This is a genomic window from Acerihabitans arboris (assembly GCF_010131535.1).
In the GTDB taxonomy this organism is placed as follows: Bacteria; Pseudomonadota; Gammaproteobacteria; order Enterobacterales; family Enterobacteriaceae; genus Acerihabitans; species Acerihabitans arboris.
On record NZ_WUBS01000003.1, the window covers coordinates 173,014 to 288,067 of the forward strand.

Consider the following 115,054-nt stretch of genomic DNA (forward strand, 5'->3'; position numbering starts at 1 on the left):
TGGCCTGGAGGGTCCGCAAGCCCGCGGGTAACTGCGCGGGCAGACTGCTCAGCATCGTATTATTGACAAATAGGGTGTGCATTCCCGAGGGCAAATTATCCGGCAGACTCTCCAAAGGCGCATATTCTAGATACAAAGAACCCAGGCCCGCCGGCAGATTATCCGGCAGGCTGGTCAGGTTGGTGCCGCCGGCAAACAGGACCTGCAGCTGTGCGGGCAGGTTTGCCGGCAGGCTGTCGATAGGTACGTTATTCAGATTAAGCGTCTTTAATCCCGAAGGAAGATTGTCAGGCAGCGCCGACAGCCTGGTGCCGCTGAGATAAAGGTTTTTCAACTCGGGCGGCAGCTGGTCCGGCAGGCTGCCGAGGGGGGTGTTATCCATGTCCAGCTCGTGTAAACCCGATGGCAGGTTTTCCGGCAGGGAAGTGAAGGCGTTGCCGCTGGCTTTTAGCAGGACCAGGCCCGGCGGCAGGTTATCCGGCAGGCTAGATAGATTCAGGCAATTCAGGTTCAGGTAGGTCGAGCCGCGCTGCAGGCAATCCTTCAAATTGATTGCGGCCTTGTCGCGGTGTTCCGAACCGCCGTCCAAGGCCTGCCTGGCCCAATCGTCCCATTCATCAAATAATGTTTCATTTTGGTCAAATCCATTTGGTATGCTCGATTGAAGACCGGCGGATGAGATTGCGGGGATATCCATATATTTCCTCGTTTAAGTGCGGCAAAATTGGCACTGAAGAACGCTCAGATGTGGTTGTGTCCAGCGGCGTGCCCGCCGGGAAAATGCACCGCCCGGCGGCCCGAAACGGCGCCGGGAGATGCCCGCTGGCGGTTAACGTCGCTAAACACAACAAGCTTAGATAGGAATTCGGGGAGGGGTTAAGTCATTATGCTTAAAGAGATAATGACCATCGTTAAGCACGGGCGACGGTGTTGGCGTCAAGCACGCCGTGGATAGCGGCCTCCAGTTCGTTGATGTCGAATTTTGCCACATAGGCGTCGGCGCCCACCTTGCGGACGTGATCTTCATTGGCGCTGCCGGACAGCGAGGAATGGATGATAACGGGGATATTCTTCAGGAATTCATCGCGTTTGATATTCAACGTCAGGGTAAAACCATCCATCTCGGGCATTTCCAAATCGGTTAATACAAACGCGATTTTATCCGAGACCGGCCTGCCCTCCGCCTTCGCCTCCGCCGCCATCCTGGTGATGTTATTCCATGCCTCCAGACCGGTGATATGCATCACGGCCGGAATAGCCATCATCTCCAGGCCTTGTTCGAGCATCGAACGGGCGACTTTCGAATCCTCCGCCACGATGGCGACCGCGCCGGGTGTTAAATCAAACGCCGTCGTTTTGTCGCTGTCCATCTTGACCGTGCGGTTGGCCGGCATGATGTCATACAGAATCTGCTCGACATCCAGTACCAACGCCAGCCTGTTGCCGACATTAGCCTGGTCCAGGCGGGCGATGCTGGTGATATTACGGCTCCTGACGCCGGACTCGGCGGCCAGCACCTGGCTCCATTCCAGACGGACGATATCGTCGACGGATTCCACGGCAAAAGCCTGGGTGCTGCGCGCATACTCGGTCACCAGCAGGATATTTAATCCGGTCTTCGGCGTACAGCCCACGATGGCCGGCAGATCGATCACCGGAATAATCTCCCCGCGAATATTCGCCATGCCCATCATCGGCGAGGCCATGCCCGCAAACGTGGTCAGCGACGGCATCGGCGCGATTTCACGCAGCTTGAACACATTGATGCCGTACAGCTCGGACTGTTCGTCAACCCGTGAGGTTCCCAGGCGGAACAGCAGCAGTTCAAACCTGTTTGAGGAGGTGAGATTAGTCCTCTCCTCCACCTCTTTCTGAAAATTATCCATACTTTCCCCAAGGCGAATGCTTATTGAAGTGCGAGAACACGGCGTTATTAGTGATTCGGAAAATAAGGAATAACATAACGGATCTGGTTATCGGCCATTGGCGGAAAATACTTAATGCGTCGGCTCCGGGCTGAAGGTTAATTATTCACGGTAACAATATCCCATAGCCCAATGGGTAGCGTCGTCAGGGCCGGGATGCGTCCAGGCCGGCGCGCCAGACGACCGGGAACGCCGGGCAATCCATGACCGCGCCGTCTCGCGGGGCGTCATGGAGCGGCGCAGGCGGCGACATCTTTCCGCGGCGATAGCGAAAGACGGCGTCGTCACCGGTCCATCGGGTTGATAATACCCGGCGCGGCGTAGCTTGGAAATTGCCGGCCGCGCCGTGCAGGGTCAGCCCATGGAACACCAGGCAGTCGCCGGGCTCCAGCGCCCAGCCGATAATACGATAGTCGCCGCGCCGGGCTTCAATATCGGGAAGGATCTCCCAGCGTTCATCGTCGCCATCGCGCAGCTGGCCGGTGGCAAACCACTGCGGCCGGAACCATTTACCCCAACGGTGCGAGCCGGCGACAAACTCCAGCGCGGTTTCGCGCGTAACGCTGTCAACGGGCAGCCACAGGGTGCAGAAGTCGTCGCCATCCACCGGGCTGTAAGGCTGATCCTGATGCCAGAGCGTGCGCTGGGATGCGCCGGGCATTTTGGACAAGACATGATCGTGCAGGAAATTAATTTTGCCGGACCCCAACAGCATGGCCGCTATCTCTTTGGCGGGCGATTCAAAGGCGAATGTTTCAATGGGGGCAATGCGCCGCCAGTTATCGCTATCCTGGAAAAACGTTTTCGTATCCGGATCGCTATATCGTCCATGATCGCTCGGCTGCGCCATATTTTCCAGTATGCCCTGCTCCACGATATCCAGCCATTGGCGAGTAAAGGCCTGGCGAATAATAATGGCGCCGTCGCGCTGGAATGCGTCTTTATCCTGTGGTGTAATTTCAAACATTTTGCCTCCCGTCTGGACGCAGCGCATGGCGTGGCGTGGCGCACGCCGTCGTGCCTGAACACGGCGTTCCGGCCCGCTTAACGCGGATGCGCGGCAATCAATGATACCCGCTGCGGCACTGACTTTTGATGCATAGGGATAAGCCGGCTATCGCGATCAAAAAGCCAGGCATTATTTATGCCGCGAGCCGGCCGTTGATTTCACACTTTTTCGGGATTCCAGCGGCCGGGGAATTCCTGTCCGCCGAGCTGGCGATTATAAAACATGCCTAAATACCAGGGAAAATACTGGTAGGACCAGGCGCACAGGCGGTTACCGTATTTCAGGAAAGCCCGGAGAAGTTCCTGGATTTCTTCTTTGCTTTCCGCCGCGGCCACCGCTTCGCGTAACATACCCGCATATTCCTCCAGTTTATATAAACCACTGACGCCTAAATAACTGGAATAAGGCACGTCAAATTCATTTAGCGTCTTGCTAAAATCGCTAACCGATAAAGTATTGCTCAGGGTCAATAACGGATACATGGTGTACATGATGTAGTCTCGCACCATGCCGTTAGCGAAATCCCAGGCGGTAAAATATTGGCCGTAGGTGCCCGTGGATTCCACCCGTCCCAAACGTATGTCGCGCAAATCCTCAGGCTCGGTTAGCTGGATCCGGTCGGCTTCCGCCAAAAAGCGTTTTGCCACCTCCGAATGGGTCGCCTGGGCGCGCGGCATCCCCGGGTGGGACTGTTTATCATGGGCGGAAACCTCAACAAAAATTTGGTCCTTTTGCCAGAACAGGTTATTCCATACCGATTTGCCCACCCCCGGCAATAAATGGCAATATTCCTCCAGCACCTGTCCCAATACCGGCTGGGCCAGCGGCTCCAGGCCGACGCCGTACTGAATGGACATTTTATTACCCGTCGACTGGGAATAACGCAGCCGTCCCACCGGGCAGTCGGTGATCATTTCACGATGGTGCACCGGCGCGCTGCTGACAATCGGCGTCCAGGCATACATGGAGGCGCCGGACACCACCGGATGCGCCTGGAGCACTTTAAACGGCAGGTGTTGCCAGAATTCTTCACACAGCTCGGGGTTTTTTTCATCATTTAATTCGGCGACCACGGTAACGCCCAGGTCAGGCCAGCTTATATCAATTAAACGTCCCATCTTTATTCCTCTTTTGTCGAAAATAAATTGCCTGTTACTTATCGCCAGGCAATGTTTACATTTTATGCAGCACCTTATTCAGGAACACTTGCGCCCTGGAGTTTTCCGGTGAACTGAATATTTTTTGCGGCGGGCCCTGCTCGATAATTTCGCCGCCGTCCATAATTACCACCCGGTCGGCAACATTCCTGGCAAATTCCATTTCATGGGTGACCACAATCATGGTCATGCCCTGCGACGCCAAATCCTGCATGACGCCCAGCACTTCACCGATCATCTCGGGATCGAGCGCGCTGGTGGGTTCATCAAATAGCATGACGTCCGGGTTCATCGCCAGCGCGCGCGCAATCGCAACGCGCTGCTGTTGCCCGCCGGATAATTGCGACGGGTAATAGGTTAATTTATCCGCCAGTCCGACCCTGGCCAATAATTCCGCGGCTTTGCGCCGCGCCTCTTTTTTATCCATCCGCAGGACGCTGACCGGCGCTTCCATGACATTTTCTATAGCCGTCATATGGGCAAACAGGTTAAAGCGCTGGAAGACCATGCCGATTCGCCGGCGCAGCATGGAGATATTTTTATCGCTATCTTCCTTCATACGGCCATTTTTCATGCGGTAGCCCATCAGTGCGCCGCCGACATGGATAGTGCCCTGCTGTATTTTCTCCAGACGATTAATACAACGGATAAGCGTCGTTTTACCTGAACCCGAAGGGCCGATAATTACCAGCGTTTCGCCGGTCTTAACCGTCAATGACACATTACGCAATACCGGCATGTCGCCATAGAATTTCATTATTTCATGACAGACCACTGCGTCGGGTTTTGAATCTGATGGGTTAGCGCTCATCGGCAAGTTCCGCCAGTTGATGTAATGATTTTCCGGGACGCCGTTTTACGCTACCCGCGGTTAAATGCCTGCTGAGGTTTTTTTCCAGTAGCATCTGGATTGCTGTCCAGCCCGCCGTCAACAGCAAATAATAAATCGATATACCGAGATAAACCTCAAATGTCATAAAAGTGGCGGCTTGCAACTGTTCCGCCACGCGAAACATTTCCGATACCCCGATAATACTTAACAGCGCCGTCGTCTTGAGCATATTATTAAATTGATTGCCCAGGGCCGGGACGATCACCGGAATAGTCTGCGGCAAGATAATCCGCCGCATCAATAACCGAGGCGGCATGCCGAGCGCTTTGGCCGCCTCGGCCTGGCCGCTGTCAATGGAGATAATGCCGGCGCGCGTAATCTCGCTCATATAAGCCGCCTCGTGCAGGCCGAAGGACACTATGCCGGCCACCACGGCGCCGGAAATCTGTAGCGTTCCCAACGGCATGACGGCGGGAAAAATATCAAAGCCGAGCAAATAAGGCAGGCCGAAATAAATAAGCACCAATTGCACCAATACCGGCGTACCGCGAAAGAACCATATATAAAGTTGATTAAAGGCTTTTAATATCCACAAGCGGCTCATTCCCGCCATTGCCAACATTATCCCTAATACCGTCCCGATAAGCTGGGATACAATAGCGGAAATAATGGTTAACAATAGTCCCTGAAATAATACAGCCTGGGGATGAAATACAAAATTCAGGAAGAAGTCCGTATTGAACTGCAAATGAATATGATTTAGCAAGGTTTGCTCCTTACCGCCTGACTGCCCGGGCGCGGTTAATCACAGGGGTGTTGGCTATCGCACAGGGTCACGCCGTTTTCGATACCCCATTTTTTGACGATTTTCGACATCTCGCCGGACGTATTCAGATCATCCCTGCCGGCCTGAATCGCCTGATGCAGGGCGGTATTGTTTTTGAGCATGGCCACCACCCAGGTTTTCGCCGGCACCGGCATATCGACGGTTTGGAATTTATCCTTGGCCTTCGACATATAATAATTGATCACCACCGTATCGCCGACCATGGCATCGGCGCGTCCCAGCATCAAATCATGGAAAGCGGCGACGTTGGTGCCCAAGGACACCAGGGTAACGGCCGGTTTGCCTTCGCTGACCAGCTTCTCGCTAATCTGCCTGACCACCGACTCGTTCCGGCTGCCCATTAACGCCGCCACGCGCCTGCCCGAGAGATCTTCGAACGACGCCAGATGCAGCGGATTGCCCTTTACCACCAGCAGGCCGGATTTGACGCGCCAGTAATCCACCAGTCCGTAACGCTGCGCGCGCTCCGGCGTTTTCCCCAGGCTCGCCATGACCAGATCGCATTTACCGGTATCCAGGGCGGCAAAGATGCCCGAAAACTGATAATTATCGATACGGCTCTTAACGCCCATTACCGAGCCCAGCGCATTCATGATATCCACCGCGGCGCCGCTAGGCGTCTTGCCATCGTCGGCCATGCCTTCCGCCGGCGGATTTTCCAGATCGGAGCAGAAGGTCAGTTGCCCTTTCGCCTTGATGTCCGCCGGCGCGGCGATCGCGGCAAAAGACCAATGCGGCGCGATACCCAACGACATGCTCAAGACGGTACCGATAAAAAAGCGTTTTTTATTCACCCTGCTCTCCCGACAAATTGGCTGATGTTGATATAACGTCGTTTCACGCGAATCACATCCAGGCTGTTAACAACTCTTTAACCCGATGAAAATGAACATACAGCCAGCGAAACCGGTCGTCAAGTTATGTATATACAAATAAGATTATTATATGGCTATTTTTTAGGCAAAATATTTTCAATGTTTATTAAGTATCTGAATAAATTGGTTTAAACATAAATTTAATAGCATGTACATTATATGGTTAATGTATCGACAATTAATGAGTGCAGTGTCGGTGCGGCAAGCGACGCGGGCAAAAGACCTATCGTCGTGTAAAGATCGGGAACTGACGATGCCCAGGCGAGGCGCCGGGGCATCAGGGAAGAATCTGCGGGGTCGATAAGGCGTTGCCGGCAGGGAATCCGCCGCGGCAGCGCGGGTCACACCGGCGTGGGGGTATCCCGCTGTACGTTGGCCGGGCTGGGTCCGAACCGCACTAAAAAGCGATGCCGCTCGCCGGGATAAATCAGGCGCACAAAGGTAATCAATTCGCCCGACAGCCAGGTACGGCGAGCGATGGAAATGCATGCCGTGCCGGGCGATACCGATAACTGCCGCGACAGCACGTCATCAGCGGAAATCGCGCGCAGCGAATGCTCGCCTTCCGACCAGGGGACATTACTCAATAACCAGCTGCCCGGCGGCATATCAAGAAACTCCTCGTCCGCCGCCTCCGGCACCACCGCCAGATTAATCTGGCGCGCCTCGAGGGCGAAAGGCAGGTTATCGGCATAATGCATCACATCAATGCATAACATGCGCGCGTTAACCGGGATGCCGATATGTTCCGCCTCGACCGCATCCGTAATGGTACGAATGCCGCGCGACAGCAGCGTGAAGCTGTACATGCTATCGCTGGCCAGGACCTCGGCGCGAATATCCTGGATGGCGAGCAGCGGCTCTTCCGCCCGCGGCATGGCGACAAAGGAGCCTTTCCTACGCTTGCGCACGATCATGCCGGCCGCCACCAGCGTCGAGAGCGCTTTATTTACCGTCATCCGGGAACATTGGTAGACCACCATCAATTCCTGTTCGGTCGGGACCCGATCGCCGGGGTGCCATTCATTGCTGAGGATTTTGTTTTTGATATCGTTCTGGATGCCCTGGTGGATCGGCAGGGGTTTAACCCTGGCACGTTTGGCGATAAGCGGACTGGGCTGGGGTTCGGGCTGAAGCGGCTGATTTAGTGACTCATTTTTCTTCATAATAAAGATTTTCCCAAAGTTGAAGCATTTAAGTATATACAAAACACAAGTCGAAATCGCGCTGGATCCCCCGCCGGCGGGTTTCGGTTGCCGGGGTAAGCTCCATCGACAGGTTACCCACCTCCTCCGCCCCTGTGAAGGCGTAATTTTCCATTTCCTGTCACGTTCCCGCCGGGTGGCCGATATCGTTTTTTCTTATTTATTTATCGCCCGCACTTATGTATATACAAATACCCCAGAACCGGCAATTATCGGACTTTTTAGCGGTTAAACACATTAATTTACTGTTTTTATGGCTATTTATCATAGGATATTCATATGGATATTGATGCATTAAACGACAAAATAATATTTACAACACGGCCTTTTATTATATTGTATATACCAATACATGGCAAATATGCTGCCTTTTTTCACCGGCACCGGCGGACGCGGCGCATAGCAAAGGTAATGCTGATGATTAGAGTTGGGGTTGATATCGGGGGAACCTTCACCGATTTTGTCGTCTGGCGCAGCGGCGGCCAGCCGGCGCCGTTGTACTGTTTTAAGGTGCCCTCCACGCCGCCCCATTTTGCCGACGGCTTTCAACAGGGATTCGAGCGGATGCTGGCGGAACTGGCCGTGGCGCCCGACGAGCCGGTGGTGGTGATGCATGGCACCACCGTCAGCACCAATGCGGTGATAGAGCGCTCACAACCGCCGGTCGCCCTGTTCGTCACCCAGGGGTTCCGCGATATTCTTGAATTGCAGCGCCTGCGTCTGCTCGACCCCACCAACTTGCGCGGTTGCCGCGGCCTGCCGTTGATTGAGCGGCATCAGGTTTTTGAGATACGCCAGCGCACGGCGGCGGATGGCGGCATTATCGAGGCGCTGTCTGCGGATTCAGTGGCCAGGGCGGTGGCGCAGGTGCGTGACGCGGGCATCGGCAGTATCGCCGTCGCGTTTATCAACAGCTATCAGGATCCGCAGCATGAGCAGCGCGCCCGCGAGCTGATCAAGGCGCTCGATGCGGGATTGGATGTCTGCCTGTCCAGCGAGGTATGGCCCCGGCCCGGCGAATACGAGCGGGCGGTGAATGCGTTGCTGAATGTGTATGTTAAACCGCGCATGTCCTCATATCTGCAGCAAATTGAACGCTATCTGGCCAGCCGCCTGCGGCATGTCCAGCTGTTTATTACCCGTTCCAACGGCGGAGCCATGTCCGCGCGGGAGGCGCGCCATTTTCCGGTGCATACCCTGCTTTCCGGTCCCGCTTCCGGGGTGACGGCGGCGCAGTTGATTACCCGCGCGGCGCCTGAGCGGCATTACCTGACGATGGATATGGGCGGCACCAGCACCGATATTTCCCTGATCCGCGCCGGCACGCCGTCGGTGGTGGAGCAGACCGAAATCGGCGATTTTCCCCTGACCATGCCGGTTACCGGCATCGAGGCGATAGGCGCGGGCGGCGGCTCCATCGGCCGTTTTGACGGACCGGTGTTCCGCGTCGGCCCAAAAAGCGCAGGCGCCTGGCCCGGCCCCGCCTGTTTCGCGCGCGGCGGCACGCAGCCCACCGTTACCGACGCCTATTTATTATGCGGTTACCTGGACGCCGCCACCTTTCTCGGCGGCGATATGGTGCTCGACCCGGCGGCGGCGCGCGCCGCCTTCGCGCCGCTGGCCGGGCGGATGGAAAAAACCACCGCCGGCGCGGCCAGCGCCGCCATTACCATCGCCACCTCGAACATGGTCGCCAGCGTATTGCCTTACCTGGCCCGTCACGGCGTCGATCCGCAGGATGTCATGCTGGTGGCCTTCGGCGGCAACGGCGCCATCCACGGCCCCCTGCTGGCGGCGGAAATCGGTATTCCACAGGTTATCATTCCCAATAATCCGTCGGTATTTTGCGCCGTGGGCGGCGTGGTCGCCGAGCTGACGCACGACACCGTGGCCATTGTCCAGCAGGGCGCGATGGATACGGATCGTTTGCAACGAACATTTGCCTCGCTTGAGGCCCAGGCCCGGGCCTGGCTGGCGCGCCAGACCGATCCCGCCAACGTTATCGCCATCGTCGTGGAGTATTGGGCGGATATCCGCTATCGCGGCCAGTCCTTCCAAATCCCGGTAAGGATTGAGGCTCCAGCGCCCGACCTCATCACCACCGGCATGGCCATAGACGCGTTCCATACCGAGCATTTACGGCTGCATACCCATGCCGATAGCCAGGCCGCCGTTGAATTTATCGAACTGCGGGCGCGGGTGCGCGGCGCGCTGGCCGCGCCCGGGGGCAACGCGTCGGCGCGGTTGGACGGCAGGGGCGCGCCGCGCCCCTGCGGCTACCGTCGGCTGCGCATCGGCGCCGTCTCCTTTGATGATTGCCCGGTCTATGACCGCGCCGGCCTGGGCGCCGACGCCCGCGTGGCCGGTCCCTGCATCATCAGCCAGAGCGACGCAACCCTGCTGGTTCCCCCTTCGTTTACGGCGCGGGTGCATGCCGGCGGTGAAATTATCCTGACGCAGGAGCATTGATTGTGGATCCGATTCAAACGGTCATTATGCATAATCGCTTCAACGCCATCGTTGAAGAAGCGTCCGTCACCCTTTATCGCACCGCCCATACGACTTTCGTCAAACTGGTACAGGATTTCCAATGCGGGCTGGCGACGCCGGAAGGCGAAATGTTCGCCTACCCCAGCCACTATGGCGTCAACGCCTTTATCGGCCTGCCGATCGCCGGCGGACTGCACGGCATCGGCGTGGAAAACCTGGAGCCGGGGGACTGTATTATCACCAACGACCCCTTCAGCACCGACGGGATGGTGACGCATATCATGGATGTCTCCATGCTGCGGCCGATTTTTGTCGGCGATGAGCTGGTCGCCCTGGCGTGGTCGTTCGTGCATGCCTCCGATATCGGCGGCGCGGTGCCGGGCAGTATTTCCCCGGCGTTTACCGAAGTATTCCAGGAAGGGCTGCGCGTCAGGCCGACCAAACTGTATAAACGCGGGCAGCTGGATATCGCCATCCGCAATATCTTTATTGATAACAGCCGTATCGCCGACGAGTTATGGGGCGACTTCCAGGCCATGATTTCGGCGCTGGCCAGTATGGATAAGCGACTGAACCAGTTATGCCAACGCTATGGCGTGGCGGCGGTGCGCGAGGGCATGGAAGCGTCGATGGCCCTGGCCGATGCCAAAACCCGCCAGGTTATCCGCCAGATCCCCAACGGGGATTATGCTTTTTCCGACTATGTCGAAGGCATGGGCGAGGGGGATTTTATCCATATCCACGCCGTGATGCGCGTGAGCGACGAACGTATCGTTTTTGACTTCAGCGGCACCGATCCGCAGGTGGCGGCGGCGTTTAATTACGTCACCGGCGCGCGCGCCCATCCTTACACGCTGCAGGCGTTTATCTACTATATCCTGACCCGGGAACCGGAAGCGCCGCGCAACGCGGGCCTGCTGCGCGCCCTGGAGGTTATCGCCCCCCGGGGAACGGTGCTCAACGCCGAGTTCCCGGCGGCCGGCGGTTCGCGCGTTACCACCAGCACCCGCGTTTATGATGTGATTCTGGGCTGCCTTAACGCCGCCCTGGCCGACGGCATTACGGCCGCCGGCCCGGGCATGTCGGGGGTGATTGTGGTCTCCGCCAAGGATCCCAACGGCGAGGGTAACCGCGTCAGCGTAATCAATCCGTTATGCGGCGGCGGCGGCGGACGTTTCGGCGCCGACGGCACCGATGGCGTGGATTCACGTTCGGGTTATCTGCGCACCGTGCCCGCCGAGATCATCGAGGCCGAGACGGTAATGCGGGTAAAACGTTACGGCCTGGTCACCGACAGCCAGGCGCCCGGTTGCTGGCAAAGCGGCGCCGCCATCGCCCTGGAGCTGGAAAATACCGGCCCGGAGGCGGTGATGACGGTACGCGGCATGAATCGCTTCTATTTCCAGTCCTGGGGAGCGCGGGGCGGGCAATGCGGCCATCTGGGATCCGTGGTGCTCAATCCCGGCACGGATGATGAACGTAATCTCGGCAAAATTGATGTCCTGAAAATGAAGCGCCACGACGTGGTGCGCCTCACGTCGCCGTCGGGAGGCGGGTTTGGCGATCCCTATACGCGCGACCCGGGCCAGGTGGCCCATGATGTGCGGCGCGGCCTGGTTTCCTCCTTCAACGCCAGGGCCGGCTATGGCGTGGTGGCGGATGAACTGGGCCGGCTTGACGCCGATGCTACCGCACGGCTGCGCGCCGGGCATAGCGCCGCGCACGGCCTGTTCACCATGGGGAGCTCGCGCGATCGTCTCGACATCGTCTGGCCACGGGAAATCAGGGCCGCGCTGGCCATGCATTTAATGCAACAAGAGCGCGGCATTCGCCAGCCGCTCCGGCTGGCGGTGATTAAACGCCTGACGGCGGAAAACCAACCGGTCAGCCTGCCGATGATGGTCAAGGCTATCGAGGAAGAATTGCTCTATATCAAAATGCACTGATTTCCCTATCGCTCCGTTCTCTCATACTGGAGATCCACCATGTGTCATGTACCAAGGCTTGCCTTGTCAGGAAAAACGCACGGGTTACGTATGCTGGCCTGCGTTTTTATGTTGTTGGGTATCGGCGGCCTGCCTGCGGGCGCGCTGGCGGATACCGTGAATATCGCTTTTTCCGCCGCGGTAACCACGCTGGACCCGCAGCAGGCTACCGTGGTGCAGACTGATTTAAGCGTTATCAGCCATATTTACTCACCGCTGGTCACGCGCAATCCCGACCTGGGCATTACCGGCGTCGTGGCGCAGTCATGGCGGGCGCTCGACGATAAGACCTGGGATTTCAAGCTGCGGCCGGGCATCGCCTTCGCCAACGGCAAGCCGCTGGACGCCGGGGTGGTGAAGTGGAATTTCGATCATTTGCTCGATCCCAAGCATAAAACCCGCGTCAAGGAATGGTACAGCCTGATCGATCACGTTGACGTCGTGGCGCCCGACGAAGTGAAAATCATCACGCGCGCGCCCTTCCCCGGACTGGTGGCGCAGCTGAGCATGCTGTTCCTGATGGAGCCGGAGTGGACCGCGTCGCACGACCCCAGCCGCGAGGCCATGGGCAGCGGTCCTTATCAATTGGCGGAATACGTACCTGGCGAGCGCGTGGTGCTGACGCCCAATCCCACCTATTTCGGTACTCGGGTTTCCGCAAGCCGGGCGCCGCACGACAAGGTAGTGTTTCGCATGATAAGCGAGCCAGCGGTGCGCGTGTCGGCGTTGCTGGCCGGCGAGCTGGACCTGGCGCTGGACATCCCGCCCACGGATATCGATCGTATCAATAAAAGCGGCATCGCCCATGCCGGCTGGGGCGAGAGCAGCCGGGCGATGATCGTTAAAATGAATAACCTCAAGCCGCCCTTCGCGAATAACCTGAAACTGCGCCAGGCCATGAATTACGCTATCGATCGCCAGGGCATTATCGACGCTATCTATAACGGCCACGGCGCCGTCAGCAAAGGCCAGTTGCTGTCGCCGATGTATTTTGGCTACAACGATAAATTACCGCCCTACCCCTACGATCCGGACAAGGCGCGCAAACTGATTGCCGAGTCCGGTTTGCCGCAGCCGATTTCCTTTGAGCTGCAGGTGCCGCTGGGGCGCTATCTGTTAAGCCAGGAAATCGGCCAGGTGATTGCCGCGCAATTGCAGGAGGTGGGACTGAATGTGACCATCAGGGAAATGGAGTATGCCAACTGGTCCAATGCCTATACCCGCGGCGATATGGGCCAGGCCTCGTTTTTAGGCCAGGCCTGGCCGACCCTGGACGCCGACGGCCTGCTGGGGCTTTATTTGCCCGGCGATCCGGGCGCCTACTGGAAGGATGAGGTGTTTGCCGGACTGGTGATGCAAGGCCGTTCAACGGTCGATGGGCAAAAACGCGCCGCCTATTACCAGCAGGCTACCGAACGGATGCGGGAGCAGGCGCCGCTGGTCTTTTTGTTTAACCAGCCGCTCACCTACGCCACATCGAATAAATTCAGTTGGCAAGTACGCGGCGATGACTGGGTGCGGGTTTACGATCTGGTGGCAAAATAACAGGCGGTGACGCGTGGCAAAATACATCCTGTCCCGACTGCTGGAAGCCGTGGTGGCCGTGTTTGGCCTGGTGACCCTTATTTTCCTGGTCTCCCGGCTGCTGGGCGACCCGGTTTCCCTACTGCTTCCCCAAGGCGCCAGCGCCGGCGATCTGCAGGCGATGCGCGAGCAGCTTGGCCTGCAGCGCCCGTTGCCTGAACAGTATCTGCGTTTTCTTGGCCAGGCGCTGTCCGGCGATTTCGGCCAATCTTTTTTTTACCAGCATTCGGCGATGCGCATCGTGCTGGAGCGAATGCCGGCAACGCTTTTGCTGGCGGCGCTTTCCGCCCTGTTCGGCATCATCGGGGGGTGCCTGGCCGGGATGATCGCGGCACGCTATCGCAACTCGTTCTGGGAGTTCCTGGTCTTGACCTGCGCGATGTTGGGACAGGCCACGCCGGCGTTCTGGCTGGCGATCATGATGATATTACTGTTCTCCGTCGACCTGGGCTGGCTGCCCACCGGCGGCACCGGCAGCCCGCTGCATCTGGTGCTGCCCACCGCGGTGATGTCGATTTTTGTCGCCGCCAATATTTCCCGCCTGTTCCGCTCCAGCCTGCTGGATGTGATGAGCGAGGACTACGTGCGCACGGCGCAGGCCAAGGGCCTGTCCCCCCGCGTCATCATGACCTGGCATATGGCGCGCAACGCCATGCTGCCGGTGGTCACCCTGAGCGGGCTGTTGGTGGGCGAGATGCTGGGCGGCTCGGTGGTGGTCGAAACCATCTTTTCCTGGCCGGGCGTCGGCAGGCTGATTGTCGAGGCGGTGGCGAACCGTGACTTCCCCTTGATCCAGGCCGGCGTGATGGTGGTGTCATGTCTGTACCTGCTGGTGAGCCTGGCGGTGGATCTGCTCTATAGCCTGCTGGACCCGCGCGTGAGGCAAACCCGATGACCCTGTCAACCGGCGTGCGTACCTTGGGCATCCGTATCGCCACCAGCAAAATCGGCCTGTTCGGCGTGATGGTAATGGGGGTCTTGCTGCTGGGCGCGTTATCCACTTTCGTTATCCCCCTGCCCAGCCCGGTGCATGGCAATTTGCTCCAGCGGCTAAAGCCGCCCTCGTACCGTTTTTTCGAGCTGGCCTCGCATCCGCTTGGCACCGACCAGTTGGGCCGGGATATGTTCAGCCGGCTGCTCTATGGCAGCCGGGTATCGATGATGGTGGGTTTTATCGCGGTGCTGCTTGGCGGCGTGGTCGGCGTACTGGCCGGAATGATCTCGGGGTATGCCGGCGGCATTACCGACCGTCTGCTGATGCGTATTGTCGATATGCAACTGTCGATCCCGCTGATTCTGCTGGCGCTGATAGTCATCGCCGCCACCGGCCCCAGCCTGGGCAATTTGATTATCGTGCTGGCCATGACCAGTTGGATCCGCTATGCCCGCCTGGTGCGCGGCCAGGTGTTGGCCCTGCGGCGGCGGGAGTTTGTCCTGTCGGCGGTGGCCATCGGCGCCCGGCCCTGGTATATCCTGCGTTATTACATCCTGCCCAATATCCTGACGCCGATCCTGGTTATCGCCACGCTGGAGTTTTCGCGGGTTATCCTGCTGGAGGCCAGCCTGAGTTTTCTCGGCTTGGGGGTGCAGCCGCCCTGGCCGAGCTGGGGCCGGATGCTGGCGGAAGGACGCTCCTACATCGCCACCGCCTGGTGGGTTACCACCTTTCCGGGACTGGCGATAGTCATGACGGTCATGAGCGCCAATTTTGTCGGCGACTGGCTGCGCGATTTTTTCGATCCCAAACTGCGATCCACCGGGGAGTAAACGCGATGCAACCGCTGCTGGACGTACGCAATTTAACCGTTGAAGTCCCGGCCGGGCGCGGCAAGCCGCCGGTCAGGATTATCGATAATATCAGCTACACCCTTGAGGATAACCAGACGCTGGGCATCGTCGGCGAAAGCGGCAGCGGCAAGAGCATGCAGGCGCTGGCCATGCTGGGCCTGTCGCAGCAGCGCGGCCGGGCGCGGGCGGGCGGCGAGGTGTTATTCAAAGGACAGAACCTGCTGGCCCTGTCGGATAAAGCGCTGCGCGCCGTCCGTGGCGTACAGATCGGCATGATTTTCCAGGAACCGATGACCTCGCTCAATCCGGTCCTGACCATCGGCCGGCAGTTGGCTGAACCCTTGGTGCACCACATGGGGATGAGCCATGCCAAGGCGCGGCGGCGCGCCATTGACCTGCTAAGCCTGGTCGGCATAACCGATCCCGCGCAGCGCGTCGGGCAATATCCGTTTCAGTTTTCCGGCGGCATGCGCCAGCGGGTCATGATCGCCATGGCTCTCGCCTGCAAACCCAGGCTGTTGATTGGCGATGAGCCGACCACCGCGCTCGACGTTACCGTCCAGGCGCAGATTATCGAGCTGATCCGCGAGCTGCGTGACGAAATGAAAATGTCCATTATCTGGATAACCCATGATATGGGGGTGGTCGCCGCGCTGGCGGATCGGGTGCAGGTGCTCTACGCCGGCAAAATCATGGAGATGGGGCCGGTCGACCAGGTATTTCGCCAGCCCCGCAGCGCCTATACCTGGGCGCTGTTGCAGTCGATTCCCAAACGGGGACAGCGCCCGCGCGAACCGCTGTTTCAAATCGCCGGCCAGCCGGTGGACCCGGCGCGGCGGCCGCCCGGCGATCCCTTTGCGCCCCGCAATCCGTTCGCCACCGAGCGCTGCCATCGCGAAGCGCCGCCGTTACGCGCCGTGTCGCCCGATACGCCGCTGCATCGGGCGGCGGCCTGGTACGATCTGCCCCGCTGCCTGGCGGACCTGAACGCGGGTGAGGAAAAATGAAGGACATGCCGCCGTTGTCCCCACCGTTGCTGCAGGTGGACGGATTAAGTAAAGAATACGCCGTCGGCGCGTCGCTGATGGGCGCGCGCAAGGTGTTCAGGGCCGTTGACGGCGTCAGCTTTACGCTGGCGCGGGGAGAAACCCTGGGGTTGGTCGGGGAGTCTGGCTCGGGCAAGAGCACGGTGGCGCGCTGCGTGATGCAGCTGGAACGGCCGACCGGCGGACGGGTGCTGCTCAACGGCCAGGACCTGGTCGGCATGAGCCAGTCGCGGCTGCAGCCGCTGCGTAAAGTGATGCAGATAATCTTCCAGGATCCCTATTCTTCCCTCAATCCACGCATGACGGTGGGCCGTTTTGTCGCCGATCCCCTATTAATCCATGAGGGCAAACTGACGCGTGAGGCGCTCACGCAGCGCGTGCGGGCGCTTTTTGCCAAGGTCGGCCTGGACAGCAGCCACATCGGACGTTATCCCCATGAATTTTCCGGCGGCCAGCGTCAGCGCGTCTGCATCGCCAGGGCGCTGGCCATGTCGCCGCAGCTGATCGTTGCCGACGAGCCGATCACCGCGCTGGACGTCTCCATCCAGGCGCAAATTATCAATTTGCTGCAGACACTGCAGGATGAACAGGGGCTGGCGTATCTGTTCATCTCCCACGATCTGGGCATGGTGCGCCATATCTGCCATCGCGTGGCCGTGATGCTGCGCGGGCTGATTGTCGAAACCGGCCCCGCCGACGCTATTTTCAGCGATGCCCGGCATCCCTACACCCGGGCGCTGCTCAGCGCCACCCTGGAAGCCGATCCCGCCCGGGAACGGGTGAAAACGCGCCATTTTTTTGATATCCGCCAGTTGGCAGGGCAAGGCGACGGTTTTATGAAAGAGGTCGCTCCGGGCCATTTTGTCAGGGAATATCGCCCCGCCACCTGAAAAAAAACGCATCTCATACCTCTAATTGTATATACATAATAATTTATTGTATATACAATAATCTGTCCGTGCCGCCGCGCCTTGAGGCCGCCGGCGCAAATTTCCCGAGAATCTATGACAGGAGGATGGAATGAGCTATGCAAGCCTGGGAGAGGTAATAGATCACGTTCGCCGCAGTACGGCCACCATGGCCGCCGAGGAGCCAGCGGAGATCTACGCGTTCCGCACCGGCACCCTGGACAACCAGGCGGGCAGCTACGGCCAGTATTTCGGCACATGGGATATCGCGGCCGGCATGATGCGCGATTACTCGATGTATACCTATTATCCGCTGCTGCAGGTGATTGAAAACCCAGATATCACGCTGCCGCAGTTCTGTTTTATCCTCGATAGTTTCGATCATCCCTATAGCAACTATCTGCGTTACAGCGGGTTTCCACAGCTGGGCAAACTGGCGTTGGCCCTGCGGGAATGGCTGCCCAGGGCGGACTCGCGCCAGCAGGCCATCGAGGCGATCCGGGCCTTCTGCATCTATACCGATACCTTTGCCGCCTGGTCGTTCCATTATTTTCCCTGGGGACTCGGCAAGCAGTTTACCTATGCCAATCCTGAAATCGCCGCGCCGTCCGTGGCCGATCTGTCCCGTCGCGTAACCATTCAGCCGGGCCGTAAGATCCGCCTGACCTGGCAACCGCTGGATATCACCGTGGAAGCCTATCTGGCGGTGCATGAAAATCCGGAATTATGCCAGGATTTGATGGACGCCCTACCCTTTACCATCTTGCAGGATCATGCCGTGGTGACCGGCGAATCCATGTATGCCTGGTGTCCGATGGTATCCACCGCGCCTATCCATGTACGGGAGCGCATCTGCGACGCGCCTAAAGGGCGACTGCGTTTTTCCCAATCCACCGGACAGAAATTTATCGTGCAGTACGGACCGACCACCGAGGACCTGGCCCAACCGGTACTGGGCGAGGTTATCGCCGAACATGCCGATCGCCTGGATGCCGTTGGCGCCGAAGTGTGGAAAAGCACCTTCGACACCAAAACGCCCATCTGGCTGACCGTCGAGCTGGCCTGACCGCGGGAAACGCGGCCGCGCGGTCCCGCCTTTACCCCGGCGGGGCACCGGCGGCTCCCGTCCCGTATCACAGCATCCTAAATTATTGTATTTTCAGGAAAAGACCATGACTATTATTTTAAAGCCCGGGTATGTCACGCTGGCTCAACTTGAACTTGTCTATCGGTCTGATGTGGCCGTCCGGCTTGATCCGGCGATGGAACCGGCCATCCGGAAGAGCGCGGCGCGCGTGGCGGAAATCGTCACGGGAGAGGTGGCGGTGTACGGCATCAATACCGGCTTTGGCAAACTGGCATCGGTGCGTATCCACGCCGATGAGGTGGTGACGCTGCAACGCAACCTAATTTTATCGCACTGCTGCGGCGTCGGCGACGCGCTGGCCAAACCGGTGGTACGCCTGATCATGGCGCTGAAGCTCATTTCGCTGGGCCGGGGAGCGTCGGGCGTGCGTTATGACGTCATTCGCCTGATTGAGGCCATGCTGGTCCAGGATATCGTGCCCGTTATCCCGGAGCAGGGGTCGGTGGGCGCGTCGGGGGATCTGGCGCCGCTGGCGCATATGGTGGCCGCCATGATCGGTGAAGGAGACGCGTGGCTGCGCGGCCAGCGGATGCCGGCGGCGCAGGCGCTGGAGCGCGCGGGGCTGCAGCCCATCGTCCTGGCGGCCAAAGAGGGGCTGGCCTTGATTAACGGCACCCAGGTTTCCACCGCGCTGGCGCTGAAAGGGCTGTTCGGGGCGCACCGGGCGCTGCAGTCCGCGCTCATCTCCGGCGCGCTCGCAACCGATGCGGTGATGGGATCCACGGCCCCGTTCCATGACGAGATCCATCAGCTGCGCGGCCACCAGGGGCAAATTGACGCGGCGCGGACCCTCAACCTGCTGCTGCGCGAGTCTGGCATACGTCAAAGCCATCTGGACAATGACAGCCGGGTGCAGGATCCCTATTGCATCCGCTGCCAGCCGCAGGTGGACGGCGCGGCCCTGGACCTGATCCGCCAGGTGGCCGCCACGCTGCGCCAGGAAGCGAATGCCGTGACCGATAACCCGTTGCTGTTGTCCGATAACAGCGTGGTGTCCGGCGGCAATTTCCATGCGGAGCCGGTGGCTTTCGCCGCGGATATCCTCGCGCTGGCGATTGCGGAAATCGGCGCTATCGCCCAGCGCCGCATCGCCCTGTTGGTTGACCCGTCGATGAGCTATGGCCTGCCCGCCTTTTTGGTCGCCGCGCCCGGGCTTAACTCCGGCATGATGATTGCCGAGGTGACCTCCGCCGCCTTGATGAGCGAAAACAAGCAGATGACGCATCCGGCGTCGGTCGACTCCACCCCCACCTCCGCCAACCAGGAGGATCATGTCTCCATGGCCTGCCACGGCGCCCGGCGACTGGGTAAAATGCTGGATAATCTCTATGCCATCATCGGCATCGAAGCCATGGCCGCCGTGCAGGGCATTGAATTCAGGCAACCGCTGAAGACCAGTCCGGCGCTGCTTAACGCGGTGCAATGCGTCAGGAACCAGATTGCGCCGCTGACCGTGGATCGGTATATGGCCGGCGATATCGCCGCCGCGGCGCGTCTGGTTGCCGACGGCGCGTTAACCGGCGCAGTGGGCGGCACGGCGTGCTTGCCGCCGTTACAATACTGAGCAAATACCCGGCGCGCCATTTCCGCCGCCACGGGCGTAGTCCCCTCGTCGGGGGCGCCCGTGCTTGCCCGCCAGGGCAAGATACCCGAACGTCAGGCGCCGTCGGCCGGGTCTTTTTCCGCCAGGCAAATAAAGGAGGTCGCGCCGGCAATTTGCCGGGGCCCGCCCTGCGGCGGCCAGAGCCCGGCCGCATAATGTTCCGCCCTTAATCGGCCTCGCTCTTCCAGGCTGGCGAATTTCCATATATGGGTAATGCGCGGCGGCCCGTCCAGCGCGTACATATTGGTGATCAGGTGCGAGGAGTAGGCCCGCGCCGGCGGCAGCGCTTTTTCCCATCCCGCGAGGGTGGGACCGAGGCCGCCGGGTTTTAACCTATAGGTCCTGATTTCATAAAACGCCCCCGGTTCCTCCACCTGTGATGGCGCAGGCGGCAGGAAAGGGAAAGGCCGGTAGCTTTCCATGCTGATGCCGACCGCCTGGCCGGCAAGGTTAAACGGCGTGTGGGAGAGTTGCGCCCGTTCCCGCTCCCGCTGTAATGCCTCCAGCTGGTCGAAGCCGCGCAGAACAAGCAACTGGAACAGTTCACCGATTTCCGTACGCCAGAAACCCAGGATCCGTCCGCCGGCCTCCGGCGCCTTGACCCATCGCCACGCCCTGGCTGAAGCGTTATCAAGCTCCAGCGGAGGTACGGACAGTTTTGTCAGCTCATAGAACATAGATTATCTCGCCTGGATTTACCCGCCGGCATGCCGAACAACGGGTTCCACTCCCCAATGCGCAGCGCACAACTCAGCCCTTCACGGCTGGGATCGCCCCGGACCCTTTCCCCGACCTGTTCACGGCTATCCGCCCATCCAATGTCCGATCGGATCGCCATAGGGGGTAGTAGGCATACAGGCAGCTTAATCAACAACTATAACGAAATAAATTAACGCATAGTTGTTTGTTTGCCTACTCTGGGTTTCTAATAGCACCGGGAAAAAAAGTCACGGGCCAACGGGGCCGGAGACCACACCGGCCCCGCCGCGCCTGGGTTCTAGCTATAGGCTACCGCCTTTGGTGTATTTGCCGGCGGCAATGGATTGCTAAAGCGGGTCAGCGCGGTTAACGCCACCGCCAGCACCAGCGAACCGCCCATAAAGACATAGGACGCCTGCGGCCCCTGGAAGACGCCGTTCAGGTAGCCGACAATCCACGCCCCGACAAACGAGCCCAGCGCGCCGAAGCTGACGATAAACGCCATCGCCCCCGCCATGACGTTGCGCGGCAACAGCTCCGGGATCGCGGCGAAAAACGGCCCATAGGGGGTGTACATCGCCCCGCCGGCGATCACCAGCAGCACGTAGGACAGCCAGAAATGGTCGGCGCCCAGGGTAAAGGATCCGCAAAAACATACCGCTCCCAGTCCCAGGAACAGCAGCACCACCCGCTTGCGCTGCTGGAATTTATCGGAGAAATAGGAAGCGGTCAGCATCAGCGGCACCGCCAGCAGGTAAGGCGCGGCGGATAGCCAGCCGGTGGCCACGATGCCCAGGCCCGATGCGGTCTTCAGGATCGAAGGCAGCCACATGATGAAACCGTACATGCCGATATTCCAGAAGAAATGGATAAACGACAGCGCCAGCACCTTCTTCGAGCGGAACGCCTCGGCGTAGTTTTTCACCGGTTTCATTTCCGCCTGCTCGGCCGCCAGCGCGGCCTCCAGATCCTGCTTCTCTTGGTCGGTCAGCCATTTGGCGTCTTTCGGCCGGTCGACGAAGATCGCCCACCAGATAACCGCCCAGACGATCGCCGGTACGCCTTCGATGATAAACATGCCGCGCCAGCCGAAGGAATTCACCAGGTAACCGGACACAATCGACATCCACAGCACGGTGATCGGGTTACCGAGGAACAGGAACGTATTGGCCTTGGAACGCTCGCGCTTGGTAAACCAGTGGCTGAGGAACACCAGCATCGCCGGCATCACCACGCTTTCGGCCACGCCCAGCAGGAAACGTATCACCGCCAGCGCCGCCACGCTATGCGCCATGCCGGTCGCCGTCGCCAGTATCCCCCACAATACCAGGCTCCAGAAAATCAGTTTTTTGGCGCTGCGCCGTTCGGTATAGATGCCGCCCGGCACCTGGAAGAAAAAATAGCCCAGGAAAAACAACGCCCCCAGCAGCGACGACATGCCCGGGGTGATATTCAGATCGTGCGCCAGTCCCGACGCGGCGCCAAATCCGTAGTTGGCGCGATCGAGATACGCCAGGCTGTAGGTGATAAACGCCAGCGGGATCAGTTTACGCCAGCGTACCGGCGCCAGGTTCTGTGGCAAAAGTTGACTCATGTCGATATTCCAAGGAGAGGTTAATTATTATCGGCCAGTGCCTGAAGCCGGGATGTTTGCCTTTCTTGCAAAGCACAACATGTCATACAACATCTTGTATGACATCATTCGTGTTTATAAATGCGGCATTTAGCGCCGCCGATCAATCACCAACCCGACGAAATGAAACGGCGATCACAAAATTTATTTTTAGCGGCCGGGTCCGGGCTGGGGCACAAAAATACGCCTTTTGGCTTCACAGTCTCCGCGGGGCGTGCTATACACAGGCATGTTGTAGGACAACGCATGCGACGGACACCATGAGCATTCAATCAATACAGAAACACAACGTGGTTAACGCGGTTTATGAACAGATCAAGGAAAAGCTGCTGGACGGCAGCTGGCCGCCGGGCAGCAAGCTGCCTTCCGAGGCCGAACTGACCGCCTCGTTCAACGTCAGCCGCGTCAGCATCCGCAGCGCGGTACAGCGCCTGCGCGATCTCGGCATCGTCATCACCCACCAGGGCAAAGGCAGCTTTGTTACCAAGAACCTTAACCGGCAAAGCCTGCTGAACGAACACCAGCCCATCATGCACCTGAGCCGCGAAGAGTTTCACGACATGATGGTGTTCCGCCAAACGGTGGAGTTCAAATGCATGGAACTGGCGGTACGCAACGCCACGCCCGACGACATCACCGCCCTGGAACAGGCGTTGAACCGCATGCTGGTGAACAAGGACGACTACAAAAAGTATTCACAGGCCGACTTTGATTTCCATCTGGCGATCGCCAAGGCATCGCAGAACAAAGTGTTTTACAACGTGATGAATTCCATCAAAGACATCTACTACTACTACCTGGAAGAGCTGAACCGCGCGCTCGGCATTTCGCTGGAAAGCGTCGAGGCCCATATCAAGGTGTTCATGGCGATCAAGAACCGCGACTCCTCCACCGCGGTGGCGGTGCTCAATGAAGCAATGTCGGAAAACGTGGCGGCGATTGAGAAACTGAAACAATCGGCGCCGGACGAATAGCCGCCGCCTGTCGGCAGACGGTAACTCACGCGCCGCCGGGATCCCGTGCCGGAAGGCGGGTCCTTAGTACCCGCCCCGCCGGTATAAGGCGAGGCAATACTCCGCCCCTACCACGCGTTCCATGGCTATGGCCGCGACGCCGTCCCGTCCGGCGTACGCGCCAGCGTCCAGGACGGAATACCGCCGATACAGGGGTATTGCGCCGCTTTTTCCTCATCGATATCAATGCCCAGCCCCGGTCGGTCGCTCAGGTACGCATAACCCAGCTCGATTTCCGGGCAGCCGGGGAATACCTCGCGCAGCGCGTCGTTGACCGGCGTGTATTCCTGGATGCCGAAGTTGGTCACGCTCATATCCAGGTGCAGGTTGGCGCAAACGCCCACCGGCGAAATGTCCCCCGGGCCATGCCAGGCGGTACGCACGCCGTGGATTTCGCTCAGCGTCGCCAGCTTTTTCGCCGGGGTGATGCCGCCGATGGTGCTGACATGGCAACGGATATAATCGATCAGGTTGTTGGTAATCAGCGGCTTCCAGTCATTGACGCTGGTAAACAATTCGCCCATCGATATCGGCGTGGACGACTGCTGGCGCAGCATCTTGAGCCAATCGATATTTTCCGGCGCCACGGGATCCTCAAGATAGAACAACTGGTACTGTTCCAGGTTCTTGGCCAGCTGGATGGCGGCCACCGGCGTCACGCGTTCGTGCACGTCATGGATAAATTCGATGCCGAAACCGAGTTTACTGCGCAGGTGGTCGAACAGGCGCGGCACGCTCTTCACGTAGGCATCCGGATCGAAATAGATCCCCGGCGTGCTGGCGCGCGGCGAACGTTTCGGCTGGATGTTCCTTGCCCGGGCCAGCCGGGTGGCGATAAGCTTCAGATCGTCGGTGCCCGCGCCGCCATACATGCCCATCTGGCAACGGACGTACTGATAGCCCTCTTCCATGCGCGCGCGGACATTGTCCTCCACTTCACATTCGTCGCCGCCGTCGGTATGCACGTACAGGGGAATGCCGTCGCGGCATTTGCCGCCCAGCAGTTCATATACCGGCATGCCGGCCAGCTTGCCTTTGATATCCCATAACGCCATATCCACGCCGGACAGCGCGTTATTCATGATGGGGCCGCTGCGCCAGTAGCCGCTTACGCAGGCCGATTGCCAGATATCCTCGATGCGCGCCGGGTCCTTGCCGATAAGAAACGGCGCCATGTAGCCGTCGATGGCGGTTTTCACCGCCTGGATACGCTGGGTAAAGGTGGCGCAGCCCAGGCCATATAATCCCGGCTGATTGGTTTCCACCTTCACCACCGCCAGATCGATGCCGCCCGGGGCGGTCAGAATGGTTTTCACCGCGGTGATTTTCAAATTACTCACAGTCACTCCTTAATTTCAAAGTTTGCCCGTTAATGTCGGTATTCATCTCAAGGCGGCATGTTCCCTCGCTTTAACCCGCCCGGGCACCCAACCGGCTAGCGATATCAGATCTATTAACTTATGTGTTGTCCTACAAGTAAAGTCAGTTATACCAGCGAATTTAGGCCGAGCCAAGCTTGGGTGCCTCATTATGTGCGCCAGATCATAAAATTAAGAAATTCCATAACAACTATATGTTTTAAAACATATTTATAATTTATTTAAAAGTCAATTAGTGTTTGTTTTGTGATCTTCCCGGCAAAAAAAGATTATACGTGTTGCTTTAAATACTTCATTACAGCACCTTGAATATGAATGATGTCATACAAGTTAGCGGGTGATATCCATCACCAAGGCCATGATGAGGAATAGCTATGTCTGCTCTATTTGATTTAACCGGGAAAACGGCGCTGGTGACCGGCTCGGCGCGCGGTTTAGGATATTGTTATGCCGAAGGGCTGGCCGCCGCGGGCGCCAGCGTAGTCCTGAACGATATCCGCGCGGAACTGCTGGATGAATCGGTACAAAAACTGCGCGCCAAAGGCTACCAGGCGCACGGCGTCGCCTTCGACGTCACCGATGAGGACGCGGTGGAAAGCGCGTTCGCCGCCCTGCAACAACAGGGGCTGCCGGTGGATATCCTGATCAACAATGCCGGCATCCAGTACCGCAAGCCCATGGTGGAGCTGGAGCTGGAACAATGGCAACGCGTCATCGACACTAACCTGACCAGCGCGTTTATCGTTGCGCGCGCGGCGGCGAAACGGATGATCGCCCGCGGCAACGGCGGCAAGATCATCAATATCGGATCGCTGACCAGCCAGGCCGCCCGCCCCACCGTGGCGCCCTATACCGCGGCCAAAGGCGGCATCAAGATGCTGACCTGCGCGATGGCCGCCGAATGGGCGGAATTTAATATCCAGACCAACGCCATCGGCCCCGGTTATATCCTCACCGATATGAATACCGCGCTTATCGACAATAAAGATTTCGACGCCTGGGTCAAAGCCAGCAACCCGTCAAAGCGCTGGGGCAAGCCGGAAGAGCTGATCGGCACCGCGGTGTTCCTTTCCTCCACCGCGTCCGATTACATCAACGGCCAGATTATCTACGTCGACGGCGGCTGGCTGGCCGTGCTGTAACCCGCCCGGCCCGATTTTGCCCACGGTATCGCCGCCGTGGGTTATATCCCTGTATCCGTCCGTTTATAAAATAAAAAATGGCAACTACTGACCAGGACAATAAAATGAAGGCAACCAAGTCGCGATTCTTTATTCTGTCGCTGCTGTTTATCGTAACGGCTATCAATTATATGGACCGGGCCAACCTGTCCGTCGCCGGCAGTAAAATCCAGGCCGATTTTGATTTAAGCCCCACCCAGCTTGGGCTGCTGTTCTCCATGTTCACCTGGTTCTACGCCGCCAGCCAGATCCCGGTGGGCTATGTGCTGGACCGCATCGGCTCGCGCATCCTGTACGGCAGCGCCATCATCCTGTGGAGCGTGTTTACCTTCCTGATGGGTTTTGCCTCGCACCACCTGTTCGCCACCGCCACGGCGTCATTCCTGATGTTGCTGGGCTGCCGGGCCCTGATCGGCATAGCCGAAGCGCCCTCCTTCCCGTCCAATACCAAGATTATCGCCACCTGGTTTCCCGATCATGAACGGGCGCGCGCCACCGCCATCTATTCCAGCGCGCAATATATCGGGCTGGCGCTGTTGACCCCGGCGCTGTCGTTTATCGTGGCGGAATACGGCTGGCAAATGTCGTTTTACCTGTCCGGCGCCGCCGGCATCCTGTTCGGCGCCTTCTGGCTGGCGAAATATCGTGATCCGCAGCACAGCAAAGCCACCAACCGGCAAGAACTGGATTACATCCGCGCAGGCGGCGGCTACGGTTCGCTAAACCAGGCTAACGTCAGCGAAAAAGTGCGCTGGGCCGATATTGCCTTCTTCCTGAAAAAGCGCACCATCTGGGGCCTGTTCATTGCCCAGTTCGCCTGTTCCTCCACGCTGTACTTCTTCCTGACCTGGTTTATCGTCTATCTGGAAAAGGGGCTGCACCTGTCGATTGCCACAGCGGGCCTGGGGGCGTCCTTTCCGTACCTGATGGCCATGGCCGGCGTGCTGTGCGGCGGCACGTTAAGCGACATGCTGCTGAAAAAAGGCGCATCGCGCACCCTGGCCCGCAAGCTGCCCGTGATGTCCGGGCTGTGCCTGACCATGGTGATCTGCCTGGTCAACTTTTTTGAAGACCAGCCCCTAATCGCCATTGCCATCCTGTCCATCGCCTTTTTCGCCAATGCTTTTTCCAACCTGGGCTGGGTGGTATGGAGCGACGTTATCCCGCGCAACTTTCTCGGCACCATGGGCGGCTGCCTGAATATCTGCGGCAACCTGTCCGGCATCATCAGTCCGATTGTCATCGGCGTGATCCTGCAGCGCACCAACAATTTCCAGTATGCTATGTGGTATATCGCCGCCGTCGCGCTGGCCGGCCTGCTGGCCTACACCTTCCTGGTCGGGAACATCGACGTCATCGTCCCGCCGAAATCAACGGAACCTGTCCCGCCGCGCTCCGGCGCGGACGCACTTAACATTGAGGTCAAACAATGAGCACACATACAGTCAGTTGCAAAGCCTGCCTTGCCTACGGTGAGAAGGATGTTCGCGTGGAACAGCGCGAATTGGAATACCAGGATGAGGATGTGCTGGTGAAGGTGGACCGCGGCGGCATTTGCGGGTCCGATATCCACTATTACCAGCACGGCCGCGCCGGCATGTCAGTCCTTAAGCACCCCATGGTGATCGGCCATGAGTTCGTCGGCGTGGTCAGCCGGGCGCCGGCGGGTTCGAACCTGCGGGTCGGCCAGCGCGTGGCGGTCAATCCATCACGGCCCTGCAACCACTGCGAGTTCTGCCTGGAGGGCAAACAAAACCTATGCTCCACCATGCGGTTTATGGGCAGCGCGCAGTTCAACCCGCATGTGAACGGTGGATTTTCCGAATACGTGACGGCCACGGTTGAACAGTGTATTCCGTATGACGATCGCGCCGAGGCGAAAGTGATGGCCTTTGCCGAACCGCTGGCGGTGGCGATCCACGCGGTAAACTCGGCCGGCACGCTGGTCGGCAACAAAGTGCTGGTGATCGGCGCCGGGCCGATTGGCTGCCTGATCCTGGCCGCGGCGCTGAGCGCCGGGGCTTCCGAGGCCGTCGCGTGCGATGTCAGCGACCGCTGCCTGACGCTGGCACAACACATGGGCGCCACCGCCACGTTTAATCCGATGAATGAAGGCAGCGCCGGGTCTTATCAGCAAAACCGGGGCTATTTCGACGTGGTGTTCGAGGCCTCCGGCAGCCCGGCCGCCATCAAATCAACCGTCGCCCTCACCCGCCCCGCCGGCACCGTGGTACAGGTGGGCATGGGCGCCGCCAGCGTGGAATATCCGGTGATGCCGATGCTGGTCAAGGAGATCCGCTGGGTCGGCTCCTTTCGCTTTATAAACGAGTTCGACACCGCGGTGAAATGGCTGCAGGACGGACGCATCAACCCGCTGCCGCTGCTGAGCGGCGAATATCAGCCGGAGGCCATCGAGAGCGCGCTGATTGCCGCCGCCGATAAAACGCTGTCGTCAAAGGTACAGATTAAATTCTGATTTGCCCGAGGCGGGGTAAGCCCCGCCGCCGGTTACCCGGCAGCTAAAGCATTAAGCGCAGATGGCTTTCGACCTCTTCAATACGCCTGCCGGGCACGTCTTCACTTCCAGCTTTGTAGCTGTAGGCGAGATCCTAGGCTGGCGCCAATTGCCATTGATATTGCTGGTTGATTATAAAAGCGAAATTTTTTGAGCGATCGTCATGATTTCCGGCTACTACATTAAAGATCATACGCCGAAACAGTCGGTCAGCTTTTTTAATTTTCAGCTTTAACCGGCGGGCAATACCAAACAATTTTTAATGCGCGCCATCCTCAGTGCGCCGACGTTGACGGCGCGGCCGGTTTAGCCGTTTTTTTCATCAGGGGCACCATGGCGGTGGCGATCAAAAAACACCACATAATGGCCGTAAAGGTATCGCTGAAGGTTAAGGTGCGCGCTTCACGAAAGGTTAACGACCAGAGCTGCCGTAATGCGGCGCTGGCGGCGCAGGACGTATCGTAGCCGAGCCGGATGAATTGCCCGCTCAGGGTATCAAGCATGGCGCTCATCGCCTCGTTGGGCGCCGTCAGGGACTCCGCCAGGCGGGAAAAATGCAAATTGGTGCGATCGTTCAATAAGGTCGCACACCAGGCAATGCCTATGGCGCCGCCCAGGTTACGCATTAAGTTAAACAGACCCGAGGCCATTTTCAGCCGTTCCGGCGCCAGGCCGCCGAGGGTAAGCGTCACCACCGGCGCGACGGAGAACTGCTGCGCCATGCCGCGAAACGCCTGGGGTGCCAGCAGCTCCCGCGCGCCCCAGTCATGGGTAATCGGCATAAAGTTCCACATGGAGAGGGCGAAACAGGCGAGTCCGAACATCAACAGCCAGCGCAGATCGACCCGGTTGGCGAAAAAGGCATAAACCGGAATGGACAGCACCTGGAAGATACCGGTGGAAAATACCGCCATGCCGATTTGCAGGGCGCTGAAGCCTCTCACCTGGCCGAGGAACAGCGGTGTCAGGTAGATGGTGGCAAAAATACCGACGCCGGTGATAAATGAGAAAAAACAGCCGAACGCGAAGTTGCGCTCCTTCAACGCACGCAGATCGACAATCGGACGGGCAAACGTCAGCGAGCGCCAGAGGAATAAGACGCCCGCCAGGGCGGAAATCCAGGCGGTGGCCAGAATGGTCCGATCGCCAAACCAATCCCAGCGCGGCCCCTCCTCCAGGGTGTACTCAAGGCAGCCCAGGGAGAGCGCCAGCAACATGATGCCCAGGTAATCCGCGCCGCGCAGCAGCGCTGCATTGGGCCGGTCAATCTTCACCAGCCATGGCACCGTCACGGCGACAAATATCCCCGGCACCACATTAATGAAAAATAACCAGTGCCAGGAATAGTTATCGGTAATCCAGCCGCCCACCGTCGGGCCTAGGGTCGGCGCCAACGACGCAATAGCGCCGACGGTGGCGGCGGCAAACACGCGCTGCGAACCGGAAAAAAAGATAAAGGCGGTGGTAAACACCAGCGGGATCATCGAACCGCCGAGAAATCCCTGCATCGCCCGAAACGCGATCATGCTCTGGATATTCCAGGCCCATCCGCACAGCAGGCTCGACGCGGTAAAACCGATGGCGGAAACGCAGAATAACCAGCGGGTCGACATCACATGCGCCAGCCAGCCGGAAAGCGGTATGACGATGATTTCGGCAATCAGGTAGGCGGTCTGGACCCAGACGGTTTCATCGGTGCCCGCGGATAAGCCGCCGCCGATATCCTTCAGGGAAGCGGAGACGATTTGTATATCCAGCAAGGCGATAAACATACCGACGCACATGGTGGAAAAGGCGAAAATCCTGGCGCCCAGCGTCATGCCGGCCGGCAGGGCCGCCACCGATGAGTGCGGGGACCGGGCGGCGACGTCGCTCACGGGCGCCCCGCCTCGCGGCTGTCGATAGCGGCGGTGACCGACAGGCCCGGCCGCAACAATCCCAGCGTGCCGTCGTCGCTGTCAAGGTTGATGCGCACCGGGACGCGCTGAACGATTTTGGTAAAATTACCGGTGGCGTTTTCCGTCGGCAGTACGCTGAACTGAGCGCCGGTGGCCGGCGCCAGGCTGGCCACCGTACCGTGAAACAGCCGTCCCGGCTGGATATCGGCGCGGACGGTGGCGCGTTGCCCCGGCCGCATAGCCGCCAACTGGTCTTCTTTAAAATTGGCGTCCACCCATAAACCCCTGGCGGGGATTATCACCAGTAACTGGCTGCCGGCGCCGGCCCACGCGCCCAGCCTCGCCCGGCGGTTGCCCACCACTCCGTTAATCGGCGAACGGATTTGGCTGTATTCCACATTGAGTTTCGCCAGGTCGCGGCCGGCAATCGCCTGATCCAGCGCGGCCAATATCTGCCCTTTTTCGCTGTCCGTTACCGCCAGCTGACGCTGCGCAGCCAGCAACGCCGCCCGTGCCTGCAGGCCGTCGGCCGTCGCCTGCCGGTAATCGGCGTCGGCTTTTTGCAGGCTCTGCAGCGAGACGGCGTCGGTCACCTGCAGCTTTTTATAGCGCTCAAGGTCATGGCGGGTACGTTCCGTTTGCGCATCATAACCGGCAATGACGGCCCTGGCCTGATCGATCAGGGCTTCCTTCAAACTGCGGGTCGAGGCCAGATTGACCAGCGCGGCCTGTTGCGCGGCGAGTTCCCCCTCCGCCTTCGCCAGCGCCGCCCGATAATCCCGGTCGTCAAGTTGCAGCAGCAGATCGCCGGCATGAACCGCCTGGTTATCGGTGACCTCCACGCTTGCGACATAACCCGCCACTTTGGCGCTGATAGTGGTGATATCGCCGCCCACATAAGCATCGTCCGTGGTTTGCACAAAACGGCTTTGGGACCACCAATAATAGCCGTAACCGGCGAGGATGGCCGCCCCGGCCACCGCGGCGGCCAGCGCCCACCCGCGCCGTTTCTTCGGGTTGCGCGCCACCGCGCCCTCTGCGCTCATGGAAGTGTTCATCGAGGGCATCCTGTTAAGCACGCGTTTTAGCGGGAGGGTTAAAACGCAGGTCGTCATCCCCGCAGGCCTCTTTCATTTGCAGAAAATCCAGACGGTAGCGCATTTGTTCGCTGGCCATCGGCCCCGGCCCCACCCGATAGGTCTCGGGGGTAATTTGCCGGCCGGTCGCCGCATCAACCAGGATAGGCTGCGCCGGCACATGGGTTTCCCGGTTAACCAATACCGATGCCAGCCCCTCGGGCGCGAAATGGGCATTGCCCCAGGCCAGCAGCGCCCATAGCACCGGCAGAAAATCGCGCCCGGCGTCGGTAAGACGATATTCATGACGCGGGGGTTTATCACTGTACTGCCGGCGCTCCAGCAGCCCGTTTTCCACCAGTTCATTCAAGCGGCGCGTCAGCATATTGGGGGCGATTTTCAAGCTGGTTTCGAATTCATAAAATCGCGTCAGGCCGTAAAAGGCGTCACGCAGTATAAGGATGCTCCACCACTCGCCTACCCGGCCCAGGCTGCGGGCAATCGGACAGGGCATCGCGCTGAAATCGGTCTTGTTCATGGGCAGGTACCGCCGTCTGGTTACTATCAAGTTGATAGTAGCATACCGGCAGTGACTATCATCATGCAAGTGTCAAATTCAAATTGTGTAAAACAGATTGAGGCGACCGGCCACCGCCAGCAAAACGGCGGTAAGCAATATCAGGTTGCACAGGCGGCGGACAGCGCGTATTGGTTATTTACCGGGCGCCGGTCCTGCGCTGCGACTTCATCATATTAAGGCAGGTGTTGTATGTCAGAGCATCAGCATGCCGTTTCCCAGGCCGTTACCATGAGAATCTGCCGGCCCTGGCCGGGTATCATGGCCTTTTATGACGGACGGATTGAACATAAAAGGCTCTACGGCGAGGAAGAAAACTGGCTCGACGACGGCGCCTTCATACTCGGTACCGCCACTTATGCCATTTTCGAGGGCGCCGAGGCGGTGGTTTACGATACCCATATGACGCTGGATCATGCCGCGGTTATCCGGGCCACCCTTGAAAAACAGGGTGTTACCTCCATCCGGGTGGTCATGAGCCACTGGCATACCGATCATGTAGCCGGCAATGCGGTGTTCAGCGATTGTGAGATTATCTCCTGCGATCTGACCCGGCAACGGCTGATCGAACACCGGGAAGAACTGGAAAACGGCTCCCCGCCAATCAAGCCGCTGGTCTTGCCCACCACCACCTTTACCGACAGGCTCGATCTGACCGTCGGTTCCATTACCCTGGAGCTGCGCCAGATTGATATCCACAGCGCGGACGGCACCCTGGTCCTTATCCCTTCACTGGGGCTGGTGTTGGCCGGCGATACGCTGGAAGATACGCTGACCTATGTGACGGAACCCGGACGGCTCGCCATACATCTGCGCGAGCTGGCCCGCTTCAGGCGGTGGGATTTCCAGTGGATCCTGCCAAATCACGGCCGCTACGAGATGATTGCCGCGGGCGGCTATCAGCGTGATCTGATCGCCGCCACGGAACGCTATCTCGAACAGCTCATCAGGCTGGCGGGACAACCGGAATTAGCCGATCTGCCGCTGGTGGAGTTTGCCGCCGGGTCGCTGGCAACCGGCGCGGTGGCCTGGTTCGCACCCTATGAAGAGGTGCATCGGCATAATATCCGCTGCGTGTTGAAGGCTGCCGGCGAAAAGCCGGCGCCGGCGCCATGATGAAACGGCCTAATCCATTGCGTAGAGTGGGCCGGGGATGAAATCACCTGCGGCATTATAAAAACATTTCGGCAGGGACGTTAACACGGGCCGGCAGTGCTTTGATATGCCGTACTGTCAATGCGCGGCAACCGTTCAGGATGTTGCTTGCGTTGGAGCAACCGGTTAATGAATTATCACACCAGCGCGATAAGTTCCCGCACCTGGCGTGGCGTCAGTGCCGGCCCGGCGGCGGCGGCGTTTTCAGTCATGTACCTGGGATTGCCCGTGCCCGGTATGGCGCAGGTGATGGCCGGATTGGCGAGCACGAACTTTAGCGCCAGCTGCGCCCATGACCCGGCGCCGACGTCCCCGGCCCAGGCGGGCAATGGCGTCGAACCCAGGCGCCTGAGCAACCCGCCGCCGCCGAACGGCGTATTGCAGAGCACCGCCACCCCTTTCTCCCGCGCCAGCGGCAGCAGCCGACGTTCGGCCGCGCGATCGTCCAGGGCGTAGTTGATCTGCAGGAAGTCCAGCGGCGTGGTATTAAGCACGCTCTCCAGCGCATCGTACGCCGAGGAGGTATAATGCGTGACGCCGATATAGCGGATGCGGCCCGCCGCCTTCATGTCCCGCAGGGTCGGCAGGTGCGTTTGCCAGTCCAGTAGATTATGGATTTGCATCAGATCGATGCTGTCGGTTTGCAGCAACCGAAATGAATCCTCCATCTGCCGGATCCCGGCCTCGCGCCCGGATGTCCATACCTTGGTCGCGAGAAACGCCTTGGGCCGGGGCTGGCGCTTACCGAGCAATTCCCCCGTCGTGCGTTCCGCCCGTCCGTACATGGGGGAACTGTCGATAACGCTGCCGCCGGCGGCGAACAGCGCGTCCAGCACCGCCGGCAGCCGGGCGTACCCGGCGCTGCCGGGTGCAACATCGAAGCCGCGGTAGGTGCCGAGCCCGATAACCGGTAGCGCCTCGCGGGAGGAAGGAATGATACGGGTCGGCATAGCCTGTGCTCCTGTTAAACGTCGGCCATGGGTTGTTGCCGGCGCGCCACAGGCGACGACGCCGCCCAGGCTCGACCATCCGGCGGCCACGGCCGCGCATCCGGCGCCGAGGCGCAACAGCCGGCGGCGGGATAGCGCCCCCGTCATCAGGGCATCGCGCCGGTTGGCTTCCCCCTGGACGCAAGGCGGGCATGTTGTCATTGCGGGCCGTTTTTTCATCGCATCATCCTCCTGATTTTTCCGCCTGGCCGATAAACCTGCCGCCATCGACGAGAAGACGTCCATTAATATAACCGCTGCCGGCCGACATAACAGCGATTACCGGGTGTATCATCCCTTTAGACTTACCGGCAATTGTAATATATTCACCCAAGCTATCTGATAAAACGGACAATACCGTATGTCGATCATTCACGTCCTACATGCCGGTCAACCGGTAAATCAGCAGATTTACCGATTCCTGCGTCAAGAGATTGTTACTTGTATCATCCCGCCCGGTTCGCTGCTTTCTGAAAAAGAGATCTCCGCGCGGTTTAATGTCTCGCGCCAGCCGGTGCGCGAGGCCTTTATTAAACTGGCGGAAACCGGACTGGTCCAGGTATTGCCCCAGCGCGGCACCTTTGTACGGAAAATATCCGCCAGGCTGGTGGAAGACGGGCGTTTTATTCGTGAATCACTGGAAACCGCCGTGGTGCGCCGCGCCGCCAAACAGGCCCGGCCGGATTACCTGGAACGGCTGGATTATAATCTGGAGCTGCAGACGCGGGCGGCGCAAAAACAGGACAGCAATGAATTCCTCCGGCTCGATGATGATTTCCATCGGCTTATCGCCGGAAGTATAGACTGCGCGCTGGCGTGGGAAACGGTGGAAAATATCAAGGCGGCCATGGATCGGGTGCGCTTCCTGACATTAAGTGAAGTGTCGCCGCCGGATCGGCTTATCGAGCAGCACCATACCATCTTCAATGCCATTAAATCCGGCGACGCCGACGCCGCCGAACAGGCGATGCGCACTCATTTGCAGGAAATGATCTTTTCCATCACGCCGATCAGCGAACGCAACGGCGAGTGGTTTGAAGACGAATAAATAAAGGCGGCGGCGTACCTGATGCCCTGTTTATCGGGTTTGTGGCCAGACCTTGTCGTATCGATAGCCGGTCAGGTCTTCGACGATGGCCCGGGTGCGCGGGTCGACCTGTTGTTTATCCCCGCTGTTTTTCAGCCGCTCGACGTCCTGCACCAGGATGGTATGGGTGCGTTTATTCAGCCTAAAGGTCAACGCCACCCACAGCGCCAGCGCCAGCAGCCCGCCGGTGCCGATAAACAGCAGCATGGCGATGGTCGATATCGCGTGCGCGGACTGGACGGCGCTGCCGGTAATAAAGCCGCCTTCCTGCAAGATAACCCCGACAAAAAAGGTCGCGATGGCCACGGTAGTCTTGCGGGAGAAGGTCATCACCGCGGCAAACAGCCCTTCCCGGCGCTTTTTGGTCACCATCTCGTCAATATCCGGAATAAACGGGAACACGTTCCAGGGGGTAAACTCCAGCAGGCAGCGGCCGATCTGGTAGGTCACGGCGATAGCGTACAGCAGCAGGATTTTCGACTGCGGGTGGTAGACATATACCGCGTACAGCGACGCCAGGCAGAGCAGCATGATGGAATAAGAGCAGATATAGAGGCGCGAGGGGCCGTATTTAACGATCGCCAGTCCCGCCAGCAGCGTCACCGGCAGGCCGATAATGCTGAGCGAGAGCAGGCCGGCGGCAAAGGAAGAGGATACGCTCAGGCAGTACACGCAGAAAAAGACAAACACCGTATTGAAGATATCCTTGGCGGTAAAAGACAGCAGGTAAATGGCTAAATGTTTGCGGAAGGCCCTGATTTTCAGCGTCGAACCATACTCCGCCCACAGTTTGCCAAAACGCCTCAATTGCTGGCCGAGCGTTTTTTTATCGGTGGATTTAATGCGGTCCAGATCCGCCAGCATGGCCGGCGTCAACGCCCTCTCCCACGTTACGCTATAAGACACCATTACGCATACCGCGAACAGCACGGCAAAAAACAGCCCGTTAACCAGGTAGGCCATGGCATTATTTTCGCCAAAGTGGCCAATCAGCAAACCCGGGATAAAGGTCGCCATGAAGGTGCCCACCGCCGAGAGAAACATCCGGCAGGTCGATAGCTTGGTGCGCTGGTTAAAGTCCTTGGTCATTTCCGACGGCAGGGTTTCCCAGGGAATAAGCACCATGGCGGCAATGATTTCAAATAATAAATACACCGACAGGTAAAACCAATAATTCATGCCGTTAAGCCATAGCAAGGCATACACCAGCATTAACGGCGAGCCGATTAATAAAAAGAAGCGCCGCCGGCCGAACTTTTTGCCAAAATGGTTTTTATAAAAATGATCGGTAAAACTGCCCATAAACAGGCTGACGATGGCATCGACGATGCGCGCAATGCCCACGATGGACGCGGCCTGGATTGGCGATAAACCCACAAAGGTGGTGTAGTAGAACAGTAGCCAGGCGCCGATAACGGTAAACGCGCCCCCGCCCATGATATCGGTCAATCCATAGCCGATACCTATAGGTATGGTGACTTTTCTTGTCATTATGCTAAGCCTCTATTTTACGTTTTATGGAGCAAATTAAAAAATGGTTATTAGCGACGTTATTAAAATAAATGTGATCGAGTTAAATTTTTATAATAAAGATTCTGGCCCGCCTGAAAAAACACCGCGAAAAAAATACATACCATTCCATCCCGGCATAATCGCGGCGGGCATGATCCAGACGTTAACGGTATTGAGAACGGAATCTACCATACTAGATGGTTCATGATGGGATTATGAGCGCAGTCACACTTCCGCGGCTAACCAAGAAAATATCCTTATGCTTGCCGCGCAGAGCCTACCCGGCGCGCGGGGTCTGCCCGCCGGCGGCATTGACTACCCGGGGATAAGGCGCGATCTGAAAGCGCTATACAGGATTAATGAGATATGATACACATTTTTCACAAGGGAAATTTCAATTCCCCTTTCCTATCTCTGCGCTTTTGATATTAATGAAGCAGGGATTTACGGGGGAGGAAACAACAAATGAACAGAGTAGAGTTCTCTCAACGTATCGCAAAAATTGAAAATCCAACCGAGACTGAACGGCGCATCATTGATTATTTTGATAAACATTTCATGTCCATACCCTACGGTAAAGTTATTGATATTTGTCAAGAAATAAAAATTGCCAAGTCAACACTCGGGCGTTTTATGATAAAAATCGGCTTTAACGGCTTCCAGGATTTCAAAAAATCCACCCTTAGACCCGAACAGCGAAGAAACATTTCGCCCATTGAACATTTTAATAAAGAACGTAATATAGCCAGCGGCATAGAATACATTGCCAGGCATTTTACCGAAACCACAGAAAATATAAACAGTACGTTTGCAAAAATAGATAAGCAGGATCTGGAAAAAACCATCAGCCTGATTTGCGACCCGCAAAAAAAATTATACGTAATCGGCAGCGCAACGGCGCATTCCCTGGCGGAGTACTTTTACCTGCTGGGCCGATATATCAAGAAAGATATTATTTTGCTTGACGCCAACATTGCCAATCTGCCGCATAAATTGGTCGATTCGCGTAAAGGCGATGTATTGCTGGCGATATCCTACTACCGCTTCTCCAGCGTCACTACCCGGTTGATCCGGTGGTTTTATCAGCACCGGGGCGAGACGGTGGTTATCACCGACCGGGCGGTGAACCCCTTCAGCCATTTTGCCACCGCGCTGCTGTTGATGGACAGCCGTCATGACGGGCTGTTCAGCAGCCGCAGCGCCGGGTTTGTGCTGGTGGAAGCCCTGGTGAATTATATGGGCGAGGTAACAGGAAATGAGCTGGGTGATAATTTTAACGTGATGGAATCCTTATTCGAGGAATTCAACGTGTTTAATAAATAACGCAACTTAATAAGGATAGTTATCCAGACGAACAGGTAGCGTCATGGCTATGCCAAATATAGCTAATGGACCTGCATGTCCTTTTATTCCCGCCGCCTTAAAACGGCCCGGCATAACACCGAATCTTTGATTATTGAACAAGAGGCGAAGATCATGACCGCAGAAATCAACAGCGTGCCCGCGTGCCCGGGGCAACAGAATATAACTACCTCCCAGGGGAATTTGTCATTCCGTTCCCGTGGGGAGGGTGAAGTCATTATTTTTTTACACGGCCTGCTGGGCAGTTCCAAAGCCTGGGCATTCCAGTTTGCCGCGCTGTCGCCCGCCTATCGTATGGTGGCATGGGATGCGCCGGGTTACGGAGATTCCACACTGGTGGCGGCGGATATCGGCGCTTACGAACACATGCTGCATGAGCTTATCCAGGCCTGCGGCGAGCGGCAGGTCTCGCTGGTGGGGCATTCCATGGGCGGCACGGTGGCCAGCCGGTATGCGGCCAGGCATCCCGATAAAATAAAGCGCCTGGTATTGTCATGTACCCATCCGGGTTACGCGGCGCCGGAGACCGCGCCGGTATCGGAAAAACTGCAAAAACGCCTCCGCGAGCTGGCGGATATCGGCCGCGACGCCTATGGCTGGAACCGGGCCCGTGATCTATTGCCTTTTCCGGATATCCCGGCGGCAGTGTTGTCCTATGCGGCGGAAATCGCGGCGCACACCAATCCTGAAGGCCTGGCCCGCGCCTCGCGCATGCTGCAGCTTGCCGATAATCGGCCGCTGCTGCCCCAAATCGCCATGCCGACGCTCGTGCTGACCGGCGAAAAGGATAGCGTGGTCCAGCCGCGGTTAACCGCGGATCTGCTTGCGTTGGTGCCCTTTACCCGGCATATCGGCATGCCCGGCCTGGGGCATGCCCCCTATTTCCAGGCGCCCGATTATTACAACGCCTTGCTGCGGGATTTTATGTCCCATAACTGAACGCCATGAAAGGGTGAGACGATGACCGGCTTTTTAATAGCAACAATCATTACCGTATTTGCCGCCTGGTTTATTATAAAGAATTATCAACCGCAGACCGTACTGCTGCTGGCGGGGCTGGCCCTGTTGCTGATCACGGCGTTTTTTTTTCCGGATCGGTCGATATTGTACGGACCGGCAAAATCAACCGGCTGGATTGGCTGGGATATTTTCGCTTTTGTCAAAGAGTCGCTGGCAACCCAGGTGGCCGGCATTGGGTTGATTATCATGGCCGCCGGCGGTTTTGCCGATTATATGGACCATATCAAAGCCTCGAACGCCATGGTCGACGCCTGCATCAAACCCTTGCAGCTGATCAAGGCGCCTTATGTCATCCTGGCGGTGGGCTACATATTATCGCAATTATTGCACGTCGCCATTTCCAGCGCGGCGGGGCTGGCCATGCTGTTATTGGTGACGTTTTTCCCGGTGCTGGTGCGTTTGGGCGTCAGCAAGGCGGCGGCGGCGTCGATGATCGGCATGTCGGCCTTTATGGACCTCGGCCCGGCGGTGGGAACGGCCAACCTGGCCGCCAAGCACGCGGGCATGGAGGCGGCGGTGTATTTTGCCCACTATCAGCTGCCGCTGGCCATGGGCGTCATGGCGACGGTGGCCGTGCTGATATTTTTCACCGCGCGCTATTTTGATGCCAAGGACGGGCCGGCGTTCGCCGGCGCAACCCCCCAACCCGCCGGAGAGCCGGAGGTGAGCCGCGCCCCGGCGTTCTATGCCCTGCTGCCGGTGTTTCCGGTGGTATTGGTGCTGGTTTTCAGCCCGTTATTTATTAGCGCCGTCAAGATTGACGTGGTGACCGCGATGATCATAGGCACGTTATTGGCGTTTTGCTGCGAGCTGCTGGTAAAGCGCGATTTCAAGACGGCCTGTAAGGGCGTGCAGGCATTTTTCAAAGGCATGGGCACCATGTTTACCAGTATTGTCTCGCTGCTGGTTTGCGCGGATGTCTTTGCGCAGGGATTGCAGATTATCGGCGCCGTGGATTTTATCATTAATACCGTCCAGACCGCCGGCTTTGGTTTCGGCATCATGACCCTGGTGATGGCGCTGTTGGTATGCGTCACCGCCGCCCTGACGGGATCCGGCGTGGCCGCGTTTTTCTCGTTTTCAGGATTGGCGCCCGGGATCGCGGCCAAATTCGGCGCAAGCGCGGTGAGCATGATTTTACCGATGCAGCTGATGGCGGGCATGGGCCGGTCAATATCACCCGTTGCCGGCGTCATTATTGCCGTCAGCAGGGCGGGCGAGTGCTCGCCGTTTATGATCGTGCGCCGGACGTTTATCCCGGCGCTCGGCGGCATGGCGGCCATGCTGGTGATTAATGGCGTCTTTAACTGAATGCGTGGCGCGGCTGAATAAGGCAACCCGCAAACGCCGCCGGCATACGCATCGATTGGCCGGCGGCGTGATGCGGCCCGCGTTGTCCGTGGCGGAGCGGTTTCATCCGGGCGGACAGGTTATTTACCCTATTGCCGCCCGGGCGCTAACGCCCAGCCGCCGCTCCACCGCGTCGGCCAGTTCTGTCAGGAGCAAGCAGCACGATACCGCGCCCGCATCCAACACCCCGCGCGAGCGTTCGCCCAGACGGCTGGCGCGTCCTATCTTCGCCACCAGTCCCAGGGTTGAATCGCGGCCCTGCGCGGCCGCCTGCCGCATACTTTCCAGCGCCACGGTAAAATTCTCGCCCTGTTCCACCGCCCGCTCGAAGCGCTCCACCGCCGGGATCAGCGTGTCCATCAGGCACTTGTCGCCCACGGTGGCGACGCTGATATCCTGCAGCCCGCTCAGTCCGTTGCGCAGCATCGCCTGGAAAACCAGCTTATCCAGCACCGTCTTATCGCGCACGCTGTCCGCCATGCCGGTAAATAAGCTGCCGTACAGCGGCCCCATCGATCCGCCGATGCCTTCCATCAGCGCATCGGACAGCACGTCCAGCGCCTCTGCCAGCGTCAATGCTTTTCCTTTGATCGCCTCCGCGCACAAGGTAAAACCCTTTGCCATATTGATACCGTGGTCACCATCGCCGATGGCACCGTCAATCTCGCTGAGATAGTCACGGTTTTTCACAATGACCCGTACCAGCTCCGCTACGATATCGCCGCCGTGCCGCGTTGAAATATGCTCTGTCATGGTTTACTCCACCTGGGTTAGGCCGAGCGATCGCGCGGGTACATCAACCAGTTTTTTGAGCTCATCGTCCAGTTTCATTATGGTCAGCGTTACCCCCATCATGTCCAGCGAGGTAAAATAATTGCCGATATAACGGCGATGCGTCACGACGCCTTTAGCACCCAGCCGCTTTTCAATTTCAGCGTAATAAATGTATAGCTCCATTACCGGGGTGGCGCCCAGCCCGGAGATCAGCAATACCACTTCCTGTCCTTTATCCAGCGGCATATCGCCCAGCACGTAGCTCAGCATGGTTTCGGCCATAACGGCGGCGGACTGTACAGGCGATACCTCCACGCCCGGCTCGCCATGGTGTCCAATCCCGATCTCCATCATGCCGTCCGCGATATGGAAGTTTGGTTTGCCGACCGCCGGAATGGTGCAGGAACTCAGGCCGATGCCGATGGAACGGCAATTGTCGATCGCTTTTTGCGCCGCGCCGATCACGCCATCCAGATCGTAGCCTAGCGCCGCGGCGGCGGCGCCGATTTTCCACATCAGGATTTCCCCGGCCACGCCACGCCTTTTTTCAATTTCCCCGGCGGGAGCGGAAGCCACATCATCGTTGGCCACCACGGTCTTTACCGCGATACCGGCGCTCCCGGCCTTTTTCATCGCCATTTTAACGTTCATGTTGTCGCCGGCGTAATTGCCGTACAAACAGGCGACGCCCGCCCCGCTATCCGCGGCTTTAAAGGCGGCCAAAAATGCACCGGCGGTCGGGGATGAGAAAATCTCGCCAATCGCGACGGCATCCAACATGTTTTTGCCCACATACCCCAGGAACGCCGGTTCATGACCGGAACCGCCGCCGCTCACGATGCCGACTTTGCCCTTCAGCGGCGCCGGCGGGTATTTAACCACCCGTGCGTTATCGGTGGCGGTATAAAATTCCGGGTGGGCCGCGACATACCCCAAAATAGCGTCTTCCACCACATGGTCCGGATCGTTGATAATTCTGTTCATCGTTGCCTCTTCTTCACCAGGATATGAAATCATTGGATGGTATAACCACCGTCAATCACCAGATTGGCGCCGGTTATCATGTCCGCCGCGTCGCTGGCGAGGAACAGCGCGCACGCGGCGATTTCCGGCGGGTAGGCGAAACGACGCGCCGGAATCTTCATCTTCATTTCCTCGGCCACCGCGCCCGACCAGGCTTTTTTGCCCAATTCCGTCAGCACCACCGTCGGTGAAATCGCGTTAACCTGAATACCGCGGGGACTCCACTCCAGCGCCAGGACCTTGGTCATGCCGATCACCGCGGCTTTGCTCGCGCAGTAAGCCACGTGGTTCGGTAGGGCGACGACGCCGGCCTGGGAGGCGAGGTTGATGATCTTGCCCTGCCCGCGCACCAGCATGTAACCCCCGGCGCTTTGGCTTACCAGGAAAACGCCTTTCAGGTTGACCGCCATGGTGTTGTCCCAATCCTGCTCGCTGAGCTCTTCCGCCGCGTCCAGCGCGACAATGCCGGCACTGTTTACCACGATGTCCACCTGGCCGAAGCGCTCGACCGCCCGGGAGACGGCTTTTTCCACCGAGGCTTTATCCGTAACGTCACACACCAGCCCCAGGCTGTCCTTCATTCCCGCGGCGATATCGCGGACGTTATCCGTTCTGTCAAGCAGGGCGATGGATGCGCCTTTCTTCAAAAACAGTTCCGCGATGGCTAACCCGATGCCGGCCGCGGCGCCGGTTACGATGGCTACTTTGCCCGTAAGGGAGAAATCGGTATCAAATCCGGCATAGTCTTTCATCTTTTTTATATCTCCTTACCTTTGATTTTTCGCGCCAAAGCACCCTGATTCGTCATCGTTAACCGACGGATGGCGGTGGACCGCCTTTTGTTCCCCGACCGGCAACGGTGGGTACGGCCCCGTTGGCTGGCGGTGTTTTACCGTACACCAGCCTCATCACATGAACAAAAACAAAACAAATGAACACTAAATCCAAAGGGAAAAACTGTCCACGGCGATGCATAAATTTCGCTACACGCCTCAAAGTTTTTCTTTTAAACGCCGATAAATCGCGATCCACGGCTCATAATGGCCATTTATTGTCCAAGACATCTCGCATCAGGTTAAATAATATGTGTACCATAAGATCATTATATGAGCATGTGAACATGAAAGAAAAAGATATGGCATTATCGATTGCTATCGGCGGTGACAATGCCGCGATGGGGCGCAAGCTGCTATCGAGCGATTTCCCCAAGGACAAAGGTGTAGCCCTGGTCGACTACAACAATTCGCCGGGAAGCGGCTATCCGGACATCGCGTTCCAGGTGGCCCGGGCAATTAAGGAAAATAAACATCAGCGCGGCACCGGCATCGGCATGAGCACCGTGGCGAATAAAGTGCCGGGCATTCGCGCCGCGCAGTGTTACGACATTTATTCCGCGCAGCGGGCGCGCAAATCATTACGCTCGGCGCGCGGGTGACCGGCCCGGAACTGGCAAAAGCCGTCATCGACGCCTGGCTGGCATCGGAATTTGAAGGCAAAGGTTCAGCGCCCAAGGTGGAGAAAATCGGCTATTACGAACGCATTGCCGGCCGGCGCCGAAACCCGTGAATCGAGGCCCCTGGTTGCCGAAGCGCTGGACTACGCCCGCCAGCAGCGCGGCGGCAAAGCAACCCGGCTAATTAACGCCGGAGACAAGCTGGTGGTAAACATTGCCTGGAAATCCTGAAAATCGTGCCCGGGCGCATCTCCACCGAAGTCGACGCCCGTCTGTCATTCGACCGCGGCATGTGTGTCGCCAAGGCTCGCAAGCTGGTTGGCCTGTATCAAAAACACGGCGTCGATAAATCCCGCATCCTGATCAAGCTGGCGTCAACCTGGGAAGGGATCAGGGCCGCGGAAATCCTGGAAAAAAATGGCATCAACACCAACCTGACGCTACTGTTTTCCTTCGCCCAGGCGCGCGCGTGCGCCGAAGCGGGCGTGTTCCTGATTTCATCCTTCGTCGGCCGTATCTATGACTGGCATCAGGCCAGGCAGCCCAAGGCCGGCTATGACCCCGAGCAGGATCCGGGGGTAAAATCGGTACGCGCTATCTATGAATACTACAAACAGCACCGCTACAAGACCGTGATCATGGGAGCCAGCTCCGCCGCGTAGAACAGGTCCTGGCGCCGGCCGGCTGCGATCGGCTGACCATTGCGCCGAACCTGCAGGAAGGACTCAGGCAAAGCGAGCAGAGGTTCGAACGTAAACTGGTTCCCCTGGCCGAAGCGGTCCTTTCGCCTTCGCCGCTAACCGAGGCCGAGTTCCGCTGGCTGCATAATGAGGACGCCATAATCCGGCCCTCCGGGCACCGCCATGGACATGGCGGACATTGCCGCAGTCCCGTGGCGCGCGGCCTGCCCCCTGTTCAGCCGGAAGCCGGCGTGGCCCAGGGCGGTCGCGGCTGGAAAGCCGCGACAAGAAAGTCGATCATCACGCGGATTTTGGCCGGGAAGGCATAGCGGGTGGCATAGACCAGATGTATGCCGCCAAGGCCCGCCGTCTCCGTGTCCAACGCGACGGCCTCAAGATCGCCACGGGCCAGCGCATCGGCGACGATAAATTCCGGCTCGTAGATAACGCCGAGCCCGGCGGTCGCCGCCGCCAGCAGCGCGTCGCCATTATTGGCCCGCAGGGTGCCTGTTATCGCTATTTTTTTTTCCCGTTTACTCCCGAATACCCATGCATCGGCCTGGGCAATATTTGAAATCATCGAACCCAGGCAGTTATGGCCGGACAAATCCGTTATCCTCACCGGCCGTCCATATCGCCGCCAGTAAGCGGGCGACGCGCAGACCACCATGGAACAATCGGTCAGCCTGCGGGACACCAAACGACTGTCTTTAAGCGCACCGACCCGGATGGTTAAATCCCAGCCTTCGTCAATCAGATCCACGACGCGATCGTTTAAGCCCAATTCCACCGTAACGCCCGGGTGCCGCAGTGAAAATGCCGGTATCAACGGCGCGATATACCGGGCGCCGAATGACAACGGGGCATTGAGGCGGAGCATGCCGCCGGCCTCGATGCGCTGCGAGGCCAGCATATTTTCAACCTCTTCCAGTTCGGGCAACAGCCGATTGAGCGCCTGGAGATATTGCTGCCCCGCTTCCGTCAGGCTTAGCCTGCGCGTGCTGCGCTGGAACAATCTTACCCCCAGGCGCCCTTCCAGCGCGTCGAGATGTTTTGTCGCCATACCCGGCGATAACCCGAGCAGACGCGCCGCGCCGGAAATACTGCCCATCCGCGCGGCGCGTGAAAACACCTGCATACCGGTAATACGATCAAGCATTTTATTTCTCACTGTGGGTAAGAACTGAATTTACTAAACGGCAGATTATCATCTCGGCAGGGAAAATATAGTCTCTAACCCCAGCCATGGGTTATTCCACGCGCATTTACCGGCAACGGGTCAAACCCCGCCGGGAGAGCGTGCCTGCGGCGTCCTGGCGACCCTAGCTACCGGGGCTTAATGTAATGACGAATCCATCGGGAGAAAATATGAAAGCTTTACGTGTCGGCGACTATGTGTCGCTTAACAGCGCATCGGTCGAGAATATCGAACGCCATGTACCGGGACCGGATGAAGTGTTGGTCCGCATCAGCGCGGCGAGCGTTAATCCGCTTGATCTCAAGCTGCTCTCAGGCCGGATGTCCACTATTTTTCCCTTGTCTTTTCCCTATATCCCCGGCACCGATCTGGCCGGGACCGTAGAAGCGGTCGGGGCGCTGGTGCAGCACCTCATACCCGGCGACAGGGTATTCGGCCGCCTGGACCCGCGCAAAGGAGGCGCATTTGCCGAATACGCCCTGCTCCCGGCGCACGATTTAAGCTTAACGCCCACAGGCGTCGACGCCGCGATGGCCGCGTGTCTGCCCACCGCGGCGGGAACGGCCTGGCTGGCGCTGTTCGATATCGGCCGCATCCGGGCCGGACAAAAGGTTTTGATTCATGCCGCCGGCGGGGGCGTGGGAACATTTGCCGTACAACTGGCCAAACGGGCCGGCGCCTGTGTTATCGCCACCGCCTCGGCGGACAATCACGGCTTGCTCAGGCGCCTGGGCGCGGATGAGGTGATTGACTACCGGCAGGATGATTTTACCCGGCTGGTCGCCGATGTTGATATGGTGCTCGATCCCGTTGGCGGGGAAACGCAGCGGCGGTCATGGAGCGTGCTCCGCGCCGGCGGTATCCTGGTGTCGCTTATCGACCGGACGCTGGGGGCAACTAAGGGCGACATCCGCAGCGCCTTCGCGCCGTTGTCCCATAATGCGGCGACGCTGCTTAACCTGGCGTTGCTGCTAGCGGACGGGAAATTACAGGCGGTGATAGATACCGTCTACCCGCTCGACCAGGCACGGCAAGCGCTGGAACACGTTGCCGGCGGACATGCGCATGGAAAAGTGCTGGTTGGCATGACGAAATAGCCCCTTGACGGCGTCGGTTATTCAACGCGCGCCGTCGTCCAGGGATGCTGTTATCACGCTGCCGCGGCGGACAATTCCCGTCCCCGCCCATTAAGCCGGGGCCGGATAACTGCGCTAGGCCGGCACGATGGCCGGGACCTGGAAAAAGAGGGGGATGTCGGCCTCGTGATTAAAGGTGACGTATTCCCACGCCCGTTGATCCGCCAATACCGCCCGCAGCAGTTTATTATTCAGGGCATGGCCTGATTTAAACGCCGTAAACGCACCGATAATATTATGCCCGCACATAAACAAATCGCCGATCGCATCCAGCGTTTTGTGCCGGACAAACTCATCCGCAAAGCGTAATCCGTCCTTATTCAACACGCGGTAATCGTCCATCACTATCGCGTTGTCCAGACTGCCGCCTAAGCTCAGTCCATGCTCTCGCAAATATTCGATATCACGTAAAAAACCGAACGTGCGCGCGCGGCTGATATCGCGCACAAAGGCGTCCGTCGAAAAGTCCAGCCGGTAGCGCTGCGAACCGGCGGCAATCACCGGATGATCGAAATCAATGGTAAAATCCAGGCTGAAGCCGCTGAATGGCGACAGTTCGGCCCATTTATCATCTTCCTCTACGCGGACGCTATCTTTCAGCCGCAGGAATTTTTTCGCGCCGTCCTGTTCTTCAATGCCCGCATCGAGCAGCAGATAAACAAACGGACTCGCGCTACCGTCCATGATGGGGATCTCCGCCGCATCCACCTCGACGATAATATTATCAATGCCCAGCCCCGACAGCGCGGCGTTCAGGTGTTCAACCGTGGCGACCCGAATCCCCCGGGCATTGATAAGGTTAGTGGAAAGCACGGTGTTATATACCGAGCCGGCATCGGCCAAAAGATCAACCGGCGGATCCAGATCGGCGCGCCGATAGATAATGCCGGCGTCAACCGGCGCCGGACATAGCGTCATGGTGACTTTGTTGCCCGAATGCAAACCGACTCCCGTGGCCTGGACCCTGCGTTTTACCGTTTTTTGTTTGATCATCATTATTCCTGTCATGCCGCCCGGGGGATGCCTAACCGGCGATGGCGGGCAGCGTGATAAGGCAGGAACACCGGCTGTTCTTTAACATCCCCGTTTAGCCCGCGGCCGGCGCTATTGCGACAAATTAAGCAGAGTACGGATATTGAGCGCGCTGGTGGCAATGATATCAATCGCCCCGGTGCGCAGGGCGCCCAGGATGGCCAATGATTTATTATTTTCCGACGCAATGGCGATGACACAGGGAATTTTACGCAGTTCATCAATACTCAGCCCGATAACCCGATCGCTCATCACGGTATCCACATGCTGCCCCTGGGTATTGAAGAAATCGTAACCGGCTATATCGCCAATCACACCCTGGTTAAGGCTGGCGTCGATAATTTCATGCCGGGTGAACCAGCCCAGCTGCACCATATAGCTGTCCTCGTTCATATCTCCGATGCCCACCAGCGCCACGTCCGCCTTGCGCGCGCGATCCAGGGTTTCCTTAATGGTTCCGTTCTGCATAAACGCTTCCTTCAGCGCGCGATTTTCGACGTACGCCGGGGCATAAAGCGTTTCGCTGCTGCCGCCGAATTTCCTGGCGATCCGGCGACAGACATGATCGGCGTTTATCGCGTCGCCGGGGCGATGGGTACCACCGATGCCGCTGATAAATTTACAGTTTTTTTCCGGCACGCTGCCGATATGATCGGCGACCGCCGCCACGTTGCGCCCCTGCCCAACCGTTACCACCATGCCGTCTTTCAGGGACGTCGCCAGATAGTTGGACACCAGCGCGGCGACCTGGCGCCGCTGTTCTTCCGCATCTTTATAATCGAGCGCAATCAACGCGCGGCTGATGGGAAAACGCTCCATCATCTGCTGTTCCAGATGGGTGCTGAACACCGGATGGTAGCGCACGGTAATCTCGACGATCCCCTCTTCCTTCGCGCGTTTGAGCAAGCGTCCGACTTTGATGCGTGAAACACCGAACTTTTTGGCTATTTCTTCCTGCGTAATCTCATCTTGGTAATAGGCAACAGCAATTTCAGTCAGTAGTTCGATATCCTGGGACATTATTTGTTTTTCCATCCGATATAGGTTTCCCTACCGCGAGTTAGCTGTTTTTTTTGCTCCTTCCCTGGCAGGAGGAGAAAGGAAGGTCCCGACATCCTGATACGGTTGACCCGTTGAGGCGGTATTAATCGTTTTGGTATTATAGCCGATATGTGTTCCATAGCGTTATCCCCCCTCGCCCGGGTTTGCTCAAACCGCGGCAAAAACCCGTTCGATTATTGACGCATTTGCAACAGGCTGTCCGCATTTTCAGCAGTGACTTCGGTCCAGGGAATTTCGTACATCTTCGCCTGGCCGTCCTGCCAATCCAGCTGTCCGGTATATTGAGCCCAAATTGGCGACATCGGTTGATACTCGTTACCTTTCACCTTGCGCAGCGCCACATCGATAGCGCCCTGCATTTGCGCGCGGCCGTCCTGCAAAATGGACATCATTTCACCCGCTTTGACCAAACGCAGCGCGTCGGATACGCCGTCCACGCCGGCAATGGCAAAATCTTTTACATTCAGGCCCTGCCCTTTGATGGCTTCGATGGCTCCCAAGGCCATTTCATCGTTCTGGCCGATCACGCCGTTGATTTTACCACGGTGTTTTTGCAACCAGTTTTCCATCAGCGGGATGGCTTCCGCGCGGGACCAGTTGGCGGTCTTTCTTTCCAATACGGTGACCTTGCCCGGGCCGCACTCCTTAATGGCCCGGTCGTTGCCCTGGCCGCGCTGGATTTGGCCGGAAATGCCTATCGGGCCTTCAAGAACGACCACATTGCCCTGACAGTTCATTTTGTTCAATACCGCTTTAGCCTCAAGATAACCGCCTTTGACGTCATCGGAAACCACTTCGCTGGTCGCCCGATCGGTATTGAGACGCGAATTGGAGACGATAACCGGGATGCCGGCCTTGTTCGCCATGGTTACGACATCCACATTGGCCTCAAAGTCCGCCGGATCGATAATAATAGCGTCATAATGCGTGGCGATCGCCGTTTCCGCCTGGTTGTTCTGGACCAGCGGATCGTAACGGCCGTCAAACAAGGTCAACGTAGCCAGTCCTTGCTTGACCGCCGGATGTTCCCTGCCCGCTTTCTCCATCAGCTGGACAAATTCCGCCTTCATGCCGTACATCAGCACGGCGATTTTAACCGGGGCGGCCTGAACGGCGGCCGAGAACGCGAGGGCCAGCGTAACCGCGAGCAGCCGCGGTTTCATTATTTTTTTCATGTTAACTCCTCAGTAGGGTAGTCTTTTATGGTCAGGATAAAATGCCGGGGGTATTTTCCCGCGTTTAGTCACGTTGTTGTTTGCGGGACGGATCAAGCATTACCGCAAACACGATCAGGGCGCCTTTGATAATTTGCTGGTAATAAGATTGCACCCCGAGTAAATCCAGCCCGTTATTCATGACGCCGATGATCAGCACGCCGAACAGGGTGCCCCGCAGGGTGCCAATCCCCCCCGCCATACTGGTCCCGCCGATGACCACGGCGGCAATGGCGTCCAGTTCATAGGATGCGCCCGCGCCGGTCTGGGCCGAACCGGTGCGCGCCGTCAGGATCAAACCCGCGAACGCCGATAAAACGCCGCACAGGGTATACACGATGACCTTGATGCGCAGCACGTTGATGCCGGAAGTGCGCGCGCTTTTCTCATTACCGCCGACCGCATAGACATAGCGGCCGAAAGTCATTTTATTCAGGGCAAACCACGCCAGGGCGAACAGCAGCGCAAAGACAACCACCGGCATCGGAATGCCGAACACATAACCATTACCCAGCCAGCGGAAATTATCCCGCAGCTGTGAAACCGGATTGCCGTCGGTGGTCAGGAGCGTCAGCCCGCGCGCGGCTGAGAGCATGCCCATGGTGACAATAAAGGGCTGCAGACGATATTTACCCAGGATATAACCGTTCAGGAAACCACAGATAAGGCCGATGCCCAGTGCTATGGCGACCGGCATCAGCAGCGGCCACTCCGTGCCGCCAATGGCCATGGCGCTGCCTGAAGTGGCGAAACGCGCCGCCACGATACCGGCCAGGCCAAGCACCGAGCCTACCGAGAGGTCGACGCCGGCGGTAATAATGACGAACGTCATGCCGATAGCTAAAATGCCGTTAATGGATATCTGGCGCAGCACAATCAACATGTTATCTTGTGAGAGAAAGTAATTTTCATTCCAGCTGCCGCGGGCAACCGACCACTCGCCGGCCAGGGCGATAACCAAACACAATGCGATAAAAGCCAAAATAATACCGTATTGGTGCAACGCCTGTTTAAACCTACTGGCATGAGCCAGTGAAAATATTGAGGACAAATTTCCACTCATTTTTTTCTCGCAGATAAAATTCAGAATATAACCTCAGGCCCGGCTTATACCGCCAGCGACATTACCCCCGCCTGAGTCGCCTCATCCCGAGAGAGCTCACCAACGATCTTGCCTTTATTGAAAATTATTATCCTGTCGCTCATGCCGATAATTTCCGACAGTTCGGAAGACACCATGACAATGCCTTTACCCTTGAGCGCAAATTCCGACATAAAACGGTAGATTTCTTTTTTTGCGCCGACATCAATGCCGCGGGTGGGTTCATCCAACAACAACACCTGCGGATCCAGCAGCGCCCAGCGCCCTAATACCACCTTTTGCTGGTTGCCGCCGCTTAAATTCATCACCAGCTGCCGACAGCCCGAGGTCCTGATATTAAAAGCGCGTATCATATCCCTGGCCCGGCACAGCAATTTGCTTTCGTTAACAACCAGCATGCGGCTTATCGACGCGAGTGATGAGATAGTGATATTTTCGGCAACCGTACTGCTTAACACCAGGCCGGTTTCCTTGCGATCTTCGGTAACATAAGCAATGCCCGCGCGAATCGATTTTTCCGGGCTATGCCTCAGAAGAACTTTATCTCCAATATAAATGCTGCCGCTGTCGGCATGTTCAATGCCAAAAACCAAATCAAGGAACTCGCTGCGCCCCGACCCGACCAAACCATAGATGCCTAATATTTCCCCGCGTTTTAACTCCAGGCTGATATTATTTACTTTCTTTTTCCAGCATAAATTCGATACGTTGAAAATAGTCTCGTTGGTTGGCTGGTTAAATTTGGCGAATTCACCGTCAATTTCCCCACCGATAATCTGCTCAATTAATTGCTCGCGGGTAATATCCTTAATGAAACCTTCACTGATATAGCTTCCATCGCGGAAAACGGTGTAACTGTCGGCAATCTGAAATATTTCAGACAGCCGGTGAGAAACATAAATAATGCCTTTCCCCAAGGACGCCAATCGGTTAATGGCCTGAAACAGCTTTTGCGCATCTTGCTCGCCCAACGCCGAGGTCGGTTCATCTAAAATAATAATATCGGCAAAGGTATGCGAAAGCGCTTTGGCGATTTCCACCAGCTGCTGTTCGGCGACGCTGAGACTTCGCATCTTGGCTTTCGCTGCAATGGCAAAACCCAGCTCGCGCAACAACCTGTCCGCCCGTTGATTCAATTTATTAAAATCAACCATGCCGTAGCGTCTCGGCTCGGATCCTAAATAGATATTCTCCGCCACGGACAAATCCCGTACTCCGCTGAGCTCTTGCTGCACGATGGTGATCCCGGCGACCAGCGCCTGTCTGGGGGAATCAAACTCGCAACGCACCCCATTGACGAAGATATCGCCCTTATCGGGACGGATGAACCCCATCAGTAAACCGAGAAATGTTGATTTACCCGCGCCATTACTGCCGCAAAGGGCGTGGATGGACCCTTTTCTCAAGCAAAATTCCGCATTTTTCAATGCAATAACGTCACCGAAAGATTTTTTCAGTCCAGTCACCTCCAATAGATAGGCGGGTTCTTTGGCTACTACTGCCTCTTGCTGCATACCCTTCTCCATATGAACATCAATTAAACAAATGAACACTAGCGTTAGTGCAACATATCGTCTACATAATTCCATTAAATTCGTTACACACGTCAAATAACGGCAAAAGAAAAGATAAAACAGCGCGATCTGCGCATCATTTTTACTATTACGGCACTTTTTAGATCGAAAAATGCCCACGAACGGATGTAACATAAGTTCTTAAATTAATCATTTGATCAACAAGAGGTATGAGATGTCGTCAATTGCAATCGGTGGTGATGATGCGGCGGTGGAACTCAAGCGCGTCGTAAGCGAGTTTTTGCAGCAGCAGGGGTATGACGTGGTCGACTATAGCCGCTCGCCAGGCGATGGCGGCAACGCCTATCCGGATATCGCCTTTTTGGTCGCGCAGGCCATCAAGGCGGATAAGCATGACCGGGGCATCCTGATCTGCGGTACCGGCATCGGCATGAGCATCGTGGCCAATAAAGTGCCGGGCATTCGTGCGGCGTTGTGCCATGACACCTATTCGGCACAACGCGCCCGTAAAAGCAACAATGCGCAGATCATTACCCTGGGCGCGCGCGTTCTGGGGCCGGAGCTGGCCAAAACCATTATCGGCGCATGGCTGGCCGCGGAATTTGAAGGCGGCCGCTCGGCGCCCAAGGTCGCTAAAATTACCCATTACGAGCAAACCGCGCTGAAAGAATAAATCTGCTGTCAGGTGATGACCTGAATATCGACTGAAACCTGTCCGTTTCAGCGTTTTAACCTTACCTGAATACCCGGCACCAGGAGATACCAATGAAATTTATATTTGAAAATGAATCTTTTTCCTTCGAAACCTTGCGTACCGCCGGCTTCGCGAACCATGGCGGCGCCGATCTGGGCGAAGTGATCATGACGGCAAACGCTATTGCCGAAGGGGACGAGACGGCGTGGCTGGCACAAACAGCCGTCCGCCGTTGATGCGCAATGCGCCGATATCCATGGTATTCGCCGTTGCGGCCAATATTTTACCGGTCATATTTTTGGGTCCTTATCGGGTCCGGGCGGCGGGCGGCCCGCCCCAACCGGAGCATCATAGTCAGGCAGGCGTCTCGGCCTCATCCAGTCCGCAGATGCGAAACACGGCGGACACCACATGGGCGGTGGCGCGTTCGCGCTCAGGCTGGTCCATCGGCGCGCCGCCCATGACCGCGGCTATTTGCGCATCGAAGTCGGCATAGGTTTGCGTCATGGCCCAAATGGAAAAAAACAGATGGGTGCTGTCGAGCCTGCGCAGTTTGCCTTGGGTTATCCAGCCGTCGATAACCGCCGCCTTGCTTTCCACCAACTGGCGCAGGGTGGTGGCGAGCAGCGGCAGGGCCAGCGGCGCGCCGGCGAGGATTTCGCTGGCAAACAGCTTGGACGCCGCGGGCCGGGCGAAGGTAAACGCCATTTTCGCCCGCACATAACGTTCGATTACGGCGCGCGGACAGGCGGCGGGATGGAAATAATCCAGCGGAGACAACCAGTCGCCCAGGATGCGGTCCAGCACGGTCAGGTACAGCCTGTGCTTATTGCCGAAATAGTAATGGATATTCGGCTTGGGCAACCGCGCCTCATCGGCAATCATCGCCATGGTGGCGCCCCTGAAGCCGTAGCGCGCAAAAATACGCTCCGCCGCCAGCAGGATCGCCGCTTCATTATCCAGGCGGATACGTCCCTTGCCCGCGCTGTCCTCCACCCCGGCCAGCCGGGCGCGCGCCTCCCGCGCCTCGGGCGGCGTCGCGCCGGTAATCGGCCGGATGATCGATGACGGTATCATTATGCTGTTCCTTCGTTAACGGCCCGTCGTTCGCCAACACGGCGGGCCGGCTGATGCGGCCGCCAAGGCCGGCCGCTTATTTAATCCTGGCGGCCGCGTCCCAGATCACATGGGTCATGGCGCTGTCGCCAGGGTCTTTTTTGATTACCGGGGCGCCGCCGTCCTTAAGCAGGACGTCCACCGTGCGCCGGTAGGCCTCGGGCGTCAGGTAGCCGATACGCGCGGTATCGACATTGGCGATCAGCTTGGCGACGTTTTCCATCTGACGCTGCTGAACCTCCGCCGTGGCCGCGCCCGACATATCCTGATCCACCCCGATCTGCGCCGCTTCCGCGGGATTCTTCACCGCTTCCCGCCAGCCCGGGTAGGTGGCGTGCAGGAACCTGGCCATTTTGGCGACAAACGCCGGGTCCTTCAGTTTCGGTTCAAGCACGTACGGGCCGTCTTCCCGCGTCGAGACGCCCTGGTCCTCATACGGGAACGAGATCAGATCGTCTTTTTTCATGCCCGCGTCGATCAGGTTGAGGTTGTCGCGCGTCAGTTCGTCCAGGGCGCCGAACGGCTCGTCCATCCGCTGTTTTTTGACTGGGTGGTTAGGTTTTCATCAATGCCATGCCAATATCATGCCAATGACGAGATGTGGGCATGAAAGAAGTAATTGGGGCAGATTTACCGGCGGCCCTGCGCCAATCGCGATTATTTTGGTGCACCCTGGTGATAATGTCGCCTTGAAATAGCGCAGTACGCCTGCATAGCCTAATGTATTGGCCAGCACGCCAAAACGGTGCAACGGAGGCGCAAACGCACCGCCGGCGTGAACGCCTTAACGGGGATGGCGGATGGCGCAGGCTTTCGTTAAAATTAATTAATTGATATCAAAAGACATTTCACAAGAATTGTTTTTCAGGCACGTATATTGCTTAATTCTTTGCATTGCTCGGCGCCCCGTACACCCCTCTGTAGCGGAAGGCAGGACGTCATAACACCTAAATCTGGCAAAGATGCCCTATCAACCGTAACGGTTGATGGGGCTTTTTTTTTACCCAAGGAGCGCGTGAGAATGATCAAAGAACCTGTTTCCGTCGCGGCAATTCAGTTTGAACCCACCCAATTTCGTAAAGAAGACAACATCCTCAGGCTGCTGGCCCTGGCCGGGGAAGCTGCGTCCAACGGCGCGCGCCTGATCGTCATGCCCGAGATGGGCACCACCGGCTATTGCTGGATGGATCGGGAAGAGGTGGCCGGCTACGTCGAGACGGTGCCCGGCGCCACCACCGATCGCTTCGGCCTGCTGGCGGCGCGCTATCAATGCTACCTGGTGGTCGGTTTGCCTGAAGTGGACGCGCGCAGCGGCCTGTATTACAACAGCGCGGTACTGATAGGCCCCGACGGCGTGATCGGCAAACACCGCAAAACCCATCCGTATATTTCGGAGCCCAAATGGGCGGCGAACGGCGATTTGGGACATCAGGTCTTCCCTACCCCGCTTGGCAATATCGCGCTGCTGATTTGCATGGACATCCATTTTATCGAAACCGCCCGCCTGGCCGGCTTACAGGACGCGGACGTCATTTGCCATATCAGCAACTGGCTGGCCGAGCGCACTCCCGCGCCTTACTGGATTAATCGCGCCTATGAAAACGACTGCTATCTGATTGAAAGCAATCGCTGGGGACGGGAACGCGGCGTCCAGTTCAGCGGCGGCAGCTGCATTATCGAGCCCAACGGCCATATCCAGTCCTGGCGCGACACCGGCGACGGCATCGTCTCCGGTCTCCTGCATCCCGGCGCCCAAGGGCGCGGCCTGCTGGCGGAGCGCCGGCCCGAGCTGTACAAGGAATTGATGACCAATACCTTTATGTGGAATCCGCTGGATTTCTTCGGCCTGTACGCCGCCAGGCCCCTGCCGGAGGGCAAACGCTCGCATATCGCCGTCGGGCAATTCGAACCCGACGATGATATCAACGTCAATCTCAGCCGCATCGGACAATTGGCCGCCAGGGCAAAGGCGCAGGGCGCGGAGCTGCTGACGCTGCCCGAGCTTTGCCTTACCGGCAAATACCGCGCCCCCGCCAGCGCCATTACCCTGCGGCACGCCTCCGTCGGCGCCCTGATGGATCTGTGCGCCCGACTGCGGCTTTATTTGGTGGCGGGCATGGTGGAAGACGACGGCGACGGCAACCGCTATAACTCGGCATTGTTGATCGGTCCGGACGGCCTGCCGGGCGTGTATCGCAAAATCCATTTAACCGCGGAAGACAAGACCTGGGCCACGCGCGGCAGCGCCTGGAAAACCTTTGATATTCCCTGCGGGCGCATCGGCCTGCTGATCGGCCATGACCTCGATTTCCCCGAGGCGGGACGGATCCTGGCAATGCGCGGCTGCGATATTATCGCCTGCCCGGCGGCGCTGGATCTGCCGGGGCCGATAGATCATCCCGGCACCAGCGTGCCCCACGATTACCCCATTGCCACCGGGGCGTCCCGCCACCACTGGCTGTTAACCCGGGTGCGGGCCGGGGAAAACAATGTCTACCTGAGTTATGCCAATGCCAATCTTTCGGGGCTGAGCGGTATTTTCGGGCCGGATACCTTTGCCTGGCCCAGGCGCGAGGCGCTGGTCACCGAGGCTCGGGGCCTGGCCGTGCTGGAAATCGATACCAGCAACCTGGACTCGGCCTATCCTACCAATGTGGTGCGCCGAAAAGATCTGGTCGCCATGCGCCAGCCCCATTATTACCAGCCGCTGATCCAGGTTGCCGGCGGCGAATGAGGTAACACGAGGTGAATATGTTTTCAGCAGATAATAGCCTGACGCCGGGCGGGAGCCGATCCAAGGCCATCATTCCGGTGGGCGTGCTCTATTCGGTATCCGGTCATTATGGCGGCATCGGGCGGGAAATGCTTAACGGCATTATGCTGGCCATCGAGGAAGTCAATGCCAGTAAAAGCTTTAACTTTACCCTGGCGCCGGTCATCTACGATCCCGGCTGCAACCTGGATAACTATTATCGCCATTGCCACGACCTGCTATACCAGCACGGGGTAAAACATATCGTCGGCTGTTATACCTCCGCCTCGCGCAAGCTGATTTTACCGCTGGTCGAGGGCGCCGACGCCCTGCTTTGGCATAGCGCACGCTACGAGGGTTTTGAAAGCAGCAACAACGTCATGTACCTGGGCGCCGCGCCTAACCAGCACGTGCTGCCGATGCTCGACTACGTCATCAATCACTATCCGGCCGAGATATACCATGTCGGCTCTGACTATATTTGGTCGGAAGAGATCGATCGCATCATCCGCGACGCGCTGGACGCCCGGGGCGGCACCCTGGTCCAAAGCCAGTTCCTGGCGCTCGGCGACACCGGGGTGGAACAGGTCATCCTGGATATTATCCGCCGCCGCCCCCCGGTGGTCATGGTCACGCTGGTCGGCATTTCGGCATACCGTTTTTACCGCGTCTGGAAAACCATGGAGCAAGAGCATGAATTCCTGCGTTCATCTTCCATCGTGCGGCTCAGCCTGACGCTGTGCGAATCGGAGGTGGCGATGGTGGGCGCGGACGCGCTGGAGGGATACCTGGTCTCCGCCGTGTATTTCCAAAGTATCGACAACGCGCAGAACCGGCAGTTTATCCAGCGCTATCGCAGCCGCTTCGGCGAAAACGCCACCACCACGGTGGACGCCGAGGCCGCCTGGATGTGCGGACACTTTTTAGCCAAGGGAATTAACCGGTGCGGCAGCGACGAGACGTCGGCGGTGCGGGAGGCGGTGTACGCCGAAAGCCTGTCGGCGCCCAACGGCATCACCCGCATCAACCGGGAAAATAACCATGCCAGCCTGACGCCGCGCCTGGCGCGGCTCGGCAAGGACGGGCGCTTTCATCTCCTTTGGCAGTCCCCCGCCCCGGTAATCCCAGACCCCTGGTTAACCTGGTCCGATTTTTCGTTATAGCGAGCAGCGCGAGGTGTTAAGTGCAAGAGGCTAAAAAACGACTGATGGTGCGAGGGTTGAAAATTGCGCTGTTCGGCTGTGCGCCTCGTGACGAAAAGAACCTGCTGCTGCAGTTTCAGCGTCTCGGCATCCAGGGCGACAGCTTTGCGGATTTCCATGATGACGTGTTCCGCGATCGTTATGACAGCGTGATTTTTGATTCCGACAATAGCGTCCTGATCAAACAAATCAGCCAGGGCACGTGGCCGTCATTGCCTAAAATCGCCCTGATGGGACTGGAGACCCCGTCCCGCTTGTCCTGGGTCATCGATCAGGAGGTGGACGGCTGGCTGCGCAAGCCGGTAAAGACCGACGGCATTTTATCCACCATCATCCTGGCCCGGCATCACTTTGAACGCCATCAGGCGCATCTGGACGCGCTCAGGCAACAGGACATTCGCATCCGTTCGCGCCGTTTCCTGTTGTCGGCGCAAATATTATTGATCCAGGAATTCAACTATAGCGAGCAGCAATCCTATGAATTATTGCGCCGTCTGGCAACCGAACAACAGCAAACGGTGGAGGAATTCTGCATCGTTTTTTTATCGCGCCAACGGGAATGGTTATGCCTGCTGAAATCGCGCCATATGCAATAATAGAGGTATTACGCTGCCCTCCCGGCATAGCTCAGCCGGCGGCCGATCGAGGCAGTGCGCACCATTTTGGTGACCGGCCTGCCCTTAAACGGCACAAGGAAACGGCACGATCGGGACAAGCGGCGATACCGATAATAAAGGTAAAATTTAATAGTCTGTTTTATAACAGTAAAAATACAAGTCACACATTGGCATCCATATTGCTTAACAAGATTATCATGTGAATTTTATTTTCCCGACGTCCAGGTCCGTTGATATTCATTATTGGTAGTGTCATAGAGTAAACATAACGCCGGCAAAGATGCCCCCGCGGCTCGCAAGAGTTGCAGGGGCTTTTTTTTTGCGCGGTATTTCCCGCGACCCACGCGCGCAACCAGCCGCGAAGGGTCGCGAAAACACAGTAAGAGGAAAGACAATGAGCGATATTCTGGAGCCAACCGCGCCACCCAATATTCCGACGTTGCGGATTAAAGCCATTCAGTCCTTATTAATTGAAAAAGGCTATCTCAAGGCTGAAGCGGTGGATGAAATCATCGATATCTTTGAACATCGCTTCGGTCCGAAGAACGGCGCCAGGGTGGTGGCCAAAGCCTGGAGCGATCCGGCCTACAGGCAACGATTGCTGGATGATGCCACCGCGGCCATTGCCGAACTGGGTTTTACCGGGCTGGAAGGCGCCCACATGTTCGTGGCCGAAAATACCGCGACGGTCCACAACATGGTGGTGTGCACGCTGTGCTCCTGCTATCCATGGCCGACCCTGGGCCTGCCGCCCACCTGGTACAAAGCGCCGCAGTATCGCTCGCGGGCGGTCATGGAGCCGCGCGCGGTGCTGGAGGAGTTTAACGTGCGGCTGCCGGACAGCGTTGAAATCCGGGTGTGGGACAGCAACGCCGAGATCCGCTATATGGTCCTGCCGCTGCGTCCGGCCGGCAGCGAAGGCATGGGCGAGGACGAACTGGCCGCCCTGGTCAGCCGCGACTCGATGATCGGCACCGCCGTGCTGCCCCCCGTAAGCCAGGCCTGATAACCCAAGCCCGAACAGGAGAGAACGATGAATTCAATTCACGATGTAGGCGGCATGCATAACCTCGGCCCGGTGGCGATCAACCCCGGCGAGCCGGTATTCAAGGCGGAATGGGAAAAGCAGGTTTTTTCCACCATCGGCCTGTATTTTGCCGGTGGGCTGTGTCCCATCGACGAATTCCGCCACGCCATCGAGGTAATGGATCCCGCGGAATACCTCAGCACGCCCTACTACGTGCACTGGTACCACGCGATGGAAAAGCTGGGGATCGAAAACGGATTGTTTACCCGGGAAGAGCTGGAAGACAAGATTCGGCAGTTGGCGCAGCGGGAGAAGGCATCATGAAGATCCTGGAAAAAGAGCAGGTTTACGACGCGGTGAAAACCAACCCGGTCTACGTACGGCCCACCGATCTGCCGATCCGCTTCGCCGCCGGCGATCGGGTTCAGGCAAAAAACATCCATCCCCAGGGCCATACCCGCCTGCCGCGCTACGTTCGCGGCAAGACCGGCACGGTGGTGCGCCGCCACGGCTCGTTCGTGTTTCCCGATACTGTTGCCCACGGCAACGGGGAAAAACCTCAGCACGTCTACAGCGTGCGCTTCGAGGCGCGGGAACTGTGGGGCGAGGAGCGCGGGGATAATTCCGCCGTCTATCTCGATCTTTGGGATGACTATATCATTCCGGCAACCTGAGGGGGAGCGCAGCATGACGACGATAACCACATCCACCCCCGCCGCGACGGCCGGGGACGAGCCGGAAATGGCGTTCGGCGAGCCCTGGCAGGCGGAAGCCTTCGCCACCGCCCTGCAGCTGTCGCGCAACGGACTCTACCGCTGGAGCGAATGGGTAGAGGTGTTTTCGCGCACCATCAGGGAACGGCCGCAGCGGCCGGACGAAACCTTGGGGGAAGCCTATTATCGCCAGTGGCTGGGCGCGCTGGAAACGCTGCTGCAGGGCAAATCGCTGCTGTCCGGCGAGGATGTCGACGCGCGCCAGGCATTGTGGCACCTGGCCTATTTGCATACGCCGCATGGACAACCGGTGTCGCTGCAGCGCGTAGCGCATATCATCGATCCGTGCGCCACCCTGGATCGGGTCGCCGACCCTCATGCGGCGCATCACCATCACGGCCACGCGCATGGGGGCCGCCCGATCCCCACGCCGATTACGGTGGTTCCCGGAGCAGGCTGACCAGGACATAACGCCAGGGAATGGCGTAAACCGCATGGAAAACACGATGGTACAGAGGACACATTCGCGCCGGCCCGACGCACCGGCCGGCCGTCCTGGCTGAACATCCAGCCCCAACACACACAGGAAGCTCGACTATGAGTGATTTATCGCAGGGCCTTCCCCGGAAGGCCCCGGGCTCCCCTCGGCCCGGAAAAGGCCAACTCCCGGCGTTGCGCGGCGCGGCGTTGGCAATCGTGGTGTATGTGATCATGTATCTGCTGTACGGCTGGTCGGAGCCCGGCGCGTTCAGCGCCTACGCCGTCGCCGACCTGGTCAATAACGCCGCCCCGCTGGCGCTGGCCGCCGCCGGGCAAACGCTGGTGGTGCTGACCCGGGGATTCGATTTATCCCTGGTGGGCGTCATTTCCATTGCCAACGTATTAACCGCCATTGCCCCGTTCGACGGGCCGGGCGGCGCGCTGTTCAGCCTGCTGCTATGCGTGGGCGCCGGCGCGCTGATCGGCCTGCTCAACGGTTACCTGGTGGCCTATCGCGGCATCCAGAGCATCGCCGCGACGCTTGGCACCATGATTATCGGCCAGGGTATCGCCCTGCTCCTGCTGCCGGTGCCCGGCGGCTCGGTATCGGAGTTTATCAGCGACGGCCTGACGGGCATGCTGTGGCAAATCCTGCCGGTATCAGCCCTGGTGCTGGCGTTTTTTGCCCTGGTCTGGCTGTTTATCAAGCGTACCGACACCGGCGTCGCCTTTTATGCGGTGGGCGCCGATGAAACCTCCGCCGGGTTGTCCGGCATCGCCGTCAAGTGGATGCGCTGCAAGGCGTTTATCCTGGCCGGCTGTTTCTACGGCGCGGCGGGATTTATGCTTAGCGCCCAAACCGCCACCGGCGATCCCAACTCGGGCCTGCCCTTTCTGCTGCTCTCCTTCGCCTCGGTAGCGCTGGGCGGCACCAGCCTCGGCGGCGGGCGCGGCGGCGCGTTCGGTTCGATGGTGGGCGCGGCGGTGCTGCTGTTAATGCAAAAAATGCTGTTCGCCATTGGCGTCTCCTCGTTCTATATCGGCTTTTTCCAGGGCGTGCTGCTGGTGCTGTCCATCCTATGCGAGAAGGTGCTTAACCGTTCGCCACGCACAGGAGCGCATTCATGAGCAAAATCTCCCTGGCGGCTCCGGAGGCCGGGCGTATCGACCGGCGCGCCAACGGCCGGATGAGTCCCGAGTCGGTCGCGCCGCTATTGTTGCTGGGCCTGACGGTGGTGATGATCCTGGCCTCCCGCCTGATCAGCCCGTCCCTGGGATCCTGGTCGCAGGTGTTGATGATAGTGACCCTGGGCTCCTTCCTGCTGGTGGTGTCGTTCGGGCAGGGGCTGGTGGTCCTGTCCGGCGGCATGGATCTGTCGGTGGCGTCGCTGTTTATGTACGGCGGCGTGATGTCGGCGGGCGCGATAGGCGCCGCCGGCGGCAATATTGCCTATATGCTGCCGTTAATCCTGCTGTCCGCCGCGGCCATCGGCGCGCTCAGCGGCCTGGGGATCACATTGCTGCGCATCCCGCCGTTTATCATGACCATGGGCACCGGCATCATCGTCGCGTCACTGGCGCTCGGCGCCACCGGCGGCAGCACGCTCGGCGCGTCGCCCAAACTGTTGGCGGATATCGTCAAGGGCAGCGTATCCGGCATACCCTGCATCGTTCTGTTCACCCTGGTTTTCAGCGCGCTGGGGATCGTGATCCAGACGCGCACGGTGTTCGGACGCAACCTGTACGCGCTGGGAGGCAGCCCGGGCGCGGCCAGGGTCGGCGGCATCCCGGTCGGCGCGGCCACCGTGGCCGCCTATGCCCTGAGCGGGCTGTGCGCGGCCCTGGGCGGCGCGCTGCTTACCGGCTATTCCGACGGCGCCACCCTGCGCATGGGCGACCCTTACCTGCTGCCCTCCATTGCCGCGGTGGTGGTGGGCGGTTCCTCGATACTGGGCGGCAAAGGCACTTTTATCGGCACCATCGCCGGGTCGCTGTTTTTAACGACCGTGGACTCGGTGATTGCCGCCACCAGCCTCGGCCAGGGCTGGCGGCTGATTGTTTCCGGCGCGATTATTACCGTCGCCCTGTTATGCCAGTCCGGCTCGGCGAATTCACTCATCTTATTATCAGGAAAGACCCGGGCACTGTTTAAACGTTAATTAACACCAAACATTTGGAATCAACTTAACAAACCGATCGGGAGTTAATATGTCAATGCAAACACGTCTTAAAAGATGTGCGGCCGCGGCCGTCGTTTTAATGGGATTATCAGGTTATTTTTCAGCGGCGCAGGCGGAAGACGCGCCGAAAAAATATAAAATATTCCTGAGCCTGAGCTATAGCGGAAATAACTGGATGAGCGAGACGGCAAATATTATCAAGTCGCTGGCGAAAACGCCGCCCTATGACAAAATGGTGGATTTGCAGGAGGTTATTTCCGGTACCGATCCGCAGGCGCAGATATCGGCTTATGAAAGTATGATTGCCGCCAAAGCGGACGGAATCATCAGTTTCCCGATATCGCCCACCGCCTTGAACCGCGTGATCCGGCGCGGCTGCGGCCAGGGCGTCAAATTTTTCATGTTTGATTCCACGGTAACGGAAAAATGCGCCTACAACATCAGTTATATTTCAGCCGGCGCCGGGGAAAACATGGCCCAGCAGTTAGTGAATGAACTGGGCGGCAAAGGAAAGATATTTATGAATCGCGGCGTGCCCGGCACCTCGGTGGATAAACGCCATTTTGACGGCGCCATGCATATATTTAGCCAGTATCCGGGGATCTCGGTGGTCTCGGAATACTATGGCTATTGGGACGACCGCATCAGCCAACGTGAAACCGCCAAGGCCCTGGCGGCCCATCCGGACGTGGACGGCATTTGGTCCGAACTGGGCGAAGCCGGCGTGCTGAACGCCGTAGCCGACCGTAAAGGCCGGATGATGCCCATCATGGGGGAAAATATGAACGGCTTTCGTCTTGGTTTCCTCAATGCCGATTACCGCAAGCGCGGCCTGAGCGGCGTGTCCGCTGGTTCGCCCCCCGCCACCGCCGGCTACGCGTTCAAGCTGATGATGGAGGTCTTGACCGGCAAACGGAAACTGGAGCCGGCCAATATCGAGTATCCGCTGCCATGGGTCACCGCCGACCAGATGAAACTGTGCCAGGGCGGCGTCATTGCCGACGGTTGTAATGTGTTCGCGGCCAACCTGGTGCCGGAAGGTTTCTCGACCGAGATCTATCACCCGGCATTCCTGCCGGAAATCACCCTGGATTCGGCGCTCAAGGGCGTGCCCACGCCGGGAACGACCATCCAGCCATTGCCAGAGGAAATAACCAGGGCCGCGGATGAGCCAGGCATCAACTGCGAACGCTGCCAGGCGGCGCCGGATCAGTACAAGCTGACCAAGGTCCAGCCCACGGTTAAACCATAAAGCACGCCGGGCCTCGCCCCGGCGTGCCGGGGAGAGACCATACCAATGCCGGGGAGACCGTGCCAACGCCGGACTTAACCGTGGAGCGTTAAACACAGAGCGCGCCAGCTCCGCACTTAATACCGGCGTGTTGCAGCCGGGTGGCGGCAAGGTTGGCCAGCAACTCATACTATTCTACCGATGGCCGCGCGCCATCGGGACAGGAGATCGCAATTCATGCAACCATCCTTAACTCAACCGACATCCGGCGCGCGAGGCATGCAGCCATCCCTGCCTCAACCGGTATCAGGCACGCAAGGCATGCGCCTTTCCTCGGTTTCAAAATCCTATGGCGCCACCGTGGCGCTGGAGAGCGTCTCATTGACTATCGAACCCGGACAGGTACAGGCTATACTCGGGGAAAACGGCGCCGGGAAATCAACGCTGGTAAAAATTCTCTCGGGAGTGGTGACGCCCAATACCGGCGCCATGATCCTGGAGGGCCGGGACTATGCCCCGCGTTCACTGCTCCAGGCTCGTCATATCGGCGTCAGCACCGCGTTCCAGGAGCTCAGCCTGCTGCCCAATCTCAGCGTCGCCCAGAATTTTTTCCTGCCGAGTTCCCTCAAACAACAGTTTTTTTTCACCTCGCCAAAACAGATGGCGCGCCGCGCCGAAGCCATTTTAGCCGATCACGACGTACAGGATATTTCGCCACATGCCAACGTTGAAACGCTCTCCCTGGCCGCGCGCCAGCGGGTGGAAATCGTTCGCGCCATGCACTACCGCCCCCGGCTGCTGCTGCTGGACGAGCCCACCGGCGCGCTGGCCGACGTAGACTGGCTGTTCCGCCTGGTGCGCCGGCTCACCGCCGCGGGCACCGCCGTGCTCTATATCTCGCACCGGCTGGCGGAAATCCGGGAAATCGCCAGCCATGCCATGGTATTGCGCAGCGGTAAAACCATCTCGACGGTGGAGCTAAAACAGGTGACCAACGCCGACATTTTCGAGATGATGGTGGGACGCCGGGCGACGCGGGATCGGCCGCGCGGGCGCGCCGAGCCGTTGCACCCGCAAAGCGCCGCGCTTACGGCCAACGATTTGGGCGGCCAGAATTTCAGCGATATCTCTTTTGAACTGCGGCGGGGGGAAATTCTCGGCGTGGCGGGCCTGGAGGGCCAGGGACAGCGGGAATTGTTCCGCACCCTGGCGGGCCTGATGCGTCATAGCGCGGGACAAATGCTGCTGCGCGACCGCGAGGTGATATTGCGCAGCCCCCGCGATGCGCTGCGTAAATACGGCGGCATTGCCTTTGTGCCGGAGGATCGCAAAAGCGAAGGCATTTTCCCTACCCTGTCGGCCGGCGCCAATATTACCCAATCCATGCTGCATCGGTTTAGCCGGTTCGGGCTTATCCGCCGGGACAAGGAGCGCCGGGCGGTCGGGCGCGTGGCGCCGCAGGTGGAGCTGGGCGAGCGGTATTTATCTTTTAAAATCAGCGCGCTCTCGGGCGGCAACCAGCAAAAGGCCTTGATTGCCCGCGCCCTGCTGACCGGCGCCAGCACGCTGCTGCTGTTTGATCCCACGCGCGGGGTGGATGTGGGCACCAAGGAGGTGATCTACCAGGCCATTAAGGCGTTCGTGGACCAAGGCGGCGCGGTCATGATCTACTCCACGGATCTGGCCGAGCTGCAAACGTTGGTCGATCGGTGCCTGGTTATGTATCGTGGCCGTATCCTGGCGGATTTGCCGCGCGACAATCTGGATGAAGGCGAGATGATCGGGCTGATGACGGGCAACGCCGCCGGATAAACCGGCGCTAAACCGGTTCGATGGACTGAATACCCGCGACGTCGCCAGGGTCGCGTTATTTTTTTTAACCATAAGAAAAATATTCATGCATAATACGCCCATGAGTAATGATATAACATCACAATCAAGCCTGAGCGCCCCGCTGCTTGAGCTGCGGGGAATTACCGCCGGAGCCCATGGCTGCGCGGCGTTGCTGCGGGGCGTGAGCCTGACGCTTAACCATCATCAATGCCTGGCGGTGATCGGCCCCAACGGCAGCGGCAAATCCACGCTGCTGCGCGCCGTTATCGGCGAAATCGGGCTGGCGTCGGGGCACATCCTGCTCGACGGCCGGCCGCTGGGCAGCTTATCCAGGCAGGCGCGCGCGCGGAGCATCGCGCTGCTGGCGCAAAACGATATGCCCGACCTGCGGTTGACGGTGGCCGAATATGTCGGGCTGGGGCGGTTGCCGCACTATGCGGATTTTAGCGCGCGGCAACACGAGGAGATCGTTGACCAGGCAATAGACGACACCGGTTTACCCACGCTGCGCCGCCGGCTGCTGGGCACCCTGTCGGGCGGCGAGCTTCAGCGGGCCGGGCTGGCGCGCGCGTTCGCGCAAACGCCCCGGGTGTTGCTGCTTGATGAGCCGACCAATCATCTCGATCCGCTGGCCCGGGCCCAGTTGCTCGGCCTGGTGCGCGCGCGGGGCATCGCCACCATCGCCGTGCTGCACGATCTTACGCTGATTGAGTCCTTTGCCGGCCGCGTGGCGGTGCTGCAACACGGACGCCTGGTGTGCTGCGATACGCCGGAACGGGCGCTGGTATCGTCTTGTATCGAACCGGTGTTCGGCATGCGCAGTTTTACGGTGTCGCACCCCGCCACCGGACAACCATTGAAAATTTTCGAAGCATCGTTACGCGCGTGACGGCCTTTTTGACCTGAGGACAGCTATGTATGAAGACGTATGCGAAAAAATCTCTGCTTGCGGTGGTGTTGAGCCTGCTGGCGACGGCGGCGCAGGCCTCGGGTTTCCCGGTTACGGTCTCCAGCTGCGGACAGCCGCTGACCTTTACGCAGGCCCCGCAGCGTGCGGTAATCCATGATTTGAATATGACGGAAATGGCGTTTGCCCTGGCATTGCAACCGCATATCCGCGGCGTGACGGGTATTACCGGCTGGTATAAGGCGACGCCGGAATTCACCCGCCAGCTGGGCGGCATCCCGGAACTGGCGCCTAAATACCCTACCCTGGAAAATCTGCTGGCGGTCAATCCCGATTTCTTTTTTGCCGGCTGGAATTACGGTATGAAGGTAGGCGGCGAGGTGACGCCGCAATCGCTGGCCCGTTTCGGCGTGCCGACGCTGGTGTTGACCGAAAGCTGCGTGCATATCGGCCGGCAAAAAGAAAAGGCCACCATGGCGCTGTTGTATGGGGATATGCTGAACCTGGGCAAGATTTTCGGCCAGGCGGAGCGCGCGCAGGCGCTTATCGACGGCTGGAAAGCGCAGATCGCCGCGCTGCGGCAAAAAATCGGCCAGCGTCCGCCGTTAAAGGTATTCGTGTATGATTCGGGCGAGGATAAACCATTTACCAGCGGTCGTTATGCCATGCCTACCGCGCTGATTGAGGCCGCGGGCGGGCGCAATGTGATGGATACGCTGGACACCAACTGGGGCACCACCTCCTGGGAGAGCGTGGCCACCGCCGGACCGGATCTGATCATCCTGCTGGACTACCAGACGGGCGGCGGCGCGCAGACCCTGCAGGACTTCCTCGAGCGCCATCCCCTGATGAAACACACCCCGGCGGTGATGAACCGCCGTTACCTGAAGTTGCAATATGCGCAGCTGACGCCGGGACCGGCCAACATCGAGGCCATCAACCAACTGGCCCGGGCGCTGTATCCGGACAGTTTCCAGTGAGAAATGGCGTTTTATGAGAGAAAGCGTTTTATGTGGGATGGAATGTGATAAGGGACAGCGTTTCATGAGGCAACGGGGCCGTGGATTTGCGTTAATCTTGACGGCGGCATTGCTGGCCCTGGTGCTGATGGGCATGGCCAACGTGGTGTTTGGCAGTACCTCGCTCACGCCGGATGAAATACTGTCGGCCCTGGGGTTGGGGACGGGACGGGCCGAGCCGATGGTGGCGCGGATCATACTGGAGATCCGCCTGCCCAGGAGCCTGCTGGCGATGTTGACCGGCGCCGGCCTCGCCATGGTCGGCGCGTTATTGCAAACCACCACCCGCAACGATCTGGCCGATCCCTTTTTGTTCGGGCTCTCCTCCGGCGCCTCCGCCGGCGCGGTGGCCGTAATGACCCGCCTGGGCGATCGGCTGGGTGACTGGGCATTGCCGGTGGCGGCCTTCGTTGGCGGCGTAGTGTCGGCGCTGGCCGTCATCTTGCTATTTTTACAGCAGAAATCGCGCGGCGCGGCGCGGCTGGTGCTCTCCGGCCTGGCGGTATCGTTCCTGTTCGGCGCCCTCACCAACTTCCTGGTGTTCTCGGGCGACCAGCGGGCGGCCAGTTCCATCCTGTTCTGGTCACTGGGCGGGCTTGGGCTGGCCCGTTGGGACAATATCGGCTTTGCGCTGGCGGGGCTATGCCTGCTGGGCGCGCTTGCCGCCCTGCGCTGGCGCTCGCTGGACGCCCTGCTGGCCGGGGAACAGAGCGCGGTGTCGATGGGCATCAACGTCACGGTATTGCGCATCGAAGTATTTTTATGCTGCGCGTTCGCCACGGCGCTGTTTGTCGCCCTGACCGGCGTCATCGGGTTTATCGGCCTGATGGTGCCGCACCTGGCAAGGCCGCTGGCGGGCGTGCGCCACCGGTGTTTATTGCCGCTGGTGGCGGTGCTGGGCGCATTGCTGATGTCCGCGGGCGATTTGCTCAGCCGCTGCCTGCTGGCGCCCCAGGAACTGCCTATCGGCATTATTACCGCCGGCGTCGGCGCGGTATTTGTGCTGGCCCTGCTGATCAGGAAAGACTAAATAAAATCGCCCGCTCAAGACAACTCAAACGGGCTTGCGGGATTTGGGTACGCAACCGGGAAAAGGCGGCCAGGCACGTCGTCAGCTTTTGCCGCCTACGGCATCGTGCGGCAAATCCCCATAAGGGCATTCCGCCACGCCGATGGTGCCGCGGGTGATGCGCTCCACATTTTCCCGCGCCTTTTTCGCATCGAGCACCCAGGTCCGGTAGAAATCAAACGGATACTCGGCAACGCCCTTTTCGCCATCACCCGAATGATAGATGCCGGTATACCCCCGGTGAAGCAGTTTAAATAGATGGTTCTGCGCCCGATCGTATTTACGCGCATCGCGGATTTCTGGTATCGAGAGCTGGGCATACTGGATACCCCTCTCCTCTTCCCCGCATTCGCCCAGCGTGCGACCGTCAAACCCGATAATGGCCGAATGGCCGAAATAGGTATAGACGCCGTCAAAGCCGGTACAGTTCGCCACCGCGACATAACAGTTATTGGCCCAGGCCATGGCCTTGGAAATAAGCACCTGCTGGTCTTTCGCCGGATACATATATCCCTGGCACCTGACAATTAACTCTGCCCCTTTCATGGCGCAACCACGCCAGATTTCCGGATAATTACCATCATCACAGATGATGAGGATGTATTGGGCGCCGCGCGCTGACGGGTTGGGATGTAAAGCCGATAGCGTCATGGCGTTCTGCCTGCGGCTTGTGTTACATCATTCTCCCTGGCCGGGCGCAGCGGCGTAACAGGCCATGCTGACGCCGTTTTGTTAGCCGAATGCCATTATTCCGGCACTTTTTGCCTTAAAATGCCGGAATAATGGCATTTTAGTGCCGGTGCGGCCCTACACTGGCCTGGGCCGTACTCAGCGGCATCCTCCGCATAACTATCCAGGGAGTTCCCATCATGACCAAGAAAAAGATTTTGATGCTGGTCGGCGATTACGTTGAAGATTATGAAACCATGGTGCCGTTCCAGGCGCTGCAGATGCTGGGCCATCGCGTCGATGCCGTCTGCCCCGATAAAAGCAAGGGCGATTATGTATTAACGGCAATCCATGATTTTGACGGCGCGCAGACCTATAGCGAAAAACCCGGGCATCGCTTTGTGCTGAACGCTGATTTTGCCGAAACGCGGGCGCAGGACTATGACGCCCTGGTAATCCCGGGAGGCAGGGCGCCGGAGTATCTGCGGCTGAACCCCAAGGTCATCTCGCTGGTGCAGGATTTTGACGCCGCCGATAAGCCCATTGCCGCCGTATGCCATGGACCGCAGATCCTGGCGGCGGCCGGCGTGCTGAAGGGGCGCACCTGCAGCGCCTATCCGGCCTGCGCGCCCGAGGTTCGCCTGGGAGGCGGCCAGTTTGCCGATATCGCCGTCGACCAGGCTTACGTTGACGGCAACCTGGTGACGGCGCCGGCCTGGCCCGCCCATCCGCAGTGGCTGGCCAGGTTCGCCGAGCTGCTGGATAGCTAACCCGGCGCCCGCTGCCGGCGCTAGGGCCGGCATTGTCCTGGGCAACGGTCCCTTTGCCGGCGGCGGGGTTATGGCTAAACGCCGGCCGGCATGGCGCGCCGCCTGCCCGATATTATCCAGCCGGCGGCTGGCAGAAATGATATGCGGGCCTGCGGCTCAATCGTTCGTCAGCCCTGGCCGAGTATTTTTTGCACGCAGGCCTTAAATACCCGCACCCCGATCTGCAGCGCGTCCAGGTCAAAACGCATATCAGGATGATGCAGACCCGGCGTCAGGTTGGCCCCCAGGCCCCAGAAACCGGTCTTGACCGCCGGACGCTGGCGCGGGTAGTGGAAAAAATCCTCGCTGCCCGGGGTAAATTTCGCCTTGGTTAAACCCTGCGGCCCCAACACCTCGACAATGGCCGCGCTAAGCACGGCGGTCATGTCGTCATCGATAATGGCCGCCGGCATTTCCTTTAATACCTTGATATCCGCGCCGGCGCCGATGGCCGCCACGCTGTGCTCAATCGCCTGGATCACCCTGGCTTTTAACTCATCCATCGGCTCGTTAAACTGCGAGCGCAGATCCCAGCACACGCGCGCCAGCGCAGGAATGGAATTGGTCACCCCGGCGTCGCAGATAAACTGGGTGGCTTTAACGCTATAGGTCAGGTTCGGCGCCAGATGAATAGTATTGACCGCGTTGACGGCGGCGACCGCCGCATCCAGCGCGTTAACGCCCAAATGCGGACGGGCCGCGTGCGCGGGCACGCCGGTGATGGTGGCTTCAATCGCCGCGCAGGCCGAATAATGCATGGCCGGGGCCGCCAGCCCCAGCGGGCACTCCTCAAGCGGGCGCACATGGAACCCGAGCAGCATATCGACATCGTCGATGGCGCCGCCCGCAACCATCGCCAGCGCGCCGGTGCCCAGCTCCTCGGCGGGCTGGAACAGGATTTTCAGGCGGCCGCGCCTGACGATCCCTTCCTTGATCACTTCCTGGGCCGTCGCCAATACCACCGACGAATGGCCGTCATGGCCGCAGGTATGGCGGGCCACCCGCTGGCCGTCAATAATATGCCCCAGGGCATCCATATCGGCGCGCAGCGCCAGCACCGGCCCGGGCAGGCCGCTGTCCAGCTCGGCAATGATGCCGGTGGTGCCGTTGACATCGCGGGTAACGGCAAAACCCGCCGCTGCCAGCGTATCGGCGATATACGCCGAGGTTTTGAATTCTTCGAATCCCAGTTCGGGAATTTGATGCAGATAGCGATAATGTTCTAAGGTCTTGGTCACGGCCGGGGTCTCCACTGGCGACAATCCATAGGCGATACGCACGCCATGTCAGGCAAAAATACGGGTAAAAATCATGGCGATAATTGAATTCAGGATGCTGGTCAGCATCAGCAGCGGCCAGTATTTTTTCGGCACATCCGCCACGCCGAGCAGGCGTCCCATGTATTGCAGTTGGGAACCCATCAGAAAAATGGCCGGCGCCAGGATGGTAAGCTGCGACGCGTCCAGGGTGCCTTTGGTCAGCAGGCTGATGGCCACGCCGGTTCCCGCCGATGAGGATAACCAGGAGGTTAGCAATACGGTGATCGCCTCGCCCGGCAGGCCCAATAATCCCATCAGCGGGGCAAACAGGATGCCCAGCAAATGCATTACGCCCAGCAGGTTAAGCATTTCGGAGATGACATAGGCCATGACGACATTAGGCATGAGATTATTGATGGCGATATTAAAACCTTTACGCGCGCCAATGACAAAAATATCGAAAGGATTATTAGACACCTTGGCAACATTACTCATTTTCTGCAAAATCCTTTTTATATACCGAACCCAGGACAAAACGCACAAATACCGCGCCGACGAATTTCATCACAAACATGACCAGCAGCGGAATAATGACCGGGATGGTCAAGGATGCGAACATCGCCGACCCGATGGAAAAATAGTTATTGATTAATCCGGCGCCGGAATATTGCCAGGCGCCCATGATGACCACATCTTTCTTGGTGACCTATTTGTTATCGTAAAGCTCTTTACTTAATGCCGCGCCCGCATCGGTGCTTTGCAGGTCGGTAATCAATGCCAGCCCGGTATGGCCGGGGATGCCTAATATGGGTTTCAGCAGCGGCGTCAGTAATTTATGCGCCGCCCTGATGGCGCCGTAATGGGTGAAAATTTCCAGCAGGCCCAGCGCCAGCATCACCGTCGGTACCAGTGACAACGCAAACAGGAAACCGGCCTTGGCGCTGATGCCGCCGGCGCCGACAAAGGTATTGGTATCCGGCGTTGTCATGGTGCCGTACGCCCCGCCCAGGGTGGTAAAATCAAAGGCGCCCAGCCAGGCCAGGCCGTCGACCTTTAAAAATATGCCTGAAAACAGCAAGCAAACTATTATCAGCGATAAATATGCGCCTTTGCCGACCCGCCACTCGTCGGTCTCGTTGGTAAGATTTTCTTGCGGTATTCTTGTGTCGCTCATTTTACTGCCCTTCTTTGATGTCAATTTAAAATAGATGTCATCACCTGCCTAACAACATACATCCTGATAGCCCATGGCATATTTAACGGGCCTTGGCGGTTCAGGAAACTTTTCATCGCTTTACGATTTATATAAATTAAAGCACGAACCGTGCCAATGATGGCCTGAATAAAAATAGTGCCAACAAGTGGTAAAATAGCATTTACATCCTGAAATTAAGTTCAAAAATAAAAATAAAAAAACAGAAGTAAATCGCCCTTAAATTAATAAAGGCCAGAGGGAAAAACCCGGCAGAATAATTATAAGTCATGGACTTCGCCGCACCATCATGGTACTTAACGCACCAATATGCAGCCGCAAGATGTTATTATTATGTTTCAATTACAAATATATTTCTCCATCATACCGCCTATCGGGGCGATATTTATGCCCGGCCGGCGCGCTGATATCCTCATTGCCGGATTAGCGCGCCGGCGGTGCCGGAAAATGTCAGGCAATATCGCCGCGGATGATTTCGGCCAACAGCGCGGCGCGCTGCGGTATATCCGCGATAATGATATGCTCGTGCCTGGCGTGGATGCCGGCCCCGGTCGCGCCCAGGCCGTCAAGGGTGGCTATGCCCAGCGCGGAGGTAAAATTACCGTCGCTGCCGCCGCCCACCGCCCTGCCGGCAAGTTCGATGCCAAGCCGCCCGGCGGCGCGCTGCGCCTGGCGGAACAGCGCCTCGTTTTGCGGCGTCTGTTCCATTGGCGGCCGGGACATGCCTCCCGTTACCAGGATCTCAATCCCCGGCACCCTGGGGGTGATGCCGTTTATCGCCGCTTCCAGGCGCGCCGCCTCGGCCATATTGGCCACGCGCAAGTCCACGCCCAGGCAGGCCCGATCGGCCACCACGTTGATTTTCCCGCCGCCCCGGGCCACCCCGACATTAACCGTGGTGCCAGCCTCGGGCGCGTTCAGGCCATGCAGGTAGAGGATATGATGAGCCATCTCCTGTATGGCGCTGACGCCCTCCTCCGGATTATTACCGGCATGGGCGGCGCGCCCGGTGATCCTGATATCATAACGGCCCACCCCCTTACGGGCGATCTTCGCCTCGTTGGTCAGGGCCACGGCGGGCTCCGCCACCAGCACACGGCCGGCGCCGGCCGCCTGTTCCTCAATCCACCGGCGCGAGCTGGGGCTGCCCAGTTCCTCATCGGACGGACAGATAAAGATAACCCGGTGCCCTTGCAGCTGCCCGCACTGTTGTAACGCCCGAACCGCCCATACCGCCTGGATCAATCCCCCCTTCATATCCAGCACGCCCGGCCCGAACAGCTTGCCGCCCCGCTCGGCCATCTCCAGCTCGTCGATTTCCCATACGGTATCGAAATGGCCGAGGATACAGGTCACCGCCGGCCCCTCGCCGACGGAAAACGCCAGGTGATCGCCCGCTTGCTCCTGCCGGCACACCTGGGCGTCCACCCCCAGACGCTCGGCGACAATGCCTTGCAGCACCGCGCCGCAACGGTCCACCGCGGCTTTATTCAATGACGGGGATTGGGCCTGGACCAAACGTTTGATATCGCCGAGTATTGCGGCGGCATGGTGTTGCAGGTAGTCATGGGCGGTTTGCATAATCGGGTTCCGGTGTGGCATAACGTTAGCGTACTTATTTTGATTATCTACAACCGATAAACTAATATAAATGTCATTTCTATAACTAAATCGTTGATCACAGGGCAACAGTCCAGGACCGCGGCATGAGCCAGATGTTCCACGAAAAACATATCAGTTATCTCTATCAGGTGGGGGTGCAGGGCGGCATCCGCCGCGCCGCGGATGTGCTGGGGGTAAACCCGTCGGTGATCAGCCGGCAAATCGCGCTGCTGGAACGCACGCTGCAGTTGCCGCTGCTGGAGCGCCGGGGACGTTCGGTGGTATTGACCGAGGCGGGCAAACTGCTGGCCGATGATTATTACGAAAGCAGCCTGCGCCGTGAAAAGCTGGAGCGGCATTTAAAGGATTTGCGCTATATGAAAGGCGGCGCGGTAACCATCCGGGTCGGCGCGGGACTGGTGGATACCTTTATCCAGCATGTGCTGACCACCTTCGCCGCCGCCTATCCCAATGTCTTTGTCGAAGTCGTCTCGGGCACCATGCAGGCCACCATGGACGCCATCGTGCAGGGCGAGGCGGATATGGCGCTGGCCTTCGGCCCGATAGGCAATCCGGAACTGAAGCGGCACAGTTTTCCCTGGGGACCGATATGCGCGGTGGTTAACCCGCAGCACCCGATTGCGCATCTGCGCACGGTGTCGGTTGAGGAACTGAACCGGCACCGGCTGATATCATTAAGCGATGCCTTTGGACTGCAGCGGCATATGAATGCTATTTTCCAAAGTAAAGGCTTGCTGTTTACCCCGTCCTATCGCTGCAACCAGTTCACCACCGCCATGAGCCTGAGCATGGCGGGGATGGGCATTGCGTTTATGAGCGCCCAGGCCGCCATAGAGCGTATCAGCCATAAGATGCTGGTGGCGGTGCCCATTGACCACCCCATCGCCACGGAAGCGCAATGCCATCTGCTGCGTAACTCCGATCGCCGGTTTACCCCGGCGTCGCATCACTTATGGCAACTGCTGTTAAATTTTTTCCAGCAGAAAAACGAACGCTGACGGCGCCCCGCTCCGGCCGGGCCACGAGATAAACGCCTGGCCGCCGGGCTATAACGCCAGCATGATCCCCCCGTCAATCGCCAGTTCCTGCCCTATTTCATGGTGCCGGGCAGCACGGCCAGGATGATAAACCGCGTTTTCCCCGTGGCGGCCAGGTTAACCGCGGCCTCGGGCATTAGCGGGCCGTGATTGGAATTCAGCGACATCGTCGCCTCCCTATTATTGGATTATCAGGTTGCAGGTGATGGCAAGGACATCATCACCTTACGCGGCGCGAAGGCGATGATGCGTTGGCGGCAGCCGCGCCGGGATCTATGCGCGGCCGACGGAAACCTGTTGTGTCCCCGCAGGGACATCCTCGACGATGGGTTCGACCTTACCCATCAGGAACAGATAGTTGACAATCCCGAGCACCACCAGCGCGGCGGAGAACACCAGCGCAAAGGTAAAGGATCCGGTGGCCGCCACGATGGCGCCGGTGACTATGGGGCCGATGGCGCCGCCGAGGTTCGAGACGGTGTTTTGCAGGCCGGCGACGATGGATACGCTGTTTTTCGGCGCCACGTCGCCGGGCAACGCCCAGACCTGCGACGCCGCCACCGTGGTGCCGGATTTTGCCACGCACAGCAGCAATACCGTCATGAACATGGAATCGGTGAACGGGGCAAACCCGATGCACAACGCCATCAGCAGCCCGATGGTCAGGAACAGTTTGCGCGTGGCGGTCAATGACAATCGCCCGCTGTGCACCACCCGGTCGGAGGCCCAGCCGGCGATAACTTCAATCACCATGCCGCATATCAGCGGCAGCGCGGCCACCATGCCCATCTTGATAAAATCCATTCCCTTTTCCTGCACCAGATAGGTCGGCAGCCAGGTGATAAAAAAGTAGGACGTATAGTTGATGGTGAAAAACCCCAGGCACATGGCCCAGATATTGCGGTAGCGCAGCAGTTTGTACCACTTCATGGGCAGCACGGACTTATCGCCGTGTTTCTGCACCTGCCCGTCGCGGATATAACTCACTTCCTGCGGGCTGATGCGTTTGTGGTCTTCCGGGTTTTCGGCATAGATGGCGTACCAGGCTATCACCCACACCAGGCCGATGGCGCCGATGATCATAAACGTCAGGCGCCAGTCGAACATATAAATCATCCACACGATCAGCGGCATGGCCACGGCGCCGCCGAACTTCGACGCGCTGTCGAACAGGCCGGATACCGTGGCGCGTTCTTTATCCGGGAACCAGCGGGCGGTAATGCCGGCATTGCTGGGATAGGCGGCGGCCTCGCCCACGCCCAAGGCCAGGCGCAGCGCCAGCAGGGATTTGAACCCGGTGGCCAGCCCCATGATCGACGTGGCGATCGACCACCAGGCCACCGCCAGGCCTAGCCCTTTTTTCTGGCCGAAGCGGTCGGCAAACCAGCCGGCCGGGATCTGCAGCAGCGAGTAGGACCAGAAAAACGCGGCCATGATAAAGCCCATCATTTCCGCATTCAGGCTGAGCTCTTTAATCAGGTGCGGCGCAGCGGCCGAGAGTACGGTGCGATCGATATAGTTAATGGCAATGGCCAACCACATCAGTCCGGCGACCCACCAGCGAATGCGCGTTTTAGTAGCTATTGTATTCATCGTCAACGAGCCTGTAAGAGAGGAGGTTTAATGCGCCGGACGCAGGGTTATCCGGCGTTGGATATCAGGCAGCGGCCGCGCCCCTGGTTAATTAACGTCATAATCGACGTCGTTATAGTGAGTTCATGATATTGCCCGGCCGCTCGCGCGTTATTACGCACTGGATAATTTGCCGTACGCAGCGTTCGCCGATAGCGCTGATGGCGCCGTCGGTATAACCGGCGATATGCGACGTCGGCAGGAAATTATCCAGCGTCAGCAGCGGATGGGCGGCCAGGGGTTCCTGTGCGAACACATCGGCGGCCGCGCCGGCAATCACCCGATCGCTTAGCGCCGCATACAGATCCGCTTCATTGACCACGCCGCCGCGCGACACGTTAATCAGGAACGCCGAGGCCTTCATGCGTTTGATGCGCGCCGCGTCGAACAGATTACGCGTGTCGTCGGTGAGCGGCGTATGCAGGGTAATAAAGTCGCTTCCGGCGGTCAGCGCATCCAGGGTGACAAACTCGACGCCGTGTTCGGCGGCGAACTTGTCGTCCGGATAAAAATCAAACGCCAGCACGCGCATAGCAAAACCGCGCGCCCTGAGCGCCACCTGCTTGCCGATATTGCCCAGGCCGATAATGCCTAAGGTTTTGCCATGGACGTCCGTGGCAAAAATACGCGGCCAGTTGCCCGCGCGCGTGCCGGCCACGGCCTGCGTCACCTGGCGTGCGCTGTTCAATATCAGGGCGAAGGCAAAGTCGGCCACGGCATGTTTATTGGCGTCGGGCACGTTAGTGACGTAAATGCCGCGCGCGCGCGTGGCGTCCAGGTCGATATTATCGACGCCGACGCCGTGCTTGCAGACAATCTTCAGCCCGGGCGCCGCGTCGAGCAACGCGGCGTTGACCTCGGTGAACGCGACAATCATCGCCACCGTATCCGCCAGGTGCGGTTCAAGCGCGGCAAGCGGCGCGTCCGCGGGTAATGCAATCAGTTCAAAACCCTGTTGTTGCAGCCGATCGATGGGCGATGCATCGTATTTGGCAAACGAGGGCGAGGTGCAGATCACTTTCATGTTAGCGTCCTGGTCAGTCACAAGGCGGCGCCGGGGCGCCGCGCGGCCATTACTGCAGATATTGATTCACAATCTGGCGAATCTTCTGTTCCTGTTCCGCGCTGAAGCGCACGGCGTACCGGCTTTCGCCCACATCATGGCCCAGCAGCGCCACCGCTTTTTTCACCGCCGCCGGGGAAAATGCCACGCTGTAGAGATCGGTGCGCAACCCTGTCACGTTTTCCTGCGCCCGGCGCGAGCCTTCGATATCGCCGGCATGGAAGTGGGACCAGATGGCGTTGATCTCGTTGGGCGCGACGTTGGCCAGGCCTGAAACGCAGGCCGAGCAGCCGTCGACAAACCCTTGATGAATCAGGGAATCAGGGCCGTTAAGCACGTTAAAACCGTCGATGCCCTCGGCGGCCCGCAGGAAAGCGGCCAGGCTCTCATAGCTACCCGCGCTATCCTTGATGCCGATAATATTAGGATGCGCCGCCAGCTGGCGCACGGTGTCTGGCTGTAACGTATTGCCGGTGCGCGCCGGGATATTGTAGAGAAATACCGGTACGTCGAGGGCGTCGGCTACCGTGCGGTAGTGATAGATCAATTCGTCCTGTTTAAGCGGCACGAAATAGGGCGTGATCACCGACACCGCGTCGACGCCGAGTGCGGCCACCTGGCGGCCAAGGCGAAGGGTGTCGCGCGTCGATATTTCGCCGATATGGGCCACTACCGCCACCCTGCCCGCCGCTTCGTCCACGCAGGTCTCGGTCACCGCCAGTTTTTCGCGCTCGTTTAGCACAAAGAACTCGCCGTTGGTGCCGCCGCAAAAAATGCCGTTGCCGGCGTCCATCTGGCGCCGGATCTGCGCGCGCATGGCCTTGGGATGATATTCGCCCTGGCCGTCGAAAGGGGTGACGATGGCGGTTAATACGCCTGCTATGCTTCTGCTCATAAAATCCTCTTGATCAGTTATGATTGCGTGCCGGGAACAGCGCCAGGTAGATATCGCGAACGTCGTTCGCGCCAACCGGCGCGGGGACATTTTTCATCAGGCGCCGCACATCCAGCGCCGCCGCCACCAGATAAGGTAGATGATCGGCGCCGATACCCAGTTCATCCAGGCTGGCGGGCAGCTGCAGGCGTTTGACCAGCGCGGCGAAAAAATCCACCAGCGCATGGGATTTGTCTTCCTCGCTGAGGGCGGGATCGGCCGCGGGCAGCAGGTCGTATGCCCGGGCGAATTTTTTTACCGCCGCCGGGCGCACGAAACGCATGCAGGGTGTGAGCAGGATGGCGTTGGCCACGCCGTGCGGGATATGGTATTTGCCGCCCAGCGGATAGGACATGGCGTGTACCAGATGGGTGCCGGCATGGGCAATCGCCGCGCCGCCATAGTAGGACGCCCACAGCATATCCAGGCGCGCGCCGAGGTTGTCGGGGTCGGCCACCGCAATCTCCAGGCTGGTAAACAGCTTTTTCAGACCGATCAGGGCATAGTTGTCGCTGACCGGATTGGCGACGGTGGCGGTGAAACATTCGATTAAATGGCATAACGCGTCGATACCGGTGGACGAGGCGATATGGGCGGGCATGCTGAGGGTGAGCTCCGGCGCCAGCACCACGTAATCGGGCAACATGACCGGCGAGATGATGCCGACCTTGGTCTCTTTTTCAGGTATGGCCAGGATGGCGTTCGGCGTGGCCTCGGACCCGGTGCCGGCGGTGGTGGGGATCAGCATCGAGGCAACGCGTGACGGCGGTTTTTCACCGGCCAGCAGCGCGTCAAGCGCCGGCGCATCCTCCCCGCACAATACCGACAGCAGTTTCGCCACGTCCAGTACGCTGCCGCCGCCGATACCGATGACCATGTCGATGCCCCGGATGTCCAGCGACGCCAGGATACGGGCGACGTCATGCTGGCTCGGCTCCGGCGGCACGTTGTCGACGATGTCCAGGCGGCCCGCGCTGCGGCGCGCCTGCTCAATGAACGCGCGCACCGCGGGGATGGCGCCGATGTTTTTATCCGTCACCAGCAGCGCGCGCTGCTTATCCTGCAACAGATAACCGATGTCATTAAGCGCCTGGCAGCCGCTGATAAGTGTGCTATTGATATTCATTGATTCCGCCCCGCCTCCCGACGACCTTTTCCTGATGTCGTTATTGATTATATTCTGTCATTTAGCGTAATAACCAGCGCTTCACAGGCTCTTTTATAGGATATCCGCGGCTTGATTAACTTGATCTTGCTCACATATAATCAATAATGATTTAATATAATCATAAATAATCACACCCGCCATGTTGCCGGGCGCGGGCGCAAGTGGGGAATTAGGGGGAATAGCGCGGCGCGCGGCGCGCGCCGACGCTGTCTTCACGGCATCATACAGGGAGGCTCAGAGGGGGAAGATCCAGACATGCGCGGCCGGCAGCGACAGCCGGCACAGTCCGTCGCGCGTCGCAACGGCGTCATAGGCGCGCACCGGAACGCCCTCGGCGGCGGTGCGGAACAGGTATTCCCAACGATTGCCCAGGTACATGCGGGTCAGCATCGGCAGCGACAGCGTATTGCCGTCGGCGTCGGCGGCCTCGTCGGCAAAGCGCACCTGCTCCACCCGGATAATCGCCGCCGCCTCTTGCCCTACCGCCAGCCCGGCGCCGGCCGCCCCCCACAGCGACCAGTCCCGGCCTTCGATGCGCGCCCGGCCGTCGCGCAGCGCCATGACGCGGCCGTTAAGGCGGTTGTTGCTGCCCATGAACTCGGCGGTAAACAAGGTGGCCGGCGAGCCGTACATCTCCTGCGGCGTGCCCTGCTGCTCTATTTTGCCGTTATTCAGCAATAAAATCCGGTCCGAGATCGCCATGGCCTCATGCTGATCGTGGGTAACCAGCAGCGCCGACAGGCCTAGCCGCAAAATCAGCTCGCGCAGGAATACCCGCGCCTCCTCGCGCAGTTTAGCGTCCAGGTTGGAAAGCGGTTCATCCAGCAGGATAATGGGCGGGTTGTACACCAGCGCCCGACCGATGGCCACCCGCTGCTGCTGTCCGCCCGAAAGCTGGTGGGGATGGCGGTTGCCCAGATGCCCCAGGCCCAACTGATCCAGCACCACCTGTACCTGCCGGGTGATATCCGCCGCGGGCACTTTACGCAGCTTCAGGGGATACGCGACGTTGGCGAAAACCGTCTTGTGCGGCCACAGCGCGTAGGACTGGAATACCAGCCCCAGGTTGCGCTCCTCCGCCGGCATCTCGAACCCCGTCGCGCCGTCGAACAGCAGGGTTTCGCCGATGGAGATGCGCCCTGCGGCAGGTTTCTCCAGCCCGGCCACCGCCCGGAGCAGCGTGGTCTTGCCGCTGCCCGACGGCCCCAGCAGCGACACCACCTCTCCCTGGCCCAGTTGCATGGATACGCCGCGCAATACCGGATTATCGCCGTATTTCAGGTGCAGGTTCTCAACCGACAGCTCAATCATTCATTTTCACTCCAAAACGTAAGGCGACGCCCAGGCCGAGCACGACGATCACGATATTGATAAACGACAGCGCGGCCACGATGTCGATGGCCCCGGCGGCCCATAATGACACCAGCATCGACCCGATGGTCTCGGTGCCGGGCGACAGCAGGTACACGCCGGTGGAATATTCACGCTCGAAGATCAGGAACATCAGCAGCCAGGACCCGATCAGGCCGTAGCGCGACAGGGGTATGGTGACATGCCGGGTAACCTGGCCCTGCCGGGCGCCGTTGGTGCGCGCGGCCTCTTCCAGCTCCGGCCCGACCTGCAGCAGCGTCGAGGAAATCAGCCGCAGGCCGTATGCCATCCATACCACCGTATAGGCCAGCCACACGCTGAAAATGGTATTGCGCAACGACCGCAGCCAGACGATAAAGTGCTCGCGCAGCCCATCGGCAAACGGCAGCGCCGACAATAATCCGTCTTTCAGGGAGCGGTCCAGCCACATGGGAATAAACAGGAACACCCATAAAAACGCCAGCCCGGCCAGCAGGCCCGGCACCGCCCTGGGCACCAGCACGCTGTAGTCGAGGAAACGGGTGACGCCGTCCGGTTTGCGATGCAGCGCCAGGCCGATAAACAGATAACACATTACCGCTATCGCGCCGCCGAGCACGCCGATGCTGATGGAGTTGACAATGGCGCGCATGAGATTGGGCTGCCCGAGGATGACGCGGAACGTCTTGAGCGACAACTGGGCCCAAATATCCACCCCCACCCCCCAATTGGAGATAAACGCGCGCAACATTACGCCCGCCAGCGGCACGCCGATGGTGACCGTAAGCCATATCACCACCACCGCGCCCGCCACCCAGCGCCATTTGCCCAGCGGCAGCAGCCTGGCCTGCGCGGCTTTGCCCTTGAGGGTGACAAACCGGTTGGCGGTGCGCATCATCAGCCGCTGCAGCATCACCAGCGGCACGGTAAGGCAAATCAATACCACCGCCACCGCCGCCATCAGGTGGTATGACGGAGTGCCCAGCTTATTGGTCAGCTGGAACAAATAGGTCGCCAGCACCAGGTTGCCTTCGGGATCGCCGAGCACCAACATCAGGCCGAACACTTCCAGCCCGAGGAAAAACAACAGTACGCAGGCGTAGAGGATCGCCGGGCGCACCATCGGCAGGCTGACCGACAGCATCACCTGCAGCGGCGTGGCGCCCACCGTGCGCGCGGCCTCCTCGACGTCCGATCCCACGCTCCTGAGCGCCGAGGAAATATACAGATAGGCGTGCGGCACGTGGGTGAGCCCGGCAATGACCACGATGCTGCTCATGGCGTAGATATCCCAGGGAATAAAGCCCACCAGGCTTTGCGACCACAGCGAGAAAAAGCCCACCGGCCCCGCCGCCACCACATACCCGAACGCCAGCACCATCGGCGAGACAAACACCGGCACCAGGATCAGCGGTTCGATAAAGCGCCGGCCCGGCAAGTCGGTCCTGACCATCAGGAACGCCAGGATGCCGCCGAGCGGAATGGCGATGGCGACCAGGCCAAACGCCAGGATAAAGCCGTTGCGCAGGGCCTTATAAAAGTCCGGATCGGTAAAGATAAAGCGGAACGCCTCGAGGCTGAACACCTTTGACGGTGAAAAAAACGGGGCGGACAGGAAGCTTTGGATAATAATGAATGACAGCGGTACATAGATAACCAGCGCGGTTAACACCACGACCACGCCGCGCGGCAGACGCCGCCAGGTGTTGCGCAATATCTGCATGAGGTATCCTGTTAATCAGCGGCACTGCGGCTGCCGATAAGGCGGCGGGCGGGCGCGCTGTCCCTATGGCGCCGCGCGCGCCGGATGCGGCCGGTCATTTATTCACGGCGGCGCGGAATTGTTTGATGTGTTCCAGCCGTTTGTTTTGCTCCAGGTATTCCAGCAGGGTCTCGTCCACCGGGATCGGCCTGAGCGCGCCGCCCAGTTTTTTGGTCATGCCGTCCAGATCGTTATCCCCGGCGATATCATGGCGAATGGAGGTGATATCGGCCTTATTGGCCAGCACATCCTGCCCCTCGGGCGACAATACGTAGTCCAGCCAGAGCTTGGCGGCATTTTTATTCTGCGCCTCGCTGCTGATAAACATCACCCTGGAGAGCACCAGGATATAGTCTTTGGGATAAGAGATGCCCATGGATGGATCGGTCTTGACGCGGGCGTCGGCATAGGATCCGAGAATGTTGTACCCGATCAGGTTTTCTCCGGACGAAACCCGCTCCATCATGGTGCCGGTGGACGACTGCACCGACAGTCCGCCCTTCGCCATCTGGGCGAGATGGTCAAAGTAGCGGGGATCGTCTTTCATATCCTGTACCGACAGCATGAATCCAAGGGCGGATTTTTCGATATCGTAGGTAGTGACCTTGTTTTTAAACCGATCCGGCTGGCTTTGGATTAACTTGGCCAGCGCCACGTGGGAGTCGGGCACTTCATTGGCCGCGATCAGCCGTTTGTTATAGACAAACACCAGCGGCTCGTAGGTGGTGCCGTAGGCCTTTTCTTTCCATACCGACCAGGCGGGCAGGTTTTTCGCCTCCGGCGAGGCGTATTGCAGCGCGTAGTCGGCGGCAAGCCTGAGGGCGGTATCCATGGAGGAGCTCCAGATCACGTCGCCGCTGTTGCCGCCTGCCGCCTGCTCGCTGATATAACGGTTGTACAGTTCGGTGCTGTTCATGTCGTTGTATTCAACCTTCACCCCGGGATAGGCGGCCTCGAACCCCTGGATCAGCGGGCCGGCGGCCTGGGTGTCGGTGGTTGAATAGATGATAACCTTGCCTTCCTTTTTGGCCCCGTCCACCACCTGCCGGTAGCCGGCCGGGTAGCCCGCAGGCAGCGCCGGGGCTGCGGCGCCCAGTAACAGAGCGATACTCACCATAGGAACAGAGAATTTTGTCGACATGGGTATTGTTCCACAACAATTATTGTAAGAAAAATTAACATATAGTTAAAGAATCCACCGACGCAAGAGCGCCATTTCTTTATCTTCTTAATTTGTGAGTAGACGCAATATTCAGTATGAAATAGTTTTCATCTCACAGATTTACCCGCTTCGGATGAAAAGATCGCGGGTCCGGACGAGGGGATGGGCTGGGAAAAGTAAAAATTTGCCTGCGGACGGCGAATGCCTGCACCATTTTAAGGCACGCCGGCAACGCGAAACGCAGGCTGACGTGGTCTATCATGGCGCATTGTCTTGACAAACAAGCGTGGCGCGGTGGTTGCAATGGGATGCCCGCGCGCTGGCCGCGGGGCAAAAGGCGGCGGCGGTAAACTAAAGCGGCGCGCCGGCCGGGTTGCGGCCGGCAATGGGGTGATTAAATCGAGGGGATCATGCCACCGTCGACGCGGATCACGCCGCCGGTCATATAGGATGCCTGGACGCTGGCAAGGAATGCCGCCACCGCGCCGTATTCGTCCGGGTTGCCGTAACGCCCGGCCGGTATCGCCGCCGCGCTTTTGGCCGCCACGTCTTCTACGCTGACCCCTTCGCGGCCGGCGCGGGCGGCGTCAAGCTGCCCTACCCGGCGGGTGGCGATGCGGCCCGGCACCATGACGTTTACCGTGATGCCGTCGCGGGCCACTTCCGTGGCAAGGGTTTTCGACCAGCCGGCCAGCGCGATGCGCAGGGTGTTGGACATTCCCAGGTTGGCGATGGGCGCCACGATGCCCGACGAGGTGCTGGTGATAATCCGGCCCCAGCCCGCGGCGCGCATATCCGGCAGGACCTTGTCGGTCAGCAGGATAAGCGATCCGACCATGGCGGAAAACTGGGCGCTCCACTGTTCCGGCGTTACGCCGGTCGCCCCGCCCGGCTGCGGACCGCCGGAGTTGTTGACCAGGATGCCCACCGGCCCGAGGGTGGCGCGGATGCCGGCCAGTACCGCGTCAAAAGTGTCCTGGCGGGTTAAGTCCAGTGCCCAGGCGCGGGCGCCGCCGCCCCGCTCTTTTATCAGCGCTACGGTTTCATCAAGCGTGCCTTGCGTGCGTCCGCAGACCGCCACCTTGACGCCTTCCGCCGCCAGCGCCAGCGCGATGGCGCGTCCCAGCCCGCCGCCCGCGCCGCTGACCAGCGCCACGCGCCCCTGTATGCCAAAATCCATTACCGACTCCTGATTGAATAGAACAAAAAAATTAAACAGCGGATCGCCCGGGTTGGCGGTATTAGCCCGCCTTGCTGATTTTGCTGACTTTATTCAGCACATTTTCATAAGCGGATTGCAGGTGGTGGCGCATCATTTCGGCGGCCTCGGCCATGCGGCCGTCGAGCACCGCGTCGATAATCTCCACATGCTCGCCGCACCATTCGCGCACGCGCTGCTTGTTGGTATAGCTGCCGAATTCCAGCAGACGGCGCAGGCGGTTCTGCTGTACGATGGATTGCAGGACAAAAATATTGCCGCTGAATTCCGCCAGCGTTTCGTGGAAGCTGGCATCGGTGTCAAAAATCTGCCGCCCGTCGACGCCCAAGATATCCGGGTGGGAAATCAGGAACATATGCTGCTGCCGTAGGCGTCTGAGCGCGCTTTTATCGGCCTGGAACCCTTCGGACAGCAGCCCGCCCGGCTCGATCATCAGCCGGAACCGGTAGCCGTTGCTGAGCGCCACGTCGGTGTTGAGCGTCGGCAGGAACGACCAGCCGTGGCCTTTGTTGCGCGCTATCAGCCCGTCCTCCGACAGCCGCAGCAGCGTGCGCGACAGCACGTTGCGATCGACGTCGTAGCGCTGGGAAATCTCGATTTGGGTCAGCGATTCCGGCAGCTTGCCGGCAATCCGGTCCCTGACCAGCTGCTCATAGAGGTCCTGATCGCTGCTGGCGGGCACATCTATACTGATACGCTGGATTTCGTCATAGGGTTTCACCAGGAAAAACCCCTGGTTGCGCCGCGTTTCGATAATGCCCAGCTCGCACAGCAGTTTCATGGCCGCGCGCACCGGCGTGCGGGAAACGCCCGCCATATCCGCCAGCTGTTGCTCGCGCAGATGATGCCCCGGCTCGAATTTTGCCTCGCGGATCAGGTCAAGGATTTGATTTGCCAGCCGCCGTCCGCTGGCCGTCGCCGTTTGAGTCATGTGGTGCCGCGTCCAAAAGTATTTGTTGTATATTATTATACAATGCATCCCAAAACAATAATACCAAAGAACCGCCCAAAAGCCCCTAAATAGTGCAGGATACGCACCAAAAAAGAGCCTTGACAACCCCTTTTTATTGTATTTAATGATACACAAAGAGCAATTACGCTCATCACACCCCCCGGAGCCTGACATGTCTAAGAACCTGTTTTTGCGTCGCTATGCCGTCGTCACCCTGGCCGCATTATGTCTGGGAGCGCCCCTGATGAGCCAGGCGGCAGCGCCAACCCTGGTCAGCAAGGGCGAACTGACCTACGGCACCGCCGCCACCTTTATGCCGTTTGAATACATGAAGGACGGCAAGCTGACCGGCTTTGATATTGACCTGATACACGCCCTGACGGCCAAGCTGGCGCTGAAACCGCAGCCGATGTCGATGGAGTTCAAGGGGCTGATCCCGGCGCTGCAGGGCAAACGCCTGGATATCATCAACTCGGCGATGTACATCAATCCGGTCCGCTCGGAACAGGTGGAGTTTGTGCCTTACCTGAAAATCGGCAGCCGGGTGGTGGTCGCCAAGGGCAATCCGGAGAAGATCACCGGCCGGGATCTGTCGCTGTGCGGCAAGAGCATCGCCGTGACCCTCGGCGGCATCGAGGAAAGCCAGGCGCGCGCGACCAGCAAACAGTGCCAGGACGCCGGCAAGGCGGCCATTAACGTGATGACCTTCCCGGCGGCCACCGATTCGGCGGTGGCGGTGGCGCAAAAACGCGCCGACGCTGAATTTCTTTCCACCCCGGGCGCCGTGGCGCTGCTGAACGAAAAAGGCGACACCTTTGAAACGGCGGGCGATGAGTTCGAGGCCGATACCCATATCGGTTTTGCGGTGCGCAAAGGCGACGCGCCGATGAAAACCCTGCTTGAAACCGGCCTGAAACAACTTGTTGCCGACGGCACCTACCAGAAATTGATCGCCAAATGGCAGTTCCCCGCGTCGGTGGCTATTTTTTGATCATGATATCGTTTACCGACCGGTCCCGGCGTTAAGGAAAGTCCATGTCCCTTGATCTTGTTTGGCAGTACCTGTTCTCACCGGCGTTCTTCCAGGGCGCGTTAATGACCCTGATGTTAACGGTGTGTTCATTGTTTTTCGGCATCATCATGGGATTGGTGCTGGCCCTGTTGCAGGAGTCCCGGCTTCGTGTCTGCACGGGCCTGGCCTTCTTTTATCTCTGGCTGTTTCGCGGGACGCCGGTGCTGTTCCAGATCATCTTTGTCTATAACGTCCTGCCCGGCTTCGGGGTGCGGTTTTCGGCGTTTACCTGCGCCATCCTGGCGCTGTCGCTGAACGAGGGCGCCTATATGGCTGAAATCCTGCGTTCCGGCCTGCAGGCGGTACGCAGCGGACAGCGCACCGCGGGCATGGCGCTCGGCATGACCGGCGGGCAGATCATGCGCAAGATCGTGCTGCCGCAGGCGGCGAGGATTGTGCTGCCGCCGATGGGCAACCAGATGATCAGCATGCTGAAATCCAGCGCCCTGGTGTCGGTGATTGCGGTACAGGAGCTGCTGCTTATCGCCAACCAGACCGCCAGCGCCAGCTTCCGCTATTTCGAGGCCCTGTGCGCCGCCGGTATCTATTACCTGGTGCTGACCACCCTCTTTATGGTGGGCCAGGCCTGGCTGGAACGTTACCTCGACCCGAAAAAACGCAGGAAACCGGCCTTGTCATTAACCGAGCGCCTGTTGCGCAGCAGCACCAGCGCGACACACTGAGGGAAAGTCCATGAAAAGCACAAAACCGGTACTTGAGATCATCGGCGTCGATAAACATTTTGGCGCGCAGCATGTGCTGAAAAACTGTTCGCTTAACGTGGCCGAGGGCGACACCGTGGTGCTGATAGGCCCCTCCGGCTCGGGTAAATCCACCCTGCTGCGCTGCGTTAACCTGCTTGAGTCCATCGAGGGCGGCGCGATCTTTTTTCGCAACCAGGATATCACCCACGTCGATATCAAGCCGCACCGGCTGCGCCAGGACATCGGCATGGTGTTTCAAAACTACGAGCTGTTTTCCCATCTGACCGCCGCGGAAAACATCATGCTGGCGCCGATGACCGTGCGCGGCGTCAGCCGCGCCGAGGCCGAGGCACAGGCGCTGGAGCTGCTGGGCAAGGTGCGCATCCCGGACAAGGCCGACGCCTTTCCCGACGAACTGTCCGGCGGCCAGCAGCAGCGGGTGGCCATTGCCCGCGCCCTGGCGATGAAACCCAAGCTGATGCTGTTCGACGAGCCGACCTCCGCCCTGGATCCGGAAATGATCCGCGAGGTGCTCGACGTGATGGCCGACCTGAGCGCCGAGGGCATGACCAGCATCGTGGTGACCCACGAGATGGGCTTTGCCCGGCGCGCCGCCAACCATATCGTGTTTATGGAAAACGGCGAAATCATTGAAAACGCCCCGAGCGACAAGTTTTTCGGCGGCGAGGTGAGCGAGCGCGCGCAGCGCTTCCTCGACCAGATATTGCATTAATGTTCACCCCCACGCCCTCGTCAGGGGCATTTATTCACCTCAGGAGATGTCGATGAGTCTTTCATCGCCCGATATCGGCAGGATGAAACGCGATCTTGCCGCGCTGGTTGCCATCAATACCGAAAACCCGCCGGGACGCGAGCGCGAGGCGGCCGAGCATATCAGCCGGCTGCTGGCCGACGCCGGTTTTGACCTGACCCTCAGCGAATACCTGCCGGGCCGGACCAATGTGATTGCGCGCCTGGAAAACGGCGCGGGACCCTGCTTTGCCTTTAATACCCATATCGACGTGGTGCCGGCGGGCGTTGGCTGGAGCCAGGATCCGTTTACGCTCACCGAGCGCGACGGCAAATTATACGGCCGCGGTTCCTGCGACGCCAAAGGGCCGCTGGTGGCGATGCTCGAGGCGATGCGGATGCTGGCGGCGCATCGCCAAAGCTGGCGCGGCGCCCTGATGGGTATTTTTGTCGCCGACGAGGAAGCTGCCAGCGAAGGCGCCAAATTTTATGTGCGCGAGGCGCCGGCGAAAATCGACTATGCGGTAATTGGCGAACCGACCTCCAATACCACCTACTCCGCCCATAAAGGCAGCCTGCGTCCGCTGGTGCGGGTGCAAGGCGTGACCGCGCACTCCGGCACGCCGGAACTGGGTGAAAACGCCATTTTCCGCGCCGCCCAGCTGCTGGGGCTGGTGGAACACGCCCACCAGCACAGCGTGCGCTGCCACTGCCATCCGCTGGTGGGGTCCGCCAGCCTGACGGTGACGCGCATCAGCGGCGGCCATGCCGACAACGTGCTGCCCGACAGCTGCGAACTGCTGCTGGACCGCCGCATGGTGCCCGGAGAGGACGAAGAACAGGTCAAGCAGGAAATACGCGATCTGCTGGCGCTGGCGCGGGAGAAATTCGGCGTGCGCAGTGAAATCGTCACCTTTAAGCCGACCACCGGCGGCGCGACGGAAACCCGTTCCGACGACCCCATCGTGCTGGCGGGCCTTGACGCCTGCCGCGCCCATGGCAATCAGGAACCGGGGCCGTTTGGCTTCCAGGGCGGGTGCGATCTGGTGCATTTTCGCAGCCTCGGCACCAAGGGCATCGTTATCGGCCCCGGATCGCTGGCCGACGCGCATAAGCCTGACGAGTTCGTGCCGATCGATGAATTTATTGCCGCCAGCGAAATTTACCGCGACGTGGCGCTGGCGATGATGAGCCGCTAAGGAGCCCGGGGTGAAAGCCACATTGTATCGCGCCGCGCTGCGCTACCCGCATCTGCAGCTGTATACCGCCTCCTCGGGCAGCGTGGCGGCGCTCGACGAACTTTACCTGCTGCTGGAAGACCAGGGCGTCCACGGCCTGGGCGAGGTGCGGGTAAATATCGCCTACCTTAACGGCTACGGCCAGCAACAGGTCCTGGACGATGTGCTCGGCTACCTGCGCCTGCTCGATCTTGGCCAGGACGCCGGGCAACTGCTGGCCGGACTGAACGCCTGGGCGGCCGGTTGCCTTGCGCCGACGCGCATGCTGCTGGACGTGGCGCTGCATGATTTGCTTGCCCGGCAAGCGGGCATGAGCGTCGCCCGGTGGCTGGCCGATGAAACGACGCCGGGTCAACAATCGCCGGGCATTGCGCCATCTACGGGCCAACAGGTTCCGGACATCGCGCCATCGGCGGACGGCGGAGCGCCGGCGGGCCAACGCGTTCCGGGCATCTCGCCGGTGGGCGCCGCCACGCCTTTGCCGCCGGTGAGCTATCACACCAACCAGACGCTGTTCTGGTCATCGCGCGAACAGATGCTGCAACAGGCCGAGGCCTATGTGGCACGGGGTTTTACCGAGCTGAAGCTGCGGGTCGGCGTGGCCGGATTTGACCAGGATCTGGACCGCGTCGGCGCCCTGCGCCGCCGTTTCGGCGGCGCTATCAGCCTGGCGGCGGACGCCAACGGCCAGTGGCCGGCGCGCGAGGCCCTGGCGCGCCTGCGCGCATTGGCGCCTTTTGATCTGAGTTATCTGGAACAACCGATTGCCGACGGCCATGCCGACCACCCGGACCATGGCTACGCGGCGCTGGCCGACGCCAGCCCGATCCCGCTGATGCTGGACGAGAGCATGAGCAGCGAGGCGGATCTGGCCCGCGTGATCGGCCTGGGCGGCAAGGTATGGGCGCACCTGAAGCTGGTGAAGATGGGCGGCATCGGCCCCGCCCTGCGCGCCGCACGGCAGCTTAACGCCGCGGGCGTGCCCTTTATGATCGGCCAGATGAACGAGGGCGCGGCCGCTACCGCCGCCGCCCTGCATGTCGCCGGCGCCACCCGGCCGGCGCATGCCGAATTGTACGGCGCCGACGGACTGGGCAACGATCCGGTCGCCGGCCTTATCTATCATCGGGGGCTGGTCAGCAGCCCAAGCGCGTGCGGGCTGGGCGTCAGTTTTGACCCCGCCCGGGCGGAATTCATCCAGGAGTTCTGTAAATGACAAACCCAACAGCAGTGATTAAAACCCCGTTGCCCGATCTGGGCCGCGTGGTGCCGGGCGGCGAATCCGCCTTTCGCGAAGAGGAGTACCTTGGGCGCATCGAGCGCGCGCGCGCGCTCCTGACGCGGGCCGGACTGGACGTCATGGTGATAACCGGCCCGGAGAACATTTTTTACCTGACCGGGCAGCAGACGCCGGGTTACTACACCTTCCAGACCCTGGTGCTGCCGGTGGAAGGCGATCCGGTGTTCGTTATCCGCCAACTGGAATATTTTAACTTTATTTCCAATACCTTTATCCGCGACGCCGCCATCTATACCGACGGCGACAATCCGGTGAATTTCCTGCTCGGCGTGCTGAAGGAGCGCGGCTGGACCCGCCGCCGCATCGGCATCGATAAACGCGGCTGGTTCCTGCCGATTGCGGTCTACGAGGCGCTGCAGGCCGAACTGGGCGCCATCCACGACGCGGCGGGCGTCATTGAGCAGCTGCGCGCGGTGAAATCCGCCGCCGAGCTGGAAAAAATGGCTCATGCCGCCCGCTACGTGGACGCCGGCATGCTGGCCGGGCGCGCCGCCATCCGGGCCGGCGCCACCGAGAACGATCTGGTTGCCGCCATGATGGGCGCGGCCATTGCCGCCGGTTCCGAATATATGGGCATGGAGCCGCTGGTCTCCTCCGGCCCGCGCACCGGCGTGCCGCATGGCACCTGGCGCCGGCGCAAAATCGTCGACGGCGATCCGATCTTCCTGGAAATGGCCGCCACCCATGACCGTTATCACGCGGCCTTGATGCGCTCGGCCTGGCTGGGCAAACCGCCCGCCGTGGCGCTGGAAATGGAAAAAACCTGCCAGGAAGCCCTGCAGGCCGCCCTTGACGCCATCCGTCCCGGCGCCACCTGCGAAGCCCCGCATCTCGCCTGCCAGAGGGTGATCGACCGCGCCGGGTATACCGATAACTTTAAAAAACGCACCGGTTACTCCATCGGCGTGTCGTTCGCGCCGGACTGGGGCGAAGGGGCGATCCTCAGCCTTTACAGCGGCATCACCACCGAGCTGCGGCCGGGCATGACCTTCCATATTCCGCCGGCGCTCAGGATCTATGGCGAGTTTACCGTCGGCGTCAGCGAAACCATCGTGGTCACTGAAACCGGCTATCGGGCCCTCGGTTCGGTTGACCGGCCGTTATACCGGCTTGAAGCGAAGGGCTAGGCCGACGGCGCGCCGGCCCGGAGCGATGAGCGTTCGCCAGGGCGGCCTGGCCGCGGCGCGGCGGCAATAGTCCGCTTCGGCCGCGCAAAATAGTCCACGCGCCCGGCCGTATGGCCGGGCAACGGTATCGTCTGTTAATTATCAGGTAAGACAGGAAAGCGTATTTATGAAAGACATCAGTGAAAGCCAGGCACGCCTGCGCGGTATTTTCAATATCACCGTCACCCCTTTTACCGCCGGCGGCGAGTTTGATTTCGCGGGGCTGGCCCGCAATATCGAGCGGGTTATCGGGCTGGGTTATGACGGCGTGCTGATTGGCGGCACCTACGGCGAGTTCCCGGCGATGAGCGCCGATGAACGCGCCCTGTTGTTTCGCCGGGTGATGGACGTGGTCGGCGATCGGGTGCCGGTGATGCTGTGCAGCGCCGGTTCCGACGCGCGCACGGTGCGCGACCTGACGACGCTTGCCGGCGACCTGGGCGGCCTGCCGATGGTCACGCCGCCGTTTGTCTCCGAAGTCACCGACGCGCAGATCGTCAGCTTCTTTAAGCAGATGGCGCCGCTGTCGCGCACCGGCATCCTGGTCTATAACGCGCCGGGCATCGGCATCACCGTACCGCCGGCGGTACTGGAGCAGTTGGCCGATATCGAGGGCGTGGTGGGCATCAAGCAAGGCGATCTTAACCCGACCGCCATCGACCAGATCGCCAACCGCCTGGCCGGTCGCCTGCGGCTGTTCTGCGCCTCCGACCTGGCGTTCCTCGGACCGATGATGTGCGGCTTCGACGGCATCAGCAGCACCAACAGCTGCGCGCTGCCGGAGATCATCCTGGGCGCCTATCGGGCGCTTGAGCGCGGCGACGCCGCCACCGCCCGCGAGCTACACCAGCTGTGGTATCCCTACCGCGCCCTGGCCCGCCGCCACGGCCAGCCGCAGCTGGTCAAGGCCGCCATGAACCTGCGCGGTTTCGACGGCCGCCACGTGCGCGCGCCGCTTATCGACCTTGAGGCGGACGTCATCGCCCGGGTGGCGGCCGAGCTTTCGCGTCTGGCCGCCGACCCGCGCGCCGGCGTGTCCCTGAAGTAGCTACCCCTTCCGCCGCCGCGCCGCCGCCGTTAAAAACGCCATCAGCAGCGGATGCGGCCGGCCGCGGGCAGACGATAGTTCGGGATGGCCCTGTACACCGAGATAAAAATCATGGCCGGTAAATTCAATGCCGTCGGCGATGGCGCCGCTGTCATCGGTGGCGCTGATGCGCAGGCCATAATTCTCCAGGCTCTGTTTTAACGCCGGATTGAGCTGGAAGCGGTGGTTATAGCGCATGCCCGAGCGGTCGCCGAGCAGCGCATGCATGCGACTGCCGGGCACGCTCAGCATGGTCTGGTCGCCCAGGCGGTGATGGGGGCGCCCGGCTGTTTCCGCCAGCGGAACAAAGGATTTGATCGGCGCCAGGGGTTCGGCCTCGGCCAGGTTGACCTCGGCCGATCCCAGCATGCGTTGGGCCACCGCCGTGGCCATGGTTTGCATGCCCAGGCATAACCCCAGGGTGGGAATAGCGTTATCGAGGGTATAACGCGCCGCGGCAATCTGCCCCGCCACGTTGGCCATCGAGGCGCCGCCGGGCAACAGCACGCCGTCCGCCCGGTCAAGAGTGTCCCCCAAGGGTTGCCGTGGCGAGGCAAAGAGAATATCAAGCCTCAACGACAAGGCGTCGGCGGCGTCGCCGAGCGCGGCCGCGATCGCGGGATAGACATCAAGCTGATCCCGCCGTGAGCCGAGCAGCGCGATGCAAAGCGGCGCGGCGCCGATGGGGCAAGCCGCCGCCGGCGCCATGGCCGGCCCGGCGCCAGGCGCCGCGCGAGGCGAGGAATTAAGCGCCGGATCGATGGCGGGGAAATCATCCCCGGGTGCCATGCCGGGTGACTGGGCGGATGCCAGGCCGGGCGCGGGATCGGCGCCGGGGGAAATGTCCCGCCTGGTCCAGCGGCCGAAGGCGTCGCGTTGCCACTGTCCCCAGGCGGTTTGGGTGGCGCCGTCGCGGCTGAAGACCAGGCCCCGGGGTGATATTTCCACCCGCACCAGCTGATAGTCCACGGCAAGATCGCTTAACGCCCGCAGCCGTGCCGGCAATTCGGCCAACTGCGCCGGGCCGAGCGGAATGACCCAATCCTGCCCGGCCGGTAATTCGGGCAGTTCGGACCAGTGTTTCGCCGCGCCGGCGCCTTGCCCGCCCAGGCGTTCATGCCAGATCAGCCCGCTTACGACCAGCGGGCCGGCGGCAAGGGCGTGCTGACAGGCGTCGGGATACGCCGCCAGATCCCACTCCTGCGCCAGGTGGGCCAGCGGCAGGCGCAGCCGGTCGGCCAGGATGGCGGCCATGGCCCCGTAGAGCGCCGGTTCCGGCGTATCATGCGCAACAAAAATCAATGTCATGGCTGGAAGTCCTGTAACAGTTAACCAGGCCGGCCTCGCTGGAAGCCGGTTTTGTCCGCGCCGCCGCCCGTGCCGTCGTCATCGCTATAAGGATGACATAAAGACGGTAAAAACAGTGGGCAATTCGGGTGCGGACGTGATAGCTTAAATTGATTTTATTGTATCACATAATACAATTTTATTATTTTAGAGATAGGGGAAATGATGTCAGTTGAACAACTTGCGCCTCGCTTACGCCGGGTGAGACCTTCGCCGACCGCGGCGATTTCCGACCAGGTTCGCGCGCTATCCGCCGCTGGCGTGGATGTTATCAATCTTGGCGAAGGCGAACTCGATTTCGATACGCCGGCGCATATCAAACAAGCGGGCATCGACGCTATTGTACAAGGTGATACAAAATACACAGCCGTGCCGGGCACGGCGGCGCTAAAAAAGGCCATTATCGCTAAATTCAGCCGCGAAAACGGCGTCGGCTACGCGCCCGGCGAAGTCATTGCCGGCAGCGGCGCCAAGCAGCTTATTTTTAATGCCCTGCTGGCAACGGTATCCCAAGGCGATCAGGTGATCATTCCCGCCCCTTACTGGGTATCCTATCCGGATATGGTGGCGCTGGCCGAAGGCGAAGCCCGCATCGTGCCCTGCGCCGAAAGCCACGGCTGGAAACTGCGGCCGGCCGGCCTGGCCGCCGCCATTACCCCCCAAACCCGCTGGCTAATACTCAACTCCCCTAACAACCCCACCGGCGCGGTTTATTCGCGCGCCGAGCTGAAGGCGCTGGCCGGGGTGCTGCTCGATCATCCGCACGTGCTGATCATGGCCGATGATATCTATGAGCATATCTGCCATGCGGCGGGCGAGTTCGCCACGCTTGCGCAGGTTGAACCGCGCCTGAAGGATCGTGTGCTGACGGTGAACGGCGTGTCGAAAGGCTATTCCATGACCGGCTGGCGGCTGGGCTACGCCGGCGGCCCGGCCTGGCTGATTGCGGCCATGCAGATATTGCAATCGCAAAGCACGTCCAACCCCAGTTCCATATCCCAGGCGGCAACCGTGGCCGCGCTGGAGCAGGGCCTGGAGTTCATGGACGAGTGGATGGCCATCCTGGCCGGGCGCCGCGCCAAAATCATGGCCTGCGTCGACGCCATCGACGGCCTGGACGCGGCTGAGCCGCCGGGCGCGTTTTATGTGTTTGCCAACTGCGCCGGCATGATCGGCAAAACCACGCCGGCTGGCGCCACTATCGCCAGCGACAGCGATTTTGCCGCTTATCTGCTGGACGCCGCCCACGTCGCCACCCTGCAGGGCTCGGCCTTTGGCGCGTCGCCCTACCTGCGCATCGCCTACGCCATCGACGACCGGCGCCTGGATGAAGCCTGCCAACGCATCACCCGCGCCTGCCGGGCATTACGCTAACCACCCTGCGCATCCCCCGCCCGACGCCCCGGATAACGGGGCGAGCCTTATCCCGTCATCCTGCCCGTAGAGGGCGGGATCCGGTCCCGCCATGCGGCTGGCATTCCAGATTACCGAAATCACCCTGGCCATTGGCGTAAAGCAACCTAGGGTCGCCGGCATGGAAAAACAGGGGCATCACCTCAAACTGTCCTCCCTGAAACGCTATATAGAAGCCACCGGCGGCAAATTGCGCCTCGATATCGAGCTTCCCGACGGCACGCATTACGGCTTTGCCGTCTGCCCCTCCCCAGCGCGGCATAAAATTGTGTTTGCCCGCCTAAATCCGTCTTTTTTGCCGATTACGGCCGCCTGTTCGGGCAATATCGATTGTCCGGTTTGGGTAGAGTGAACCTATTGGGAAATAAGGGGACACCATGCTCGAACAACGTTTGCACGACCCGGACCTGCTGCGCCAGCAGGCCTGCTTTGGCGGTTTATGGCAATCCGCCGCAAAGGGCGACACCCTGGCGGTGATCAATCCCGCCACCCGCGAGACCATCGCCACCGTTCCGGCGCTGGGCGAGGCGGAAACGCGCGCGGCCATCGACATGGCCGACTCGGTGCGGCACGACTTTGCGCGCATGCCCAACGCGCGGCGCGCTTGCCTGCTGGAAGCCTGGCACCAGCTGATCCTGGACAACGCCGACGACCTGGCGATCATCATGACCGCCGAACAGGGCAAGCCGCTGGCCGAGGCCAAAGGCGAAGTCCTGTACGGCGCCGGTTTTGTGAAGTGGTTTGCCGAAGAGGCCAGGCGGATTTACGGCGACACCATCCCGGCCCCCGGCGCCGATCGCCGTATCCTGGTGCTGAAACAGCCGGTCGGCGTGGCCGCCGCCATTACACCCTGGAATTTCCCCGTGGCGATGATCACCCGCAAGGTCGCGCCCGCGTTGGCGGCGGGCTGCCCGGTGATTATCAAGCCCTCGGAGCTGACGCCGCTGTGCGCCCTGGCGCTAATGGTGCTGGCGGAGCGCGCCGGCATGCCCGTCGGCGTGATGCAGGTGCTCACCGGCCTGCCCGAGGCCATCGGCGCCACGCTTACCGCCAGCCGCGCGGTGCGCAAGATCTCCTTTACCGGCTCGACCCGCGTGGGCCAGTTGCTGATGCGACAAAGCGCCGACGGCATCAAACGCCTGAGCCTTGAGCTGGGCGGCAACGCGCCGCTGATCGTGTTTGACGACGCCAGCCTGGATATCGCGGTGGACGGCGTGATGATGAGCAAATTCCGCAACGCCGGGCAAACCTGCGTCTGCGCCAACCGTATCCTGGTGCAGCGCGGCATTTATCCGGCATTCGTTGCCCGCCTGCGGGAAGAGGTGGCCAAACTTCAGGTCGGCGACGGTTTTGCCGCCGGCACCACCATCGGGCCGTTGATTAACCAGGCGGCGGTGGATAAGGTTAATGCCCACATCGACGACGCCCTGGACCACGGCGCGCAGCTGCTGGCCGGGGGCATCAGCCACGGTAACGGCACCTATGTGCGGCCGACCATTTTGTCGGGGGTCACCACCGCCATGCGCATCGCGCATGAGGAGACCTTCGGCCCGGTGGCGCCGCTGTTTATCTTTGAAGATGAGCAGCAGGCGGTCGATATGGCCAACGACACGCCCTATGGCCTGGGCGCCTATTTTTTTACCGAGGACTACCGGCGCGCCTGGCGCGTCTGCGAGCGGTTGGAATTCGGCATGGTGGGATTTAACACCGGGTCGATTTCATTGGAAACGGCGCCTTTCGGCGGAATTAAATTATCCGGTATCGGCCGCGAAGGATCGCGCTATGGAATTGAAGAATATCTGGAAACCAAGACATTTCATATCGGCAGTTTATAGTTATCATTAATTAAATCACGCCTGCATTGGCTAAATTGATGCGGGCGTTTTTATTTATCCAGCCCACCTGACATTTCCCCCTTTGCCTGTCCATTCTCCTGTTTGGTGCAGCGCCATCGCGGTTAGCCCTTAATTGGTGCACACATAACCTTATGAATATACATATTTTATCTCCCGGCTTATCGGGGAAGTTTTGCCATTCACAACGGCAGAAAATTTTTTTTGCGACCGCTTTACGCATTTATATTTTTTAGCCTACTGGCATAGTTCCTGCATTATATTTTTCAGACAATGCGCAATTTAATTTTATCCGCCGGCAACGTTGTTGCCGTGATAATTATTTAACGATGCAGAATAAATAGGGTCCACGCCATGTTAAGTTTCGATCCTGACCAAATAATCTTGCCGCCGGGTCATTATATTAACGGCAAACACCGCGCCGGCGCGGGCCAGGGTTTTCAGGTCAATCGCCCCTCCGACGGCAAGGCCGCGGGCCAGCTGTTCGAGGCGGATAACGCGCTGGTGGACGAGGCGGTGACGCTGGCCGACCGCGCGGTAAAACAAAGCGGCTGGGCCGCGTGCCCACCCCGCCAGCGCGGCGAGGTCATGCGGCGCTGGGCGGATCTTATCCTGGCCGACAGGGTCAACCTGGGCCGTCTGGAGGCGCTGGGCTCCACCCGCCCCATCCACGACGTGGTCCAGCACGAGATCCCCTTTACCGCCGAGGCCATTCGTTTTTACGCCGAGTGCGCCGATAAATACAGCGGCGACGTGCTGCCGACCCGCGACGGCAGCCTCGGCATGCTGCTGCCGGAGCCGTACGGCGTGATAGGCGCCATTACCCCGTGGAATTTCCCGCTGTCGATGGCGTCATGGAAATGCGGGCCGGCGCTGGCGGCGGGCAACGCGGTGGTGCTGAAGCCCTCCGAACTGACCCCCTATTCCACCGTGCGCCTGGCGGAGCTGGCGCTGGAGGCCGGCCTGCCGCCCGGCGTGCTGAATATCGTACAGGGCGGCGGCGCGGTCACCGGCGCGGCCCTGGTGGCCCATCCGCTGGTGCGCAAGGTTTCCTTTACCGGTTCAACGCGCACCGGCGCCCATATCATGAGCAACGCGGCGTTTAACGGCATGAAGCCGGTGACGCTTGAGCTGGGCGGCAAAAGTCCGCAACTGGTATTCGATGACGCCGGCGATATTGACGAGGTGGCGGGACGCATACTGCGCGGTTTTACCGCCAACGGCGGCCAGGCCTGCGTTGCCGGCACGCGTCTTATTGTCCAGCGCGGCATCGCCGCCGCCTTGATTGACAAGCTGGTGCTGCTCTGCCAGGGCTTTCGCCCCGGCGTAACCTGGGACGAAAACAGCCGCTATTCCCCGTTGATTGACGCCCGCCAGGCCGCCAGGGTGGCGCAGGTAGTGGCGGCGGCTACCCAGAGATCAGGCGAGATCCTGACCGGCGGCAGTCTGTTCGACGCCACCGGCCAGGGTTATTTCTGGCGGCCGACGCTGCTTGCCAACGTCGGACCCGACAGCCCGGCGGTGCTGGAGGAGATTTTCGGCCCGGTGCTGACCGTGCAGCTGTTTGACGATGAGGACCAAGGACTGGCGCTGGCGGCCCATCCCACCTACGGCCTGTGCGCGGGCGTGCATACCAAAAATATCGACCGCGCGCTGCGGGCCATGCGCGCCGTGGCGGCGGGGACGGTATGGATCAACCGCTACGGCCGCTCCGGCGATTTTATTATTCCCACCGGCGGTTTCCAGGGGTCAGGTATTGGCAAAGACCTGGGACGGCAGGCGTTTGAAAGCTGCCGCCGCTACAAAAGCGTGCTGATCGACTACTGATTTGGCGGCACCATCCCATCATCCGCATTCTTTCGTTGGAGGTTATGCAATGGCTGTGTTTAAACCGAAATACATTACATTCGACTGCTACGGCACCCTGATCAAGTTCGAGATGGCCGAGGCCGCCCGGGCTGTGTTCGCCGAACGCGTCGATCGAGACGCCATGCCTTTTTTTCTCAAGGATTTTGCCGCCTTTCGCCTCGATGAAGTGCTGGGCGCCTGGAAACCCTACGATCGGGTGGTCGGCAACGCCATCCGCCGCGCCTGCGATAAATGGCGGGTGGAGTGCGGCCAGGCGGATTGCGACGCCATCAATACCGCCATCACCACCTGGGGCCCGCACCCGGACGTGCCCGCCGGGCTGGCAAAGGTCGCCGGGGAATTTCCACTGGTGCTGCTGACCAACTCGATGAACGCGCTGATCAAATATCACGTGCCGCGCCTCGGCGCGCCAATCCATAAGGTGTTCACCTCCGAACAGGCCGGCGCCTACAAGCCGCAGATGAAAGCCTTCGACTATATGCTCGGCCAGCTTGACTGTGGCCCCGGCGATATCCTGCACGTCTCGTCAAGCCTGCGCTACGACCTGATGACCGCGCACGACATGGGCATCAAACATAAGGTGTTCGTGGCGCGCGGCCATGAGCCGTCCACCCCTTACTACGGCTATACCGAAATCAACGATATCGGCGGCCTGGCGGCGGTCGTCGGACTATAACGGACAGACGGGGAAACGTGATGAAACTGGAATCCTTCTGGCAGGCAACCGCCCCGGTATATTTGGGCTCGCCGCCGGGCGACCTGCCGGCCACCGCGGACGTGGTGGTGATCGGCGCGGGTTTTACCGGCATGTCGGCGGCGCTGGCATTGGCGCGCGCCGGCGTTGACGTGACGGTGCTCGAGGCGGAGCGGGTGATGAGCCAGGCGTCGGCGCGCAACGGCGGACATTGCAATACCGGCGTGGCGCAGAATTTTACCGCGCTGGTGGCCAGCCGGGGATTGGAGCAGGCCAGCCGGTTTTATCACGCCTATGCCGGCGCGGTGGACTATGTGCAGCGCCTGGTGGAACAAGAGCATATTGACTGCGATTTCCTGCGCTGCGGCAAGCTTAAACTCGCCAGCAAGGCGTCACATTTCCCCGCGCTGCGGGCGGCCCATGACCTGATGCGCGCCACCGTCGACCCGGATATCGAGCTGATTGGCGCCGAAGACATCCGTCATGAAATCGGCTCCGGCGCGTTCCACGGCGGATTGCTGCAGCGGCGCGGCGGCCAGATGCATATGGGTAAATTCGGCATCGGGCTGGCCCAGGCGGCGGCCGGCGCCGGCGCCCGGATCGTCGAGCATACCCCGGTCACCGGCCTGAAGCGCATCGCGGGGCGCCGCCACCGGGTCAGCACCGCGCGGGGCGAGATTGTCGCCGAAAAAGTGTTGCTGGCCACCGGCTGCTCCAACGTCGGTCCGTTCGACTACTTTAAGCGCCGCATCGTGCCGGTCGGCAGTTTTGTGGTGGTGACCGAACCGCTCGATCCGGCGCTGCTGAGCGAACTGTTTCCGCAGATTCGCACCTATGTTACCTCGCTGAATATCGGCAATTATTTCCGCACCACGGTGGATAACCGCCTGGTGTTCGGCGGGCGGGCGCGTTTTGCCATCAGCAACCCCACCTCCGACGCGCGCAGCGGCGCGGTACTGCAGGCGGCGCTCGGCACGCTGTTCCCGGCGCTGGCCAACGCGCGTATCGACTACTGCTGGGGCGGACTGGTGGATATGACCGCCGATCGCCTGCCGCACGCGGGCGAGCAGGACGGGGTGTTCTATTCCCTCGGCTACAGCGGCCACGGCACCCAGATGTCGGTATGGATGGGTAAGGTGATGGCCGATTTACTGACGGAACAAGCCGACGCCAATCCCTGGCGGCGCGACAGCTGGCCGGCGGTGCCGGGGTATTTTGGCAAACCCTGGTTCCTGCCCATGGCGGGCTGGTACTACAAGGCTAAGGATCGGTTTTCCTGAGTTCCACATCGTTACCGGCGCGGGTTTCCAGCCCATGTTTCCACTTATTATTTCCACTTCGAGGGTGTGCAGATGACTAAATTTGTCAAAGATGTGAACCTGGTTAAACCGTCCATGACCAACACCATTACCGACGTGGCCATCACGCGCCGCGGCATGATGAAACTGCTCTCCGCCGGCGTGATCATGGGCACCGGGCTTATCGGGTTTCCCGACTTCGGTTACGCGGCCGAAACGCCGGTCAAGGGAGGCCGGCTGCGCGCCGCCATGGCCAACGCCTCGGCCAGCGACACGCTGGATCCGGCCAAGGGCAGCAACAGCGGCGACTATACGCGCCAGTTTATGTTCTATAACGGCCTGACCGAGCTGGATAAAAACCTGGTGGCCCAGCCGGCGCTGGCCGAATCCATCGACAGCAGCGACGGCGTCATCTGGCAGCTCAAGCTGCGCCCCGGCGTCACCTTCCACGATGGCAAGGCGCTGACCGCGCAGGACGTGGTGTATTCGCTCAGCCGGCATAAGGATCCGGCCGTGGCGTCGACCGCCATTACCCTGGCCGAACAGTTCAAGCAAATCACGGCGGCGGGCGCCGGCGAAGTGATGATTGAACTGACGCAGCCCAACTTCGATTTACCCGCGCTGCTGGCCACCAGTCCGTTCCTGATCCTGCAGGACGGCGCACGGGATTTCAGCAAGGCCAACGGTACCGGGCCGTTTATCTGCAAGGAATTTTCGCCGGGCACCCGCAGCGTGGGTATCCGCAACGCCAATTACTGGAAGCCGGGCCTGCCGCACCTTGACGAAGTGGAGCTGATGGGCATTACCGATCAGCCGGCGCGCGTCAACGCCCTGATGTCCGGAGATCTGCACATGATCTCCACCCTGGGCGCCGGCGACGTAAAGCGCCTGCGGGCCAACGGTCAGTTCGGCATCCTCGAGAGCAGGTCCGGCATGTACAGTAACCTGATCATCCGCGCCGACCGCGCGCCGGGCAACAACGCTGATTTTGTGCTGGCGATGAAGTATATGCAGCCGCGTGAAATCATCCTGAAGACCGTGATGCAGGGCTTTGGCGCGATCGCCAACGATACTCCGGTGCCGCCGTGGCATCCGATGTTCAATAAAGACCTGCCGCAGCGTCCCTACGATCTGGACAAGGCGCGCTTTCACCTGAAAAAAGCCGGCATGACCGGCATCAAGGCGGAAATCATCACCACGCCGAATATCGAGGGCGCGGTGGAAGGCGGACAGCTGATGCAGCAAATCGGCAAATCCGTCGGCATGGACCTGCAGGTCAGGCGCGTGCCCTATGACGGCTACTGGTCGACCCATTGGATGAAGGATCCGCTGGGCTACGGCTCGATCAATCCGCGCCCGACGCTGGATATGCTGTTCTCGCAGTTCTACCGCTCCGACGCGCCGTGGAACGAGTCGGGCTGGAAAAACCCCCAGTTCGACCGGCTGGTGACGGCCGCGCGCGGCGAGCGAGACCAGGCCAAACGCAAGCAGATGTACGGCGATATGCAGACGCTGATCTACGACAGCTGCAGCACGCTGATCCCGTTGTTTATCAGCTCGATGGATGGCTACAGCAACAAGGTCAAAGGCGTCGAGGCCTGGCCGTCGGGCATGATGATGGGCTACCGCTTCCATGAATTTGCCTGGCTGTCCGCCTGAAAGGGAGGCCCACGATGAACCGATGCCCACGCGGCCATAGGCGCGCCTCGCCGGCCGCCTGACCAGGAGAAGCACCATGAACCGATATATATTTTTATTGATCCTGCGGCGTATCGGCTCCGGCATCCTGACGCTGCTTATCGTTTCGGCACTGGTGTTCCTGATCACCAGCCTGCTGCCGGGCGACGCGGCGCAAATGATCCTCGGCCAGACGGCGACGCCGGCCACCGTCGCGGCGCTGCGCCAGCAGCTGGGCCTGGACCAGCCGCTGGTGATGCGTTATTTCACCTGGCTGGCCGGCATGCTGCACGGGAATTTCGGCACCTCCTTTGCCAGTAATCTGCCGGTGACGCAACTGGTGGCGCAGCGCATACCCGCCACCTTCCAGCTGGCGGCCACCACCACGCTGGTGTCGGTGCCGGTGGCGTTGTTTATCGGCATTGTATCCGCCATGACGCGCGGCTCGGTTATCGACCGCACGCTGGCGGTCGGCACCATGGCGGTAGTGGCGGTGCCGGAGTTCCTGGTGGCCACCGTCGCGGTGGTGATTTTTGCGGTCAAACTGCACTGGGTACCGGCGATGTCCATCGGTTCCCCCCACCAGGACCTGGCCGGCTTCCTGCGCACCTACGCCCTGCCGGTGATGACCCTGTGCTGCGTGGTGGTGGCGCAGATGGCGCGCATGACGCGTTCGGCGATTATCAACGAAATGGACAGCCCCTACCTGGAGATGACCCTGCTGAAAGGAGTGTCGCCGCTGCGCGCCATGCTGCGGCACGCGCTGCCCAACGCGGTCGGCCCCATCGCCAACGCCATCTCGCTCAGCCTGTCGTACCTGTTCGGCGGCGTGATCATTATCGAAAACATCTTCAGCTATCCCGGCCTGGCAAGCCAGATGGTGGATGCCGTCAGCAATCGCGATTTGCCGGTGGTACAGCTGTGCGTCATGTTCTTCGCCCTCTGCTATCTGGCGCTGCTGCTGATAGCGGATATCCTGACCATTGTCTTCAACCCGAAATGGAGGGGCTGATGAACACCCTACTGCTTCCCGCGCGCTTTTTTATGTCGCTGAACCTGCCGGGCCGTATCGGCATGCTGATTACCCTGTTCTGGGTAGCCATGGCGATCTTCGGCACCGCGCTGGCGCCGCATAACCTCGAGGATATCGGCAGCGGCGACATGCTGGGCGGCTTCAGCGCCCAATTCTGGTTCGGCACCGACTACCTGGGCCGCGACATCTTCAGCCGTATCCTGTTCGGCGCCCGCTACTCCATCGGCCTGGCGCTGACCGCGGCGATCCTGGCCAGCCTGGTCGGCACGCTGCTGGCGCTGCTGGCGGCGGTGGCCTCCCGCCTGCTGGAAGAAGTCATCGGACGGCTTAACGACGCGCTGCTGATCATGCCCGGCAAAATCCTGGCGCTGCTGATCGTGGCGGTGTTCGGCTCGTCGCTGCCGATGCTGATCATCACCGCGGTGTTCACCTACTGGCCGGGGGCGTACCGCATCGCCTACGCCATGGCCTCCAACCTGCGCTCCATGGACTATGTGCAGGCCGCGCGCCTGCGCGGCGAAAGCAAATGGTATATCGCCGTCCACGATATCCTGCCCAATATGGTGCATCCGATGCTTACCGACCTTGGCCTGCGCTTTGTCTATATCGTGCTGCTGCTCAGCGGCCTGAGCTTTCTCGGGCTGGGCGTCCAGCCGCCGTACGCGGACTGGGGCACGCTGGTGCGCGAAAATATGCAGGGCCTGTTCGACGGCTCGCCGGCGGTGCTGATGCCGGCGCTGGCTATCGCCAGCCTCACCATCGGCGCCAACCTGTTTATCGATAGCCTGCCGTCCCGGCGCGCCGAAAACCGCCAGAAGGGGGTCGCATGAATATTACTCCCCATGGCGCGCGTCCCGTGGTCACGGTGGACCATCTGCGCGTCTGCGCGCGCGGCGAGGACGGCAGGGAAATCAACCTGGTGGCCGATATTCATTTCACCGTGCAAAAAGGCGAGGTGCTGGCGCTGATCGGCGAGTCCGGCTCCGGCAAGACCACCATCGCCCTGGCGCTGATGGGCTACGCCCGGCAGGGCTGCCGCATCGCCGAAGGCACCGTGCATGTGGCCGGCACCGACGTCACCGCGCTGACGCCCGCGCAGTCGAGGCAGTTTCGCGGCAATAAGGTGGCCTATATTGCCCAAAGCGCCGCCGCGTCTTTTAACCCGGCGATGAAAATCATCGATCAGGTGGTGGAGCCGGTGGTGATCCATGGCGTCATGAAGCGGGCGGCGGCGGAAAAAAAAGCCATCGACCTGTTTCGCGAACTGGCGCTGCCCAACCCTGACACCATCGGCCTGCGCTATCCGCACCAGGTGTCGGGCGGCCAGCTGCAGCGGCTGATGACCGCCATGGCGTTAATCAGCGACCCGGACGTGGTGATCCTCGACGAGCCGACCACGTCGCTGGATGTGACCACCCAGGTGGAGGTGCTGAAGGCCTTCCGCCGCGTAGTGCGCCAGCGCGGCGCCACCGCCGTCTATGTCAGCCACGATCTGGCGGTGGTGGCGCAAATGGCCGACCGCATCCTGGTGCTGCTGAAGGGATCGATTGCCGAATACGGCCGCACCGACGCGATGCTGGCGGCGCCCCGGGCGGAATACACCCGCTCGCTGCTCGACGCCGCGCGCCAAAAGCAGCGCGACAGCTCATGGCGACGCGCGGACGCCCCGCCGCAACCCCTGCTGGAAGTACGCGACCTGGCGGCGGGCTACGGCAGGCTCGACGGCGACGGCGCGCCGAAAAGCAAAATTCTCGCCGACATGAATTTCAAGCTCCACCGCGGCCAGGCCATCGGCATTATCGGCGAATCGGGTTCGGGCAAAACCACCCTTGCCCATGCCATTGCCGGCATGATCGAGCCTTATGCCGGGCATATCCTGTTTAACGGCCGCTACATTGAAAAAAGCATGCGCACGCGCTCCATGGACGAGCTGCGCCGCATCCAGTATGTGTTCCAGATGGCGGATACCGCTCTGAACCCGGCGCACAGCATCGAAACCATCCTCAGCCGCCCCCTGCGCTTATTCCATAACCTGCGCGGCGACGCCTGCCAGCGGCGGCTGCTTGAGCTGCTTGATCTGGTGCGCCTGCCGCGCGGCGTGCTGTCCCGGCGCCCCGGTACGCTGTCCGGCGGGCAAAAACAGCGCGTTAACCTGGCGCGGGCGCTGGCGGCCGAACCGGATCTGATTTTGTGCGACGAGGTCACCTCGGCGCTGGACACCGTAGTGGCGGCGGCGGTACTGGATTTGATTACCGAGCTGCGGCGCGAACTGGGATTATCGGTGCTGTTTATCAGCCACGACCTGCACGCGGTGCGTTCGGTCTGCGACGATATTATCGTGGTGAAAAACGGCCGCATGGTCACGCGGGTGGAGCGCGCCGACTACGACAAACCGTCCGACGTACTCTACTACGAGCGGCTTAAACGCGCGGTGCCCGAACTGCGCCAGGGCTGGCTGGACGAACATGAGGCGCTGCCGGTGGAAATACTGAAAGCGGAATAACCGGCAGTTCGATATCCGGACCACGCGCGGCGTTCAACCCGGCCCCTATGCCTGAAACGGGTACAATGCGCAGGGAGAATAAAGCGTAGCGTGGGATTAATTTATCACATAATGATTGTTAAGAGGTCACACAGAAAATGCCCGCTCCCCTTAGATATGTGCAGGACAGCGCCACCTTTCCCGATGCCGCCGAGGTGGTGATTATCGGCGCCGGCATCGCCGGCGCCGCCGCCGCCTATGAACTGGCCAAAAAAGGAATAAAGGCGGTATTGCTGGAAAAAGGACTGGTGGGCGGCGAGCAGTCCAGCCGCAACTGGGGCTGGTGCCGCCAGCAAAACCGCGACGAACGGGAACTGCCGCTGATTATTTACGCCCTGCGCCGCTGGGAGGAACTGGGCCACGAGACCGGCGAGGAGCTCGGCTTTCGCCGCACCGGGCTGGTGTACGCCACCCGCGACCAAACGGAAATCGACGCCTGGGACGCCTGGGGCAAAATGGCCCAATCCTATGGCGTGCGCAGCGATATCCTCGACGCCCGCCGGGCGAAAGCCATGACGCCCGGCAGCACCACCGACTGGCTGGGCGGCGTGTCCTCCCCCACCGACGGCCACGCCGAACCCGCGCTGGCATCGGCCGGCCTGGCCATCGCCGCGCAGCGCCTCGGCGCCACGGTCATCCAGCAGTGCGCGGTGCGCGGCCTCGATATCACCGCCGGGCGCGTCAGCGGCGTGATCACCGAGCGCGGCCTGATCAAAACCCCGGGCGTAATCTGCGCCGGCGGCGCCTGGACCTCGATGTTTTGCCGCCGCCACGGCATCAGCCTGCCGCTCGGCAACGTGATTGGCACGGCGTTTCGCACGGCGCCCATCGAACAGGCGATCGCCATGCCGTTTTACACCCCCTCCTTTGCCTGCCGTCCGCAGCTGGACGGCGGCTATACGGTCGCGGTCTCCGGCCGCGGCCGCCTGGAGCCGGGCGCGCAAAGCCTGCGCTACGCGCGGCAGTTTTACCCCACCTTTAAAGCGCGGCGCAAGATTTTGACCCTGCGGCTGGGACCGGCTCCGTTCTTTCACGGGCCGGAAGCCCTGGCGCGCTGGCAATTCGACGGGACATCGCCGTTTGAAAAAGTACGTATCCTCGATCCCCGCGCCGATATGGGGCTGGTGCGGGAGGGGCTGGCGGCGATGCGTGAAGAATACCCCGCCCTGGCGGGACTGCGGCTGGCGCAGGCCTGGGGCGGCATGATCGACAGCACCCCCGACGCGGTGCCGGTGATTTCCACCGTGCCGACGCTGCCGGGCCTGGTGATTTCCGCCGGCTACAGCGGCCACGGCTTCGGCATCGGTCCCGGCGCCGGCAGGCTGGCCGCTGATTTGATAACCAACGATCGGCCCATCGTCGACCCGGCTCCCTTCCGCTATGCGCGGCTGGTGGACGGTTCCGGCCTTGATGCGCCGGGCATGATGTGAGGAGGCAAGATGCAGATACGTTTACGCCCCATGAACCAGGACGATATCGAGGCCGCGTTTGCTTTAACCCGGCAGATGAAATGGCCGCACCGCCGCGAGGACTGGCGGCAGGCGCTGGACCTGGGCGAGGGTCTGGTGGCGGAGCGGGACGGCGCGGCGATCGGCACCGGGCTGTGCTGGCGCTGGGGTCCGGCCCATTCCACCCTCGGCCTGCTGATTGTCGACGGCGCCGCCCAGGGCAATGGCGTCGGCGGTCAATTGATGGCGTCGCTGATGCAACGCCTGGCCGGCAGCGCCATCCAGCTGCATGCCACCGTCGCCGGCAAAGGATTATATCAGCGGCTGGGTTTTGTCTCCGCGGGTGAACTCGGCCAGCACCAGTGCCGCACGCTGGGAGCCGCCACTCCCGCGCCGCCGCAAGACGGCGACACCCTATCCCCGGCTGGCCCCGGGGATGCCGATCTGCTGACCGCGCTGGATACCGGCGCGCACGGCATGGTGCGGCCGTCTTTAATCGCCGACCTGCTGGCACGCGGCGAAAAAAACCTGCTATTGCGCCGCCGGGGCGCGCCCCGGGGTTTTGCCTGCCTGCGCCGCTTCGGCCACGGCTACGCCATCGGCCCGGTGATCGCCTTGGATCTCCACGACGCCATCGTCCTGGTCGACCGGCTGTTGGCGGATCTGGCCGGGCATTTTGTCCGTATCGATACCCCGGCGTCCCTGGGATTAGGTGAGTGGCTAACCCGCCGGGGACTGCCGGTGGTGGACGCGCCGACCATCATGATCAAAGGCGCGCCCTGGCAACTCCTGGCCGGCGGCATGCGCCCGTTCGGGCTGATGACACAGGCGATGGGCTAATGAATATCCTGTATAAATCCGACCCCGAACGCGGGCGTCAATGGGCGGCGCTGATAGCCGCACGGCAGCCGGCCGCGGTATTCCGGGTCTGGCCGGATATCGGCGATGCCGGCGCGGTGGAATATCTGGTGGCGTGGCAGCCGCCGGAAAACATCATGGCGCAATTCCCCCGGCTGAAGGTCCTGTTCTCGGTAGGCGCGGGCGCCGACCAGTTTGATTATGACGCCCTGCCGCCCACATTGCCGGTGGTGCGTATGGTGGAGCCCGGCATCGTCAATAGCATGGTCGAGTACGTCACCTTTGCGGTATTGGGGCTGCACCGTGATATGCCGCGCTATTTCCAGCAGCAACGCGCCGGACTCTGGCTGCCGCACCGCGTGCGTCCGGCCCATGCCAGCCGGGTCGGCGTCATGGGGCTGGGCAACCTCGGCCGGGCGGCGGCCGGGCAGTTGGCTGGCCTTGGTTTCGACTGCGGCGGCTGGAGCCGCACCCCGCATGTCGTTCCCGGCGTGCGTTGCTGGGCGGGCGCAGATGAACTGGACGCCTTCCTGGCGCGCACCGATATCCTGGTATGCCTGCTGCCGCTGACCGCCGACACCGCCGGACTGCTAGACGCGCGCCTGTTCAGCCGGCTGCCGCCGGACGCGGCGCTGGTGCACGTTGGACGCGGCGCCCAGCTGAATCAGCCTGATCTACTCCAGGCGCTCGAAAGCCGCCGGCTGCGGGCGGCGGTCATCGACGTTACCGTGCAGGAACCGCTGCCGGCCGACCATCCCTTATGGCGACACGACGCCGTCTGGCTCACGCCGCATATCGCCAGCCAGACCCAGCCCGACAGCGCGGTCACCGCGCTGCTGGATAATATCCGCCGTTTTGAACGCGGCGAGGCCATGGTCGGCCTTATCAACCGACAGCAAGGATACTGATATGGAGTACGCCGATCTGGTCGCGCTGCGCCGCGATCTGCACGCCCACCCCGAACTGGGCTTTCAGGAACACCGCACCGCCGGCATCGTGGCCGGATTTCTTGCCCGTCTCGGGCTGGAGGTACATGAAGGCGTCGGCGGCACCGGCGTGGTGGGCGTGCTGCGACGCGGCGCCGGCGCGCGTTCGGTGGGACTGCGGGCCGATATGGATGCCCTGCCGATGCCGGATAGCGGATCCCAGGAATGGAAAAGCCGGGCCGAAGGCGTCTGCCACGCCTGCGGCCACGACGGCCATACCGTGATGCTGCTGGGCGCGGCCCGGGAGCTGGCGGCATCGGGCGCCTTTGACGGTACGGTGAATTTTATCTTCCAGCCCGCAGAGGAAGGACTGGCCGGCGCGCGCGCCATGATCGACGACCGGCTGTTTGAGCGTTTTCCCTGCGACGCGGTGTTTGCGGCGCACAACTGGCCGGAGCTGCCGCTCGGCAGCGCCCGCACCCGCGCGGGACCTGTCATGGCGGCGGCCGACCGTTTTGATATCCGGATAACCGGCGGCGGCGGCCACGCCGCCCAGCCCCATCTTAGCCCCGATACCCTGCTGGCCGCCAGCGAACTGGTGGTACAGCTCAATACCATCGTGGCCCGCTGCGTCGACCCCACCGAGACGGCGCTGCTGTCGGTGACGCGCATGCAGGGCGGGTCCTCACATAACATGATCCCCGCCGAAGCGTTGATCACCGGCACGGTGCGCACCTTTAACCCACGCGCGCAGGATATCGTCGAGGCCCGCCTGCGCCTGATGGCCGGCCATATCAGCGCGGCGCACGGTTTGCAGGCGCAGGTCGACTACCGGCGTTATTACCCCGCCACCGTCAATACCGCGCGCGAAGCGGCCCTGGCGCTGGACGCCGCCCGCCTGGCCGGACTGGACGCCGCCGAGGCGCCCGCGCCCGCGCTCACCTCGGAAGACTTTGCCTTTATGCTGCGGACCCGGCCCGGCGCCTATCTGTGGCTGGGTTCGGCGGACAGCCGGCCTCTGCATCATCCCGCGTTTGATTTTAACGACCAGGTCATTCCCTACGGCATCCGCTGGTTCAGCGCAGTGGCGCACCGGGCGCTGGATAACATTTAATTAGCCAAAGGCGCCCGAATTCAACCGTTTATGCCGTGGCCATCCTGATTACGGCAGCCGGCCGCCTTGGCGGGTTGCGATACTTAACTCCTTAATATCTGATTATACGTGAGGTAAAGAGATGCAAACTTTAGGTGCAGGGCAACAAACGTTTTCCGACAACGCCGTATTCCTGGATGCCCGTGAGGACAATGTCCCGCGCGGCGTGGTCACCGCCCATCCCATTGTGATAAACCAGGGAAAAGGGTCGGAAGTCTGGGATGTCGAGGGCAATCGTTACCTGGATTTTGTCGGCGGCATCGGCGTGTTAAACGTCGGCCATAATCATCCGGCCGTGGTGGCGGCCGTCAGCCGGCAGCTCCAGCAGGTCACCCATGCCTGTTTCCAGGTGGCGGCTTATCCCGGTTATATTGAACTGGCCAAACGCCTCAATCACGCCGTCGGCGGCGGCCTGCCGTTTAAAAGCGTCTTTTTTACCAGCGGCGCCGAAGCGGTGGAAAACGCGGTGAAGATTGCCCGCGCCCATACCAACCGGCCCGGCATTATCGCCTTTGACGGCGCGTTCCACGGCCGGACTTTATTAGGCTGCACCCTGACCGGCATGAGCCAGCCCTATAAACAGAATTTCGGCCCCTTCCCCGGCGATATCTTTCACGTGCCTTATCCCAACGCGTTCCATGGAATTTCCGAGCAACAGGCTCTGGACGCGCTGGAGACGTTATTTGCCGTCGGCATCCTGCCGGAACGCGTGGCGGCGATTATTATCGAGCCGGTGCAGGGCGACGGCGGTTTCCTGCCCGCCCCGGCCGGTTTTATGCGCGCGCTGCGCGAGCTGACCGAGCGCCACGGCATTTTGCTGATTTGCGATGAAGTGCAGACCGGTTTTGGCCGCACAGGTAAAATGTTCGCCTTCCAGCACTCGGCGATCGAGCCGGATCTGGTGACCCTGGCGAAAAGCCTGGGCGGCGGCCTGCCTATTTCCGGCGTGTCGGGCCGGGCGCATATCATGGATGCCCCGACGCCGGGCGGCTTGGGCGGCACCTACGGCGGCAACGCTTTGGCCTGCGCGGCGGCCCTGGCGGTGATGGACCTGATGGAAAATGATAACCTGATTGAACGCGCCAACCTGCTCGGCGCGCGGCTCAACGCCCGCCTGCGGCAGCTGGCCGGCAAGTATGCCTGTATCGGCGAGGTGCGCGGCGTCGGTTTTATGCAGGCGGTGGAAATTATCGATCTGGATACCCGCGCCCCGGATGCGGCCCTGACGCAAAAAATCCTCGATTGCGCCTGCCAGGAAGGATTGCTGCTGATTAAATGCGGTTTATACCGCAATACCGTGCGTTTCCTCGCCCCCTTGGTCACCAGCGATTCCCAGTTGGAGGAGGCGCTGCATATCTTTGATATCGCACTGGCGCGCGCCACCGGCAGGCTGGGCTAAGGATAATCTTCCTTATTGAAATCATCGACTTATTCTCAAAAACCCTGATATGGTAACACGCGTTAACGCTGGCGCAACGGCCTGAAAGCGTGTTATACCATCGAGGTGGGCGTTGATAATCTGGCAACAATGAGGGAATTTATGAACGGCTTAATGAAACTTGACCGCATCGACATCAATATTTTGGTCCAATTACAAAAAGATGGCCGTATCAGCAATGTCAATCTTGCCGACGCGGTCGGACTTTCGCCCAGCCCCTGCCTGCAACGCGTCAAGCGTCTCGAATCCGCGGGTTTTATTACCGGTTATGAAGCCCATATCAACCTGCCCAAGATCACCGATTCAGTGACGGTATTTACCGAAGTGACGCTGGCGGGGCATCGCCGCGAGGATTTCCTCAGGTTCGAAATCGCCATCCGCGAGGTGGACGAACTGATGGAGTGCCATCTGATCACCGGCGGCTACGACTATTTACTGCG

At 59.9% G+C, this 115,054-nt stretch carries 101 protein-coding genes and 5 pseudogenes (2 of these 106 running past the window's edge); 62 read left to right on the forward strand and 44 right to left on the reverse strand.

Annotated features, from left to right (window positions below; translation table 11 throughout):
* The 8 genes from GRH90_RS05130 to hutC form a co-directional block, all read right to left on the reverse strand.
* Positions 1-697 carry the 5' portion of a leucine-rich repeat domain-containing protein gene (locus tag GRH90_RS05130; RefSeq protein WP_162364825.1) on the reverse strand. Its footprint begins 503 nt before the window's first position, so the window shows 697 of its 1,200 coding nt (coding positions 1-697); it begins with the start codon at positions 695-697; its stop codon lies beyond the left edge, outside the window.
* A gap of 214 nt (positions 698-911) precedes the next feature.
* Entirely contained in the window at positions 912-1,886 is a 975-nt protein-coding gene (locus tag GRH90_RS05135) for a chemotaxis protein (RefSeq protein WP_162364826.1), read from the reverse strand.
* Positions 1,887-2,070: 184 nt separating this feature from the next.
* Entirely contained in the window at positions 2,071-2,892 is an 822-nt protein-coding gene (locus tag GRH90_RS05140) for a phytanoyl-CoA dioxygenase family protein (protein ID WP_162364827.1), read from the reverse strand.
* Positions 2,893-3,092: 200 nt separating this feature from the next.
* The gene (locus tag GRH90_RS05145; protein ID WP_162364828.1) at positions 3,093-4,052 is read right to left on the reverse strand and encodes a cucumopine synthase-related protein; all 960 of its coding nucleotides are present in this window, start codon (positions 4,050-4,052) and stop codon (positions 3,093-3,095) included.
* Positions 4,053-4,107: 55 nt separating this feature from the next.
* Positions 4,108-4,848: an amino acid ABC transporter ATP-binding protein gene (locus tag GRH90_RS05150; protein WP_281352713.1), complete on the reverse strand. Its 741-nt coding sequence runs from the start codon at positions 4,846-4,848 to the stop codon at positions 4,108-4,110.
* Between the two features lie 43 nt (positions 4,849-4,891).
* The gene (locus GRH90_RS05155; RefSeq protein WP_178113017.1) at positions 4,892-5,689 is read right to left on the reverse strand and encodes an amino acid ABC transporter permease; all 798 of its coding nucleotides are present in this window, start codon (positions 5,687-5,689) and stop codon (positions 4,892-4,894) included.
* Positions 5,690-5,724: 35 nt separating this feature from the next.
* Positions 5,725-6,564, reverse strand: coding sequence for an ABC transporter substrate-binding protein (locus tag GRH90_RS05160; RefSeq protein ID WP_218586215.1), 840 nt, complete (start codon positions 6,562-6,564; stop codon positions 5,725-5,727).
* Between the two features lie 422 nt (positions 6,565-6,986).
* Positions 6,987-7,811 carry a histidine utilization transcriptional repressor HutC gene (gene hutC / locus GRH90_RS05165; RefSeq protein WP_162364830.1) on the reverse strand — a complete coding sequence of 275 codons (825 nt, stop codon included), beginning with the start codon at positions 7,809-7,811 and terminating at the stop codon, positions 6,987-6,989.
* A gap of 456 nt (positions 7,812-8,267) precedes the next feature.
* Between hutC and GRH90_RS05170 the strand changes: the two genes are divergently transcribed.
* The 9 genes from GRH90_RS05170 (at position 8,268) to hutH (ending at position 20,362) form a co-directional block, all read left to right on the forward strand.
* Complete coding sequence (locus tag GRH90_RS05170) at positions 8,268-10,319, forward strand: hydantoinase/oxoprolinase family protein (RefSeq protein ID WP_162364831.1); 2,052 nt, start codon at positions 8,268-8,270, stop codon at positions 10,317-10,319.
* Positions 10,320-10,321: 2 nt separating this feature from the next.
* Entirely contained in the window at positions 10,322-12,286 is a 1,965-nt protein-coding gene (locus tag GRH90_RS05175) for a hydantoinase B/oxoprolinase family protein (protein ID WP_218586216.1), read from the forward strand.
* A gap of 90 nt (positions 12,287-12,376) precedes the next feature.
* Positions 12,377-13,870, forward strand: coding sequence for an ABC transporter substrate-binding protein (locus tag GRH90_RS05180; protein ID WP_162364832.1), 1,494 nt, complete (start codon positions 12,377-12,379; stop codon positions 13,868-13,870).
* Between the two features lie 13 nt (positions 13,871-13,883).
* Complete coding sequence (locus tag GRH90_RS05185; RefSeq protein WP_162364833.1) at positions 13,884-14,804, forward strand: ABC transporter permease; 921 nt, start codon at positions 13,884-13,886, stop codon at positions 14,802-14,804.
* Complete coding sequence (locus GRH90_RS05190) at positions 14,801-15,676, forward strand: ABC transporter permease (protein ID WP_162364834.1); 876 nt, start codon at positions 14,801-14,803, stop codon at positions 15,674-15,676. Before GRH90_RS05185 ends, GRH90_RS05190 begins: the two co-directional genes overlap by 4 nt.
* A 5-nt stretch (positions 15,677-15,681) precedes the next feature.
* Complete coding sequence (locus tag GRH90_RS05195; protein ID WP_162364835.1) at positions 15,682-16,704, forward strand: ABC transporter ATP-binding protein; 1,023 nt, start codon at positions 15,682-15,684, stop codon at positions 16,702-16,704.
* Positions 16,701-17,633, forward strand: coding sequence for an ABC transporter ATP-binding protein (locus tag GRH90_RS05200; RefSeq protein ID WP_246235879.1), 933 nt, complete (start codon positions 16,701-16,703; stop codon positions 17,631-17,633). Before GRH90_RS05195 ends, GRH90_RS05200 begins: the two co-directional genes overlap by 4 nt.
* 130 nt (positions 17,634-17,763) lie before the next feature.
* Positions 17,764-18,717: a cucumopine synthase-related protein gene (locus GRH90_RS05205; protein WP_162364836.1), complete on the forward strand. Its 954-nt coding sequence runs from the start codon at positions 17,764-17,766 to the stop codon at positions 18,715-18,717.
* A gap of 106 nt (positions 18,718-18,823) precedes the next feature.
* Positions 18,824-20,362 carry a histidine ammonia-lyase gene (gene hutH, locus GRH90_RS05210; RefSeq protein WP_162364837.1) on the forward strand — a complete coding sequence of 513 codons (1,539 nt, stop codon included), beginning with the start codon at positions 18,824-18,826 and terminating at the stop codon, positions 20,360-20,362.
* Between the two features lie 92 nt (positions 20,363-20,454).
* Here the strand turns inward: hutH and GRH90_RS05215 are convergent, their stop codons facing one another.
* Positions 20,455-21,078 (reverse strand): NIPSNAP family protein, encoded by a 624-nt coding sequence (locus GRH90_RS05215; protein ID WP_162364838.1) that lies wholly within the window; start codon positions 21,076-21,078, stop codon positions 20,455-20,457.
* A 320-nt stretch (positions 21,079-21,398) separates the two neighbouring features.
* Entirely contained in the window at positions 21,399-22,694 is a 1,296-nt protein-coding gene (locus GRH90_RS05220; protein ID WP_162364839.1) for an MFS transporter, read from the reverse strand.
* A 299-nt stretch (positions 22,695-22,993) separates the two neighbouring features.
* Between GRH90_RS05220 and GRH90_RS05225 the strand changes: the two genes are divergently transcribed.
* Complete coding sequence (locus tag GRH90_RS05225) at positions 22,994-23,707, forward strand: FadR/GntR family transcriptional regulator (RefSeq protein ID WP_162364841.1); 714 nt, start codon at positions 22,994-22,996, stop codon at positions 23,705-23,707.
* Between the two features lie 125 nt (positions 23,708-23,832).
* On the opposite strand, the gene GRH90_RS05230 is transcribed toward GRH90_RS05225, so the two are convergent.
* Positions 23,833-25,086, reverse strand: coding sequence for an enolase C-terminal domain-like protein (locus GRH90_RS05230; protein WP_162364842.1), 1,254 nt, complete (start codon positions 25,084-25,086; stop codon positions 23,833-23,835).
* A gap of 413 nt (positions 25,087-25,499) precedes the next feature.
* On the opposite strand from GRH90_RS05230, the gene GRH90_RS05235 reads away from it, so the two are divergent.
* The 3 genes from GRH90_RS05235 (at position 25,500) to idnD (ending at position 28,782) form a co-directional block, all read left to right on the forward strand.
* Positions 25,500-26,267, forward strand: a complete 768-nt coding sequence (locus GRH90_RS05235) for an SDR family oxidoreductase (RefSeq protein WP_162364844.1) — start codon at positions 25,500-25,502, stop codon at positions 26,265-26,267.
* 104 nt (positions 26,268-26,371) lie between these two features.
* On the forward strand, positions 26,372-27,739 hold the full coding sequence (locus GRH90_RS05240; RefSeq protein ID WP_162364845.1) for an MFS transporter: 1,368 nt from the start codon (positions 26,372-26,374) through the stop codon (positions 27,737-27,739).
* A complete protein-coding gene (idnD, locus tag GRH90_RS05245; protein ID WP_162364847.1) occupies positions 27,736-28,782 on the forward strand; it encodes an L-idonate 5-dehydrogenase in 1,047 nt (348 codons plus the stop codon). The genes GRH90_RS05240 and idnD overlap by 4 nt, the downstream gene beginning before the upstream one ends.
* 133 nt (positions 28,783-28,915) lie before the next feature.
* On the opposite strand, the gene GRH90_RS26480 is transcribed toward idnD, so the two are convergent.
* Genes GRH90_RS26480 through GRH90_RS05265 form a run of 4 tightly spaced genes read right to left on the reverse strand, consistent with a single transcriptional unit; the run spans position 28,916 to position 32,333 of the window.
* A complete protein-coding gene (locus GRH90_RS26480; protein WP_162364849.1) occupies positions 28,916-29,077 on the reverse strand; it encodes a HipA domain-containing protein in 162 nt (53 codons plus the stop codon).
* A gap of 19 nt (positions 29,078-29,096) precedes the next feature.
* The gene (locus tag GRH90_RS05255) at positions 29,097-30,641 is read right to left on the reverse strand and encodes a DHA2 family efflux MFS transporter permease subunit (RefSeq protein WP_162365058.1); all 1,545 of its coding nucleotides are present in this window, start codon (positions 30,639-30,641) and stop codon (positions 29,097-29,099) included.
* Between the two features lie 53 nt (positions 30,642-30,694).
* The gene (locus GRH90_RS05260; RefSeq protein WP_218586217.1) at positions 30,695-31,777 is read right to left on the reverse strand and encodes an HlyD family secretion protein; all 1,083 of its coding nucleotides are present in this window, start codon (positions 31,775-31,777) and stop codon (positions 30,695-30,697) included.
* 13 nt (positions 31,778-31,790) lie between these two features.
* Positions 31,791-32,333 carry a winged helix-turn-helix transcriptional regulator gene (locus GRH90_RS05265; RefSeq protein ID WP_162364851.1) on the reverse strand — a complete coding sequence of 181 codons (543 nt, stop codon included), beginning with the start codon at positions 32,331-32,333 and terminating at the stop codon, positions 31,791-31,793.
* 231 nt (positions 32,334-32,564) lie between these two features.
* On the opposite strand from GRH90_RS05265, the gene GRH90_RS05270 reads away from it, so the two are divergent.
* Complete coding sequence (locus GRH90_RS05270; protein ID WP_246235882.1) at positions 32,565-33,488, forward strand: MBL fold metallo-hydrolase; 924 nt, start codon at positions 32,565-32,567, stop codon at positions 33,486-33,488.
* Positions 33,489-33,543: 55 nt separating this feature from the next.
* On the opposite strand, the pseudogene GRH90_RS26175 reads toward GRH90_RS05270, so the two are convergent.
* Positions 33,544-33,663, reverse strand: a pseudogene (locus GRH90_RS26175) (helix-turn-helix domain-containing protein); the annotation flags it as partial.
* Position 33,664: 1 nt separating this feature from the next.
* A complete protein-coding gene (locus tag GRH90_RS05275; protein ID WP_246235883.1) occupies positions 33,665-34,696 on the reverse strand; it encodes an aldo/keto reductase in 1,032 nt (343 codons plus the stop codon).
* Positions 34,697-34,877: 181 nt separating this feature from the next.
* Between GRH90_RS05275 and GRH90_RS05280 the strand changes: the two genes are divergently transcribed.
* Positions 34,878-35,564 (forward strand): GntR family transcriptional regulator, encoded by a 687-nt coding sequence (locus GRH90_RS05280; protein WP_162364853.1) that lies wholly within the window; start codon positions 34,878-34,880, stop codon positions 35,562-35,564.
* Between the two features lie 30 nt (positions 35,565-35,594).
* Here the strand turns inward: GRH90_RS05280 and GRH90_RS05285 are convergent, their stop codons facing one another.
* A complete protein-coding gene (locus GRH90_RS05285) occupies positions 35,595-37,094 on the reverse strand; it encodes an MFS transporter (RefSeq protein WP_162364855.1) in 1,500 nt (499 codons plus the stop codon).
* Positions 37,095-37,580: 486 nt separating this feature from the next.
* Here GRH90_RS05285 and GRH90_RS05290 point away from each other — a divergent pair, with 486 nt between their 5' ends.
* The 3 genes from GRH90_RS05290 to dcuC all read left to right on the forward strand — a co-directional run bounded on the left by GRH90_RS05290 (position 37,581) and on the right by dcuC (position 40,808).
* Positions 37,581-38,438, forward strand: coding sequence for a MurR/RpiR family transcriptional regulator (locus GRH90_RS05290; protein WP_162364857.1), 858 nt, complete (start codon positions 37,581-37,583; stop codon positions 38,436-38,438).
* Positions 38,439-38,591: 153 nt separating this feature from the next.
* Positions 38,592-39,416, forward strand: a complete 825-nt coding sequence (locus GRH90_RS05295; protein WP_162364859.1) for an alpha/beta fold hydrolase — start codon at positions 38,592-38,594, stop codon at positions 39,414-39,416.
* Between the two features lie 21 nt (positions 39,417-39,437).
* A complete protein-coding gene (gene dcuC / locus GRH90_RS05300; protein WP_162364861.1) occupies positions 39,438-40,808 on the forward strand; it encodes a C4-dicarboxylate transporter DcuC in 1,371 nt (456 codons plus the stop codon).
* A 123-nt stretch (positions 40,809-40,931) separates the two neighbouring features.
* Here the strand turns inward: dcuC and dhaL are convergent, their stop codons facing one another.
* The 3 genes from dhaL to GRH90_RS05315 are packed head-to-tail and all read right to left on the reverse strand — an operon-like array spanning position 40,932 to position 43,396.
* Complete coding sequence (dhaL, locus tag GRH90_RS05305) at positions 40,932-41,600, reverse strand: dihydroxyacetone kinase subunit DhaL (RefSeq protein ID WP_162364863.1); 669 nt, start codon at positions 41,598-41,600, stop codon at positions 40,932-40,934.
* 3 nt (positions 41,601-41,603) lie between these two features.
* Positions 41,604-42,605: a dihydroxyacetone kinase subunit DhaK gene (locus tag GRH90_RS05310; RefSeq protein ID WP_162364864.1), complete on the reverse strand. Its 1,002-nt coding sequence runs from the start codon at positions 42,603-42,605 to the stop codon at positions 41,604-41,606.
* 29 nt (positions 42,606-42,634) lie between these two features.
* Positions 42,635-43,396 carry an SDR family oxidoreductase gene (locus GRH90_RS05315; RefSeq protein WP_162364866.1) on the reverse strand — a complete coding sequence of 254 codons (762 nt, stop codon included), beginning with the start codon at positions 43,394-43,396 and terminating at the stop codon, positions 42,635-42,637.
* Positions 43,397-43,779: 383 nt separating this feature from the next.
* Between GRH90_RS05315 and GRH90_RS05320 the strand changes: the two are divergent.
* Positions 43,780-44,210 (forward strand): annotated as a pseudogene (locus GRH90_RS05320) (RpiB/LacA/LacB family sugar-phosphate isomerase).
* Between the two features lie 4 nt (positions 44,211-44,214).
* A pseudogene (locus tag GRH90_RS05325) lies at positions 44,215-44,938 on the forward strand (transaldolase family protein); the annotation flags it as partial.
* Between the two features lie 74 nt (positions 44,939-45,012).
* Here GRH90_RS05325 and GRH90_RS05330 read toward each other — a convergent pair.
* Entirely contained in the window at positions 45,013-45,936 is a 924-nt protein-coding gene (locus GRH90_RS05330; RefSeq protein ID WP_162364868.1) for a LysR family transcriptional regulator, read from the reverse strand.
* 209 nt (positions 45,937-46,145) lie between these two features.
* Between GRH90_RS05330 and GRH90_RS05335 the strand changes: the two genes are divergently transcribed.
* Complete coding sequence (locus GRH90_RS05335; protein WP_162364869.1) at positions 46,146-47,072, forward strand: NADP-dependent oxidoreductase; 927 nt, start codon at positions 46,146-46,148, stop codon at positions 47,070-47,072.
* 114 nt (positions 47,073-47,186) lie between these two features.
* On the opposite strand, the gene lpxC is transcribed toward GRH90_RS05335, so the two are convergent.
* The 5 genes from lpxC to GRH90_RS05360 form a co-directional block, all read right to left on the reverse strand.
* Positions 47,187-48,104: a UDP-3-O-acyl-N-acetylglucosamine deacetylase gene (gene lpxC, locus GRH90_RS05340; protein ID WP_178113018.1), complete on the reverse strand. Its 918-nt coding sequence runs from the start codon at positions 48,102-48,104 to the stop codon at positions 47,187-47,189.
* 111 nt (positions 48,105-48,215) lie between these two features.
* Positions 48,216-49,178, reverse strand: a complete 963-nt coding sequence (locus tag GRH90_RS05345; protein ID WP_162364872.1) for a sugar-binding transcriptional regulator — start codon at positions 49,176-49,178, stop codon at positions 48,216-48,218.
* A gap of 200 nt (positions 49,179-49,378) precedes the next feature.
* Positions 49,379-50,380 (reverse strand): substrate-binding domain-containing protein, encoded by a 1,002-nt coding sequence (locus GRH90_RS05350; protein ID WP_162364874.1) that lies wholly within the window; start codon positions 50,378-50,380, stop codon positions 49,379-49,381.
* 64 nt (positions 50,381-50,444) lie between these two features.
* Positions 50,445-51,482, reverse strand: coding sequence for an ABC transporter permease (locus GRH90_RS05355; protein WP_162364876.1), 1,038 nt, complete (start codon positions 51,480-51,482; stop codon positions 50,445-50,447).
* A 44-nt stretch (positions 51,483-51,526) separates the two neighbouring features.
* Positions 51,527-53,035, reverse strand: coding sequence for a sugar ABC transporter ATP-binding protein (locus GRH90_RS05360; protein ID WP_162365062.1), 1,509 nt, complete (start codon positions 53,033-53,035; stop codon positions 51,527-51,529).
* Positions 53,036-53,270: 235 nt separating this feature from the next.
* On the opposite strand from GRH90_RS05360, the gene rpiB reads away from it, so the two are divergent.
* Together rpiB and GRH90_RS05370 are read left to right on the forward strand one after the other, a co-directional pair.
* Positions 53,271-53,729 (forward strand): ribose 5-phosphate isomerase B, encoded by a 459-nt coding sequence (rpiB, locus tag GRH90_RS05365; protein ID WP_162364878.1) that lies wholly within the window; start codon positions 53,271-53,273, stop codon positions 53,727-53,729.
* A 92-nt stretch (positions 53,730-53,821) separates the two neighbouring features.
* Complete coding sequence (locus GRH90_RS05370; RefSeq protein WP_178113012.1) at positions 53,822-53,986, forward strand: hypothetical protein; 165 nt, start codon at positions 53,822-53,824, stop codon at positions 53,984-53,986.
* 118 nt (positions 53,987-54,104) lie between these two features.
* Here GRH90_RS05370 and GRH90_RS05375 read toward each other — a convergent pair whose 3' ends face one another.
* Positions 54,105-54,827 carry a TetR family transcriptional regulator C-terminal domain-containing protein gene (locus GRH90_RS05375; protein WP_162364880.1) on the reverse strand — a complete coding sequence of 241 codons (723 nt, stop codon included), beginning with the start codon at positions 54,825-54,827 and terminating at the stop codon, positions 54,105-54,107.
* A gap of 76 nt (positions 54,828-54,903) precedes the next feature.
* Positions 54,904-55,398 (reverse strand): substrate-binding domain-containing protein, encoded by a 495-nt coding sequence (locus tag GRH90_RS05380; RefSeq protein WP_246235886.1) that lies wholly within the window; start codon positions 55,396-55,398, stop codon positions 54,904-54,906.
* A 489-nt stretch (positions 55,399-55,887) separates the two neighbouring features.
* Here GRH90_RS05380 and GRH90_RS05385 point away from each other — a divergent pair, with 489 nt between their 5' ends.
* The 14 genes from GRH90_RS05385 to GRH90_RS05445 all read left to right on the forward strand — a co-directional run bounded on the left by GRH90_RS05385 (position 55,888) and on the right by GRH90_RS05445 (position 69,857).
* Positions 55,888-57,600 (forward strand): nitrilase-related carbon-nitrogen hydrolase, encoded by a 1,713-nt coding sequence (locus GRH90_RS05385; protein WP_178113019.1) that lies wholly within the window; start codon positions 55,888-55,890, stop codon positions 57,598-57,600.
* Positions 57,601-57,617: 17 nt separating this feature from the next.
* On the forward strand, positions 57,618-58,781 hold the full coding sequence (locus tag GRH90_RS05390) for a transporter substrate-binding domain-containing protein (RefSeq protein ID WP_162364881.1): 1,164 nt from the start codon (positions 57,618-57,620) through the stop codon (positions 58,779-58,781).
* 20 nt (positions 58,782-58,801) lie between these two features.
* Entirely contained in the window at positions 58,802-59,416 is a 615-nt protein-coding gene (locus tag GRH90_RS05395) for an ANTAR domain-containing response regulator (protein ID WP_162364883.1), read from the forward strand.
* Positions 59,417-59,831: 415 nt separating this feature from the next.
* Positions 59,832-60,443 (forward strand): nitrile hydratase subunit alpha, encoded by a 612-nt coding sequence (nthA, locus tag GRH90_RS05400; RefSeq protein ID WP_178113020.1) that lies wholly within the window; start codon positions 59,832-59,834, stop codon positions 60,441-60,443.
* Between the two features lie 27 nt (positions 60,444-60,470).
* Positions 60,471-60,788: an SH3-like domain-containing protein gene (locus GRH90_RS26485; protein ID WP_281352715.1), complete on the forward strand. Its 318-nt coding sequence runs from the start codon at positions 60,471-60,473 to the stop codon at positions 60,786-60,788.
* The gene (locus GRH90_RS26490) at positions 60,785-61,138 is read left to right on the forward strand and encodes an SH3-like domain-containing protein (RefSeq protein WP_281352716.1); all 354 of its coding nucleotides are present in this window, start codon (positions 60,785-60,787) and stop codon (positions 61,136-61,138) included. Before GRH90_RS26485 ends, GRH90_RS26490 begins: the two co-directional genes overlap by 4 nt.
* A gap of 13 nt (positions 61,139-61,151) precedes the next feature.
* A complete protein-coding gene (locus tag GRH90_RS05410; protein WP_162364889.1) occupies positions 61,152-61,637 on the forward strand; it encodes a nitrile hydratase accessory protein in 486 nt (161 codons plus the stop codon).
* 137 nt (positions 61,638-61,774) lie between these two features.
* Positions 61,775-62,785: an ABC transporter permease gene (locus GRH90_RS05415; RefSeq protein ID WP_162364890.1), complete on the forward strand. Its 1,011-nt coding sequence runs from the start codon at positions 61,775-61,777 to the stop codon at positions 62,783-62,785.
* On the forward strand, positions 62,782-63,816 hold the full coding sequence (locus GRH90_RS05420) for an ABC transporter permease (RefSeq protein ID WP_162364892.1): 1,035 nt from the start codon (positions 62,782-62,784) through the stop codon (positions 63,814-63,816). Before GRH90_RS05415 ends, GRH90_RS05420 begins: the two co-directional genes overlap by 4 nt.
* Before the next feature lie 55 nt (positions 63,817-63,871).
* The gene (locus GRH90_RS05425; protein ID WP_218586218.1) at positions 63,872-65,089 is read left to right on the forward strand and encodes a sugar ABC transporter substrate-binding protein; all 1,218 of its coding nucleotides are present in this window, start codon (positions 63,872-63,874) and stop codon (positions 65,087-65,089) included.
* Positions 65,090-65,389: 300 nt separating this feature from the next.
* Complete coding sequence (locus tag GRH90_RS05430) at positions 65,390-66,880, forward strand: sugar ABC transporter ATP-binding protein (RefSeq protein ID WP_218586219.1); 1,491 nt, start codon at positions 65,390-65,392, stop codon at positions 66,878-66,880.
* A 100-nt stretch (positions 66,881-66,980) separates the two neighbouring features.
* Positions 66,981-67,790, forward strand: coding sequence for an ABC transporter ATP-binding protein (locus tag GRH90_RS05435; RefSeq protein ID WP_162364897.1), 810 nt, complete (start codon positions 66,981-66,983; stop codon positions 67,788-67,790).
* A gap of 29 nt (positions 67,791-67,819) precedes the next feature.
* Entirely contained in the window at positions 67,820-68,788 is a 969-nt protein-coding gene (locus GRH90_RS05440) for an ABC transporter substrate-binding protein (RefSeq protein ID WP_162364899.1), read from the forward strand.
* Positions 68,789-68,852: 64 nt separating this feature from the next.
* Entirely contained in the window at positions 68,853-69,857 is a 1,005-nt protein-coding gene (locus GRH90_RS05445) for a FecCD family ABC transporter permease (protein WP_162364900.1), read from the forward strand.
* A gap of 81 nt (positions 69,858-69,938) precedes the next feature.
* On the opposite strand, the gene GRH90_RS05450 is transcribed toward GRH90_RS05445, so the two are convergent.
* Entirely contained in the window at positions 69,939-70,547 is a 609-nt protein-coding gene (locus GRH90_RS05450) for a nitrilase-related carbon-nitrogen hydrolase (RefSeq protein WP_218586220.1), read from the reverse strand.
* Positions 70,548-70,765: 218 nt separating this feature from the next.
* On the opposite strand from GRH90_RS05450, the gene GRH90_RS05455 reads away from it, so the two are divergent.
* Complete coding sequence (locus tag GRH90_RS05455) at positions 70,766-71,335, forward strand: DJ-1/PfpI family protein (RefSeq protein WP_162364902.1); 570 nt, start codon at positions 70,766-70,768, stop codon at positions 71,333-71,335.
* 167 nt (positions 71,336-71,502) lie between these two features.
* Here the strand turns inward: GRH90_RS05455 and GRH90_RS05460 are convergent, their stop codons facing one another.
* The 4 genes and pseudogenes from GRH90_RS05460 to GRH90_RS05475 all read right to left on the reverse strand — a co-directional run bounded on the left by GRH90_RS05460 (position 71,503) and on the right by GRH90_RS05475 (position 75,427).
* Positions 71,503-72,612, reverse strand: coding sequence for an amidohydrolase (locus GRH90_RS05460; RefSeq protein ID WP_162364904.1), 1,110 nt, complete (start codon positions 72,610-72,612; stop codon positions 71,503-71,505).
* Between the two features lie 48 nt (positions 72,613-72,660).
* Complete coding sequence (locus GRH90_RS05465; protein WP_162364906.1) at positions 72,661-73,128, reverse strand: YjiG family protein; 468 nt, start codon at positions 73,126-73,128, stop codon at positions 72,661-72,663.
* A pseudogene (locus tag GRH90_RS05470) lies at positions 73,121-73,807 on the reverse strand (nucleoside recognition domain-containing protein). Before GRH90_RS05470 ends, GRH90_RS05465 begins: the two are co-directional and overlap by 8 nt.
* A 489-nt stretch (positions 73,808-74,296) precedes the next feature.
* Positions 74,297-75,427 carry a M20 family metallopeptidase gene (locus tag GRH90_RS05475; RefSeq protein ID WP_162364907.1) on the reverse strand — a complete coding sequence of 377 codons (1,131 nt, stop codon included), beginning with the start codon at positions 75,425-75,427 and terminating at the stop codon, positions 74,297-74,299.
* Between the two features lie 134 nt (positions 75,428-75,561).
* Here GRH90_RS05475 and GRH90_RS05480 point away from each other — a divergent pair, with 134 nt between their 5' ends.
* The gene (locus GRH90_RS05480; RefSeq protein WP_178113039.1) at positions 75,562-76,467 is read left to right on the forward strand and encodes a LysR family transcriptional regulator; all 906 of its coding nucleotides are present in this window, start codon (positions 75,562-75,564) and stop codon (positions 76,465-76,467) included.
* Positions 76,468-76,779: 312 nt separating this feature from the next.
* On the opposite strand, the gene GRH90_RS05485 is transcribed toward GRH90_RS05480, so the two are convergent.
* The 9 genes from GRH90_RS05485 to GRH90_RS05525 all read right to left on the reverse strand — a co-directional run bounded on the left by GRH90_RS05485 (position 76,780) and on the right by GRH90_RS05525 (position 87,727).
* Positions 76,780-78,099 (reverse strand): MFS transporter, encoded by a 1,320-nt coding sequence (locus tag GRH90_RS05485; RefSeq protein ID WP_162364911.1) that lies wholly within the window; start codon positions 78,097-78,099, stop codon positions 76,780-76,782.
* Positions 78,100-78,211: 112 nt separating this feature from the next.
* The gene (locus GRH90_RS05490) at positions 78,212-79,162 is read right to left on the reverse strand and encodes a phosphoglycerate dehydrogenase (protein ID WP_162364913.1); all 951 of its coding nucleotides are present in this window, start codon (positions 79,160-79,162) and stop codon (positions 78,212-78,214) included.
* 49 nt (positions 79,163-79,211) lie between these two features.
* Positions 79,212-80,096 (reverse strand): dihydrodipicolinate synthase family protein, encoded by an 885-nt coding sequence (locus tag GRH90_RS05495; protein WP_162364915.1) that lies wholly within the window; start codon positions 80,094-80,096, stop codon positions 79,212-79,214.
* Between the two features lie 13 nt (positions 80,097-80,109).
* The gene (locus GRH90_RS05500; protein ID WP_162364916.1) at positions 80,110-81,261 is read right to left on the reverse strand and encodes an iron-containing alcohol dehydrogenase; all 1,152 of its coding nucleotides are present in this window, start codon (positions 81,259-81,261) and stop codon (positions 80,110-80,112) included.
* A gap of 276 nt (positions 81,262-81,537) precedes the next feature.
* Positions 81,538-82,614, reverse strand: a complete 1,077-nt coding sequence (locus tag GRH90_RS05505) for an ABC transporter ATP-binding protein (RefSeq protein ID WP_162364918.1) — start codon at positions 82,612-82,614, stop codon at positions 81,538-81,540.
* Entirely contained in the window at positions 82,607-84,376 is a 1,770-nt protein-coding gene (locus GRH90_RS05510) for an ABC transporter permease (RefSeq protein ID WP_162364919.1), read from the reverse strand. Before GRH90_RS05510 ends, GRH90_RS05505 begins: the two co-directional genes overlap by 8 nt.
* 94 nt (positions 84,377-84,470) lie before the next feature.
* The gene (locus GRH90_RS05515; RefSeq protein WP_162364921.1) at positions 84,471-85,556 is read right to left on the reverse strand and encodes an ABC transporter substrate-binding protein; all 1,086 of its coding nucleotides are present in this window, start codon (positions 85,554-85,556) and stop codon (positions 84,471-84,473) included.
* 415 nt (positions 85,557-85,971) lie between these two features.
* Positions 85,972-86,757: an SDR family oxidoreductase gene (locus GRH90_RS05520; RefSeq protein ID WP_162364923.1), complete on the reverse strand. Its 786-nt coding sequence runs from the start codon at positions 86,755-86,757 to the stop codon at positions 85,972-85,974.
* A 61-nt stretch (positions 86,758-86,818) separates the two neighbouring features.
* A complete protein-coding gene (locus GRH90_RS05525; protein WP_162364924.1) occupies positions 86,819-87,727 on the reverse strand; it encodes a GntR family transcriptional regulator in 909 nt (302 codons plus the stop codon).
* Between the two features lie 193 nt (positions 87,728-87,920).
* Between GRH90_RS05525 and GRH90_RS05530 the strand changes: the two genes are divergently transcribed.
* From GRH90_RS05530 to GRH90_RS05560, 7 genes are all read left to right on the forward strand, one after another.
* Positions 87,921-88,739 (forward strand): ABC transporter substrate-binding protein, encoded by an 819-nt coding sequence (locus tag GRH90_RS05530; RefSeq protein WP_162364926.1) that lies wholly within the window; start codon positions 87,921-87,923, stop codon positions 88,737-88,739.
* A 44-nt stretch (positions 88,740-88,783) separates the two neighbouring features.
* Positions 88,784-89,503, forward strand: a complete 720-nt coding sequence (locus GRH90_RS05535; protein WP_162364928.1) for an amino acid ABC transporter permease — start codon at positions 88,784-88,786, stop codon at positions 89,501-89,503.
* A 10-nt stretch (positions 89,504-89,513) separates the two neighbouring features.
* Positions 89,514-90,257: an amino acid ABC transporter ATP-binding protein gene (locus GRH90_RS05540; protein WP_162364929.1), complete on the forward strand. Its 744-nt coding sequence runs from the start codon at positions 89,514-89,516 to the stop codon at positions 90,255-90,257.
* Between the two features lie 52 nt (positions 90,258-90,309).
* Positions 90,310-91,473 carry a M20 family metallopeptidase gene (locus tag GRH90_RS05545; protein ID WP_162364931.1) on the forward strand — a complete coding sequence of 388 codons (1,164 nt, stop codon included), beginning with the start codon at positions 90,310-90,312 and terminating at the stop codon, positions 91,471-91,473.
* Between the two features lie 10 nt (positions 91,474-91,483).
* A complete protein-coding gene (locus GRH90_RS05550; protein WP_312857171.1) occupies positions 91,484-92,728 on the forward strand; it encodes a mandelate racemase/muconate lactonizing enzyme family protein in 1,245 nt (414 codons plus the stop codon).
* Positions 92,725-93,939 (forward strand): M24 family metallopeptidase, encoded by a 1,215-nt coding sequence (locus GRH90_RS05555; protein WP_162364932.1) that lies wholly within the window; start codon positions 92,725-92,727, stop codon positions 93,937-93,939. Before GRH90_RS05550 ends, GRH90_RS05555 begins: the two co-directional genes overlap by 4 nt.
* A 166-nt stretch (positions 93,940-94,105) precedes the next feature.
* Entirely contained in the window at positions 94,106-95,026 is a 921-nt protein-coding gene (locus tag GRH90_RS05560) for a dihydrodipicolinate synthase family protein (protein ID WP_162364934.1), read from the forward strand.
* Here the strand turns inward: GRH90_RS05560 and GRH90_RS26180 are convergent, their stop codons facing one another.
* Positions 95,027-96,373, reverse strand: a complete 1,347-nt coding sequence (locus tag GRH90_RS26180; protein ID WP_246235888.1) for a glutamine amidotransferase-related protein — start codon at positions 96,371-96,373, stop codon at positions 95,027-95,029.
* Between the two features lie 204 nt (positions 96,374-96,577).
* Here GRH90_RS26180 and GRH90_RS05570 point away from each other — a divergent pair, with 204 nt between their 5' ends.
* The 16 genes and pseudogenes from GRH90_RS05570 to GRH90_RS05645 form a co-directional block, all read left to right on the forward strand.
* Entirely contained in the window at positions 96,578-97,786 is a 1,209-nt protein-coding gene (locus tag GRH90_RS05570) for an aminotransferase class I/II-fold pyridoxal phosphate-dependent enzyme (RefSeq protein WP_162364936.1), read from the forward strand.
* 133 nt (positions 97,787-97,919) lie between these two features.
* A pseudogene (gene proR, locus GRH90_RS05575) lies at positions 97,920-98,066 on the forward strand (transcriptional regulator ProR); the annotation flags it as partial.
* Positions 98,067-98,202: 136 nt separating this feature from the next.
* Positions 98,203-99,660, forward strand: a complete 1,458-nt coding sequence (locus GRH90_RS05580) for an NAD-dependent succinate-semialdehyde dehydrogenase (RefSeq protein WP_162364937.1) — start codon at positions 98,203-98,205, stop codon at positions 99,658-99,660.
* Between the two features lie 372 nt (positions 99,661-100,032).
* Entirely contained in the window at positions 100,033-101,505 is a 1,473-nt protein-coding gene (locus GRH90_RS05585) for an aldehyde dehydrogenase family protein (RefSeq protein ID WP_162364938.1), read from the forward strand.
* A gap of 49 nt (positions 101,506-101,554) precedes the next feature.
* Positions 101,555-102,223, forward strand: coding sequence for a haloacid dehalogenase type II (locus tag GRH90_RS05590; protein WP_162364939.1), 669 nt, complete (start codon positions 101,555-101,557; stop codon positions 102,221-102,223).
* A 20-nt stretch (positions 102,224-102,243) separates the two neighbouring features.
* Positions 102,244-103,521, forward strand: a complete 1,278-nt coding sequence (locus tag GRH90_RS05595) for an NAD(P)/FAD-dependent oxidoreductase (RefSeq protein ID WP_162364940.1) — start codon at positions 102,244-102,246, stop codon at positions 103,519-103,521.
* Positions 103,522-103,593: 72 nt separating this feature from the next.
* The gene (locus GRH90_RS05600) at positions 103,594-105,198 is read left to right on the forward strand and encodes an ABC transporter substrate-binding protein (protein ID WP_162364941.1); all 1,605 of its coding nucleotides are present in this window, start codon (positions 103,594-103,596) and stop codon (positions 105,196-105,198) included.
* Between the two features lie 76 nt (positions 105,199-105,274).
* A complete protein-coding gene (locus GRH90_RS05605) occupies positions 105,275-106,228 on the forward strand; it encodes an ABC transporter permease (protein WP_162364942.1) in 954 nt (317 codons plus the stop codon).
* Positions 106,228-107,079, forward strand: coding sequence for an ABC transporter permease (locus GRH90_RS05610; RefSeq protein ID WP_162364943.1), 852 nt, complete (start codon positions 106,228-106,230; stop codon positions 107,077-107,079). Before GRH90_RS05605 ends, GRH90_RS05610 begins: the two co-directional genes overlap by 1 nt.
* The gene (locus tag GRH90_RS05615; RefSeq protein WP_162364944.1) at positions 107,076-108,752 is read left to right on the forward strand and encodes an ABC transporter ATP-binding protein; all 1,677 of its coding nucleotides are present in this window, start codon (positions 107,076-107,078) and stop codon (positions 108,750-108,752) included. Before GRH90_RS05610 ends, GRH90_RS05615 begins: the two co-directional genes overlap by 4 nt.
* 137 nt (positions 108,753-108,889) lie before the next feature.
* Positions 108,890-110,221, forward strand: a complete 1,332-nt coding sequence (locus GRH90_RS05620; protein ID WP_162364945.1) for an NAD(P)/FAD-dependent oxidoreductase — start codon at positions 108,890-108,892, stop codon at positions 110,219-110,221.
* A gap of 9 nt (positions 110,222-110,230) precedes the next feature.
* Entirely contained in the window at positions 110,231-111,079 is an 849-nt protein-coding gene (locus tag GRH90_RS05625; protein ID WP_162364946.1) for a GNAT family N-acetyltransferase, read from the forward strand.
* On the forward strand, positions 111,079-112,005 hold the full coding sequence (locus GRH90_RS05630; RefSeq protein ID WP_162364947.1) for a 2-hydroxyacid dehydrogenase: 927 nt from the start codon (positions 111,079-111,081) through the stop codon (positions 112,003-112,005). Before GRH90_RS05625 ends, GRH90_RS05630 begins: the two co-directional genes overlap by 1 nt.
* Position 112,006: 1 nt before the next feature.
* Positions 112,007-113,137, forward strand: a complete 1,131-nt coding sequence (locus GRH90_RS05635; protein ID WP_162364948.1) for an amidohydrolase — start codon at positions 112,007-112,009, stop codon at positions 113,135-113,137.
* Between the two features lie 121 nt (positions 113,138-113,258).
* Positions 113,259-114,575 (forward strand): 4-aminobutyrate--2-oxoglutarate transaminase, encoded by a 1,317-nt coding sequence (gene gabT, locus GRH90_RS05640; RefSeq protein ID WP_162364949.1) that lies wholly within the window; start codon positions 113,259-113,261, stop codon positions 114,573-114,575.
* A gap of 141 nt (positions 114,576-114,716) precedes the next feature.
* Positions 114,717-115,054 carry the 5' portion of an Lrp/AsnC family transcriptional regulator gene (locus GRH90_RS05645; RefSeq protein WP_162364950.1) on the forward strand. It continues 169 nt past the right edge of the window, so the window shows 338 of its 507 coding nt (coding positions 1-338); its start codon is at positions 114,717-114,719; its stop codon lies off the right edge, out of view.

What these genes read in the sequence shown, in the direction of transcription:
- GRH90_RS26490 (WP_281352716.1), top strand. Translation starts at nt 60,785, where the DNA reads ATGAAGATCCTGGAAAAAGAGCAGGTTTACGACGCGGTGAAAACCAAC.
- GRH90_RS05310 (WP_162364864.1), bottom strand. Translation starts at nt 42,605, where the DNA reads ATGAACAGAATTATCAACGATCCGGACCATGTGGTGGAAGACGCTATT.
- GRH90_RS05480 (WP_178113039.1), top strand. Translation starts at nt 75,562, where the DNA reads ATGTTCCACGAAAAACATATCAGTTATCTCTATCAGGTGGGGGTGCAG.
- GRH90_RS05525 (WP_162364924.1), bottom strand. Translation starts at nt 87,727, where the DNA reads ATGACTCAAACGGCGACGGCCAGCGGACGGCGGCTGGCAAATCAAATC.
- GRH90_RS05330 (WP_162364868.1), bottom strand. Translation starts at nt 45,936, where the DNA reads ATGCTTGATCGTATTACCGGTATGCAGGTGTTTTCACGCGCCGCGCGG.
- GRH90_RS05605 (WP_162364942.1), top strand. Translation starts at nt 105,275, where the DNA reads ATGAACCGATATATATTTTTATTGATCCTGCGGCGTATCGGCTCCGGC.
- GRH90_RS05190 (WP_162364834.1), top strand. Translation starts at nt 14,801, where the DNA reads ATGACCCTGTCAACCGGCGTGCGTACCTTGGGCATCCGTATCGCCACC.
- GRH90_RS05135 (WP_162364826.1), bottom strand. Translation starts at nt 1,886, where the DNA reads ATGGATAATTTTCAGAAAGAGGTGGAGGAGAGGACTAATCTCACCTCC.
- GRH90_RS05215 (WP_162364838.1), bottom strand. Translation starts at nt 21,078, where the DNA reads ATGTTCTATGAGCTGACAAAACTGTCCGTACCTCCGCTGGAGCTTGAT.
- GRH90_RS05410 (WP_162364889.1), top strand. Translation starts at nt 61,152, where the DNA reads ATGACGACGATAACCACATCCACCCCCGCCGCGACGGCCGGGGACGAG.
- GRH90_RS05195 (WP_162364835.1), top strand. Translation starts at nt 15,682, where the DNA reads ATGCAACCGCTGCTGGACGTACGCAATTTAACCGTTGAAGTCCCGGCC.
- GRH90_RS05615 (WP_162364944.1), top strand. Translation starts at nt 107,076, where the DNA reads ATGAATATTACTCCCCATGGCGCGCGTCCCGTGGTCACGGTGGACCAT.
- GRH90_RS05450 (WP_218586220.1), bottom strand. Translation starts at nt 70,547, where the DNA reads ATGACGCTATCGGCTTTACATCCCAACCCGTCAGCGCGCGGCGCCCAA.
- nthA (WP_178113020.1), top strand. Translation starts at nt 59,832, where the DNA reads ATGAGCGATATTCTGGAGCCAACCGCGCCACCCAATATTCCGACGTTG.
- GRH90_RS05220 (WP_162364839.1), bottom strand. Translation starts at nt 22,694, where the DNA reads ATGAGTCAACTTTTGCCACAGAACCTGGCGCCGGTACGCTGGCGTAAA.
- GRH90_RS05620 (WP_162364945.1), top strand. Translation starts at nt 108,890, where the DNA reads ATGCCCGCTCCCCTTAGATATGTGCAGGACAGCGCCACCTTTCCCGAT.
- GRH90_RS05580 (WP_162364937.1), top strand. Translation starts at nt 98,203, where the DNA reads ATGCTCGAACAACGTTTGCACGACCCGGACCTGCTGCGCCAGCAGGCC.
- GRH90_RS05145 (WP_162364828.1), bottom strand. Translation starts at nt 4,052, where the DNA reads ATGGGACGTTTAATTGATATAAGCTGGCCTGACCTGGGCGTTACCGTG.
- GRH90_RS05545 (WP_162364931.1), top strand. Translation starts at nt 90,310, where the DNA reads ATGAGTCTTTCATCGCCCGATATCGGCAGGATGAAACGCGATCTTGCC.
- GRH90_RS05225 (WP_162364841.1), top strand. Translation starts at nt 22,994, where the DNA reads ATGAGCATTCAATCAATACAGAAACACAACGTGGTTAACGCGGTTTAT.
- GRH90_RS05435 (WP_162364897.1), top strand. Translation starts at nt 66,981, where the DNA reads ATGAGTAATGATATAACATCACAATCAAGCCTGAGCGCCCCGCTGCTT.
- hutH (WP_162364837.1), top strand. Translation starts at nt 18,824, where the DNA reads ATGACTATTATTTTAAAGCCCGGGTATGTCACGCTGGCTCAACTTGAA.
- GRH90_RS05430 (WP_218586219.1), top strand. Translation starts at nt 65,390, where the DNA reads ATGCGCCTTTCCTCGGTTTCAAAATCCTATGGCGCCACCGTGGCGCTG.
- idnD (WP_162364847.1), top strand. Translation starts at nt 27,736, where the DNA reads ATGAGCACACATACAGTCAGTTGCAAAGCCTGCCTTGCCTACGGTGAG.
- GRH90_RS05315 (WP_162364866.1), bottom strand. Translation starts at nt 43,396, where the DNA reads ATGAAAGACTATGCCGGATTTGATACCGATTTCTCCCTTACGGGCAAA.
- GRH90_RS05630 (WP_162364947.1), top strand. Translation starts at nt 111,079, where the DNA reads ATGAATATCCTGTATAAATCCGACCCCGAACGCGGGCGTCAATGGGCG.
- GRH90_RS05150 (WP_281352713.1), bottom strand. Translation starts at nt 4,848, where the DNA reads ATGAAATTCTATGGCGACATGCCGGTATTGCGTAATGTGTCATTGACG.
- GRH90_RS05600 (WP_162364941.1), top strand. Translation starts at nt 103,594, where the DNA reads ATGACTAAATTTGTCAAAGATGTGAACCTGGTTAAACCGTCCATGACC.
- lpxC (WP_178113018.1), bottom strand. Translation starts at nt 48,104, where the DNA reads ATGATCAAACAAAAAACGGTAAAACGCAGGGTCCAGGCCACGGGAGTC.
- GRH90_RS05345 (WP_162364872.1), bottom strand. Translation starts at nt 49,178, where the DNA reads ATGGAAAAACAAATAATGTCCCAGGATATCGAACTACTGACTGAAATT.
- GRH90_RS05360 (WP_162365062.1), bottom strand. Translation starts at nt 53,035, where the DNA reads ATGCAGCAAGAGGCAGTAGTAGCCAAAGAACCCGCCTATCTATTGGAG.
- GRH90_RS05540 (WP_162364929.1), top strand. Translation starts at nt 89,514, where the DNA reads ATGAAAAGCACAAAACCGGTACTTGAGATCATCGGCGTCGATAAACAT.
- GRH90_RS05585 (WP_162364938.1), top strand. Translation starts at nt 100,033, where the DNA reads ATGTTAAGTTTCGATCCTGACCAAATAATCTTGCCGCCGGGTCATTAT.
- GRH90_RS05560 (WP_162364934.1), top strand. Translation starts at nt 94,106, where the DNA reads ATGAAAGACATCAGTGAAAGCCAGGCACGCCTGCGCGGTATTTTCAAT.
- GRH90_RS05335 (WP_162364869.1), top strand. Translation starts at nt 46,146, where the DNA reads ATGAAAGCTTTACGTGTCGGCGACTATGTGTCGCTTAACAGCGCATCG.
- gabT (WP_162364949.1), top strand. Translation starts at nt 113,259, where the DNA reads ATGCAAACTTTAGGTGCAGGGCAACAAACGTTTTCCGACAACGCCGTA.
- GRH90_RS05445 (WP_162364900.1), top strand. Translation starts at nt 68,853, where the DNA reads ATGAGGCAACGGGGCCGTGGATTTGCGTTAATCTTGACGGCGGCATTG.
- GRH90_RS05440 (WP_162364899.1), top strand. Translation starts at nt 67,820, where the DNA reads ATGAAGACGTATGCGAAAAAATCTCTGCTTGCGGTGGTGTTGAGCCTG.
- GRH90_RS05170 (WP_162364831.1), top strand. Translation starts at nt 8,268, where the DNA reads ATGATTAGAGTTGGGGTTGATATCGGGGGAACCTTCACCGATTTTGTC.
- GRH90_RS05270 (WP_246235882.1), top strand. Translation starts at nt 32,565, where the DNA reads ATGTCAGAGCATCAGCATGCCGTTTCCCAGGCCGTTACCATGAGAATC.
- GRH90_RS05380 (WP_246235886.1), bottom strand. Translation starts at nt 55,398, where the DNA reads ATGGACGAGCCGTTCGGCGCCCTGGACGAACTGACGCGCGACAACCTC.
- GRH90_RS05610 (WP_162364943.1), top strand. Translation starts at nt 106,228, where the DNA reads ATGAACACCCTACTGCTTCCCGCGCGCTTTTTTATGTCGCTGAACCTG.
- GRH90_RS05590 (WP_162364939.1), top strand. Translation starts at nt 101,555, where the DNA reads ATGGCTGTGTTTAAACCGAAATACATTACATTCGACTGCTACGGCACC.
- GRH90_RS05285 (WP_162364855.1), bottom strand. Translation starts at nt 37,094, where the DNA reads ATGACAAGAAAAGTCACCATACCTATAGGTATCGGCTATGGATTGACC.
- hutC (WP_162364830.1), bottom strand. Translation starts at nt 7,811, where the DNA reads ATGAAGAAAAATGAGTCACTAAATCAGCCGCTTCAGCCCGAACCCCAG.
- GRH90_RS05255 (WP_162365058.1), bottom strand. Translation starts at nt 30,641, where the DNA reads ATGACGCTGGGCGCCAGGATTTTCGCCTTTTCCACCATGTGCGTCGGT.
- GRH90_RS05505 (WP_162364918.1), bottom strand. Translation starts at nt 82,614, where the DNA reads ATGATTGAGCTGTCGGTTGAGAACCTGCACCTGAAATACGGCGATAAT.
- GRH90_RS05355 (WP_162364876.1), bottom strand. Translation starts at nt 51,482, where the DNA reads ATGAGTGGAAATTTGTCCTCAATATTTTCACTGGCTCATGCCAGTAGG.
- GRH90_RS05420 (WP_162364892.1), top strand. Translation starts at nt 62,782, where the DNA reads ATGAGCAAAATCTCCCTGGCGGCTCCGGAGGCCGGGCGTATCGACCGG.
- GRH90_RS05535 (WP_162364928.1), top strand. Translation starts at nt 88,784, where the DNA reads ATGTCCCTTGATCTTGTTTGGCAGTACCTGTTCTCACCGGCGTTCTTC.
- GRH90_RS05510 (WP_162364919.1), bottom strand. Translation starts at nt 84,376, where the DNA reads ATGCAGATATTGCGCAACACCTGGCGGCGTCTGCCGCGCGGCGTGGTC.
- GRH90_RS05350 (WP_162364874.1), bottom strand. Translation starts at nt 50,380, where the DNA reads ATGAAAAAAATAATGAAACCGCGGCTGCTCGCGGTTACGCTGGCCCTC.
- rpiB (WP_162364878.1), top strand. Translation starts at nt 53,271, where the DNA reads ATGTCGTCAATTGCAATCGGTGGTGATGATGCGGCGGTGGAACTCAAG.
- GRH90_RS05205 (WP_162364836.1), top strand. Translation starts at nt 17,764, where the DNA reads ATGAGCTATGCAAGCCTGGGAGAGGTAATAGATCACGTTCGCCGCAGT.
- GRH90_RS05475 (WP_162364907.1), bottom strand. Translation starts at nt 75,427, where the DNA reads ATGCAAACCGCCCATGACTACCTGCAACACCATGCCGCCGCAATACTC.
- GRH90_RS05520 (WP_162364923.1), bottom strand. Translation starts at nt 86,757, where the DNA reads ATGGATTTTGGCATACAGGGGCGCGTGGCGCTGGTCAGCGGCGCGGGC.
- GRH90_RS05425 (WP_218586218.1), top strand. Translation starts at nt 63,872, where the DNA reads ATGCAAACACGTCTTAAAAGATGTGCGGCCGCGGCCGTCGTTTTAATG.
- GRH90_RS05625 (WP_162364946.1), top strand. Translation starts at nt 110,231, where the DNA reads ATGCAGATACGTTTACGCCCCATGAACCAGGACGATATCGAGGCCGCG.
- GRH90_RS05275 (WP_246235883.1), bottom strand. Translation starts at nt 34,696, where the DNA reads ATGAAAAAACGGCCCGCAATGACAACATGCCCGCCTTGCGTCCAGGGG.
- GRH90_RS05515 (WP_162364921.1), bottom strand. Translation starts at nt 85,556, where the DNA reads ATGTCGACAAAATTCTCTGTTCCTATGGTGAGTATCGCTCTGTTACTG.
- GRH90_RS05500 (WP_162364916.1), bottom strand. Translation starts at nt 81,261, where the DNA reads ATGAATATCAATAGCACACTTATCAGCGGCTGCCAGGCGCTTAATGAC.
- GRH90_RS05260 (WP_218586217.1), bottom strand. Translation starts at nt 31,777, where the DNA reads ATGAACACTTCCATGAGCGCAGAGGGCGCGGTGGCGCGCAACCCGAAG.
- GRH90_RS05375 (WP_162364880.1), bottom strand. Translation starts at nt 54,827, where the DNA reads ATGATACCGTCATCGATCATCCGGCCGATTACCGGCGCGACGCCGCCC.
- GRH90_RS05485 (WP_162364911.1), bottom strand. Translation starts at nt 78,099, where the DNA reads ATGAATACAATAGCTACTAAAACGCGCATTCGCTGGTGGGTCGCCGGA.
- GRH90_RS05465 (WP_162364906.1), bottom strand. Translation starts at nt 73,128, where the DNA reads ATGAGTAATGTTGCCAAGGTGTCTAATAATCCTTTCGATATTTTTGTC.
- GRH90_RS05635 (WP_162364948.1), top strand. Translation starts at nt 112,007, where the DNA reads ATGGAGTACGCCGATCTGGTCGCGCTGCGCCGCGATCTGCACGCCCAC.
- GRH90_RS05180 (WP_162364832.1), top strand. Translation starts at nt 12,377, where the DNA reads ATGCTGGCCTGCGTTTTTATGTTGTTGGGTATCGGCGGCCTGCCTGCG.
- dcuC (WP_162364861.1), top strand. Translation starts at nt 39,438, where the DNA reads ATGACCGGCTTTTTAATAGCAACAATCATTACCGTATTTGCCGCCTGG.
- GRH90_RS05370 (WP_178113012.1), top strand. Translation starts at nt 53,822, where the DNA reads ATGAAATTTATATTTGAAAATGAATCTTTTTCCTTCGAAACCTTGCGT.
- GRH90_RS05200 (WP_246235879.1), top strand. Translation starts at nt 16,701, where the DNA reads ATGAAGGACATGCCGCCGTTGTCCCCACCGTTGCTGCAGGTGGACGGA.
- GRH90_RS05280 (WP_162364853.1), top strand. Translation starts at nt 34,878, where the DNA reads ATGTCGATCATTCACGTCCTACATGCCGGTCAACCGGTAAATCAGCAG.
- GRH90_RS05555 (WP_162364932.1), top strand. Translation starts at nt 92,725, where the DNA reads ATGACAAACCCAACAGCAGTGATTAAAACCCCGTTGCCCGATCTGGGC.
- GRH90_RS05385 (WP_178113019.1), top strand. Translation starts at nt 55,888, where the DNA reads ATGATCAAAGAACCTGTTTCCGTCGCGGCAATTCAGTTTGAACCCACC.
- GRH90_RS05290 (WP_162364857.1), top strand. Translation starts at nt 37,581, where the DNA reads ATGAACAGAGTAGAGTTCTCTCAACGTATCGCAAAAATTGAAAATCCA.
- GRH90_RS05530 (WP_162364926.1), top strand. Translation starts at nt 87,921, where the DNA reads ATGTCTAAGAACCTGTTTTTGCGTCGCTATGCCGTCGTCACCCTGGCC.
- GRH90_RS05140 (WP_162364827.1), bottom strand. Translation starts at nt 2,892, where the DNA reads ATGTTTGAAATTACACCACAGGATAAAGACGCATTCCAGCGCGACGGC.
- GRH90_RS26485 (WP_281352715.1), top strand. Translation starts at nt 60,471, where the DNA reads ATGAATTCAATTCACGATGTAGGCGGCATGCATAACCTCGGCCCGGTG.
- GRH90_RS26180 (WP_246235888.1), bottom strand. Translation starts at nt 96,373, where the DNA reads ATGACATTGATTTTTGTTGCGCATGATACGCCGGAACCGGCGCTCTAC.
- GRH90_RS05455 (WP_162364902.1), top strand. Translation starts at nt 70,766, where the DNA reads ATGACCAAGAAAAAGATTTTGATGCTGGTCGGCGATTACGTTGAAGAT.
- GRH90_RS05265 (WP_162364851.1), bottom strand. Translation starts at nt 32,333, where the DNA reads ATGAACAAGACCGATTTCAGCGCGATGCCCTGTCCGATTGCCCGCAGC.
- dhaL (WP_162364863.1), bottom strand. Translation starts at nt 41,600, where the DNA reads ATGACAGAGCATATTTCAACGCGGCACGGCGGCGATATCGTAGCGGAG.
- GRH90_RS05235 (WP_162364844.1), top strand. Translation starts at nt 25,500, where the DNA reads ATGTCTGCTCTATTTGATTTAACCGGGAAAACGGCGCTGGTGACCGGC.
- GRH90_RS05295 (WP_162364859.1), top strand. Translation starts at nt 38,592, where the DNA reads ATGACCGCAGAAATCAACAGCGTGCCCGCGTGCCCGGGGCAACAGAAT.
- GRH90_RS05570 (WP_162364936.1), top strand. Translation starts at nt 96,578, where the DNA reads ATGTCAGTTGAACAACTTGCGCCTCGCTTACGCCGGGTGAGACCTTCG.
- GRH90_RS05490 (WP_162364913.1), bottom strand. Translation starts at nt 79,162, where the DNA reads ATGAAAGTGATCTGCACCTCGCCCTCGTTTGCCAAATACGATGCATCG.
- GRH90_RS05495 (WP_162364915.1), bottom strand. Translation starts at nt 80,096, where the DNA reads ATGAGCAGAAGCATAGCAGGCGTATTAACCGCCATCGTCACCCCTTTC.
- GRH90_RS05595 (WP_162364940.1), top strand. Translation starts at nt 102,244, where the DNA reads ATGAAACTGGAATCCTTCTGGCAGGCAACCGCCCCGGTATATTTGGGC.
- GRH90_RS05390 (WP_162364881.1), top strand. Translation starts at nt 57,618, where the DNA reads ATGTTTTCAGCAGATAATAGCCTGACGCCGGGCGGGAGCCGATCCAAG.
- GRH90_RS05415 (WP_162364890.1), top strand. Translation starts at nt 61,775, where the DNA reads ATGAGTGATTTATCGCAGGGCCTTCCCCGGAAGGCCCCGGGCTCCCCT.
- GRH90_RS05240 (WP_162364845.1), top strand. Translation starts at nt 26,372, where the DNA reads ATGAAGGCAACCAAGTCGCGATTCTTTATTCTGTCGCTGCTGTTTATC.